Source organism: Roseateles sp. GW821-FHT09B06 (genome assembly GCF_059418245.1).
The window spans coordinates 1-113,024 of sequence record NZ_JBWKPM010000009.1; the positions used below are offsets into that span (position 1 = coordinate 1).

The window sequence follows — 113,024 nt, forward strand, 5'->3', positions numbered from 1 at the left end:
CTCACGTTGCACTCCTGAGCCTGGCGTGCTGCGTCATTTGCGCTCGCGCATTGCCGGAGTTCTGTTAGCCGCTCTTAGTTTGGCATGCGCCTGCCCCAAGAACTGAGCCCCGAGCCATGGTGCCAGCGGATCTGATTGACTTGCGGGTTCGATCCCCTGTAGCCGAGAACCTGCCTCTAAGTCAACAGGGGTTGAACGCTATCGGTGGTGCTTGAAGTCCCCGAACCGCTAGCGATAATTTCGCTTGTACCCAATCTAGCTTATCCAAGATCTGACGTTAAAGGTCGACATGACTATGTCGAAGCACGATGAAGACCATTGATCTGGGTTCGGCAAGCTGCCTGCTGTAGCCGAACCCGAGCAAAGCTAAGGCCTCGCTATCCGCCCAAACTTTCTCAGGGCACGAGCGGACAGGAGGCCTAGGCAGGCACACGACAGTGAGCCCCGGGGCACGTCCGACTGCGTCTTTCACGCTCCCGTAGCGCGACTATAAACCGCGATATCGGTCGATGCCTAAGGGAATCCGAGGACTCCGCATAGGCTTTTTGATCATGCTTTTCATCATTCGCAACCCAAGCCAAGCCACTTGGTACTGGGAACTCGAGGCGGCAGATGGCTGCCAGTTGGCGCGCTCAGCTACGCTTTACACATCCGAGGAAGAGTGCCTCCAATCAATTCGGCGCACTCGTTGGGCTTGTCACGGCGCATCGCTCGTCAAGAGATAGAGCTTGGGCGGCGGCTGGCCGCTCGAATGGACCGAGATCATCGTGATCTTCGTGCCGATCTTCCTGCCGCTGCTGACGCATTTCCAGATCGACCCGATGCTGTGGGGCGTGCTGGTGTTCGTCAACCTGCAGGCGGCTTTCCTGTCGCCTCCGGTGGCGATGTCGGCTTTCTACCTGAAGGGCGTGTCGCCGCCGCATGTGACCTTGAACCAGATCTTCGCCGGCATGATGCCCTATATGCTGATCGTGATCCTGTGCATGGTCTTCATGTACATCTGGCCGGGCCTAACGCTGTGGCGGCCGAACTACCTCTACGGCAGGGCTCCAGCGAAAATAGGTTATGCAAGCAGACGACGATCTATTGAACCAGGTCACACTCGCCTTGAGGGGCTATGACGAGCGGACCCTTGCCGACCGGGTTGACCGCATCGTTTGGCTCAGCTCGCACGACGCCCTGCCAGAACTCATTGCGGGGCCCACCGAGACGCTGCAAATGCTCCACGAAGCGCGCAGCTCATTCGTCGCGGGCCACTTCGTCGCCGCCATGGTGCTAGCGATTGCGGTGGTCGAGCAATCCATCGCCGAGTGCCTGGTCGACTTGAAGCTTGCCAGCTACGGCGACAAGCTCGCTGGCATGGTAATGACCTCACGAACGAAGCAAATCCTGCCCGAGAGCATGCTGGATCGGACAGAACGGCTGAGGTTGGTTCGAAACCCCTTCGCCCACCTCAAGCCACCGGGTCACAAAGATACGCTGGGAGCTCGCTACAGGCGGCTGGATGAACACCCTGTGACGGTCATGGAGGCCGACGCGAAGGAAGCGGTTGCGCTGATGTACGAGGTCTTCCGCGCGACCTTGAGGCCAGGCTCGATCTGAGCTTCGGTTGTCCCGGGCATTTGCCGTACACCCCCACGCGAGGCAGCTGCTGCTATCTGGCTCTGAGTGCGTCGGTCGGTCTGCCAGGCCGCACGAAAGTTTGGGTTACCTGCATGGTTCTGCGTAAGCGGCTGGCTGGGCGGCATGTTCTTCGCCTACTTCTGCCTCCGCCCGGCCGCCGCCGAGACCCTGCAACCGCCCCAGCGGCTGCCGCTCTGGTCGGCCGCCCTCGCCCGCTTCCTGCCCTGTATGGCCGTTGCCGTGGTGCTGATCCTGGGGTCTGGGCTGAGCATGCTGCTGCCGCTGGGATTCGCGGCCGCGCCGATCGGCTGGCACGCCATGTTTGCGCTTGGCCTGGTCATGGCCGCCGTCTTCGGCCATGTGTATCTCGTCCTCTTCCCGAGGCTGCGGGCCCACTGCAAGGCGTCGGCCTGGCCGGCGGCGGCCCAGGTCCTCGATCGCATCCGCCGGCTCGTCGCGCTCAATCTGGCGCTTGGGCTGATCGTGGTGGCCGCGGTGGTTTCCGCCAGATGAGCCTGGAGCCCGGGCGGCTCTAGACAAGACCTGGCACCGATCGATGGATCCGGAGGCGCTGTCCGGCCGCTGCCGGCTTGGACCAGCGGGGGCTTCTCGCAGATGACGGCCCTCCGCCGCGCCCGCTCACTTGGCGATCGTCACCCAGCCCACCTCGAACCAGTTGTCGGCGCGGTGTACGACGCTGACATTGCTGCGCGCGGCCCAGGGGATCATCTGGCGGTGCAGCGGGATCACGTTGACCTGCTCCTTGACCTCGGCCAGCGCGGCCCTGATCAGTTGCTCGCGCTTCTTCGGATCGGCCTCCACGCTGCTCTGCGCGGCCAGCGCGTCGAACTTGTCGTTCCTGAAGTTGCCGTAGTTGTAGAAGCCCACGCCCTTCTCGCCGCGGTTGCGCAGCACCGGGGTCATCATGGTCTCGGCGTCGGTGATGGCGCCGCCCCAGCCGTACAGGTACATGCTGGTGTCGAGCTTCTCCACCTTGGGGAAGAAGGTGACGCGCGGCATCGCGTTGACCTTGACCTTGACCTTCAGCTGCGCCCACATGGTGGCCAGCGCCAGGCAGATTTCCTCGTCGTTGATGTAGCGGTTGTTGGGGCAGTCCAGCGTCACCTCGAAGCCGTCGGCAAAGCCGGCGTCGGCCATCAGCTTGCGGGCCGCGGCCACGTCGAAGGGGTAGCGCGTCTCGATCGCCGGGTCGTTGTAGGAGCCCAGCGGCGACGGCGTCAGCCCGCCGGTGGGCAGCGACAGGCCGTTCATCAGCTTCGTGCGCATGGTCTCGACGTCGATCGCCTGGTAGAGGGCGCGGCGCACGCGCTGGTCCTTGAAGGGATTCCGTTCACCGTTCGGGCCGGGCACATTGCCGTAGAGCAGCTTGTCGCGCGCCTGGTCCATGCCGATCATCACCAGCCGGTTCTCCGGCCCGTCGATCACCTTGACCCCCTGGGTATTGCGCAGGCGCGGCACGTCGCGCGGCGCCGGGTCGAGCACGAAGTCGATCTCGCCCGAGACCAGCGCGGCCAGGCGCGTCGCATCGTTGCCGATCGGCGTCAGCACGATCTCCTGCACATTGCCGTCGAACTTGCCCCACCAGTTGGGGTTGCGCTTGTAGACGGTCTTCACGCCGGGCGCGCGCGACACCAGCATGTAGGGGCCGGTGCCGTTGGCGTTCAGGCTGGTGTAGGACTCCTCCTTGTTCTTGAAGTCCAGCGGGCGGGTCACCTTGTGCTGCTCGCTCCAGCCCTTGCTCATGATCCACAAGGTGTCCAGGTGCTGCAGGAAGATCGGGTTGAAGCTCTGCAGCTGGAATTCGACCGTCAGGTCGTCGATCTTCCTCGGCGTGCCCACCGCGGCGGCATAGACCGCGACCTGCGAGGTCTGCTCCTTGGCACGGTTGATCGAGAACACCACATCGTCGGCGCCGAAGGGCGAGCCGTCGTGGAACTTGACGCCGGGGCGCAGCTTGAAGCGCCAGACCAGCGGCGAGGGCTGGCTCCATTCGGTGGCAAGACCCGGCACGATGGCGAGGTTGCGGTCGCGCTTAGTCAGCCGCTCGTAGACCTGGCCGTTGACCATATTGGTCATGCTCTCGTTCTGCGAATGCGGGTCCATGGTCTGCGGGTCGCCCTGGCTGGCCCAGCGCAGGGTCTGGGCCTGCAGGCCACAAACGGCCGCGACCAGGCCGACAACGAACAGCTGCTTCATCATCACATCGCTCCCAACGCCGGACTGTGGTGGTGGCGCGAGTGTAGGGAAGCGCAGGCCGGGCGGCTTCCCGGGGATTCACCTGATGGGGCTTGCACCGAGCGCCGCTGCGCTCAGCGCAGCCGCGTCCAGTGGCGGTGCGATGCCACGGGCCATGGGGGCGCAGGAAGGAAAAAATGGCCGCCTTCCCTCGCGGGAAGGCGGCCGTCATGCGGAACTTGCAATGGCAGCGCTCAGCGCAGGCGCGATTGCGGCACGGTGTGGAGCTCGCCCGGCAGCGAGGCGATGTACTTGGCCATGGCCTTCAGCTCGGCGTGGCTGAACTGCTTGACCTGGCCCACCATGATGGCGTTGCCGCGGCCAACCACGGGATTACCCTCGGTCTGATAGGACTTCAGCGTCGCATAGAGGTAGTCGGCATGCTGACCGCCAATCTTCGGATAGGCACCGTCGATGGGCTTGCTGAAGTTGGCGCCATGACAGGAGATGCAGGCGCCCTTGGCCAGCAGCGCGGCCACATCGGCCGGGGCCTGCGGCACCGACTCGGGCGCGGACGCGGCCTTGCCATGCTGTTCGTAGTAGGCCGACACATCGGCGACGTCCTGCTCGGACAGGCTCAGCGCGATGCCGCGCATCGTCGGGTGCTTGCGCTCGCCCTTGGCATAGGCGTTCAGCGCACTGGCGATGTACTTGGCGTTCTGACCCGAGATCATCGGCACCTTGTGCACTTCGGGGAAGCTGGCCTGGTAGCCCGGGATGCCGTGGCAGCCGATGCACATGGCCACCTTCTTCTGCCCGGCGGCCACATCCTGGGCCTGTGCCGGCAGGGCGACACCCGCGATGGCGGACAGAACTAGCGAGATCTTCAGCAGAAGTTTTTTCATGGTCCCCAAGAACTTGTGTTGTACGGGTCTGAATCTGATGCCGGCGCGCATTATAGGGGCCGCCCTTGCGGCGCCCGGGCGGGCCCTATACTGGCCCGCAGCACCTCAGCAACACCCGACACCCCATGAAGTTTCAAGGCTCGCAGCAGTACGTCGCCACCGCCGATCTGATGCTGGCGGTCAACGCCGCCATCACGCTCAAGCGCCCCCTGCTGGTCAAGGGCGAGCCCGGCACCGGCAAGACCATGCTGGCCGAGGAAGTGGCCCAGTCGCTCGACCTGCCGCTGCTGCAATGGCATGTGAAGAGCACCACCAAGGCGCAGCAGGGCCTGTACGAATACGACGCGGTGAGCCGGCTGCGCGACTCGCAGCTTGGCGACGAGAAGGTCCGGGACATCCACAACTACATCGTCAAGGGCGTGCTGTGGCAGGCCTTCGAGGCCGACCAGCCGGTGGCCCTCTTGATCGACGAGATCGACAAGGCCGACATCGAGTTCCCCAACGATTTGCTGCGCGAACTCGACCGCATGGAGTTCTACTGCTACGAGACGCGCCAGACCATTCGCGCCAAGCACCGCCCGCTGGTCTTCATCACCTCCAACAACGAGAAGGAGCTGCCCGACGCCTTCCTGCGCCGCTGCTTCTTCCACTTCATCAAGTTCCCCGACGCCACCACGATGCAGCAGATCGTCGACGTGCACTTCCCCGGCCTGAAGCAGGAACTGCTGGGCGCCGCGATGAAGACCTTCTTCGAGGTGCGCAACCTGCCGGGCCTGAAGAAGAAGCCCTCCACCAGCGAGCTGCTGGACTGGCTCAAGCTGCTGCTGGCCGAGGACATCCCGACCGGGGCGCTGCAGAGCGCCGACGGCAACGGCAATGGGGTCGCGATCCCGCCGCTGGTGGGCGCCCTGCTGAAGAACGAACAAGACCTGACCCTGTTCGAGAAGCTGGTGTTCATGCAGAGCCGCAACCGATGAGCGGCGGCCCCACCTACAAGCAGGGCCTGGCCGACGCGCTGGGCTTCGTGCTGGGCGCGCTGGCCGGCTGGCAGTTCGGCCGCTGGCTGGACTTCGACTTCATCGGTTCGAGCAATTGGCAGACGCCGCAGCTGATCGGCCTGCTCTTCATCCTCGCCGGCTGCGGCCTGGGCCGCTGGCTGGCGCGCAAACTGATTCTGCGATGAGCCTCAAACCCCTCTGCACCCCCCTCACCCTGACCGGCCGCCATGCGCGGCTGGAACCGCTGTCCCCCGCGCACGAGGCCGGGCTGCAGGACGCCACGCGCGACGGCGAGCTCTGGCGGCTCTGGTACACCTCGGTGCCGCATCCCGACGCGATGGCCGCCGAGATCCGGCGCCGGCTGGACCTGCAGGACAAGGCCAGCATGCTGCCCTTCACGGTGTTCGATGCCGAAGGCCGCATCGCCGGCATGACTACCTTCATGAACATCGACAACGCCAACCGGCGCGTCGAGATCGGCTCCACCTGGTATGCGGCGCGCGTGCAGCGCAGCCCGCTGAACACCGAGTGCAAGCTGATGCTGCTGCGGCATGCCTTCGAGACACTCTCCTGCATCGCCGTCGAGTTCCGCACCCACCGCCTGAACCAGGCCAGCCGGCGCGCCATCGAGCGCCTGGGCGCGCAGCTGGACGGCATGCTGCGCGCGCATCTGCGCGCCGCCGACGGCACCTTGCGCGACACCGCCGTCTACAGCATCACCGCGGCCGAATGGCCCACCGTCAAGACCCATCTCCAATGGCAGCTCGAGCGTCCCCGCTGAGCCCTTCACATCGACCATGAGCAAGAAAAAGAACTTCGACGTCGACGCCCTCTGGCAGATCGAGCGGATCGGCGCGCCCAGCCTGTCGCCGGACGGCGCCCAGGCGGTGGCCTCGCTGAGCCGCTACTCGATGGAGACGAACAAGAGCCGGACCCAGCTCTGGCTGCTCTCCACGCTGGGCGGCGCGCCGCGCGCGCTGACCAACGCGGGGGACAAGGACGGCCAGGCGCAGTGGAGCCCCAAGGGCGACCAGATCGCCTTCATCGCCCGCCGCGAGCAGGAAGGCGGCAAGGACGAGGAGGCCCAGCTCTATGTGATCGCGCCCGACGGCGGCGAGGCCCGGCGCGTGGCCAGCGTCGCCACCGGCGTCGAGGCCTTCAAGTGGTTTCCCGATGGCAAGCGCATCGCCTTCATCTCCTGGGTCTGGCCCGGGCTGAAGGGCAGCGCCGCGCAGGCCAAGGCCTGGAAGGAATTCAAGGAGCGCAAGGAAAGCGGCTATGTCACCAGCGAGGCGGTCTACCGCTACTGGGACCACCACATCCCGATGGGCCGTGTCGCCCACCTGCATGTGCTCGATGTCGCCAGCGGCAAGGTGCGCGACCTGTTCGAGGGCACGGACTTCGAGCTGACCCGCGCGGACCCGGACGCCAACAGCTTCGACATCTCGCCGGACGGCAAGCGCATCGTCTTCGCCTTCGATCCGCAGGCCGAGAAGCGCCTGGACCATTGCTTCGCGCTGGCCGAGATCGACGTGCGCAACGGCAAGGTCCAGACCCTGCTGCGGGACCAGGACTGGGACTTCCAGGCGCCGCGCTACAGCCATGCCGGCCAGCACCTGGCCTTCCTGGCCAGCAACCAGGGCAAGAGGCACACGATGCCGGCGCAGTTGGCGGTGCTGGACCAGCATGGGCATTGGGCCGTGCTGTCCGAGCATTGGGACCATGAAGTGGCCGCGCCGCTGCGCTGGGACGAGGACGACCTGGGCGTGATCTTCTGCGCCGAGCAGCAGGGGCGCCGCCATCTGTGGCGCTTCGACGTCAAGACCTGCGAGGCCTTCAAGCTGTTCGAGGGCGGCCACACCACCGCCTTCGCGCTGGAGGCCGGCACCATCGTCGTGCAGCACGACGGCGTCCAGCATCCGCCGCGCCTGTCGCTGCTGCTGGCCGAGGGCGAAGGCAGCGAGGGTCGTTCGCGCCGCATCGAGTCCTTCAACGACAAGCTGCTGGCCGACTACGCCTTCGGCCGCCACGAGCAGGTGTTCTACCGGGGCGCGCAGGGCGACGAGGTGCAGATGTGGCTTGTCTACCCACCCGGCTTCAATGCGAAGAAAAAGTACCCGGTGATGCACCTGATCCACGGCGGCCCGCACACCGCCTTCGGCGACGCCTGGCATTTCCGCTGGAACGCCCAGACCTTTGCCGCGCAGGGCTATGTGGTGGCCTGCGTCAACTACCACGGCTCGTCCAGCTTCGGCTACCAGTTCCTCGACTCCATCACCCAGCGTTGGGGCGAGCTGGAGCTGCAGGACATCGAGGCCGGCACCGACTGGCTGCTTCAGAAGCCCTGGGCCGACCGCAAGCGCATCTTCGCCACCGGCGGCAGCTATGGCGGCTACATGGTCGCCTGGATGAACGGCCATGTGGCGCCGGGCCGCTACCAGGCCTATGTCTGCCACGCCGGCTGCTTCGACTGGCAGGCCATGTTCGCCGACGACGCCTACACCTGGCATGCCAAGGAGCTGGGCGCCTGGTACTGGGACGATCCGGCCAAGGTCGCGTCGCAGAGCCCGCATGCCTTTGCCAAGAACATGAGCACGCCCACGCTGGTGATCCACGGCCAGCTCGACTACCGCGTGCCCGACGCCCAGGGCCTGGCCTACTACAACACCTTGAAGGCCAAGGGCGTCGATGCGCGCCTGCTGTGGTTCCCCGACGAGAACCACTGGATCCTGAAGCCGCGCAACAGCAAGCTCTGGTACGGCGAGTTCTTCGACTGGCTGAAGAAGCACGATCCGGCCGCCAAGCCGGGCGCCAAGAGCAAGGCCGGCAAGGCCTGACCCCGCACCCCGGGGCGCCCGGCTCCCGGCGGCGGGGCAGAATGCGCGGCCGCCTGCGCCTCGGCAGGCGGCCCACAAGAACAAGCTTGCCGCCCGGGAACCCCGTCATCATGCAAGCCGCCAAGACCCTCGGCGCCGCAGCCCTCGCGCTGTGTGCTGTCCCGTCCCACGCCCTCGACATCGTCTTCGACTACAGCCAGGACGCGCAGCACTTCTTCGATGCCGACAAGCGCGCGGTGCTGGAGCAGGTGGCCTCGATCTTCGAGAACAACCTCGGCAACTCGCTGGCGGCACTCAGCAAGGTCAATGTCAGCAGCCCCGGCATGGCCATGGACCACACGGGCGGGCTGCCCAACTACATCCCCGGCACGGCGCTCGTCGCCCCGCGCCAGGACATCGCCGCCGATACCCTGCTCGTCTATGTCGGCGCCACCGACCTGCCCGACAGCACGCTGGGCCTGGCCTGGGTCGGCACGGCCAAGCCCTACCGCGTCAACCGCGCGAACAACGGCTTCTTCAACGCCGGCTGGGGCGGCCAACTGATCTTCGACACCACGGACGGACTGCCCGGCTATGGCGGCTTCGAGCGGCGCTGGGATCTGGACGATGACATCCGCAGCGCCGAGGCGGTGCCGGCGATCCTGCTGCCGGCGACGCCGGGGGCAGCCTGGGTGACGGCTACTACGTGAGGAAGGACGTGGACTTCGCCAGCGTCGTGATGCACGAGATGGGCCATATGTTCGGCCTGCAGCACAGCGGCAACAGCGGCGATGCCATGTATGCCAGCTTCGACGGCGAACGCAGCTTCTTCGATGCCAACGACTGGAACGCGATGAGCGCCCAGGGCTGGCAGGTGCGCTCCAGCAACCCCGATCTCTACGGCGTCGTGACCCTGCCGGTGCCCGAGCCGGCCAGCTACGCGATGCTGCTGGCGGGCCTGGGCTGCATCGGCTGGATCGCGCGCCGGCGCCGGCGCTGAGCGAGGGGGAACTCGGGGCCATAATGGATCGGGTCCCCAGCCTCAAATCCGAGCGATGTTGATCCAGTTTTTCTACACGCTGCGCGCGGCCAAGCTGCCGGTCTCGGTCAAGGAGTTCCTGACCCTGCTGGAAGCGCTGAAGGTCGGCGTCATCGGCCAGGACGGCGTGGCCAAGGTCGACGACTTCTACTTCCTGGCCCGCACCACCCTGGTCAAGGACGAAGCGCAGTTCGACAAGTTCGACCGCGCCTTCGGTGCCTATTTCAAGGGCGTGGAGATGCTCACCGCCGACCTGGCCAAGGAGCTGCCGCTGGAATGGCTGCGCCAGCACCTGGAGCTGGAGCTGACGCCCGAGCAGAAGGCGGCCGTCGAGAAGATGGGCTGGGACGAGCTGATGCAGACGCTGAAACAGCGTCTCGAGGAACAGAAGGAGCGCCACGAGGGCGGCAACCGCTGGATCGGCACCGGCGGCACCAGCCCCTTCGGCAACAGCGGCTACAACCCGCAGGGCGTGCGCATCGGCGGCGCGGGCCGCAACAAGAGTGCCGTGAAGGTCTGGGACCAGCGCGCCTACAAGGACTACGACGACCAGCTGGAACTGGGCACGCGCAACATCAAGGTCGCGCTGCGCCGCCTGCGCCGTTTCGCGCGCGAGGGCTCCGATCTCGAGCTGGACCTGGACGACACGATCCACAAGACCGCGGCCAATGCCGGCATGCTGGACATCCGCATGATCCCCGAGCGCCACAACAAGGTGAAGGTGCTGCTGCTGATGGATGTCGGCGGCACGATGGACGAGCATGTGCACCGCGTCGAGGAGCTGTTCTCCGCCGTCAAGAGCGAGTTCAAGCACCTCGAGTTCTATTACTTCCACAACTGCGTCTACGACTTCATGTGGAAGAACAACCGCCGCCGCTTCAGCGAGAAGTTCCCGACCTGGGACGTGATCCGCAAGTACAACAAGGACTACAAGCTGATCTTCGTCGGCGACGCGACGATGAGCCCCTACGAGATCCTGCAGCCGGGCGGCAGCGTCGAATACAACAACGATGAGGCCGGCGCCGAATGGCTGCAGCGCCTCACCCATGCCTTCCCCAAGTACGCCTGGATCAACCCCGAGCCGCAAGGCGTCTGGCAGTACCGCCAGAGCATCGCCCTGGTCCAGCAGCTGATGCATCAGCGCATGTTCCCGCTCTCGCTGCAGGGGCTGGAAGGGGCGATGCGCCTGCTCAGCAAATGAAGTTACCGGCGACGCGCCTGCTCACCCTCTCGGTCTGCCTGCTGTCCAGCCTGCTGCTGTCGGCCTGCGCCAGCCTGGGCGGCCTGTTCGGCGACGCGCGGGAGGAGCCGGCAGCGGCGGCCGTCGCCAGCGCCACCAGCGGCAGCGACGACGGCGCCCAGCAGCGCATCGCCTTCGCGCTGGAGGTGGAGGCGCCGGACCCGCTGCGCGCCCTGCTGCTGCAGCACCTGGACCTGGCGCGCTTCCAGCGCGTGGGCGAGCACGAGCGCCTCAGCAAGGTCGAACTGGACCGGCTCGCCGCCGCCGCCCCGGCCCAGGCCGGCGCGTTGCTGGAGACCGAGGGCTACTTCAACCCGGTGCTGACGCTGAGCCGGCCCGCGCCGCGCGAGGACGGGCTGGAGCGCGTGCACCTGGCGGTGACCCCCGGCCCACGCGCGCTCATCGGCCGGCTCGACCTGGGCTTCACCGGCGCCCTGCAGGAGCCCGAGGGCGAGGATGCGCAGCGCCTGGCCGAGGCGCTGCGCCAGCAGCTCCAGCATGGCTGGGCACTGCAGCCCGGCAAGGCCTTCCGCCAGTCCGACTGGGCGGCGGCCAAGACCGAGACCCTGGCGCGCGCCCGCGCCGGCGGCTATCCGCTGGCGCGCTGGGCCCTCACCGCGGCGCGCGTGCAGGCCGAGCGCAACGAGGCCGAGCTGGAGCTGCTGCTCGATAGCGGCCCGCTGTTCCGCCTCGGCGAACTGAAGATCGAGGGCCTGCAACACCACGACGAGGAGGTGGTGCGGCGCGTCAGCGATTTCGCCAGCGGCCAGCCCTATAGCGAGCGCGCGCTGCTGGATTTCCAGGAGCGCCTGCTGAAGACCCAGCTGTTCGACGGCGCCAGCGTCGACATCCAGCCCGATGCCAACCAGGCCGCCGCCACGCCGGTGCTGGTGCGCGTGCGCGAGGCGCCGCTGCAGCAGGCCACCACCGGCGTCGGCTACAACGCCAACACCGGCCAGCGCATCACGCTGGAGCATCTGCACCGCAAGCCCTTCGGCCTGCCGCTGCGCAGCCTCAGCAAGCTCGACTTCGGCCGCGACCTGCGCTCCGTCTCGCTGGAGCTGACCTCGCACCCGCAGACCGACATGCGCCGCAACCTGGCCTCGCTGGCGCTGGAGGAGGACCGCAGCACCGGCCCCACCATCACCAGCCTGGTGGCGCGCCTGGGCCGCCTGCGCGAGACCGCGCGCGACGAACGCCTGGACTATCTGGAGCTGCTGCGCTCGCACGAGAGCCTGTCCACCCACAGCTTCAATGCCGGCGCCGTCTCCATCAACACCCAGCGCATCCGGCGCCGCGTCGACAGCCTGCTGCTGCCCACCGAGGGCCACACCGCCACCCTGCTGCTGGGCGTGGGCCAGGCCGGCAGCTCCGACGCGCAGAACGGCGCCTTCGGCCGCTACCAGCTCAAGCTCGGCTGGTACCGCCCCTTCGCCGAACGCCGCTGGTTCGCCAATGCGCGGCTGGAGCTGGGCCAGCTGGTGGCGCGCGACGCGGTCGCGATCCCCGACCGGCTGCTGTTCCGCGCCGGTGGCGACGAGTCGGTGCGCGGCTACGCCTACCGCAGCCTCGGCCCCATGGAGAACGGCGAGACCGTCGGCGGCCGCGTCATGGCCACCGGCAGCATCGAGATCGCCCGCCCGATCAGCGCGCGCATGCCCAGCTTATGGGGGGCCAGCTTCGTCGATGTCGGCCAGGCCGCCGACCACTGGGGCTCGCTCAAGCCCGTCGTCGGCTGGGGCTTCGGCCTGCGCTGGCGCAGCCCGATCGGTCCGCTGCGCGTCGACCTCGCCCGCGGCGAGGAACTGCGCAAGTGGCGCCTGCATTTCAGTGTGGGGATCGTGCTATGAAGCAGGACACTGCGGCTGCGCCGAGCAGCGTGGGGATCGTGCTGTGAGCGACCTGCCGAAAGCCGAGCCGGCCGCACCGCCCGCGCCGCGCCGCGCGCTGCACCGCCGCGTCCTGCTGGCCGCCGGCCTGGCGCTGCCCGGCCTGGCCCTGCTCGCCGGCCTGGCGCTGTACTGGATCACCAGCACCGAACGCGGCGCCGTGTGGATGCTGGAGCGCATCCCCGGCCTGCAGCTGGAGGCCCCGCGCGGCACCCTGCTGGGCGACTTCTCCTCGCGCCGCCTCGGCTATCGCAGCGGCGAATTCAGCGTCGAACTGGAGGGCCTGCGCTGGCAGGGCCTCAGCGTGGCCTGGGTCGGCTCGCCGCGGCTGTGGACGCGCATCGGCGTCGAACAGCTGCAGGTCGACCGCGCCACGCTGCGCTGGGGCAGCGCCGGCAAGGACGACGCGCCGCCCAGCGTGCCGCAAGACCTGACCCTGCCCCTGGTGCTGGACCTGCCGCGCCTGCAGGTCGGCGAGCTGCGGCTGCCGGCGCTCAGCGAGCAGCCGCTGCGCGAGCTGCGCGGCGGCCTGTGGCTGAGCGAGCAACTGGGCGGCCAGCACCGCATCGAGCTGCAGGGACTGCAATGGGACCGCCTGCGCCTGGCCGGCCAGGCCAGCCTGCGGACCCGCGGCGACCTGCCGCTGCAGGCTCGGCTGCAACTCACCCAGGCCGCCTCCGACCCCGCTGCACTGCCCGGCTGGCAGGCCAGTGCGAGCCTGCAGGGCCCGCTGACCAAGCTGCAGCTGCAGGCCCGGGCCGCCCTGGCCGCGCCCGGCAGCGCGGTGGACAGCCAGAACCTGGACCTGAACGCGGTCGTCCAGCCCTTTGCCGCCTGGCCCCTGTCCGACGCCAGCTTCAAGGCTGCCCATTTCGATCTCGCCAGCCTGCACAGCGGCCTGCCCGCCACCCGGCTGAGCGGCCAGGGCCGGCTGGAGACCCAGGGCTGGGACCGGCCGGCGCGCCTGCGCGCCCGGCTCGACAACCCGCTGGCCGGCCGCTGGGACCGGCAGCGCCTGCCGCTGCAGCGGCTCGACCTGGACCTGGAGGCCCGCCCCGACCGCCTGGGCGGCCTCCAGGACCTGGCCGCCCTGCAGGTGCATCGCCTCGACGCCCTGCTGGGCAGCCCCGCCCAGCCCGGCGGCCGCCTGACGGCCCAGGGCCAGGGGCTGCAGTTGCAGGCGCGCGTCAGCGCCCTGGACAGCGCCGCGCTGGACCAGCGCCTGCCCCCGCTGCTGCTGGCCGGCGGCCTGGAGCTGCGGGGCCGGGCCGCCGACGCGGGCATCGCCGCCACGCTGAGCGCCAGCCTGGAAGGCCATTGGCAGCAGAATCCCGCCACGCGGCGCCCGCTCGCCTTGCAGCTGCAGGGGCACAACGAGGGGGCGCGGCTGCGGCTGGAACAGCTCAGCCTCAGGTCGGGCAATTCCCGGCTGAACCTGCAGGGCCATTTCGAGCCGGCCGCCGCGGGCTGGCAGGCCGCCTTCGAGGCCGTGGCCAGGGAATTCGATCCGCGCCTGCTGTGGGCCGGCACGCCGCGCTCCGCCTGGGCCGGCGGCCAGCACAGCCTGGACGCCACGCTGCGGGCCGAGCTGAGCCAGGGCAGCGGGCCCTGGCCGCGCGGCCAGGCCAGCTTGGCGATCGCGCCCAGCCTGCTGGCCGGCATGGGTCTGAGCGGCCAGGCCAGTTATCAGGCCCGGGGCGCCGCCGCGCCGCGCCTGGAGGCCGAGCTGCTGGCGGGCGAGAACCGTCTGAAGCTGCTGGCCGAAGGCCTGGGCAGCCAGCGCCAGAGCGGCCGCGCCGACATCGATGCGCCACGCCTGGCGGCCCTGGCCCCCTTGCTGGCCCTGCTAGGTCCCGAGGCCAGGCTGAGCGGCGGCCTGCGGGGCCGTTTCGATCTCGCGCTGGAAGGGCCGGCCGGCCGCGAGGCCCGCAGCGCCGGCCAGCTGCAGGCCAAGGCGCTGCAGCTGCGCGGCCTGCCGGACCTGGCCCCGCTGCAGCTGGCCGAGGGCCGGCTGGACTGGCAGCTCGACAGCCGTGCCGACGCGCCGCTGCGCGCCGAGGGCTTGCTGCGCGAGCTGGATTTCGGTGCGTCGCGGCTGACGCGCGGCCAGTTGAACCTGCAGGGCAGCTGGGCCAGCCATCGGCTGAAGCTGGAGGCCGAAGGCCGTCTGCCCACCCCGGCCTGGGCCCAGCCGCTGGCCGACGGTCCGCAGCTGGGCGGCCGGCTGGCGCTGGCGCTGAGCGGCCAGCTGGGCGAGTCGCCCTGGCAGTTGCGCCGGCCGGACGCCAAGCCGCTGGACTGGCGCGCCCAGCTCGGCCAGCTGCTGCTGCGTCCAACGCGCCAGGACCGGCCCGACTGGCTGGCGGCGCGCGAGCTCGGCCTGGCGCTGCAGCTGGCCGGCGATGGCCGCCTGCTGGCCGCCAGCGCGGCGCCGGGCCGGCTGGAGATCGCCGGCGCCGCGCTGCGCTGGCAGCAGCTGCAATGGCAGGCCGCGCGCCAGCTCGGCGAACCGCCGCAGGCCCGCGCCGAGCTGGAAATGGAACCGCTGAAGGTGGCGCCGCTGCTGGCGCGCTGGCAGCCCGACTTCGGCTGGGGCGGCGACCTGACGATGGGCGGCCGCCTGCGCCTGCGCAGCACGCCGCAGGTGGAGATCGAGGCCGAACTGGGCCGCGGCAGCGGCGATCTCAGCGTCACCGAGGGCGGGTCCACCCAGACCCTGGGCCTGAGCGAGCTGCGCCTGGCCCTGCAGGCCAAGGACGGCACCTGGCACCTGGCCCAGGGCATGGCCGGCAGCAATCTGGGCGTGTTCGGCGGGGCCATCAGCACACGCACCTCGCCGCGCGCGCTCTGGCCCGGCGCCGACGCGCCGCTGGAGGGCGGCCTGCTGATGGACGTGGCGAATCTCGGCACCTGGGGCGCCTGGGTGCCCGCGGGCTGGCGCCTGGGCGGCACCTTCCACGCCAATGTGCAGCTGGCCGGCCGGCTGGGCGCGCCGGAAATCCGCGGCCGGGCCAGCGGCAGCGCGCTGCAGCTGCGCAACCCGCTGCTGGGCGTGGACCTGCGCGAGGGCGAGCTGGCGCTCAGCCTGGACGGCCCTACCGCCACGCTGGAGCGCCTGCAGGCGCGCGGCGGCGACGGCCGGCTGAGCGCCCAGGGCCGCGCCAGCTTCGGCGCCCAGCCCCAGGCCGAGCTGGCGCTGACGGCCGAGCGTTTCACCTTCCTGGGCCGCGTCGACCGGCGCGTCGTCGCCAGCGGCCAGGCCAGTTTGAAGCTGGCCGAGCGGAACTTGAAGCTGGACGGCCGCGTCGTGGTGGACGAGGGTCTGTTCGACTTCTCGCGCGGCGACGCCCCGACCCTGGACAGCGATGTACAGGTGCTGCGTGCCGTCGCCCCGCAGGCCCCGGCCGGCGCGCCGACAGCGCGCGCCAAGGGCCCCGAGCCCAAGGTCGACGTGCAGGTGGCGATCGATCTGGGGCGCCAGCTGCGGGTGCGCGGCCGCGGCATCGACACGCGGCTGGGCGGCGAGCTGCGCCTCATCCACCAGGGCGCCGGCCCGCTGCTCAACGGCACGGTCAGCACCCGCGGCGGCACCTACGACGCCTATGGCCAGAAGCTGGAGATCGAGAAGGGCGAGATCACCTTCGCCGGCGTGCTGGACAACCCGCGCCTGGACGTGCTGGCGGTGCGGCCCAACACCGATGTGCGCGTGGGCGTCACGGTCACCGGCACCGCGCTGAACCCGCGCATCAAGCTCTATTCCGAGCCCGACATGGCCGACACCGACAAGCTCTCCTGGCTGCTGATGGGCCGCGCGCCGGACGGCCTGGGACGCGCCGACACGGCCCTGCTGCAGCGCGCCGCGCTGGCCCTGCTCAGCGGCGAGGGCGAGAGCCCCTCGGGCAAGCTGATCAAGAACCTCGGCCTGGACGAACTCTCGGTCAGCCAGGACGACAGCGATGCGCGCGGCACCGTGGTGCGCCTGGGCAAACAGCTCTCGCGGCGCTGGTATGTGGGCTACGAGCGCGGCCTCAATGCCACCACCGGCAGCTGGCAGCTGATCTACCGCATCGTGCAGCGCTTCACGCTGCGGGCCCAGGCCGGCGAGGAGAATGCGGTCGACCTGATCTGGCAGTGGAAGTGGAACTGAGTCCGCCCGCGCGCGGCCAAGGCGCGGCCGAGCGCCGAGATTGCGGCACCGGTGGCCCGAACGGCACGGCAAGCCGTGCGACAATCCGCGCCCCGGCTCCCGGAGCCCGGTACTCTCCGTAGTTCAATGGATAGAACGGCCGCCTCCTAAGCGGCAGATGTGGGTTCGATTCCCGCCGGAGGGACCATCGTCCATGGGTCCATGCCTGACGGTGCGTGATCTGTGCGTGATGCCGGCTGGCCCGTGGCAACCGGTCCAACACGGCATTCAAGTGCAATGGCGATCGCAAGGACGGATCGCGATGGCAGTCCAAGCAACTCGGCGCCTCCGCCGCGCCTGCTGGATCAATTCGGAGTCCGTGGCCTGGCGCAAGGGGCGCGTAACGCTCCCCGTAACGCTCCCCTCCCCTGCGGCAGAAATCCGGCGTCAGCCGCGCCGCATCGCGCGCGACAGCATGATCACCGGGATCAGCCCCACCAGCACGATGGCCAGCGAGGGCAGCGCCGCCTCGCCCAGGCGCTCGTCGCGCGCCAGCTGGTAGGCCACGACCGCCAGCGTGTCGCTGTTGAAGGGGCGCAGCACCAGGGTGGCCGGCAGCTCCTTCATCACGTCGACGAAGACCAGCAGGGACGCGGCCCAGGCCGAACGCGCCAGCAGCGGCGCGTGCAGCTCCAGGAACAGGCGCACCCGCGAGGCGCCGAGCATGCGCGCGGTCTCGTCCACCGTCGGCGAGATGCGCGCATAGCCGGCCTCCAGCGATTGCAGGGCCACGCCCGAGAAGCGCACCAGATAGGCGTAGAGCAGGCCGAGGATGGTGCCGGTCAGCAGGGCCGGCAGGCCCAGGCCGGGCAGGCGCTCCTGCATCCAGCCGAGCGGCAGCAGGATGCCGATGGCGATCACCGCGCCCGGCACCGCATAGCCCAGCGAGACCACGCGCGACGCGGCTTGCAGCAGGACCCCGCGACCCGCACCGCCGGAGCGGTTCACGCGCCCCAGATAGGCCAGCACCAGGGCCAGCAGCACCGCCAGCAGGGCGGCCAGGGCGGCCAGCTTGAGGCTGGTCAGGCTCCATTGCGCGAAGCGCTCCAGCGGCAGGCCCAGCTCGTTGTGCCGGGCCTCCTGCCACAGCAGCCGCAGCAGCACGAGCACCGGCACCACGAAGCCGAGCAGGATGGGCAGCGCGCACAGCAGCAGCGCCGCACCGGCCGCCGCGCCGCGCAGCGGCAGGGGTCGGCTCTCGGCCGCGTGCAGGGCGCCGGCGCGGCTGCTGGCAAAACGCAGCCGCGCCTGGGCGCGCCGCTCCAGCCACAGCAGCGCGGCCACGGCCGCCAGCAGCACCGAGGCGATCTGGGCCGCGGCGGTCTTGTCGTCCATCACCAGCCAGGCCTTGTAGATGCCGGTGGTCAGGGTGGTCAGGCCGAAATAGGCGCCGACGCCGTAGTCGGCCAGGGTCTCCATCAGCGTGAGTGCCACGCCGGCCGCCAGCGCCGGGCGTGCCAGCGGCAGCGCCACCTCGCGCACGCGCCGCCAGGTGCCCGCGCCCAGCATGCGGGCCGCCTCCATCAGGGCCACGCCGCGCTCCGACAGGGCTGCGCGCGTCAGCAGGTAGACATAGGGATAGAGGCACAGCACGAACAGCATGATCGCACCGGGCATGCTGCGCACGTCCGGCCACAGCGCGCCCTGCGCCCCGCTCAGCTCGCGCAGCCAGCTCTGCAGCGCGCCGCTGTATTGCAGCGCGTCGGTGTAGGCATAGGCGGCGACATAGGCCGGCATCGCCATCGGCAGCAGCAGGCCCCACTCGAAGAAGCGCCGCCCGGGGAAATCGAACAGGCTGACCGCCGCCGCGGTGGCGCCGCCCAGCAGGGCCACGCCAATGGCCACACACAGGGCCAGCAGCAGCGAGGCCCAGGCGTACTCGGGCAGCACGGTCTGCAACTGGTGCCGCAGGATGTCCAGCGCCTGGGCGTCCAGCGCCAGCCAGGAACCCAGGATGCCCAGCACGGGCACGGCCAGCAGCAGGCAGAAAAAGGTGACGAGACGCAGCATGCGAGTGTGGTTGATAACGATGCGCATTCAGTGCGCCAGCCGGGGCCGGTATCATAGGACCTATGTTTCTTGCACTTGACCAGGTCGGCCTGCGCTACCCCGGCGCCGCCGGCGGGCCCGCCGCACGCGCGGCGGTGGACGGCGTCTCCTTCGGCCTGGCACGCGGCCAGATCGGCGTGCTGATCGGTCCCTCAGGTTGCGGCAAGACCTCGGTGCTGCGCAGCATCGCCGGGCTGGAGCGGCTGACGGCCGGTCGCATCCTGATCGACGGTGAAACCCTGGCCGATGCGGCCGCCGGGCTGCATGCGCAGCCGGAAGCGCGCCGCATCGGCATGGTGTTCCAGGACTACGCGCTGTTCCCCCATCTCTCGGTGGCCGACAACATAGGCTTCGGCCTGCGCCACCTGGCCCGGCCCGAACGCCAGCGCCGCATCGCCCAGGTGCTGGAACTGGTGGGCCTGGCCCATGCCGCCAGGCGCGCGCCGCATCAGCTGTCGGGCGGCCAGCAGCAGCGCGTCGCGCTGGCGCGCGCGCTGGCGCCGGCGCCGCGTCTGCTGCTGCTGGACGAGCCCTTCTCCAGCCTGGACGTGGACCTGCGCGAGCACCTGTCGCAGGAGCTGCGCGGCATCCTGCAGGAGAGCGGCACCACCGCCCTGTTCGTCACCCACGATCAGGCCGAGGCCTTCGCTTTAGGCGACATGCTGGGCGTGATGCACCAGGGCCGGCTGGAACAATGGGACGAGGCCTACAGCGTCTACCACCGCCCCGCCACCCGCTTCGTGGCCGATTTCATCGGCCACGGCGTGTTTGCCGCCGCCCGCGTGATGCAGGACGGCCGCGGCCCTCTGGTGCAGACCCCGCTGGGCGAGCTGCGCGATGCCGGCGAATGTCCGCTGCCGGAGGCCTATCCGGGCGGCGAATGCGAGGTGCTGCTGCGCGCCGACGACATCGTGCACGATGACGATGCGCCGCTGAAGGCCCGCATCGAACGCAAGATCTTCCGCGGCGCCGAGTTCCTCTATACCCTCAGCCTGGCCAGCGGCGAGCGCCTGCTGGCGCGCGTGCCCTCCCACCACGATCATCAGGTGGGCGAATGGATAGGCATACGCGCCGAGGTCGACCATGTGGTGACCTTCGCCCGCGCCGAGCCCCTGGGTGCGGACTGAAACGCCCGGTCGAATCGTGTAAAGGGACGCAAAGCAGCCTTGAATGGACCGAATAGCCCACCAAATGGGTGCCACTACCAAGGCTCGGCGAACGCGACCGTCCTATACTGATCACTGGTTCCACGCAAGCACTAGCTCGTGGAACCTTTGAATAGCTGTACATCACCGACCGATAGGAACACTCGCATCATGGGTGCCAAACTGAAAGTTGCAGGCTGGGTGGCGCTGGGCGCCGTGGCTGGAGCGATGACCACGATGCAACTGCAGGCCAACGCCCGCAGCAGCCTGTCGCCGTTGCCCCTGGAAGAGCTGCAGCAGCTCGCTGCCGTGTTCGGCATGGTCAAGTCCGACTATGTGGAGCCGGTGGACGAGAAGAAGCTCATCAACGATGCCATCTCCGGCATGGTGTCGGGCCTCGACCCCCATTCGCAGTTCTTCGACAAGAAGAGCTTCAAGGAATTCCGCGAGGGCACGACCGGCCGCTTCGTCGGTGTCGGCATCGAGATCGGCATGGAAGACGGCATGGTCAAGATCGTCTCGCCGATCGAAGGCTCCCCCGCCTTCCGCGCCGGCCTGAAGAGCGGTGACCTGATCAGCAAGATCGACGACACCGCGGTCAAGGGCCTGGGCCTGGACCAGGCCGTCAAAAAGATGCGCGGCGAGCCCAACACCAAGGTCACGCTGATGATCTTCCGCAAGTCGGAAAGCCGCAGCTTCCCGGTCACCATCACGCGCGAGGAAATCCGCGTGCAGAGCGTGCGCGCCAAGGTGGTCGAGCCCGGTTACGCTTGGCTGCGCGTCAGCCAGTTCCAGGACCGCACGGTCGACGATTTCGCCAAGAAGCTGGAAGACATCTACAAGCAGGATCCCAATCTGAAGGGCCTGGTGCTGGATCTGCGCAACGACCCCGGCGGCCTGCTGGAAGGCGCGGTGGCGGTGTCGGCGGCCTTCCTGCCCAAGGACCTCGAGGTGGTGTCCACCAACGGCCAGATCGCCGATTCCAAGGCCAGCTTCAAGGCCAGCCCCGACTACTACCTGCGCCGCGGCGGCACCGACCCGCTGAAGAAACTGCCGGCCGCGCTGAAGAACGTGCCCCTGGTGGTGCTGGTCAACGAAGGCTCGGCCTCGGCCAGCGAGATCGTCGCCGGCGCGCTGCAGGACCACAAGCGCGCCGTCGTGATGGGTGCCCAGACCTTCGGCAAGGGCTCGGTGCAGACCGTGCGCCAGCTGAGCCCCGAGACCGCGCTGAAGATCACCACCGCGCGCTACTACACCCCGAGCGGCCGCTCGATCCAGGCCAAGGGCATCGTGCCCGACGTGATGCTGGACGAAACCGCCGAGGGCAATGTGTTCGCCGCGCTGCGCATGCGCGAGGCCGATCTCGAGAAGCACCTGAACAACGGCCCGGAAGAGAAGGACGATGTCCGCGAGAAGGCGCGCGAGGAAGCGCGCCAGAAGCTCGAGGCCGAGTACGCCAAGAAGAACGAGCCGCCCAAGCCCCTGCCGGAGTTCGGCTCCACCGAGGACTTCCCGCTGCAGCAGGCGCTGAACCAGCTGAAGGGTCGTCCGGTCGCCGTCTCCAAGACCGCCACCGAGCGCAAGGCCGAGGCCAAGATCGGCGACTGAACCGCATCGCCTCATGACCGATGAAAGACGGCCCGCATATGCGGGCCGTTTGCCTTTGCGGCGCGCTCAGCGCCGCAGCCGGACCACCAGCGCCGCGGCGGCCGACAGCACGGCCAGCGCGCAGACGCCCTGCCAACCCGCCTGCCCCATCGCCAGGCCGCCCAACCAGGCCCCCAGGCTCATGCCGATGAACATCACGCCGATCAGGACCGCGTTCAGGCGGCTGCGCGCGGCCGGCTCGATGCCGTAGACGATGCTCTGGTGCGACACCAGGCAGGCCTGGAAACCCAGGTCGAACACCAGGGCCGCGCCCGCCACCAGCCACAGGCTCTGCGGCCCCAGCGCCAGCGCCAGGAAGGAGGCCAGCACCAGGCCGGCGCCCAGGCGGATCACGCGCTGCGGCCCGCGCCGATCGGACAGCGCGCCGGCCAGCGGCGCGGCCAGGGCCCCGGCGGCGCCCGCCAGCCCGAAGGCGCCGGCGGCGGCGCTGCCCAGGCTCAGCGGCGGCTCGCGCAGCATCAGCGCGAGGGTCGACCAGAAGGCGCTGAAACCGACCGCCAGCAGGCCCTGGGCCAGGGCTGCACGGCGCAGTTCGCGATGCCGGCGCCACAGGCCGCCCAGGCTGGCCAGCAGCGCGCCATAGGACAGATCCGTGGTCGGCGCGAAGCGCGGCAGCCCGCGCCACAGCAGCAGACCCAGCAGCGCGACGCTCAGGGCCGCGGCGCCGAACACGGCGCGCCAGCCCAGTTGCTGCGCCAGCGCCCCGCTGACCACGCGCGACAGCAGGATGCCCAGCAACAGCCCGGTCATCACGGTGCCGACGGTCTTGCCGCGCTGCGCATCCGGCGCCAGGGTGGCGGCCGCCGGCACCAGATCCTGGGCCAGGGTGGCCGACAGGCCGATCAGCGCGCTGGCCAGCCACAGCAGCCACAGCTGCGGCGCCAGCGCCGCCAGCAGCAGGGCCAGGGCCAGGGCCGCGGTCTTGAACAGGATGATGCGGCGGCGGTCGAAACGATCGCCTAGCGGCGCCAGCAGCAGGATGCCCGCGGCATAGCCCAGCTGGGTCAGGGTCGGCACCAGGCCGATCTGCACGCTGCTGGCCTGGAACTGCTCGGCCAGGCTGCCCAGCATCGGCTGGGCATAGTAGAGACCGGCCACCGACAGCCCGGCGCCGCCGGCCAGCAGCAGCACCAGGGGCCGCGACAGGGCCGGGGTTGAGGCAACGGCGGTGGGAGATGGCGAAAGCAGGATGTCCATGAAGCGGCTCCAAGACGGCGTGGTGGTTGTCGGGGCGCAGTCTGGGCCATCCGAGGTACGCATAGAAGACCGATGTCCAGCAGTTTTGTTATACGCTTGACGCATGGAACATCCGATCCTCAACGACCGACTGTCCCTGCTGCAGACCTTCATTCGCATCGTCGAAGCCGGCAGCCTCTCGGCCGCCGCGGCCCAGCTGAACACCAGCCAGCCCACCGTCAGCCGGCGTCTGCAGGCATTGGAGCGCAGCCTGGGGCTGCGCCTGCTGCAGCGCTCCACCCACGCGCTGCGCCTGACCGAGGGCGGCGCGCAATGCTACGAGCGCGCCAAGGCCCTGCTGAGCAACTGGGAGGCGATGACGGCCGAGCTGCGCGGCGCGCAGGACGAGCCCGAGGGCCTGCTGCGCGTGATGGTGCCGCATGCCTTGGGGCAGGTGCAGCTGATGCAGCCGCTGATCGCCCTGCTGCGCCGCGCACCGCGGCTCAGCGTCGAATGGCTGCTGAACGACCAGGCGCCCAACTTCAACGCCCAGGATCTGGATTGCGCGATCCGCGTGGGCAACCTGAGCGACACCTCGGTGGTGGCCGTGAAGCTGGCCGAGATCCCGCGCATCGTGGTGGCCGCGCCGGCGCTCCTTGATCGGCAGCCCCTGCCGCAGACGCCCGCCGAGCTGGCCGGGCTGGACTGGCTGGCGCTGGGCACCTTCTACCGCAACGAACTCCTGCTGCAGGGACCCGGCGGCGAGCCGGCCAAGCTGACGCTGCGCCCGCGCCTGATCACCGACAGCCTGTTCGCGCTGCGCAGCGCCGCACTGGCTGGCCTGGGCGTGGCCGCCATGTCGGCCTGGCTGGCGCACGAGGACCTGGCCGCGGGCCGCCTGCTGCACCTGCTGCCCGAGTGGCGCGCGCCGCTGCTGCCCGTGCACCTGATCTACCCCTACCAGCGTTTCCAGCCCGCCAAGCTGCGCCACTTCATCACCGCGATGCGCGACAGCCTGAACCGCCCGCTGAGTAGCGACGGCGGCGCTATGCTCACCGTATGAGTGACGGCATGAATGACGAACAGCTGTTGCGCTACTCGCGCCACATCCTGCTGGACGAGATCGGCATCGAGGGCCAGCAGCGCCTGCTGCAAAGCCATGCGCTGGTCATCGGCGCCGGCGGCCTGGGCTCGCCGGCCGCGCTGTACCTGGGCACGGCCGGCGTCGGCCGGCTCACGCTGGTGGACCACGACAGCGTGGACCTGACCAATCTGCAGCGCCAGATCGCCCACAGCCTGGCCCGCGTGGGCCGCCCCAAGGTCGAGTCGGCCGCGGTCGCGGTCGCGGCGCTGAACCCCGAGGTGCGGGTCGAGTGCATCGTGCAGCGCGCCGACGCGGCCCTGCTCGATCGCCTGGTGGCAGCGGCCGACGTGGTGCTGGACTGCAGCGACAACTTCGCCACCCGCCAAGCCGTCAACCGCGCCTGCGTGGCGCATGCCAGGCCCCTGGTCGCCGGTGCGGCCCTGGGCTTCGACGCCCAAGTGAGCGTCTACGACAGCCGCCGCGCCGACGCGCCCTGCTACGCCTGCTTGTTCCCGCCCGACGCCGCCTTCGAGGAGCAGCGCTGTGCCACCATGGGCGTGTTCGCGCCGCTGGTGGGCATCATCGGCAGCCTGCAGGCTGCCGAGGCCCTGAAGCTGCTGCTGGGGCTGCCCGGTCTGACCGGCCGGCTGCAGATGCTGGAGGCCCGGCAGATGGAATGGAGCGAGATCGTGGTGCAGCGCGATCCGTCCTGCCCGGTCTGCGGCGCGGCCGAACGAAATCCGGCCGGCGGGGACCAAGACGCCAGAAAATCCTCCGCGGCCTGACCTATGCTGCGGCCCGGGCGCCGAGCGCCCCTCCCTCCACGACTGCCTTCCCGCAGTGCCCACGATGTTCAAGCGCCAACAGCCTCTCACCCGCAACTTCCCCAGCGCCAAGGAATCCGCCAAGGTCGAGGCCCTGACCCTGCCGCCGGGCAAGTACGACGGCCCGGAAAGCGCCTACCGTCTGGCCTTCACCGACAACGAATTCCTGCTGCGCGAGGAACTGCGCCCGGTGCGCATGCAGCTGGAGCTGCTCAAGCCCGAGCTGGTGCAGCAGGAGCAGGACATCAAGGCCACCGTCGTGATCTTCGGCAGCGCCCGCATCCCGTCGGAGGACACGGCCCGCGCCGCGCTGGCCCTGGCGCAGCAGAGCCATGATGCGGCCGCGATCAAGCGCGCCGAGGTGCAGCTCAGCATGAGCCGCTACTACGAGGAGGCGCGCCGCTTCGCCGCCATCGTCACCAAGGCCTCGGCCGAGCGCGCCACGCCGCTGTACGTCGTCACCGGCGGCGGCCCCGGCATCATGGAGGCCGGCAACCGCGGCGCCTACGAGGCCGGCGGCAAGAGCATCGGCCTGAACATCGTGCTGCCGCACGAGCAGCACCCCAACCCCTACATCACGCCGGAGCTGTGCTTCCAGTTCCACTACTTCGGCCTGCGCAAGATGCATTTCCTGATGCGCTCGGTCGCGCTGGTGTGCTTCCCGGGCGGTTTCGGCACGCTGGACGAGCTGTTCGAGACCATGACCCTGATCCAGACCGGCAAATGCCGGCGCCGCCCGATCCTGCTGTTCGGGCGCGAGTTCTGGACCCGCCTGATCAATTTCGAACTGCTGATCGAGACCGGCATGATCAGCGCCGGGGACGAACAGCTGTTCCATTTCGTCGAGAGCGCCGAAGAGGCCTGGGCCCTGCTCGAACGCGAGTACGACCTGGACCGGTCCGGCCCAACCAGAAGGAAGAAGTGATGAGCACACAAGCCCGAGCCGTCTCCCTGATCGGCGCCCCCACCGATGTCGGTGCCGGCGCACGCGGTGCCAGCATGGGGCCGGAAGCCATGCGCGTGGCCGGCCTGGGCCCGGCCCTGCAGGCGCGCGGCGTCGAGGTGCTGGACCGCGGCAACCTGAGCGGCCCGTCCAACCCCTGGCAGCCGCCGGTCGACGGCTACCGCCATCTGGACGAGGTGGTGGCCTGGAACCGTGCCGTGCACGAGGCCGTGCACGCCGAGCTGGGCCTCGGGCGCATGCCCATCCTGCTGGGCGGCGACCATTGCCTGGGCCTGGGCTCGATCTCGGCGGTGGCGCGCCATTGCCGCGAGGCCGGCAAGAAGCTGCGCGTGCTGTGGCTGGACGCCCATGCCGACTTCAACACCAGCCAGCTGACGCCCAGCGGCAATATCCATGGCATGCCGGTGGCCTGCCTGTGCGGCTTCGGCCCCAAGGAGCTGATCGAGATCGGCGGCCAGGTGCCGGCCATCAACCCGAAATGGATACGCCAGATCGGCATCCGCAGCGTCGACGAGGGCGAGAAGCGCTTCGTGCACGAGCAGGAGCTGGAAGTCTTCGACATGCGCTACATCGACGAGATGGGCATGCGCCACACGATGGAGCTGGCCCTGGCCACCTTGGATGCCAACACCCATCTGCATGTCAGCTTCGATGTCGACTTCCTCGACCCCGACATCGCGCCCGGCGTCGGCACCACCATCCCCGGCGGCCCGACCTACCGCGAGGCCCAGCTCTGCATGGAGATGATCGCCGACACCGGCCGCATGGGCTCGCTGGACGTGATGGAGCTGAACCCGGCGCTGGACATGCGCAACAAGACCGCGATGCTGGCGGTGGACCTGATCGAATCGCTGTTTGGCAAATCGACCTTGATGAGAAAGTAAGTCTGCCCTGCCCGCGCCAAAGCACTAGGTCTGCTCGCGCCCCGCTTCGATCAGCTTGACCAGGGTGTGCAGCACCCGGTTGGCCGGCGTGGCCACACCGAGCGCCGCGCCGCGGCGCACGACCAGGCCGTTCAGGTGGTCGATCTCGCTGGCCTTGCCGCGCATCAGGTCCTGGGCGGTGGAGGAATACTGGCCGGGCATGGTCTCGGCGATGCGGCGCACCGCCGCTTCCACGTCGCCCGGCACCGTGACGCCCTCGGCCCGCGCCACCGCCAGGCATTCGTCCACCACGTCGCGCATCACGGCCCGCACGCCCGCGCCGCCGTCGCCCGCGCCCTGCACCAGGCGGCCGTAGGGCATCTGCGCCAGTGCCGACAGTGCGTTGTAGGCGCAGTTGAGGATCAGCTTGACCCACAGCGCGCCGCGCACATTGTCGGAAATCTCGGTGGGCACGCCGGCCGCGGCCAGTTCGCGCGCCACCGCGGCGCTGGCCGCGGAAGGCTCGATCACCAGCTCGCCGCGGCCATGGTGCTTGACATGGCCGGGCCCGGCCATCTCGGTGGCCACATAGACCACCGCGGCCCCCACCTGATGCTCCGGCAGGATACGGCGCAGGCGCTCGGCGTTGTCGACGCCGTTCTGCAGGCTCAGCAGCAGCGCATCCGGCGCCAGATGGGGCTGCAGCGCGGCCGCGGCGCTCTCCGTGTCGGTGGACTTGACGCAGAACAGCACCAGACTGGCGCCGCGCGCCGCCTCCGGCTCGGTGCCGGCGCCCAGGCGCACGCGCTCGTCGAAGCTCAGGGTCTGCAGGCGCAGGCCGTCGCGCAGCACGGCCTCGACATGGGACGGCCGGCCGATCAGCACCACCTCGTGCCCGGCACGCGCCAGCATGCCGCCGTAATAGCAGCCGACGGCACCCGCACCCATCACCGCGATCTTCATGGCTGTTGCTCCGTTTGCCCGTGCACCGATGGTACGGCCGAGGCGATCCATCCTTCCAGCGGGTCGAGCCCGGCCGGCAGGCCGTAGGCCGGCTGCGCCGCGGCCCAGGCCGCCTGCAGCAGGCACAGCACCGCGTCCAGCCGGTCGCCGCCGGCATCGGCCACCAGGGCATCGCGCTGCGCATGGCTGAGCTTCAGGCGCAGGCCCAGGCGGCTGCGCCCCTGCTCCAGGGCCTCGACCAGATCCTTGCGGGCGATCAGGCGCTCATCGGTCTGCCCGGCCCGCGCGTCGCTCTTGTAGCTGCGCCGCCCGATCAGCTCGCGCGCCAGCAGGCCCGGGTAGGCCTCCAGCGCGACGCGGCCGCGGTCGCCGTCGTGCAGGCCCGGCAGATGCACGCCGGCCCCGATCAGGCGCGGCACGCCCGCATGCAGCATATAGGCCACCGGCGGGTTGACCCATTTCATCGACGGCGAGGCGCCGGCCGGCCCGTCGCTGGCACGATGGGCGAATTTCCGCCCGGCCGGCCGCGCCGCGCAGAAGGCGGCGAACGTGGCGCGGATCTCGGCGCGGCTCAGGCTCGCGTAATGCCGCATCAGCGCCTCCCATTGCCGCGGCCAGCCGAGCGCCAGCACCAGCTCGCGCGGCAGGCCGAATGGGAAGTCGAAGCCGCCCAGCCAGGGGCCGGGCCGGGCCAGCAGCGCCTCGAAGTCGACCAGCCGCTCCAGCGCCTCCAGCCGCTCCAGCCGCAGGACCTGACCCCGGCGCAGGCCGAAGGCCGCCGTGATGGGCTTGCGCCGGGTCGGCGCGCTGCTGAAGTCAACCCCGATCAACAGCAGTTCGTCGGCGCTCGGGGGCAGGCTAGAGTTCATGCTCGCACTTTAGGGGAGCGGCGATGAGCAGCAAGGAGCAGGCGGCCGAAACCCGGCCCGAGATCAAGCCCGAGACGGCGGCCGAGCGCCTGGTCGTCACCGAACACCAGCTGCGCCTCGCCCGCCAGACCCTGGACTACACGGCCACCTGCGGCACCCTGCCGCTGCGCGAGCTGGAGGTGAAGGACGGCAAGCACAAGGGCGAGAAGGCGCGTGCCAGCGTCTTCTTCATCGCCTACACCGCCAGCGGCCGGCCGCCGGGCGAGCGGCCCATCTGCTTCAGCTTCAACGGCGGCCCCGGCTCCTCCAGCGTCTGGCTGCATCTGGGCATCCTGGGGCCGCAGCGCGTGCCCACCGACGAGATCGGCCATTGCGGTGCGCCGCCCTATGCCTTGACCGACAACGAGCACAGCCTGCTGCAGGAGGCCGACCTCGTCTTCATCGACCCCGTGGGCACCGGCCACTCGCGCATGAGCCCCGGCGAGAAGACGGCCGAGTTCCACGACTACCAGCGCGACCTCGATGCGGTGGGCGAGTTCATCCGCCTCTACCTGACGCGCTGGAACCGCTGGTCCAGCCCCAAGTACCTGATCGGCGAGAGCTACGGCACGACGCGCGCCGCCGGCCTGGCGCGCCATCTGCAGGACAAGCACGACGTGCATCTGAACGGCCTGATGCTGGTGTCGCTGGCGCTGGATTTCCAGACCCTTTCCTTCGACCCCGGCAACGAGCTGCCCTACCCGCTGTTCCTGCCCACCTATGCCGCCACCGCCTGGTACCACAAGGCGCTGGCGCCGGCCCAGCAGAAGAAGGCGCTGGCGCGGCTGGTCAAGGAGGCGGAGGACTTCGCCAACGGCGACTACTGGCTGGCCTTGGTGCAGGGGGCGCGCCTGCCGGGCGCCCAGCGCGACAAGATCGCCGCGCGCATGGCCGCGCTGACCGGCCTGTCGGCCGACTACCTGCTGCGCTGCGATCTGCGCCCCACCGAGTTCCGCTTCTTCAAGGAGCTGCTGCGGCAGCGCGGCCAGACCGTCGGGCGCCTGGACAGCCGCTTCCTCGGCCTGGACCGCGACGACGCCGGCGAGCATCCCGAGGAGGATGCCGGCATGAACAAGCTGGTGGGTGCCTACGCAACCGGCATCAACCGCCTGCTGCGCGAGCGGCTCGGCTGGGTCAGCGACCAGCCCTATCTGGTGCATGCGCCGCTGTGGAAGACCTGGTCCTGGAAGGGCCACGAGAACAAATACCTCAGCGTCGGCGACACCCTGCGCCGCGCGCTGCAGGCCAACCCGGCGATGCGCGTCTACGTGGCCAGCGGCTACTACGACCTGGCCACGCCCCATGCGGCGGGCGACTACAGCCTGGCCCATCTGGGCCTGCGCGAGCCCCTGCGGGCGCAGATCCGGGTCAGCTACTTCGAGGCTGGCCACATGATGTACATCCACCAGCCCTCGCTGAAACGCATGGCCGCCGAGCTGCGCGACTTCGTGCGCGCCGCCGCCCCATCCGGCCTCAGGCCAGCCTGAACACCGCCACCGAGCGCGCCAGCTCGTCGGCCTGCTGCTGCAGGCTCTGTGCGGCCGCGGCCGATTCCTCCACCAGAGCGGCATTCTGCTGGGTCATCTGGTCGAGATTGGCGATCGCCTGGCCGATCTGGCTGATGCCGCTGCTCTGCTCGCTGGTGGCATGGCTGATCTCGGTCACGATGCCGCTGACCCGCTCGATCGAACCCATGATCTCCTGCATGGTCTGGCCGGCGCGTGCCACCAGCTGGGCGCCGCTCTCGACGTTCTCGCCGCTGGCGGCGATCAGGGCCTTGATCTCCTTGGCGGCCTCGGCCGAGCGCTGCGCCAAGGTGCGCACCTCGCCGGCCACCACCGCGAAGCCGCGGCCCTGCTCGCCGGCGCGCGCCGCCTCCACGGCCGCATTCAGGGCCAGGATATTGGTCTGGAAGGCGATGCCGTCGATCACCGCGATGATGTCGCCGATCCTGGCCGAGGAGGCGCTGATGCGCCCCATGGTGTCGACCACCTCGCCGACCACCGCACCGCCGCGCCGCGCGATCTGGGCCGCATCGCTGGCCAGTTGCCTGGCCTGGCGCGCCGAGTCGGCGTTGTGGGTGACGCTGGCGGTCAGCTGCTCCATCGCCGAAGCGGTTTCCTCCAGACTGGCCGCGGCCTGCTCGGTGCGCTGGCTCAGGTCCAGGCTGCCCTCCGCCACCTCGCGCGAGGCGGTGGCGATGCTGTCGGTGGCGCCGCGCACGCCGCTGACCACCTTGGACAGCGAATTCTGCATCGCCCGCACGCCGCGCATCATCGCGGCCGTCTCGTCGACGCCCCGCACCTCCACCGCCTGGCTGAGGTCATGGTTGGCGATGCGCTGCGAACTGGCCACCGCCTCGCTCAGCGGGCTGAGGATGGAGCGGATGTTGAAAACGGTGTAGGTGCCGATGGCCAGCATGGCCAGCAGCATCAGCAGCAGCAGATTGCGCCGCACCACGCGCTCGTCGGCGGCGATGCGCGCCACCTCGGCGGCGGAATAGCGGTCGACCGCCTGGGTCAGCTCGCCCAGCGACCTGTCCAGCGCGCGCACCGGCGTCTTGATCGGCTCGGTGGCCTTGTTGGCGCTGGCGGTGTCGGCGAACTCGCCCTTCAGCACCCGCTCGGCGATGCCCACAAAGCCGCTGCGGTAGCCCTGCAGCGACCGGATCATCTCGGCCGGGATCTTCTTCACGTCCGGCGGCAGGTCCAGCCGGTCCAGGCCGGCCAGGCCCGCAACCACGCGCTCATAGGCCCCGTCCCATTCCTGGCGATAGCGCTCCACCGCGGCCTTGTCGTCCAGATTGATCAGCAGATCCTTCTCGTAGCGGCGCAGATTGCCGACGCTGGCGCGGATGTCGGCCAGCCGGGTCAGCGCGCTGACGTCGTTGTCGACGAAATGCTCGAAGGTGCCGCGGGCCCTGGCCAGGCTCCACAGCCCGTCGCCGCCGATCACCAGCATGGCCATCGCGGCCAGTACCGCAAGCGCGTACAGGCGCGCCCGTATCGTGTAGTTCCGAAGCGTCCACATCGCCGTCACCCCCGTCAGACCGAGCAGGCACTCCCTGTCACCAGACTAGCAGGGCCCCCGCCGCGGCGAAAGAGCCGATTCGGGGGGCGCGGCCGGACTCAGTCCTTCCAGAGCTCGGCCATCGCCGCCGCAAAGCGCGCCGCGATGGCGGCCTCGTCGGCATGCCGGCCCTGCTGCAGCCGGGCCCGGCCGGCGACATAGACCGCCTGCAAGACCTGGCCCTGCGAGGCGAACACCAGCGCGTCCAGCAGCGCCGCCGCGGGCACGCCCAGCAGGCCCGAGGCCTGCGGGTCCAGCACCAGGAAATCCGCCCGCGCACCGGGCAGCAGGCCCCAGCGCGCCAGTCCCGCCGGCGCCGCGCTGCCGGCGCGGCAGGCCTCGAACAGGCGCGCCGCCGTGGCCGGCTCGCGGCCCGGCTGTGCCGCCACATTGCGCTGGCGCAGGCCCAGGCGTTGGCCATATTCCAGCCAGCGCAGCTCCTCGACCCAGCCGCGCGTGACATGGCTGTCCGAGCCCAGGCTGATCGGCACGCCCTGGCCCAGCCAGCCCGGCAGGTCGGCCAGGCCGTCGCCCAGATTGGCCTCGGTGCCCGGGCAGATCACGACGCCGGCGCCGCTGGCGGCCACCGCGGCGATCTCCTCGGGCACGCTGTGGGTCGCATGCACCAGCTGCCAGCGCGCATCGGGCGCGAACTCGTCGCAGAGGTACTGCATCGGCCGCTTAGCCGTGGCGGCCAGGCAGTCGCGCAGCTCCTGCTGCTGCTCGCTGATATGGATGTGGATGGGCAGCGCCGTGTCGCCCACCAGGGCCTGCAGCGCGCGGATGTCCTCGGCATGCGCCGCGCGCAGCGAGTGCAGGGCCACGCCGGCATTGACGAGCGGCCGGCCGGCCGCGTTGATGCGCCGCGCCGCCTGCCAGACCCAGGCGGCGTCGGTGGCGAAGCGGCGCTGGTCGGGCCGCAGCCGCGGCTGGGCGAAGCCGGCATGGGCATAGAGCACCGGCAGCATCGTCAGGCCCAGCCCCGCGTCCTGCGCCGCATCGGCCAGGGCCCAACTGAGCGCCAGCTCGTCCTCGGGGTAGGCGCTGCCGTCCTCGCGGTGCTGCAGGTAGTGGAACTCGCAGACCTGGGTGTAGCCGCCCTTCAGCAGCTCCAGATAGAGCTGGGCCGCGATCGCCTGCAGCTGGGCCGGCGTGATCTTCAGCGCCAGGCCGTACATGCGGTCGCGCCAGGACCAGAAATCGTCCTCGCCCGCCTCGCGCCGTTCGGCCAGGCCGGCGAAGGCGCGCTGGAAGGCATGGCTGTGCGCGTCGACCAGGCTGGGCAGCACCGGACCGGCCAGCCGCTGCGCGCCCTCGGGGGCCGCTCGCCCCGCCGAGAAGCGCGCCCAATGGCCCTGCGCGTCGGTCTCCATCAGGACCTGGTCCTGCCAGCCGCCGTCCAGCCAGGCCCGGGGCGCCCAGAATGCGCGGGCCGCGCTCATGCCGCGGGCCTCCAGGCCAGCAGGGTCTGCAGCAGGCGGCGCAGCAGCGGCTGCACGCGCGCGGCGCGCGCCTCGTCATAGGCAAAGTCGCCGGCCTCGCTCATATAGCAGCGCCAGCACATCTCCAGCTGCACCGCATGCTGGTTCAGATCCGGCCGGCCGTAGTGGCGCGTGATGTGTCCGCCCTTGAAGCGGCCGTTGACGACCTGCGAATATTCGTCCTGCGCCGCCAGCAGCGCCCCCAGGGAGGCGGTGATCGCCGGATCGCAGGACGCCCCTTCGACAGTGCCCAGGTTCAGGTCCGGCAGCCGGCCCTCGAACAGCCAGGGCAGCTCGGACTTGATGCTGTGCGCATCGAACAGCAGCGCATGGCCATGCACGGCCTTCAACCGGTCCAGCTCGGCCTGCAGCGCCTCATGATAGGGGCGCCAGTAGGTCTCGCGGCGGCGCAACTGCTCGGCCGCGTCGGGCGCCCGGCCCTCCAGGTAGAGCGGCTCGCCGGTGAAGAAGCGGGTCGGGCACAGCTCGGTGTTGGAGGCGCCGGGATACATCGGCGTGTCCTCCGGCGGGCGATTCAGGTCGATCAGGAAGCGCGAGTAGCGCGGAGCTATCAGGCTGGCACCCAGCTCGGCGGCGAGGCCGCCGTACAGGCGCTCCAGATGCCAGTCCGTGTCTTCGGTGGCGAGCGCGCGCGGCCGGTAGCGCGCGCGCTGGTCGTCGGGGATGACCGTGCCCACATGGGGCATGCTGATCAGCAGCGGCACCCGGCCTTGCTGCAGCTTGAAAACATCGCTCATGATCAAGACACCTTGCCGGCGCGGACCCGCTGGCGCAGCGGGTTGCGGCCGAAGTAATAGGACAGTTCGTTGGGGTGATCCACATCCCAGACGCAGAAATCGGCGCGCAGCCCCGGAGCCAGCCGGCCGCGGTCGGCCAGGCCCAGCGCGCGCGCCGCGTGGACGGTGACGCCGCGCAGCGCCTCCTCGGGCGTCAGGCGGAACAGGGTGCAGGCCATGTTCAGCATCAGCAGCAGCGACAACGTCGGCGAGGTGCCGGGGTTGTGGTCGGTCGAGATCGCAATCGGCACGCCGGCCTCGCGCAGCTGCGCCACCGGCGGCAGCTTCGTTTCACGCAGGAAGTAGTAGGCGCCGGGCAGCAGCACGGCCACCGTGCCGCTGGCGGCCATGGCCCGCACGCCCGCGGGGCTCAGATATTCCAGATGGTCGCAGGACAGCGCGCCGAACTCGCAGGCCAGCTGGGTGCCGCCCTGGTCGGACAGCTGCTCGGCATGCAGCTTGACCGGCAATCCCAAGCGGCGGGCCGTGTCGAAGACCCGTCGAGTTTCCGCCGGCGTGAAGCCGATGCCCTCGCAGAAGGCATCGACCGCGTCGACCAGGCCCTCGGCGGCCAGCTGCGGCATCCAGGCGCAGACGGCCTCGACATAGTCGTCCTGCCGCCCCTGGAACTCGGGCGGCAGCGCATGGGCGCCCAGGTAGGTCGTGCGCACGTCGCCCCCCCGCAGCGCACGGGCGGCGCGCAGGCAGCGCGCCTCGGTGGCCAGGTCCAGGCCATAGCCGGACTTGATCTCGATGGTGGTCACGCCCTCGGCGATCAGCACATCGAGCCGGCGCTGCGCCAGGGCGCCCAGTTCCTGCTCGCTGGCCGCGCGCGTGGCCGTCACGGTCGAGCGGATGCCGCCGCCGGCGCGGGCGATCTCCTCGTAGCCGGCGCCATGCAGACGGAGTTCGAACTCGCGGGCGCGCTGGCCGCCGTAGACCAGATGGGTGTGGCAGTCGATCAGGCCCGGCGTCAGCACGGCGCCGCCCAGATCATGCTCGGCCGCGAGGTCTCCCACGGCGGGCAATTGCGCCTCGGGGCCGACCCACAGGATGCGCTCGCCCTCGGTGAGCAGCGCGCCCCGCTCCACCCAGCCCCAGGGCTCGCTGCCGGTCAGGGTTGCCAGGCGCGCGTTGCGCCACAGGATCTTGCTTTCTCTCGTCATGCCCTCGTCTCGCTCCAGCTCATCCACCAGGCCGCCCCCGGCCCCGCGAAGCTCAGCGGCTGGCTGGCCGGCTGCTCGCACCAGGCCAGGCTCAGCGGCGCCAGCGGCATCGCGCGGCCGCCATGGCTGAGCGTGCCGCCGCCGGCGCTGAACAGGCCCAGCCACTGGCCCTGCACCTCGAAGGGATGCGCGGCCGATTGCAGCAGCATGCGTCCCTGGCCACGGCGGTGCATCACATTGAAGTCGCGCGTGGGCCCGTCCACCAGCTCGCAGTCCGGACCCAGGGCGCCGTCGAAGCTGAGGATCTCGCTTTCCGGGTGCAGCTCGAAGTCGTAGAGCCGCACGCCGCGGCCCGACAGCACGGCGAACCAGCGCTGCACGCCCTCGAAGGAGGAGAACGGCCCGTCGGCCTCGATGTCCGCCACGCTGATACGCAGCGCCCATTGCGCCGGATGCGGCCAGGCCAGCAGCTCCCGCGTCCAGCCGCCCCCGTTCTTCCAGCGCTGCGGCGCCACCTGGTCCGCACAGATCACGCTCCAGCTCATGCTTGAAATCCTCCTTCGAGCAGATAGCGCGAACCCGGATGGGTCAGACGCACCGCCGTCACCGCGGCACCGCGGCTGAAGGTCAGGCGCTTGACGACCAGGCAGGGGTCGCGCCGGGCAATGCCCAGCAGCTTGGCTTCCAGCTCGCTGGGCAGGGTCGCCTCGATGGTATAGCGCGCCTCGGACAGCGGCGCCACCTCCAGCAGGTAATGCGTGGGGGTGATCCTGGCGAAGTCCAGGCCCAGGTAGTCCGGCGCACAGACCGGATTGACCAGCCGGTCCTCGCATTGGATGGCCACGCCGTTCTCCAGATGCACGATGACGCTGTGGAACAGCGACGCGCCGGCCTTCAGGCCGAACTCGGCCGCCTGCTCGGCCGTGGCCCGGAGCTTCTCCAGCAGATGCACCCGGGCCTCGTGCGCATGGCCGCGCGCGGCGATCTCCTCGTGCACATCGCGCACCGTCAAGGTGGAGGCGATGCGATGGATCTGCGCGACGAAGGTGCCGACGCCCTGCACCCGCTCGACCATGCCCTCCTGCGCCAGCTCGCGCAGCGCGCGGTTCACCGTCATGCGGCTGAGTTCGAACTGCACGCCCAGCTCGGCCTCCGAGGGCAGCAGGTTGCCCGGCACCCAGCGGCCGCTGGCAATGCCGTCGCGCAGATGGTTCTTGACCTTCAGGTACTGCGGCTCGGGTCCCGGGGGTGTCTTGCGTGCCATGTCGATATCGTAGTTGACTTTACTTGTATAGACAACTAGAGTTCGACACATTCCTTCCCGACCCAGGAGTTTTCGATGTCGTCGCAAGCCCGCACCGTCCGCGCCCCCACCGGCACCACCCTCGCCTGCAAGAGCTGGCTCACCGAGGCCGCCTACCGCATGATCCAGAACAATCTGGACCCGGTGGTGGCCGAGAACCCCGACGACCTGGTGGTCTATGGCGGCATCGGCAAGGCCGCCCGCAACTGGGACTGCTTCGACGCCATCCTCGGCTCGCTCAAGGCGCTGAACGAGGACGAGACCCTGCTGGTGCAGTCGGGCAAGCCGGTGGGCGTGTTCAAGACCCATGCCGACGCACCGCGCGTGCTGATCGCCAACAGCAATCTGGTGCCGCACTGGGCCAACTGGGAGCATTTCAACGAGCTGGACCGCAAGGGCCTGATGATGTACGGCCAGATGACGGCCGGCAGCTGGATCTATATCGGCACCCAGGGCATCGTGCAGGGCACCTACGAGACCTTCGCCGAGGCCGGGCGGCAACACTATGGTGGCAGCCTGCAGGGCCGCTGGATCCTGACCGCCGGCCTGGGCGGCATGGGCGGCGCGCAGCCGCTGGCCGCCACCTTCGCCGGCGCCTGCTCGCTGAACATCGAGTGCCAGCAGTCGCGCATCGACTTCCGCCTGAAGACCCGCTATGTGGACGAGCAGGCGAGCGACCTCGACGACGCGCTGGCCCGCATCGCCAGGTACACCGCCGAGGGCAAGGCCATCTCCATCGCGCTGCTGGGCAATGCCGCGGAGATCCTGCCCGAGCTGGTCCGGCGCGCCAAGGCCGGCACCGCGATCAGGCCCGACCTGGTGACCGACCAGACCTCGGCCCATGACCTGATCAACGGCTATCTGCCGGCCGGCTGGACGGTGGAGCAGTGGAAGGCCGTGGCGGCCAATACCGCCGACCCGGCCGGGCAGGCCGAGCTGAAGGCCGCCGCCGCCAAGAGCTGCGCCGTCCATGTGCAGGCCATGCTGGACTTCCAGGCCCTGGGCATCCCGGTGGTGGACTACGGCAACAACATCCGCCAGGTCGCGCTGGATCAGGGCGTCAAGAACGCCTTCGACTTCCCCGGCTTCGTGCCCGCCTATGTGCGCCCGCAGTTCTGCGAGGGCCGCGGGCCCTTCCGCTGGGTGGCGCTGTCGGGCGATCCGGAGGACATCTACAAGACCGACGCCAAGATCAAGGAACTGTTCCCCCACCATGCCGGCGTGCACCGCTGGCTGGACATGGCCAAGGAACGCATCGCCTTCCAGGGCCTGCCGGCGCGCATCTGCTGGCTGGGCCTGGGCGAACGCCATATCGCCGGCCTGGCCTTCAACGAGATGGTCCGCACCGGCGAGCTGAAGGCCCCGATCGTGATCGGCCGCGACCACCTGGACAGCGGCTCGGTGGCCAGCCCGAACCGCGAGACCGAGAGCATGAAGGACGGCTCGGACGCCGTGTCCGACTGGCCGCTGCTGAACGCGCTGCTCAACACCGCCGGCGGCGCCACCTGGGTGAGCCTGCACCATGGCGGCGGCGTGGGCATGGGCTTTTCCCAGCACAGCGGCGTGGTGATCGTCTGCGACGGCTCGGAGGCCGCCGACAAGCGCATCGCCCGCGTGCTCTACAACGACCCCGGTACCGGCGTGATGCGCCATGCCGATGCGGGCTACGAGATCGCCCAGCAATGCGCCCAGGAGCGCGGCCTGAACCTGCCGATGCTGAGCAAGTAAGAGACAAGGACAAGGACAATGAATCTGGAAATCACCCCGGGCGAACTGAGCCTCGAGCAACTGCGCAGCATCCGCATGGGCGGCCAGAACGGAACATTGCGGCTGAGCCTGCACGCCAGCGCGCATGAGGCCATCCGCCGCAGCGCCGCCGTCGTGCAGGCGGCCGCGGCCGGCGACGCCCCGGTCTATGGCGTCAACACCGGCTTCGGCAAGCTGGCCAGCAAGCGCATCAGCAAGGAGGAACTGGCCACCCTGCAGCGCAACCTGATCCGTTCGCATTGCGTGGGCGTGGGCGCGCCGCTGCAGCCCTCGGTCGTGCGCCTGATGCTGGCCACCAAGGCGGCCTCGCTGGCGCGCGGCTTCTCCGGCGTGCGCGCGGAGGTCGTGCAATGCCTGCTGGACGCCTTCAACGCCGGCCTGGTGCCCTATGTGCCGGCGCAGGGCTCGGTGGGCGCCTCGGGCGACCTGGCCCCGCTGTCGCACATGACCCTGGCCCTGATGGGCGAGGGCGAGATGCTGGTGGACGGCGAGCGCATGCCCGCCGGCCCCGAGCTGGAAAAGGCCGGGGTCAAGCCCCTGGTGCTGCAGGCCAAGGAAGGCCTGGCCCTGATCAACGGCACCCAGACCTCCACCGCGCTGGCGCTGGAAGGCCTCTTGCGCTTCGAAAAGGTCTATGCCTCGGCCATCGTCAGCGGCGCGCTGAGCCTGGACGCCGCCCGTGGCAGCGACGGCCCCTTTGACGCGCGCATCCATGCGGTGCGCGGCCAGCCCGGCCAGATCGAGGCCGCCCAGGCCTACCGCCAGATCCTGGCCGGCAGCGAGATCCGCCAGTCGCACCGCGAGGGCGACGACCGCGTGCAGGATCCCTACTGCCTGCGCTGCCAGCCCCAGGTGATGGGCGCCTGCCTGGATCAGGCCCGCTATGTGCGCGACGTGCTCTTGCGCGAGGCGAACGCGGTGACCGACAACCCGCTGGTGTTCGCCAACGCGGACGGTACGGCCTACATGGTCTCCGGCGGCAACTTCCACGCCGAACCGGTGGCGCTGGCCGCCGATGCGCTGGCCTGCGCGATCGCCGAGGTCGGCGCGATCGCCGAGCGCCGCATCGCGATGCTGATCGATGCCAGCGTCTCGCGCCTGCCGCCCTTCCTGACCGAGAACGCCGGCCTGAACTCGGGCTTCATGATCGCCCATGTGACCGCCGCGGCGCTGGCCAGCGAGAACAAGAGCCTGGCCCACCCGGCCAGCGTCGACAGCCTGCCGACCAGCGCCAACCAGGAGGACCATGTCAGCATGGCCACCTTCGGCGCGCGCCGCCTCGGCGCGATGCTGGACAACACCGCCCACATCATCGGCATCGAGCTGCTGGCCGCAGCCCAGGGCATCGAGTTCCTGCGCCCGCTGAAGAGTTCGCGCGCGCTCGAGGAGGTGCATGCGATGGTGCGCAAGGTCTGCCCCCCGATGCCCGAGGACCATTACCTGGCGCCGGACATCGAGCGCGCGACCGAGCTGGTGTTCGCCGGCGAGCTGGCACGACTCGTGCGGCGCGAAGGCAGCATCGCCGTCTTCTAAAGCCCACCCCCGACGCGCTTCGCGCGCCCCCTCAAAGGGGCCGAGGCCGGACACAAACAGTCCTGAGGACTGTTTGTGCCTGCCGAGGGCCAAGGCCTCTGGCCTTGGCAAGCCCGCAGGACCGGCAAAGCCGGATCCTCGCGCTTCGCGTTATCGGCCCGGCAACGGCACCGGGTGATCCCGGAGGGCCAAAGACGATGAACCGCACCATCATCGTTCCCTCTTCCAGACTGGAGTTCCTTGCACCATGAAAACGCTGTCGCTGATCGCCCTTGCCGCTTCCCTGGCCTTTGTCGTTGGCGCCCAGGCCCAGGAGACCAAGGTCGGCATCGGTATTTCCGGCTGGACCGGCTTCGCGCCGCTGACCCTGGCCAAGGAGGCCGGCCTGTTCAAGAAGAACGGCCTGGACGTCAGCATCAAGAAGATCCCGCAGAAGGACCGCCACCTGGCGATCGCCTCGGGCGACGTGCAATGCGCGGCCACCACGGTGGAGACCTGGATCGTCTGGAACGCCAACGGCGTGGCGACCACGCAGATCTTCCAGCTCGACAAGAGCTTCGGCGCCGACGGCATGGTCGTGAAACCCGGCATCGCGAAGATCGCCGACCTGAAGGGCAAGACCGTGGCCGCCAGCGCGCCCGGCACCGCGCCCTACTTCACGCTGGCCTGGATGCTGAAGAAGAACGGCGTCTCGGTGAAGGAGGTCAAGGTGGTGAACCTGGAGCCCCAGGCCGCGGCCAATGCCTTCATCGCCGGCACCACCGACCTGGACGCCGGCATGACCTACGAACCCTATCTCTCCGGCGTGCGCGCCAAGCCCGAGGCCGGCAAGATCATCGCCACGACGCTGGACTACCCGATGGTGATGGACACCTTCGGCTGCACGCCCAAATTCCTGGCCGAGAACCCCAAGGCCGCCAAGGCCCTGGCCGACAGCTATTTCGAGGCCCTGGCCATGATCAAGGCCGACCCGAAGAAGAGCTTCGAGATCATGGGCACCGACGTCAAGCAGACGGGCGAGGCCTTCGAGAAGAGCCAGGCCTTCCTGCGCTGGCAGGACAAGGCCGCCAACCAGAAGTTCTTCGGAAGCGGCGAGCATGCGGCCTTCAGCAAGGAGGCCGCCGAACTGCTGCTGGAGGTGGGCATCATCAAGGCGATCCCGGACCTGTCCAAGCTGGCCGATACGCGCTTCATCCAGTAATCAGCCGCCCATGCGTCCACTGACCCCCGTGTCGCCGAGGAGCCGCGTGCTGCTCGGCCTGTCCTTCTTCATCGTCTTCACCGCGCTGTGGGCCCTCGCCACCTTCGGCGGCTTCGTCAGCAAGACCTTTCTGGCCGACCCGCTGACGATGCTGCGCTCGGGCTGGACCCTGCTCGCCGAGATGGGCTTCGCGGCCGATATCGGCATGACGGTCTGGCGCGTGCTGGGCGGCTTCCTGATCGCCGCCGCGCTGGCGCTGCCGCTGGGCGTCGCGATGGGCACCTACAAGCCGGTCGAGGCCTTCTTCGAGCCCTTCGTGTCCTTCGCCCGCTACCTGCCGGCCTCGGCCTTCATCCCGCTCCTGATCCTCTGGGCCGGCATCGGCGAGGCGCAGAAGCTGGCGGTGATCTTCATCGGCAGCTTCTTCCAGCTGGCCCTGATGATCGCGGTGGCGGTGGGCAACCAGCGGCGCGACCTGGTCGAGGCGGCCTACACCCTGGGCGTCTCGGACCGCACGCTGATCACCCGCGTGCTGCTGCCCGGCGCCGCACCCGAGATCGCCGAGATCCTGCGCATGGTGCTGGGCTGGGCCTGGACCTATGTGATCGTGGCGGAGCTGATCGGCGCCAGCAGCGGCATCGGCCACATGATCACCGACAGCCAGGCCCTGCTGGCCACCGACCAGATCATCTTCGGCATCATCGTGATCGGCCTGATCGGCCTGGTCAGCGATTTCGCCTTCAAGGCGCTCAATCGCGCGCTGTTCCCCTGGGCCCAGCTGGGCAGATGAATCAATCGGCCGATGACGACCTCCATACTCTCGATCCGCGGCGTCAGCCGCCGCTTCACCACCGGCACCCAGCAGACCCTGGCCCTGCAGGCCACCGATCTCGAGGTCGCCGAGAACGACTTCGTCACCATCCTCGGCCCCTCCGGCTGCGGCAAGTCGACGCTGCTGCGCATCGTCGCCGGACTGGACCAGCCCAGTGGGGGCCAGGTCTTGCTGGACGGCCACCAGGTACGCGGCCCCGGCGCCGACCGCGGCATGGTGTTCCAGAGCTACACCCTGTTCCCCTGGCTGACGGTGCTGGACAACGTCTGCTTCGGGCTGCGCGAGCGCGGTCTGCCGCGCTCGCAGCAGCTCGAGATCGCGCAGGGCTTCCTGAGCCAGGTGGGGCTGGCCAAGTTCGCCGGCCACTATCCCAAGCAGCTCAGCGGCGGCATGCAGCAGCGCACCGCGCTGGCGCGCGCGCTGGCCAACCAGCCGCGCATGCTCTTGATGGACGAGCCCTTCGGCGCGCTGGACCACCAGACCCGCGAGCTGATGCAGGAGCTGCTGCTAGGCATCTGGGAGCGCGAGCGCAAGACCGTGCTGTTCGTCACGCACGACATCGACGAGGCCATCTTCATGGGCTCGCGCGTCGTCGTGATGAGCGCGCGGCCGGGCCGCATCAAGAGCGACCTGCCCTCGCCCTTCCCGCACCCGCGCCATTACTCGGTCAAGACCACGCCCGAGTTCGCCGCCCTGAAGGGCGAGCTGACCGAACAGCTGCGCACCGAGGTGCTGGCCAGCGCCATGGCCTAGGCCTGGCGCCGCGAGCGCACGGACGAGATGGCGCCGGCGCGTCACCGCCCCGAGGCCCGGCGCCGGCTTCCCGGGACGGGCGACGCTAGGGGCGGCCGAGCCGGACCTCCAGCAGCTCCAGCTGCCGGCGCGCGAGGTGGCCCATGCGGATCTGCGGGTTGGAATAACCGTCGCTCTTGCCTGCCTCCTGCTCGCGCTGCTCGATGACGCGGCGCGCCTCGGCATGGGCCGCCTCGAAGGAACGCGTCGTCCGCCGCAGCTGCTCGGCATACAGGGCGCGGCCGAAGAAGGTCAGCTCGGAGCCGCGGCCGCAGCCGTAGGAGCTGTGCTCGGCGTCGGCCGCGGTCATCACCAGCGTGCCCTCGTCCGCCAGCGGCTCGATCCAGCTGCCCGAATAACAGGCCGACACCGAGAGAACGCGATAACGCACGCCCGCCTCGTCCAGCCAGCGCTTGAGCAGCTGCGGCGTCACCTCGTCCAGCTCCAGCGGCCACAGCGCGGCCGAGAGCTTGCCGTCGCGCGCACCATGCGAGCTGAGATGGATGAACAGCAGGTCCTCGTCGCGGTTCATCAGCGCGGCCATCTGCCGGATCGCGCGCTGCAGGTTGAGCGGCGTGGCCCAGGGCCACGACTCGGCGGTGGCGCTGCTGTTGACCAGCTGCAGGCTGCGCCCCTGGGCGCCGAAGCGCGTGCGCATCACCTCGTCCACCAGGGCGCTTTCGCGCTTGAACACATCCTCGTGGCCATAGGGCGCGAAGCCGAGCGCATACAGCTCGACCTGCCCGGCCCGCCCGGGCTCGAGTTCGCCCAGGCGGCGCTCCAGCAGGCCGGCCTGCAGCTCCATCAGCTCCTGCGTCAGGCGCAGCTGCGCGGGGCGCACGGCCTCCGGCTCGGCCGGATACCAGAACTGCTTCGGTTGCAGCCAGGCCTGCAGCAGCGTCACGCCGACGAGCAGCGCGCCGGCCACACCGAGTCGCAGCGAGAAAGAAGGGCCGCAGCGGCTCAGCAGCCGCAGTTGCGCGGCCAGCAGCCAGGCCACGGCGCAGCCCCACAGCAGCCAGCCGCCCCAGGCCCCAAGGCGCTCGTGCAGCCCCTCGCGTACGAGCGGCACCAGGACCAGGCTGCCGAAGAACAGCACCGGCAGGCTCTGCGCGAGCAGCAAGCTGAACAGGTCGGCGCCGCTCCGGGGCCTCCCGCCGGGCTCCGCGGCCCGGCCCTGCGCCGCCATTGGCACCAGCCACCAGCACAGCCAGGCCAGCACCACGGTGCCGAGCCAGCCGCCCAGCAGGCCGCCCCAGTAGACCTGGGCAGGTCCGACGATGTAGAGCCGCTCCACCAGCAGGCCGGCCGCCGTCGGCACCAGCAGCAGAACGGCCGCCGCGCCCGGCGTGGCGCGCAGGCTGCGCCAGTCCGGCCGCATGAACAGCGCGCTTCTGAGTCCCTGTCGCCACCATGAGCGCAAGGTCGTCGCCCGGGCCGTCTCGACGGGCGGGTCGTTCTCGTTCATCGTCCTCTCCATTTGGCGTCGGACCGTAGCGAGTTCGGGGTGCCCTCAATAGCGACCGGTCGCTCCCGCCACGCGCAGATAGACATAGGCGGTCCAGGCCACCAGCGCGCGCGTCAGCATGCCGCGCAGCCCGGCGCCGCCCCAGCGTTTCAGATCCACCTGGCAGGACACGGCGGCGGCCGCCTCGAACTGCAGCGCCACCGCACGCGCGAACTCGGCATCGCGCACCAGCACATTGGCCTCCAGGTTCAGCAGCAGCGACAGCGGATCGATATTGGAGCTGCCCACCGTGGCCCAGCTCTCGTCGACCACGCAGATCTTGGCGTGCAGATAGGCCGGCATGTACTCGAAGACCTGCACGCCGTGGCCCAGCAGCTCGGCATAGAGCGCCTGGGCGGCCAGGCCGGCGATGCGGTAGTCCAGCTTGCCCTGCAGCAGCAGGCGCACCTGCACGCCGCGCCGCGCGGCGTCGCGCAGCGCGCGCCGGAAGGCATGGCCGGGATAGAAATAGGGCGAGATCAGGTCCACCCGCTCGCGCGCGGCGCGGATCGCGTCGATATAGGCGCGCTCGATGGTGCGGCGCTGGCGCAGGTTGTCGCGCAGCACGAAGGCCGCGCAGACCGGGGCCAGGTCTTGCCAGTCCGCCGGCGCCGAGCCGCCGCGCTGACGCCGGCCGCGCGGCATGCGCAGGCGCCGCGCCAGGCGGCGCAGCCGGCGCACCGGCTCGGGGCTTCGCACCAGGGCCAGCAGCTCCTCGCCGAAGTCCCGGCCCAGCCAGGCGCGCGTCCAGACCGCACGCGCCGCCTGCGCCACCGGCAGCACCGCCGGGCCGCGCAGCGCGACCGCGAAGTCCAGCCGCGGCAGCTCGGTCTCGCCATGGTGCAGGTCGAGCCGGTCGTCGATGATGTTGATGCCGCCCACGAAGGCCAGTTCGCCGTCGACCACGCAGAGCTTCTGGTGCAGGCGGCGCAGCTGGCCCGGCTGCAGCCAGCGCCACCAGCGGTCGATCGGCCGGAACACGGCCAGCGCCACGCCGCTGCCTTCCAGCGCGTTCTGCAGCCAGGGCAGGCTGGCCTTGGAGCCGAAGCCGTCCACCACCACGCGCACGCGCACGCTGCGCGCCGCGGCGGCGCGCAGCGCCAGCACCAGCGCGGCGCCGGCGCTGTCGCTGTGGAAGATGTAGCAGGCCACCCAGACCTCGCTGCGCGCGGCGGCGATCGCGGCGATCTGGGCCGGGAACAGCTCGTCGCCGCCTTTCAGCAGGCGCAACTCGTTGCCGCCGCTGTATTCGGGCAGCGCAACGGCGTGCCAGGAGGAGATATGTTCGGCCTCGACGCTTCCGGCACTCACGCGAGTTCGAGCTCCGCGACAAGGGGCAGATGGTCCGACATGCGCGCCCAGACCGGGCCGCGCGGCACCTGCGTGCTGACGCAGCGCAGGCCGCGCGTGTAGATGCGGTCCAGCGAGAAAAAGGGCAGGCGCGACGGGAAGGTGGCCTGGCGCCGCAGGCCCGGCCCCTGGGCGCGGTGCAGGCCATGCTCGCGCATCGGCGCGTCGAGCTTCTCGCCCCAGTCGTTGAAGTCGCCGGCCACGATCAGCAGGCCGTCGGCCGGCACCTCGGCGTCGATGTACTCGGCCAGGCGCTGCACCTGCCGCACCCGGCTGCCATGCATCAGGCCCAGATGGGCCACCACCGCATGCACGGTCTGGCCCTGCCATTGCACCGGCACATGCAGCAGGCCGCGCTGTTCGAAGCGGTGGTCGGAGACATCGTGGTGGCCCACGTCGCCCAGCGGCCAGCGCGACAGCAGCGCATTGCCATGCTCGCCATGCTTGGTCACGGCATTGGTGCGATAGGCCACCTCGTAGCCGTCGGGCGCCAGGAACTCGGCCTGCCCCTGCTCGGGCCAGCCGAACCAGGTACGCTCGAAGGTCTTGGCGTCGCGATGGTGGAAATGGCGCACCTCCTGCAGGAACACCAGGTCGGCCTCCAGCGCCTCGACGCCCAGGCCCAGGTTATGGATCTCCAGGCGCTTCTGCGGCCCGACGCCGCGCACGCCCTTGTGGATGTTGTAGGTGGCGACCCTCAGGGTCCGCAGGCGCGAGCCGAGGAGGCCGGCCTGCGGCGGCGCCGCCTGCTTGAGGGCCGGTCTCATGGAGCGACGCCCTCCCCCACGAAGCGCGGCAGCTGCAGCACCGCCTCCGCATTGGAGGGCGAGAAGCACAGATCGGCCGCCTCGCGCCAGGGCAGCCAGCGGTAGCGCAGATGCTCGCGCGGCGCGAGGCGCACCGCGGTGCCGGCCGGCACCGTCAGGCCGAACACATGCTCGGTGTTGCGGGTCACGCCCGGCGCGTAGCGGTGACGCCAGACCGGGTAGATCTCGTAGACGTTGCTAAGCCGCCAGTCGAGCAGCTCACCGCCGGCGATGCCGGTCTCCTCCAGCACCTCGCGGCGCGCGGTGTCGGCGGGCGGCTCGTCGGGGGCATCCAGCGAGCCGGTGACGCTCTGCCAGAAGCCGGGCCGGTCGGCCCGCTCCAGCATCAGCACCTGCAGGTCCGGCGTGTGGATCACCACCAGCACCGACTCGGGGATCTTGTAGCGGCTGGGTTCGAGGGCGCTTGCGCTCATGGCAATAAGCATAGCCGACCCGCCGCCGCGCGCTCTGCGCCCCTTTGTACGACGCCAGCAATATTGTTGCCGGCTTATGCCATGTTTGTTGGCGCCGGGACGGATCAGGTTTCCGGGCCGCCACAGTCAAGCCCGGGCCTGGCGGTGTCGGCCGAGCCTTATCCGGAAAACCGAAAAAATCCGCGCTCCTAGCATTCGCTTCTCTTCATGCAAGGAGCACGCAGATGAATGTGACGAATCCCCTCAGCACCCTGTCCAAGCTGCTGCCGGTGGCTTCGGGGCCGACGCCCCGCAAGCAGCTGGGCAGCTTCGAGGTGAATGCCCGCGAGTTCGGGCCGGTGGCGGCCACGGCCATCGGCGCGGTGCAGGCCGGTGCCACGGCGGCCGAGACCATGTACGAGTTCAGCACCGAAAGCCTCAGCAAGCTGGGCCAGGCCACCGAGCAGGCGGTGGACCAGGTGGTGGACGCCGTCGAGGACGGCTACGAGGCCGTCAGCGACACGCTGGGCGACATCGTCGACGGCGTGGGCGATGCCGCGCAAAGCGTGGCCGGCTATGCCGCGCTGGGCCTGGCGGCCGGCCAGCGCCTCGTCAATGAGCTGGCCTGAGCGCCCGCGTGGCGCCGCTCGGCTGGCATTGCTGGCCGCCGTGGCCGCGCTGGGCGGCTGCTCGGTGCTCGGCCCGGCGCCGACCTGGGAGCTGATCAAGGCCGGCTCCGGTGTCGCCGGCATGGCGCTGGCCTACGGACCGAGCAGCGCCAGCCAGACCGTGCACCATGGCGACGCGGTACCGGCGCGGGTCTGCATCGAGTTCAATCGCGACGTGCAGGCCACCGAGCTGGTGCCGGCCCTGCTGGCCGAACTGCGCGAGCACCGCGTCGCCGGCCGCGTCTACGAGCCAGGCCAGGGCCTGCCGGACTGCGCGGTCTGGCTGCGCTATGTCGCCAGCATCCAGTGGGGCACGCCGCCCTTGTCCAGCGACTACCGCGCCTATCTGGCCGCCGCCTCGCTGAGCCTGCACCGTGCCGACGGGCGCCTGCTGGCCAGCAGCAGCTACCTGCTCGACGAGGGCTGGGGCGCCCCGCTGGGCATGGGCCGCTGGAGTTCGACGCGCAGCAAGCTCGCACCCGTGGTCAAGGCCTTGCTGACCGGCTTCGAGAGCTGAGAAGCACAGAATGTTTCCGAGGGAACCCTAGATGACACGCCACACCGCCGCCCTGCTGGCGGCCGCCCTGCTGAGCGCCTGCGCCGGCCCGCCCGTCAGCAGCGTGCCCGGGCCGCTGCTGGTGCAGCCGATGCAGCCGGCCACCTATCTGGAGCGCGCGCCCAACGGCGCGATCTACCAGCCGCATATGCAGACCGCCTCGCTGTTCTCCAGCGAACGCAAGCCGCGCCAGATCGGCGATACCCTGAAGGTGGACATCGCCGAGAGCCTGCGCGCCAGCCAGAAGCTGGCCACCGACACCAGCCGCGACAACAAGCTGGCCGTCAAGGGTCCCGGCGGCAGCAAGGCCGGCGGCCTGCTCGGGGCGATCCTGAACGCCGATGCAAGCGCTTCCGGCAGCGATGCCTACAAGGGCTCGGGCCAGACCGAGAACAGCAGCAGCTTCGCCGCGCAGATGGCGGCCTCGGTGATCAATGTGCTGCCCAACGGCCATCTGGTGGTGGCCGGCGAGCGCAGCATGGCCTTCAACGGCGGGCTGAGCACGCTGCGCTTCTCCGGCGTGGTCGACCCGCGCGACATCAGGCCCGGCAATGTGGTGACCTCGGCCGACGTGGTCAACGCGCGGCTGGAGGTGGCCGGCAAGGGCGATGTGTCGGATGCCGGCCAGCGCAGCTGGCTGCAGCGCGTGCTGGCGCAGAGCCTGTCGGTCTGGTGAACCCGCCGCCGCTTCAGGCCTTCAGGCCGGGCGCAGCGCCAGCTCCACCTGCTCGGCCCGCGCGCCCAGCTGCTCGGCCAGCGCGGCCAGCGCCGCGCGGTCCAGCGGCTCCTGCTGCAGCAGGCGCTGCAGCTGACGGGCCGCGGCGGCCAGCTCCGCCGCGCCCTGCTGCGGCGCATGGCGCTGCCGCGCCTCGCGCAGCAGGCCCAGCAGCCGCTCCAGCAGCGCCGCCAGGCGGCCGGCGCGGCTGAGATCGGCGCGCCGCCAGGCGGAGCCCGGTTCGCGCAGCAGCCACAACAGCGCCACCAGCCGTCCGTCGACCCGCAGCCCCAGTTCCAGGCGCGTCTGCCGGCCGTCCGCGGCCAGCACCTCGCCCAGCTCCACCCGCCAGGGATGGCTGGCGGCATCGGCGCATTGCAGCGGCGCCTTGGGCGCCGACAGCGCATGCAGATAGCCGGGCATCTGCGGCGCCAGCAGCGGCTCGGCCCGACCGTCGGCCGGCAGCGGCCGGTAGCGGCCGTTGCCGGCCGCGTCCCACCACAGCCGCAGCCCGCTCAGGCCCAGGCCCTCGAGCAGGCGCGGCCGCATGCGCTGCCAGGCGGCCTCGAAATCCGCGCCGCGCTCCAGCGTCCAGGCCTGGCCGGCCAGTTCGAGCAGCAGCGCGTCGGCACCGGTGGCATCGGTGTCGAAGCGCGCCAGCGCCTCCAGCCCGGCCGGCATCTGGCTTTGGTTCAGCGAGGCCTCCAGGCGCTGGCTCTGCTGGGCGTGGTGCCAGCTGGGGCCCAGCTCGCCGCGCTCCTGCGCCAGCTCGGCCAGCCGCGCATGAATGGCGGCCTGCAGCGCGCGCGCTTGCAGGGTCTCGGCCAGGGCCAGGGCCTCCCGGGCCCATTGCAGCGCCACCTCGCCCTGCTGCAGCTCGCTTTGCAGCAGCGCGGCCTGGGCCTGCAGCCAGCGGTAACCGCAGCGCTGCGCCAGCGCCAGCGCCTCCTGCGCCAGCGTGAGCGCCAGCGCGCCGTCGCCGCGATCGCGCGCGCAGCGTGCGTGGTGCCAGATCGCCTCGGCCTGGTAGTCGCGGTGGCCGGCCTCGCGCGCGGCACACAGCGCCTCGTCCAGCGCCGGCAGCGCGGCCTGCGGGCCCTGGGTGGCGCGCAGCGAGGCGGCGCGGTTCAGCGCGATCTTGGCGCGCAGATAGGCGTCGCGCGCGAGACGCGCGTAATGCGCTTCGGCCTCCTCCAGCACGCGGCCACCGCGCGCCCATTCGCCCAGCGCATAGCAGAGATGCGCCAGGCCGATGCGCGCCAGGCAGGCGCTGCGCGAATCGTCGCTGGCCCAGCTCAGCGTCTGACTCCAGGCGTTGCAGGCCTGGGTGTAGTCGCCGCGCTGGTAATGCAGACGGCCCAGGGCCTCGCTCAGCTCGGCCGCTTCGGCCAGCGAGCCCTGCTTCTCGGCCAGGCTCAGCGCGGCCTGGAGTTCGTCCTGCAGTTCCGCGGCGCGGCCCCAGCGCTCCAGCACGAAGAACGCGCCCTGCAGCGCCGCCCGCGCCAGCGCCGGCTCGCGCTGGCCCATCAGGGCCCGCAGCCGCGGCAGCGCCAGGCCGGGGCGGCGCATCACCAGGCGCTCCCAGCGCGCCTTGTCCGCGACACCCAGTCCGGTCTTGTTCATCGGGGTTTCATTCGGATTGCGAAAGGCGCAAGCATAGCGAGCCCGGGTGAAGAAACGAAAAAGGGCGCCCCGAGGGACGCCCTTAGCCGTTTGACTCAACGGAGCCCGAGGATCCGGCTCCGCCGGTCCTGCGGGCTTGCCAAGGCCTGAGGCCTTGGCCCTCGGCAGGCACAAGCAGTCCTCAGGACTGCTTGTGTCCGGCCTCGCCCCCTTGAGGGGCGGCCGCAGGCCGTAGGGGCTGGGTCATGCGGCCGCGGCGCCCGGGTTGCGCAGGCGGATATGCAGCTCGCGGAGCTGCTTCTCGTCGACCATCGAGGGTGCGCCGGTCAGCAGGCATTGGGCGCGCTGGGTCTTGGGGAAGGCGATCACGTCGCGGATCGAATCGGCCTTGGTCATCATCGTGACGATGCGGTCCAGGCCGAAGGCCAGGCCACCATGCGGGGGCGCGCCGTACTGCAGCGCATCCAGCAGGAAGCCGAACTTGACGCGCTGCTCCTCCGGGCTGATGTTCAGGGCCTCGAAGACCTTGGCCTGCACATCGGCGCGGTGGATGCGCACCGAACCGCCGCCCAGCTCCCAGCCGTTCAAGACCATGTCGTAGGCCTTGGCGATGCAGGCGCCGGGGTCGGTGGCCATCAGGTCCTCGTGCCCGTCCTTGGGCGCGGTGAACGGATGGTGCACGGCCGACCAGCGCTTGTTCTCCTCGTCTTCCTCGAACATCGGGAAGTCCACCACCCACAGCGGCGCCCAGACGTCGTCGAACAGGCCATTGGCCTTGCCGAACTCGCTGTGGCCGACCTTCAGGCGCAGCGCGCCGATCGCGTCGTTGACCACCTTGGCCTTGTCGGCACCGAAGAAGATCAGGTCGCCGTCGGCGGCGCCGGTGCGCTTCAGGATCTCGCTGAGGGCGGCGTCGTGCAGGTTCTTGACGATCGGCGACTGCAGGCCCTCGCGGCCCTTGGCCAGCTCGTTGACCTTGATCCAGGCCAGGCCCTTGGCGCCGTAGATCTTGACGAACTCGGTGTAGCTGTCGATCTCGCCGCGGCTGAGCTGGGCGCCGCCCGGCACGCGCAGCGCGACGACGCGGCCGCCCTTGGTGGTGGCCGGGGTCGAGAAGACCTTGAAGTCGACGTCGGCCATCACCTCGGTCAGCTCGGTGAACTGCAGCTTGACGCGCAGGTCGGGCTTGTCCGAGCCGTAGAGGAACATCGCATCGGCGTACTTCATCACCGGATACGCGCCCAGGTCGACGTTCAGCGCCTTCATAAAGACATGACGGATCATGCCCTCGAACATCGCGCGGATCTCTTCCTCGGTCAGGAAGCTGGTCTCGATATCGATCTGGGTGAACTCGGGCTGGCGGTCGGCTCGCAGGTCCTCGTCGCGGAAGCACTTGGTGATCTGGTAGTAGCGGTCGAAGCCGGCCACCATCAGGAGCTGCTTGAAGAGCTGGGGCGACTGCGGCAGCGCGAAGAACATGCCGTCATGGACGCGGCTCGGCACCAGGTAGTCGCGCGCGCCCTCGGGCGTGCTCTTGGTCAGCATCGGGGTCTCGATGTCGACGAAGCCCTGCTCGTCCAGGAACTTGCGCACTTCCATCGCCACGCGGTAGCGCAGCATCAGGTTGTTCTGCATATAGGGGCGGCGCAGGTCCAGCACGCGATGGGTCAGGCGCGTGGTCTCGCTGAGGTTCTCGTCGTCGAGCTGGAACGGCGGCGTGACGCTGGGGTTCAGCACTTCCAGCTCATGGCACAGCACCTCGACCTTGCCGCTCACCAGGTTGGCGTTCTCGGTGCCGGCCGGGCGCGCGCGCACCTTGCCGACCACCTTCAGGCAGAACTCGTTGCGCACGTCTTCCGCTTGCTTGAACATCTCGGCGCGGTCGGGGTCGCAGACGATCTGCACCAGGCCTTCGCGGTCGCGCAGGTCGATGAAGATCACGCCACCATGGTCGCGGCGGCGGTGGGCCCAACCCATCAAGGTCACGGTCTGGTCGAGCAGCTTCTCGCTGACTTGGCCGGCGTAGCAGGTTCGCATATTGTTTTCTCCGGATTCTGGGGGCCGCGACGCTGGCGCGGCCGGGGTGTTCGTGAGGAAAGCGCTGTCAGGCTGGACCGCCCTCAGGGTTGAGCGCGTGCTGACGGCGCTCAACCCGGCCTATTTCGATTGTCCGGCGCCAGGACCGGCGCGGGCGCATTCGGCGCCACCACGCCCATCGAGATGATGTGCTTGAGCGCCTCGTCGACGCTCATCGCCAGGGGACGCACGCTCTCGCGCGGCATCATCAGGAAGAAGCCCGAGGTGGGGTTGGGCGTGGTCGGCACGTACAGGCTGACATGCTCGCCGCCCAGCGCCAGCGCCACCTCGCCGGTGGGCCGGCCGGTGACGAAGGCGATGGTCCAGCTGCCCTCGCGCGGGTACTGCACCAGCACCGCCTCGCGGAAGGCATTGCCGCTGCTGGAGAACAGGGTGTCCGAGACCTGCTTGACCGAGCTGTAGATGCTCTTGACGATCGGGATGTTGGACATCAGCCGATGCCACTGCTTCAGCCACCATTGGCCGAAGATATTGGCCACGAACACGCCGGTCAGCAGCAGCGCGCCGACCAGGATCACCAGGCCCAGGCCCGGCACATGGCGCAGGCCCTCGATGCTGTCGTGCGCCGAGGTCGGCGAGACGGCCTGCAGCGCGCTCAGCAGCGAGGCGAACACGCCGTCGATAATGCCCAGCACCCACAGCAGCACCCAGATGGTGATCGCCAGCGGAAGCCAGACCAGCAGACCGGTGATGATGTACTTCTTCACAAGGTCCTTATCAGTGGCAGGCGCAGGAACCGCCGCAGGACGCCGGGGCGGAGGCCGTGCCGCCGCCCGCGGAGTCGGCGCTGCTGCCACTGTCGGCCGCAGCGGCCGCGGGCGCCGTAGCGGCGGCGGACGAGCTTGCACCGCCCTTGAAGTCGGTGGCGTACCAGCCCGAACCCTTGAGCTGGAAGCCGGCCGCGGTGAGCTGCTTGCTGAAGGATTCGGCACCGCAGGCGGGGCAGGTGCTCAGCGGCGCGTCGGAGAGCTTCTGCAGCACGTCCTTGGCATGGCCGCAGGCGCCGCAGCGGTAGGCATAGATGGGCATGGTCGTCTAACTAAACCGTTGATTAAAAAGGCGAAATTATAGGGGCTGCGCCGGATCAGGCCTTTTGGGGCGCGCCGCCGGCCAAGCGGTGGTGCGAACCCTGCACGTTCCCGATGGCCTGCGGCCCCAGCGAACCGACCAGCATGCCCGCCACGCCGGCCAGGAAGCCGGCCAGTTGGGCCGGGAACTGCTCGCCGGCCGGCGTCACCATGAACAGCACCCAGGTGAGGATGCCCAGCACGATCGTGAAGATCGCGCCCTGCGTCGTGGCACGCCGCCAATAGAGACCGAACACCAGGGGCACGAAGGCGCCGACCAGGGTCACCTGGTAGGCGGCCGACACCATCTCGTAGATCGGCGTGCCCTGCAGGGCGATCGCATAGGCGCAGACGCAGACCGAGAAGATCAGCACCGCGATGCGCATGGTGCGCAGCTCCTGCTTGTCGGAAACACGCGGAAAGAACTGGCGCCAGATGTTCTCGACAAAGGTCACCGACGGCGCCAGCAAGGTGGCCGAAGCGGTGGACTTCAGGGCCGAGAGCAGCGCGCCGAAGAAGATCACCTGCATGATGAAGGGCATCTTGTCCATCACCAGTGTGGGAATCACCTTCTGCGGGTCCTCGCCGATCAGGCCCTGGGCCTGCTCCGGCATGATGATCAGCGCGCTGACGACGATGAACATCGGCACGAAGGCGAACAGGATGTAGCAGATGCCGCCGATCACCGGGCCGCGCGTGGCGGCCTTCATGTCCTTGGCCGACATCACGCGCTGGAACACGTCCTGCTGCGGGATCGAGCCCAGCATCATCGTGATGGCCGCGGCGAGGAAGAACACGATGTCGTGGAAGCTGGGCTCGGGCAGGAACTTGAACAGATCCTTGCTGGTGGCCAGATCGATCACCTTGTCGGCGCCGCCGGCCATGTCGGCCGCGAACATCGCAATGATGGTCAGGCCCACCACCAGGATGATCATCTGGATGAAGTCGGTCACCGCCACCGACCACATGCCGCCGAACAGGGTGTAGGCCAGGATCGAGGCGGTGCCGAGGATCATGCCCAGCGGGATGCTGATCGCGCCGCCCGACAACAGGTTGAACACCAGGCCCAGGGCCGTCACCTGCGCCGACACCCAGCCCAGATAGGACAGGATGATGATGAAGCTGCACACCACCTCGACCACGCGGCCATAGCGCTCGCGGTAGTAGTCGCTGATGGTCAGCAGGGTCATCTTGTAGAGCTTGGCCGCGAAGAACAGGCCCACCAGGATCAGGCAGGAGCCGGCGCCGAAGGGGTCCTCCACCACGCCGTTCAGCCCGCTCTGCACGAATTTGGCGGGGATGCCCAGCACCGTCTCGGAGCCGAACCAGGTGGCGAAGGTCGTGGTGACGATCATCACCAGCGGCAGATGGCGGCCGGCGATGGCGAAGTCCGCCGTGTTCTTGACCCGCTTGGCGGCCCACAGGCCGATGGCGATGGTGACGAGCAGGTAGGCGAAGACCAGGGTCAGGAGCATGGCAGCGATCCTCGGGGCGCTAGAGGGGTCGGTCGGCAGGAATTCGGGCGGGGCGCATTATCCCCAAATGCGCGGGGCGGCCCTGGCACCGCCTATGTCAAGGCAAAACGCAGCAAGAAGTGGGCCGCCACCAGCCCCAGCGTGAAGCCGATCGCACCATAGAGCAAGGCCTGCAACAGACGGTTCGTGCGGCGCTGCTCCTGGATCAGCGCCGCCAGCGCGCGCGCCTCGTGCGGCGCGGCGTGGCGCTTCAACGTATCGTGCAGCAGGCGCGGCAGCTCGGGGAAGAGCTGGGCATAGCGCGGCGCCTCCTTCTTCAGCTGGTTGACGAAGGCACGCCAGCCCACCTGCTCGTTCATCCAGCGTTCGAGGAAGGGCTTGGCCGTGGCCCAGAGGTCCAGCTCCGGGTCCAATTGCCGGCCCAGACCCTCGATGTTCAGGAGGGTTTTCTGCAGCAGCACCAGCTGGGGCTGGATCTCGACATTGAAGCGGCGCGAGGTCTGGAACAGGCGCATCAGCACCTGGCCCAGCGAGATGTCCTTCAGCGGCCGGTCGAAATGCGGCTCGCAGACGGCACGCACCGCGCTCTCCAGCTCGTCCACCCGGGTCTCGGGCGGCACCCAGCCGGAGGCGATATGCAGCTCGGCCACGCGCTTGTAGTCGCGCTGGAAGAAGGCGATGAAGTTCTGCGCCAGGTATTCCTTGTCGGTCTCGGTCAGCGTGCCGATGATGCCGAAGTCCAGCGCCACATAGCGACCGAAGGTCGCCGGCGCCAGACTGACCTGGATGTTGCCGGGGTGCATGTCGGCGTGAAAGAAGCCGTCGCGGAACACCTGAGTGAAAAAAATGGTAACCCCGTCGCGCGCCAATTTCCTGATGTCGACACCGGCATCCCGCAGGCGCTGCAGCTGCGAAATCGGCACGCCGGACATGCGCTCCATCACGATCACCTCGCTGGTGCACAGCTCCCAGTGCATCTCCGGCACCAGCACCAAATCGAGGCCATCCATATTGCGACGCAGCTGGGCCGCGTTGGCCGCCTCGCGCACCAGGTCCAGTTCGTCGTGCAGATAGGTGTCGAACTCCGCCACCACCTCGCGCGGCTTCAGGCGCCGGCCATCGGCCGAGAGTCGCTCCACCCAGCCCGCCAGCGTGCGCAGCAGGGCCAGATCGTCCTCGATGATGTCCAGCATGCCGGGGCGCAGCACCTTGACCGCCACCTCGCGGCCATCGTGCAGCACGGCGAAATGCACCTGGGCGATCGAGGCGCTGGCCACCGGCTCGGCCTCGAAGCTGGCGAACAGCTGCTCGACCGGCTTGCCGAAGGCCCGCTCGACCAGGGCGCGCGACTGCGCCGCGGGGAACGGCGGCACGCGGTCCTGCAGCCGCGACAGCTCATCGATGATGTCGGCCGGCAGCAGGTCGCGCCGGGTGGACAGCACCTGGCCGAACTTGACGAAGATCGGCCCCAGCCGCTCCAGCGCCAGGCGCAGGCGCATGCCGCGCGGCTGCTCCCAGCTGCGGCCGACCGAGGTCAGGCGCCGCAGCAGGCGTACGCGGCGTTGACGAAACCCCGACAGTGCCAGGTCGTCGAGACCGAAACGAAACAGGGTCCAGCCGATGACCAGCAGGCGCGCGAAATACCTCATGCGTCCCCGCGCTGCCCGGGCATCAGGCCGGCTGCGCCCTTGGCCAGCGCCGCCAGCGCGCGCGCCGCGGCGCGCCCCCAGCGTGCCAACTGGTGCGCCGGCGCCGCGCCGACCAGCTGAGCCAGGTCGTCCTCGATGTCCCAGCGCAGGTTGTCCATCAGCCAGCTCAGCTCGCCGGCCAACGCGGCATCGCCCTGCACCGCGACCTGCGGCTTTTCGCCGGTCAGCGCACCCAGGGCCAGCAAGGCCGGGTTGCTGGCGTCGAGTTCGATGCGCAGGCTGTCCGGCGGCGGCACGTCGAGCCGCTCCAGCAGCCCGGCACGCGTGATGCCGAGCACCAGGTCGGGGGCCGGAGGCAGCAGCGCCGGCCAGCCCCGCAGGTGCACCGTGATGGCGCGCCCCGCATAGGGAGCCAGTCGCGCGCTAGCCACGGCCTCACGTCCGATGACATGGTTAAGCAACAGACAGAGGCGATCCTGTACGGCAGGAGCCAGAAGAGCAGACCATTCTTGAAGCATGGCGGGATTGTAGGCAGCGCTTACAACCTCCAGCGAATTAGGGGGCGTGAGCGGCCGGGAGCTGGTTCAATTGAGAGAGAATCTCATGTTCGACCACCGGCGAGGAGAGAGGTTGGAGTCGGCGCGTGAGTTGGCGGGAAACGCAGCCCGCGAAACCCCATGCAAACGCTGAGGAGCGTCAGGACAATGTTCGAGGATCGCAGTTACAAGAGAACTTTCTACAGCGCGCCGCAATCGGTCGAGTCCTTGATCGCCGCCTTCCTGGAGCCCGGCATCATCGTGCTGAGCTATCTCGGCGTCAGCCAGGCCTTCGACGAACCGGTGCTGCGCTCGTCGCTGACACTGTGCCTGCTGGTCTTCGCACTGACCTTCCCTGGCCGCAATCGCTTCGCCGACCATCCGGTCAGCGCCGTGGTCGATGTGCTCGGATCCTGGATCACCCTGCTGATCATCCTGGCGCTGTGCGGCTATGCGACCAACAGCATGGGCTACTTCGAGAACGGCGTGTTGCTGTGGTGGGCCGGCATCACGCCCATGCTGCAGATGGTGGCCATCGAGATCGGCCGGCGCGTGCGGCGCTGGCGTGCGGCCCAGCCGCACGCACGCCGCAGTGCGGTGATCGTCGGCGCGGGCCCGCTGGGCGCCAAGGTGGCACGCGCGCTGCGCGACAGTGCGGACCAGGGCAGCGACTTCCTGGGCTACTTCGACGACCGCCAGGGCGACCGCCTGCATGCCGACGCGCAGGGACGGGTGCTGGGCAGCCTGGCCGACGTCAGCGACCATGTGCGCCGCCATGGCGTGCGCGAGGTCTACATCACCCTGCCGCTGGGTTCGCAGCCGCGCATTCTGCGGCTGCAGGAACAACTGCAGGGCACGACCGCCTCGCTGTTCTTCGTGCCCGATGTGTTCGGCATCTCCATCATCCAGGGCCGCCTGCAGGACATGAACGGCGTGCCGGTCGTGGGCATCTGCGAAACCCCGTTCACCGGCACCAACGAGTTGGTCAAGCGCATCAGCGACATCGTGTTGGCCAGCCTGATCCTGGTGCTGATCTCGCCCATCCTGCTGGCGGTGGCCATCGGCGTGAAGCTCAGCTCGCCCGGCCCCATCATCTTCAAGCAGCGCCGTAACGGCTTGGATGGGGAAGAGATCATCGTTTACAAGTTCCGCTCGATGCGCGCGATGGACAATGGCTCCGTCGTCAAGCAGGCCACCAAGGACGATCCGCGCATCACCAAATTCGGCGCTTTCATCCGACGCACCTCGCTGGACGAGCTGCCTCAGTTCATCAACGTGCTGCAGGGCCGCATGAGCATCGTTGGCCCGCGCCCCCATGCGGTGGCGCACAACGAGGAATACCGACAACTGATCAAGGCCTATATGGTCCGCCACAAGGTCAAGCCGGGCATCACCGGCTGGGCCCAGGTGAATGGACTGCGCGGTGAGACCGACACGATCGACAAGATGAAGGCCCGTGTCGAATACGATCTCGAGTATCTGCGCAATTGGTCGCTGGGCCTGGATCTGCAGATCATCGTGCGCACCGTGCGCCTGATGGTCTTCGACCGTCATGCCTATTGAGCAGACATACACCAAGAACACAAGGAGTGGATAGATATGGCCCGAGCTACTCATCGTCTTGCCCCGCTGATTCTGGCCCTGACCGGCTCCGCCGCCATCGCGCAGCAAAGCCCTTATTACCTGGGCGGGTCGCTGGGAGTCACCCATGTGTCCAATATCTACCGCACCGGTGGGACCCAGCCGCGCAACAGCGACAATGTCACGACCGCCACGCTGCTGGCCGGCCTGGACCAGCGCCTGGGTCGCCAGCGCCTGTTCGGCGACGCCTCGTTGCGCTCCAACCACTACGAGAACAACCGCTCGCTGCGCAACAACGGCTATGCGCTGAATGCCGGTCTGGACTGGGAAACCGTCGGCCGCCTGTCGGGCCAGTTGAGCGTCAACTCGAATCGCAGCCTGGCCCAGTTCAACCCCGGCGATGCGCCCTCCATCACCAAGAAGAACATCGAGCAGACCGACCAGGCGCGCGCCTCGGTGCGCTATGGCCTGGTCTCGCTGCTGTCGCTGGATGGCTCGCTGACGCACCGCCGTCGCAACTACTCGGCCAGCGAGTACGATGCCTACGACTATCAGCAGGACACCTTCTCGCTGGGTCTGACCTACCGACCCAGCGCATTGCTGAGCCTGGGCATCGCGGGGCGCTATAGCAAGGGCGAGTACCCGCATTTCCGCCTTGTCAACGGCAGCCACCAGGCCGACAAGTACACGCGCCGCGATGTGGACCTGAACGCCATCTGGACACCCAGCGACGCCAGCACCGTGACGGCCCGACTGAGCGTCGGCAAGCGCGACAGCGATCAGGCCTCCTCGCGCGATTTCTCCGGCGGCACCGGCAGCATCAGCTGGCGCTGGAAGCCCACGGCCAAGCTGTTGATCAACAGCACCCTGATGCGCGACACCGGCGACGAGACCTCCTTCTTCAGCCTGGGCAGCATCGGCGGTGTCTCCAGCGACTACAGCCGCATCACCAACAGCCTGCAGATCAACAGCACCTACGAGTTGACCGGCAAGGTCCTGTTGGATGCCGGCCTCAGCTACTACGACCGGGAGCTCAGCAACAGTTTCGGCGGCAGCAGCGTCGACGGCCACGACAAGAGCACCGCGCTGAGCCTGGGCGCACGCTGGATGGTCACCCGCAACGGCCTGATCGGCTGCCAGATCAATCACGACAAGCGCACCGGCCAGTCCTTCCTGTCCACCCCTTACAGCGCCAACAGCTATGGCTGCTATGGGCAGCTGACGCTGCGCTGAAGACTCGCCGAACAATGAGCGACAAGATCCTGCTGACCGGTGCCACCGGCTACATCGCCTCGCACACCTGGCTGGCCCTGCAAGCGGCCGGCTTCGAGGTGGTGGGCGTTGACGACTTTTCCAACAGCTCGCCCGAGGTGCTGCAGCGCCTGCAGCGCCTGAGCGGCCGTGCGCCGGTGTTCGTGCGCGCCGACGTCGGCGACGCCGCGGCGATGGAGGCGGTGTTCGCCGCCCACGGGCCGGCCGCCGTCGTGCACTTCGCGGCCTTCAAGGCGGTGGGGGAGTCCACCGCGATGCCGCTGGCCTACTACCGCAACAATCTCGGCGGCCTGGTCAACACCTGCGAGACCATGCGTCGGCATGGCTGCCATCGCATCGTGTTCAGCTCCAGCGCCACCGTCTACGGCGCGCCGACACCCGAGAGCCTGCCGCTGCGCGAAGACGCCCCGCTGGCCGCCGTGAACCCCTATGGCGCCACCAAGCTGATGGGCGAAACCATCCTGCGCGATCTGGGTGCGGCAGAGCCGCTCTGGCAAACCGCGGCGCTGCGCTACTTCAACCCGGTCGGCGCGCACGAGAGCGGCCTGATCGGCGAAGACCCACGCGGCATCCCCAACAACCTGATGCCCTATGTGGCCCAGGTCGCGGTGGGACGCCGCGCCGAACTGCAGGTCTTCGGCGACGATTACGGCACGCCCGACGGCACCGGCGTGCGCGACTACATCCATGTGATGGACTTGGCCGATGGCCATGTCGCCGCGCTGCGCTTTCTCTTGGAAGGGCAGAGCTCGATCACCGCCAATCTGGGCACCGGTCGCGGCTATAGCGTGCTGGACCTGGTACGCGCCTACGAGCAGGCCAGCGGTCGCCCCATCCCCTACCGCATCGCGCCGCGCCGCCCCGGCGACGCGGCCGCCTGCTGGGCCGACGCCGCCCTGGCCAAGGAGCGGCTGGGCTGGCAGGCCCGCCACGACCTGGCCCGCATGTGCGCGGACAGCTGGCGCTGGCAGAACCTGAATCCCCGGGGATATGAAGCATGAGCAACAACAACATCCAGATCCAACCCGTCATCATGGCCGGCGGCAGCGGCACGCGGCTGTGGCCGCTGTCGCGCGCGGGCTATCCCAAGCAATTTCTCGTGCTGGAGGGCAATAGCAGCCTGTTCCAGCAGGCCGCCCAGCGCCTGGCCGGCCTGGCCGCGCCGGACCTGAGCCAGGCCGGCCCGCTGATCGTCGGCAACGAGGAGCACCGTTTTCTGGTGCTGGACCAGTTGCGCGAAACCCGCATCGAGCCCAGCGCCGTGCTGCTGGAGCCGCTCGGCCGCAACACCGCCCCCGCCCTGACCCTGGCCGCGCTGCAGGCGCTGGAGGGCGCCAATGGTGGAGGCCAGGATCCTGTGCTGGTGGTGACGCCAGCCGACCAGACCGTTACCCAGCCGGCCGCCTTCGCCAGCGCGCTGCAGCAGGCGGTGCGCGAGGCCGCCGATGGCGCCATCGTGATCCTGGGCATCACTCCCGATCGCCCCGAGACCGGCTACGGCTACATCCGCGCCGAAACCGTCGCGGCCGGCCTGGCCGTCGCGCGCTTCGTCGAGAAGCCCGACCTCGCCACCGCCGAGGGCTATCTGCGCGAGGGCGGCTACTACTGGAACAGCGGCATGTTCGTGCTGCGCGCCAGCACCTGGATCCAGGCCCTGGAACGCTTCCGCCCCGACATCCTGGCGGCCACGCGCACCGCCTTCGCCGCGCGCACGACGGACGCCAAGTTCGTGCGCCCGGGCAAGGCCGAGTTCGCCGCGGTGCCCAGCGAGTCGGTCGACTATGCGGTGATGGAGCACTGCCCGGGCAGTGATATCGCGCTGGCCATGGTGCCGCTGGATGCGGGCTGGAACGACCTCGGCGCCTGGGAAGCGGTCTGGCAGGTGGCAGCCAAGGACGAGGCGGGCAATGCCAGTCGCGGCGACGCCATCGTCAGCGACAGCCGCAACACCCTGGTGCACGCCACCAGCCGCCTGGTGTCGGTGGTGGGGCTGGACGACGTGGTCGTCGTCGAGACGGCCGATGCCGTGCTGGTGGCCGACCGCAGCAAGAGCCAGGACGTCAAGAAGATCGTCCAGCACCTGGACAGCTGCCAGCGCGGCGAGCACAACCTGCACCGCAAGGTGCACCGGCCCTGGGGCTGGTACGACAGCATCGACAACGGTCCGCGCTTCCAGGTCAAGCGCATCATGGTCAAGCCCGGCGCCACCTTGAGCCTGCAGATGCATCACCACCGTGCCGAGCACTGGATCGTGGTGTCCGGCACGGCCGAGGTCACCAATGGCGACAAGGTCATCCTGCTGACCGAGAACCAGAGCACCTACATCCCGCTGGGAACCACCCATCGCCTGGCCAACCCCGGCAAGCTGCCGCTGGAGATCATCGAGGTGCAGTCCGGTTCCTACCTGGGCGAGGACGACATCGTGCGCTTCGAAGACACCTATGGGCGCAAGTAAGCGGCAGCACAAGAACGCAAAAGAGCAAGAAAGCAAGAAAGCAAGACATGACCATTCTCGTCACCGGCGGCGCCGGCTTCATCGGCAGCAACTTCGTGCTGGACTGGCTCCGGCAATCCGATGAAAAGGTTGTCAACCTCGACGTCCTCACCTATGCCGGCAATCTGGAAAACCTGGCCTCGCTGGAGGGCGATGCCCGCCATCTGTTCGTGCAGGGCGACATCTGCGATCGAGCGCTGCTCGACCGTCTGCTGGCCGAGCACCGGCCGCGCGCGCTGCTGCATTTCGCTGCCGAAAGCCATGTGGACCGCTCGATCAGCGGGCCCGGCGCCTTCATGCGCACCAATGTGGAAGGCACTTTCACCCTGCTGGAGGCGGCACGCGCCTACTGGAGCACGCTGGAGGGCGAGGCCAAGGCGGCCTTCCGCTTCCATCATGTCTCCACCGACGAGGTCTACGGCACGCTGAAGGCCGAGGATCCGCCCTTTGCCGAGACCAACCCCTACGAGCCCAACAGCCCCTACTCGGCCAGCAAGGCCGCCAGCGACCATCTGGTGCGCGCCTGGCACCACACCTACGGCCTGCCGGTCCTCACCACCAACTGCTCGAATAACTACGGGCCCTATCACTTCCCCGAGAAGCTGATCCCCTTGATGATCGTCAACGCGCTGGCGGGCAAGCCCCTGCCGGTCTACGGCGACGGGCAGCAGATCCGCGACTGGCTCTATGTCACCGACCATTGCAGCGGCATCCGTGCCGTGCTGGCCGGCGGCACCCTGGGCGAGACCTACAACATCGGGGGCTGGAACGAGAAGGCCAATATCGACATCGTCAGGACGGTGTGCGCCCTGCTCGACGAGCTGAGTCCCGATCCGACCGGCCCCTACAGCCGCCTGATCACCTACGTGACGGATCGCCCCGGCCACGACCGCCGCTATGCGATCGATGCACGCAAGATCGAGCGCGAACTGGGCTGGAGGCCGGCCGAGACCTTCGAAACCGGCATCCGCAAGACCGTGCAGTGGTATCTGGATCATCCGGACTGGGTCGCGCGCGTGCAAAGCGGCGCCTATCGCGAGTGGCTCAGCAAGCAGTACGGGCAGTGAGCGCGCGCATGAAGATCCTGCTGCTGGGCAAGAACGGCCAGCTGGGCTGGGAGCTGCAGCGCGCCCTCGCCCCGCTGGGTGAACTGGTGGCGCTGGACCGCCACGAGGGCGGCGACCTGGGCGACAACGATGCGCTGACGGCCGCCGTGCGCAGCCACGCGCCCCAGGTGATCGTCAATGCGGCCGCCTATACCGCGGTCGACAAGGCCGAGAGCGAGCCCGCACTGGCCCAGCAGATCAATGCCCATGCGCCGGCCCGGCTGGCCCTGGAAGCCAAGGCCCTGGGCGCCCTGCTGGTGCATTACAGCAGCGACTATGTGTTCGACGGCAGCGGCGACGCAGCGCGCTCCGAGGATGCCGCCACCGGCCCCTTAAGCGTCTACGGTGCCAGCAAGCTGGCCGGCGAGCACGCCATCCGTGCCAGCGGCTGCGCCCATCTGATCCTGCGCACCAGCTGGGTCTACGCGGCGCGCGGCGGCAATTTCGCCAAGACCATGCTGCGTCTCGCCGCCGAGCGCGAACAGCTGAAGGTGATCGCCGACCAGATCGGGGCGCCCACCGGCGCCGATCTGCTGGCCGATCTGAGTGCGCACATGATCCGCGCCACCCGGGCCAACCCTGCGCTGTCGGGCGTCTACCACGCGGTAGCTTCCGGCGCGACCAGCTGGCATGCCTATGCCCGGCATGTGATCGAGTTTGCGCGTGCCCGCGGCACGCCGATCAAGGTCGCCGCCGACCAAGTGCTGGCCATCCCGACCAGCGACTACCCCACCCCGGCCCGCCGGCCGCCGAATTCGCGTCTTGCCACCGACAAGCTGCAGCGCGTTTTCGGCCTGACCCTGCCGCATTGGCAGCGGGGCGTGGACCGCATGCTGATGGAGATCCTCTGATGACGACAACGACAAACAAGCAGCAGCGCAAGGGCATCATCCTGGCCGGCGGATCCGGCACCCGGCTGCACCCGGCCACCCTGGCGATGAGCAAGCAGCTGCTGCCGGTCTATGACAAGCCCATGGTCTATTACCCGCTCAGCACCCTGATGCTGGCGGGCATGCGCGACATCCTGCTGATCAGCACGCCGCAGGACACGCCGCGCTTCCAGGGCCTGCTGGGCGACGGCAGCCGCTGGGGCCTCAACATCAGCTACTGCGTGCAGCCCAGTCCCGACGGCCTGGCCCAGGCCTTCATCCTCGGCAAGGATTTCATCGGCGGCGCGCCCAGTGCCCTGGTGCTGGGCGACAACATCTTCTACGGCCACGACTTCCAGGGCCTGCTGAACAACGCCACCGCGCGCACCAGCGGCGCCAGCGTGTTCGCCTACCACGTGCACGACCCCGAGCGCTATGGCGTGGTGGAGTTCGACCAGCGGCAGCAGGCCCTGTCGATCGAGGAAAAGCCCAAGGCCCCGAAGAGCAATTACGCGGTCACCGGCCTGTACTTCTACGACGAACGGGTCTGCGACATTGCCGCCGCCATCAAGCCCAGCCCGCGCGGCGAACTGGAGATCACCGACGTCAACGCCCAGTACCTGCGCCAGAACCAGTTGCAGGTCGAGATCATGGGGCGCGGCTACGCCTGGCTGGACACGGGCACGCATGACAGCCTGCTGGAGGCCGGCCAGTTCATCGCCACCTTGGAGAAGCGCCAGGGCCTGAAGGTCGCCTGCCCCGAGGAGATTGCCTTCCGCTCGGGCTGGATCGATGCGGCCCAGCTGGAACGCCTGGCCCAGCCGATGCTGAAGAACGGCTACGGCCAGTACCTGATGAAGCTGCTCAACGAGCGCGTTTTCTGATATGGCCGCCTCCACACTCACTCCGTTCACTGCCCCCCGAGGGGGCGCCCAGTGCCCTTCGGGCGGCCGGGCGGGCACTGCATGAAGATCACCCCCACCGCCCTGCCGGAAGTCCTGATTGTCGAACCCCGCGTGTTTGGCGACGCCCGCGGCTTCTTCACCGAAAGCTGGAACGAGAAGGCCTTCAACGAGGCCACCGGCAACCACCTGCCCTTCGTGCAGGACAACCATTCGCGCTCGGCGCGCGGCGTGCTGCGCGGCCTGCATTTCCAGCTGCCGCCGCATGCCCAGGGCAAGCTGGTGCGCTGCGTGGCTGGTGCGGTTTTCGATGTAGCCGTGGACCTGCGCGGGTCCAGCCCCAACTTCGGCCGCTGGGCCGGCGTGGAACTGAGCGCCGACAACCATCGCCAGCTCTGGATCCCGCCCGGCTTTGCCCATGGCTTCCTGGTGCTGTCGGAGTCGGCCGATTTCCTCTACAAGACCACCGACTACTACGCGCCCCAGGCCGAAGGCTCGTTGCGCTGGGACGATCCCGCCATCGGCATCGCCTGGCCGGAGCTTGGCATCGCGCCGCTGCTGGCGGACAAGGATGCCCAGGCGCCGCTGCTGGCGGCCGCCCGGCATTTCTGACCGGTCTTTTCCATTTCCGCTTTTCCCTATCCGAACACTCAGGAGCTTCCATGAGCAAAGTTGCACTCATCACCGGCGTCACCGGCCAGGACGGCGCCTACCTGTCCGAACTGCTGCTCAGCAAGGGCTACGAAGTCCACGGCATCAAGCGCCGCTCGTCGCTGTTCAACACCGACCGCATCGACCACCTGTACCAGGACCCGCATGTCGACAACCAGCGCTTCAAGCTGCACTACGGCGACCTGACCGACAGCACGAACCTGATCCGCATCATCCAGCAGGTCCAGCCCGACGAGATCTACAACCTCGCGGCGATGAGCCATGTGGCCGTCAGCTTCGAGACGCCGGAGTACACCGCGAATGCCGACGGCATCGGCACCCTGCGCATCCTGGAAGCCATCCGCATCCTGGGCCTGGAGAAGAAGACCCGCTTCTACCAGGCCAGCACCAGCGAGCTGTATGGCCTGGTGCAGGAGATCCCGCAGAAGGAGACCACGCCCTTCTACCCGCGCAGCCCCTACGCGGTGGCCAAGATGTACGCCTACTGGATCACGGTCAACTACCGCGAGGCCTATGGCATGTACGCCTGCAACGGCGTGCTGTTCAACCACGAGAGCCCGCTGCGCGGCGAGACCTTCGTGACCCGCAAGATCACCCGCGCCATCGCGCGCATCGCGCTGGGCCTGCAGGACTGCCTGTACCTGGGCAATATGAGCGCGCTGCGCGACTGGGGCCATGCCAAGGACTATGTCGAGATGCAGTGGCTGATGCTGCAGCAGGACCAGCCCGAGGACTTCGTGATCGCCACCGGCGTGCAGTACAGCGTGCGCCAGTTCGTCGAGTTCGCGGCCAAGGAGCTGGGCATCACCATCGCCTTCAGCGGCGAGGGCGAGGCCGAGGTGGGCACGGTGGCGGCTGTCAGCGGCGACAAGGCCAAGTGCAAGGTGGGCGACGTGATCGTGCGCGTTGATCCCCGCTACTACCGCCCCACCGAGGTGGAAACCCTGCTGGGCGACCCGAGCAAGGCCAAGGCCAAGCTGGGCTGGGCGCCCAGGATCACCCTGCCCGAGCTGGTCAAGGAGATGGTCGAGGCCGACTACACGGCCGCGCGCCGCGACAGCCTCGTGAAGATGGCCGGTTTCCAGGCCTACGACTACAACGAGTGAGCGCCATGCACAGCGAATCACGCATTTATGTGGCGGGGCATCGCGGCCTGGTGGGCTCGGCCATCGTGCGCAATCTGCGCGCGGCCGGCTTCAGCAATCTGCTGACCCGCACCCACGCCGAGCTCGATCTCACCGACGAGGCCGCCACCCGCGCCTTCTTTGCCGCCGAGAAACCGGACTATGTGTTCCTGGCCGCGGCCAAGGTCGGTGGCATCGTCGCCAACAACAGCTATCCGGCCGAGTTCATCCGCGACAACCTGGCGATCCAGACCAACGTCATCCACGCCGCCCACCTGAGCGGCGTCAAGCGCCTGATGTTCCTGGGCTCGAGCTGCATCTACCCGAAGCTGGCGCCGCAGCCGATGCGCGAGGACAGCCTGCTGACCGGTCCGCTGGAACCCACGAACCGCCCCTACGCGCTGGCCAAGATCGCCGGCATCGAGATGTGCTGGAGCTACAACCGCCAGTACGGCACCCGCTACCTGGCGGCCATGCCCACCAATCTCTACGGCCCCGGCGACAACTACCACCCGCAGAACAGCCATGTGATCCCGGCCCTGCTGCGCAAGTTCCACGAGGCCAAGCAGCGCGGCGACGCCAGCGTCGTCGTATGGGGCAGCGGCACGCCGCGCCGCGAGTTCCTCTACAGCGACGACATGGCCGATGCCTGCGTGTTCCTGATGCGCCTGGACGACGAGCGCTATGGCGCCCTGCTGGGCAGCGACGAAAGCGTCAGCAGCCGTTTCGAGCCGCCGCTGGTGAACGTGGGCGTGGGCGAGGACGTGACGATCGCCGAGCTGGCCCAGCTGGTGGGCGAGGTCACGGGCTTCGACGGCCGCATCGAGTACGACCGCAGCAAGCCCGACGGCACGCCGCGCAAGCTGATGGACGTGGGCCTGCTGACGCGCGCCGGCTGGCGCGCCAGCACGCCGCTGCGCCAGGGCCTGCGGTCCGCCTACGCCGAGTTCGTCGCCGCGCAGGCCGGCTGATCGCGAGCCAAGCGCCGGCATAGTCCGGCGTAGTCCGGCGTGGACCGCCGCCGATCCGGCTCCGCCGGGCGGCCGGTGCCGCCCCCTTCAGGGGCCGTCACCGGCCAATGCCGTGATACTCGATCCCCAGCGTCTTCATCAGCGCCGGCTCGTAGAGATTGCGGCCGTCGAACACCAGGGGCGTCTTCAGCGAGGACTTGATGCGATCGAAGTCCGGCGTGCGGAACTCCTTCCACTCGGTGACGATCACCAGCGCGTCGGCCCCGGCCAGGGCGTCATCGGCCCGTTCGCAGAAATGCAGGCCAGGCCGGCCCTGCAGCAGGCGCCGCGCCTCGTCCATCGCCACCGGGTCGTAGGCCGCTACTTCTGCGCCACGCTTCAGCAGTTCGTCGATGACGACCAGGGCCGGCGCCTCGCGCATATCGTCGGTATTCGGCTTGAAGGCCAGGCCCCAGAGCGCGAAGCGGCGGCCGCTCAGGTCGGTACCGAAGCGCGCCACCAGCTTGTCCACCAGCACATGCTTCTGGCGCTCGTTGGCGGCCTCCACGGCGTCCAGCACCAGCAGTTCCTGCCCCTGCTCGCGCCCGGTGCGCACCAGGGCCTTCACGTCCTTGGGGAAGCAGGAGCCGCCGTAGCCGGCGCCGGCGTAGAGGAACTGGTAGCCGATGCGCGGGTCGCTGCCGATGCCGCGGCGCACCAGCTCGATGTCCGCGCCCACCTTCTCGGCCAGCAAGGCCAGCTCGTTCATGAAGCTGATGCGCGTGGCCAGCATCGCATTGGCCGCGTACTTGGTGAACTCGGCGCTGCGCACGTCCATCACCATCATGCGGTCGTGATTGCGCGTGAAGGGCGCATAGAGGGCGCGCATCAGCAGGGTGGCCTGCTCGTCGTCCGAGCCGACGATGATGCGGTCGGGCTTCATGAAGTCGTCGACCGCCGCGCCCTCCTTCAGGAACTCGGGGTTGGACACCACGGCGTAGTTCATCTGCAGACCGCGCCGGGCCAGTTCCCCGGCGATGGTCTCGCGCACCTTGTCGGCCGTGCCCACCGGCACCGTGCTCTTGTCGACGATGACCTTGTAATCGGTCATGCGCGCGCCGATCGAGCGCGCCGCGGCCAGCACATATTGCAGATCGGCCGAACCGTCCTCGTCGGGCGGCGTGCCCACGCCGATGAAGAGGATGGTGCCGTGCTGGACCGCCTGGTCCACATCGGTGGTGAACTGCAGGCGGCCGGCCGCCACGTTGCGCCGCACCAGTTCCAGCAGGCCCGGCTCGTGGATCGGGATCTCGCCCTCATTGAGGATGCGGATCTTCTCCGGATTCACGTCCAGGCAAACCACATGGTTGCCCATCTCGGCCAGGCAGGCGCCGGTGACCAGGCCCACATAGCCGGTCCCGATGGCAGTGACTTTCATTGCTGCGTTCTTCTCTGATGCCGTCCACCCGGGACGAAGAACGACATTCTGCGCTCAGACTTTGAAATATTCGCGATACCAGGCCACGAACCGTCCGATGCCCTCGGTCACCGGCATGGCCGGACGGAAGCCCGTCCAGGCGGCAAGCTCCTCCACGTCGGCATGGGTGGCCGGCACGTCGCCGTCCTGCAGCGGCATGAAGTTCTTCTGCGCCTCGCGCCCCACGGCCCGCTCGATCGCCTCGATGAAGTCCATCAGCGGCGTCGGGCTGTGGTTGCCGATATTGAACAGGCGATAGGGCGCGCTGGAACGCGCCGGATCGGCCTGGATGGGGTCGTAGCCGGCGTCGGCCTCGGCCGGCCGATCCAACACCCGCACCACACCCTCGGCGATATCGTCGATATAGGTGAAGTCGCGCACCATCCTGCCGTGATTGAACACGTTGATGGGCCGCCCCTCCAGGATGGCCTTGGTGAACAGGAACAGCGCCATGTCGGGCCGGCCCCAGGGGCCGTAGACCGTGAAGAAGCGCAGGCCCGTGGTGGGCAGGCCGAACAGATGGCTGTAGGTATGGGCCATCAGCTCATTGGCCTTCTTGGTGGCGGCATAGAGGCTGACCGGATGGTCCACGCCGTGATGCTCGGAGAAGGGCATCAGGGTATTGCCGCCATAGACGCTGGAGCTGGAGGCATAAACCAGGTGCTGCACGCCGCTGTGGCGGCAGCCTTCCAGGATGTTGGTGAAGCCGACGACATTGCTGTCGATGTAGGCATGCGGGTTCTCCAGCGAATAGCGCACGCCGGCCTGGGCGGCCAGGTGCACCACGCGGTCGAACTGTTGCGCCTTGAACAGCCGTTCCATGCCGGCGCGGTCGGCCACGTCCAGCTGCAGGAACTCGAAGCCCGGCCGGCCCGTCAACCGCGCCAGGCGGTCGCGCTTGAGCTGCGGATCGTAGTAGTCGTTCAGATTGTCCAGGCCCAGCACCTGGTCTCCGCGGGCCAGCAGCAGCTGGCTGACATGCATGCCGATGAAGCCGGCCGCGCCGGTGACGAGTACCTTCACACGATCTCCCAATCTGCAATCAGTCGGCCCTGCGCCGCAAGCCGGGGCACGCAGGTACGCGCGCCGCCGGCAACAGGCGCCTATTCTCCCCCAGGCGGATGACGCTCCGGCACATCAGCAACAGCCCTCCCCCCAGTTCAGGGACAGAGCCCTCCTGCGCGCTCAAACGCCCGCGGCGCGGCCGGTGCCCCCACCTAGAATGGCCCGCTAGCCCTGCCCACCCGCTGGCGCCGCGCCGGCCATTCACTGCCCGCCCATGACCAAGCCCTGCATCCACCTCGTCGCCGGCGCCCGCCCCAACTTCATGAAGATCGCGCCCATCGTGCGCGCGCTGCAGGCCGACGGACGGCTGGCCTGGAAGATCGTACACACCGGTCAGCATTACGACCGCGACATGAACGAGGTGTTTTTCGATGAGCTGGGCATCCCCGCGCCCGATGTACGCCTGGGCTGCGGCGGCGGCAGCCACGCCGAGCAGACCGGCAAGATCATGCAGGCCTATGAAGCCCTGTGCGCGACCGAGAAGCCTGCCGCCTGCCTGGTGGTCGGCGATGTGAACTCCACGCTGGCCTGCTCCATCGTCGCCAAGAAGGCGGGCATCCCGGTGGCGCATGTCGAGGCCGGCCTGCGCAGCGGCGACATGAGCATGCCCGAGGAGATCAACCGCCTGGTGACGGACTCGATCTCCGACTGGTTCTTCGTCACCGAGCCCAGCGGCAGCGCGCACCTGCAGCGCGAAGGCAAGGACATGAGCGCCGTGTTCGACGTCGGCCATGTGATGGTGGACAACGTGCTCTACCAGGCCGCGAAACTCGAAACCACGGACACCTCGGGGCTGGAGAGCGATGCCATCAAGCGCGCGGCGCTCGCCGCCGCCGGGCGCTACTGCGTCGTCACCCTGCACCGCCCGAGCAACGTGGACAGCCCCGAAGCGCTGCAGCGCGTCGCCCAGGTGCTGCGCGCGGTGGCGGCCGAGCTGCCCGTCGTCTTCCCGGTGCATCCGCGCACCCGCGCCAACATCGAGAAGCATGGCATCGATCTCGGTCCCAACATCACGCTGCTGGGCCCGCAGGCCTATATGTCCTTCCTGCACCTCTGGAAGGACGCGGCCCTGGTGCTGACCGACAGCGGCGGCCTGCAGGAGGAAACCACGGCGCTCGGCGTGCCATGTGTGACGATGCGTGAGAACACCGAACGCCCGATCACCGTGGACGAGGGCAGCAACATCCTCGCCGGCACCCAGCCCGAGAACGTCATCGCCGCGGCCCGGGGCGTGCTGCGCGGCGAGGGCAAGCGCGGACGCAGGCCCTCGCTGTGGGATGGGAAGGCGGCGGAACGGATCGTGAGGATCCTGGCGGAGCAGCTGGCCCAAGCCAGCATCTAAGGGCGACCTGGCGTCGACACCGGGGCGCGGACGCGCACCGGGCGAGACTACATCTGCATGCAATGCAAGCACCCGTAGCGGGTGACTTCCGCTCGCGCCTGCCCTATCGTGGACGCCATATCCTTGGCGGTCGGCGGCGGGGCCAGGCAGTTCCTCCCGGCCGCCAGGGATGCGTCAGCATCACGCGCCAGACATGCTCATGCCCCGGCCCGCGCAGGGCCGGGGTCGATGGCTGATGCGTGATGACACCGGTATCTTGTGCCGCGAGGCCGGCCGAGGTCGGCGGCGAAGCTCGCACTTGCGGGAATATCCGGGCGCATGGACCAGACCACCGCCACTCGAAATGCATGCCGCGACTCCTGCATGGAACAGCGGTGAATTTGCACGGCCGTTGCAAAGCCTTACCCCGCGGACCTCAAGTCTGCAAGATCTGACACTGAACGTTCGCCGGGGCTTGCCGAAAATTCCGATACCGCGTCGCCATGTTGGACCGACCGGTCAACACAGCAGTACCGCCATGAAACGCTCGTCCTCCCATCGCCCGCTTGTTGCCTGGCTCGCTCTTGCAGTCTTGGGTGTCATCAACACCGCCTGCGGAGGGGGGGGCGGCAGCGACACGGAGAAGATCGTCGTCCGACAGACGACTCCGCCAGCTGCGGCAAGCGCGACAAGCGCTTCGGCGAGCATGGGCAAGTCAACCAGCGCCGGCGGGTCGGCCGGCAATGCCGACGCAGGCGCCCCAGGCAGCAGCGCGGCGGGCACTTCGGGCACAACGGGGATCGCGACGACAGGAACAGGAGCCGGGGATGGGGCCGGCGCCGCTCGGGCCAAGGCCGCGGCCACCAGTACCATGTCGGACACGACTCAGGCGGCGAGCACGGCCGAAGTCCTGATTTACGTCGAGACCGGCGGTAACGATGCCGCATCGGGCGGCACCTCGACCACCCCCGTCAAGACGCTGGCCCGTGCACAGCAGATTGCGCGCACCCATATCGCGGCGATGCTCGGCGGCAGTCAGCCGCGCCAGCCGGTGCGTGTGCTGATCGGCCCCGGTGACTATCACTTGAGCAGCCCCCTCACCTTCACCACGGCAGACTCGGGCACCGAGGCGGCCCCGGTCAGCTATGAAGCGAGGCTCGCTGGCACCGTGCTGATCTCCGGCGGCATGTCGCTGGGCAGCAAGACCGCCCCCACGACAGCGTCGGCCATCAGCTTCACCGCACCGGCAGATGCGGCAGCGATGTCCGGCGGCAACCAGCTCTATGTCAATGGCCGCCGGGCCGTGCTGGCTCGGCAGCCCAATACCGGGGAGGCCTGGTTTGTCCAGAAGGCCATCCCCCTGTCCACGGATGCGGCCGGAAGCGAGGGCGCCGAGGCCTTCGCACCCAGCGCGGCGAATCTCGGCTGGATCTCGGCGCTGAGCGCCAGCGACAAGAGGCGCGCGCTTGTCGACGTCATGCAGGCATGGGCCGATGGCCGCCATCGCCTTTCCGAACTCACGACACCGGCCGGCTCCGTTCGAGTCGCCCCCAAGGCCAAGTGGCCGTTCCTGGGCTTTGGCGTCTCCCAGCGCTATCACGTCGAGAACGTCGCGGCCGCTCTGGACGCCCCCGGCGAGTGGATCTACGAAAGCAGTGCCGCGCGCTATGTGCGCCGCGACGACGAGGCCGGAAAAAGCGTCACGGCCATCCTGCCGATGCTGGACCGCCTGATCGTGGTCCAAGGCGAGTCCGCGACGAAACCCGTGCAAAGCCTGCAGTTCGCGGGGCTCCAGTTCGCCCACACCCGCTACCTGACACCCGATGCGGGCTTCACCGACGGCCAAGGCGCGGTCGGCATCGGCGCCGCAATCGAAGTCAACCGTGCCCGGCATTTCTTCTTCATCAACTGCAAGGTCGCCCATACCGGCGGCTGGGGTCTGTGGCTGCGCGAAGGCGTGCGCGGCGCACGCGTCACCAACTCGGTGTTCACGGACCTCGGTGCCGGGGGCATCAAGGTGGGGCTGACCAGCCAGTCCGCCTCGGACCTGAGCGCCACCGGCGGATCCCTGGTCAGCAGCAACACGATCTCGGAGACCGGCAAGCTCTTCCCGGGCGCGAAGGCGCTCTGGCTCGGGCAGACCTGGGACAACCAGGTCCTGCGCAACACCATCTACAACACGAGCTATACCGCCATCTCGGTGGGCTGGAGTTGGGGCTATGCCGACGCGACCTCGGGCCGCAACACCATCCGCGGCAACCTGATCTACAACATCGGCCAGCGCCAGCTGGCCGATCTGAGCGGCATCTACACCCTCGGCCGCTCTCCCGGCACGGTCATCTCCAACAACATCATCCGTTCGGTGCGGGGCTACACCGGCTATGGCGCGGGCGCCTGGGGCATCTACAACGACGAGGGGTCTTCGAGCATCGTCACGGAGAACAACGTCATCCTCGGCACCGACTCCGGCGCCTACCATCTGAACTACGGACGCGACAACACGGTGCGCGGCAATGTGATGGCCGGCGGCACGGCGGCCGAGGTACGCGTGACCCAGTTCGAGTCGGGCACGAACCTGGCGGTGCAGGGCAATCTGCTGCTGCCGAAGACATTGCAGCCTTTCGACCGCTATGCCGAGGCCCCCAGCGTGGGCTACCTGAACAACGAGGTTTCCCCTTCGCTGAGCGGCCCCGGCTTGTCGCTCGAAAAATGCGGCACGGGCTGCACCGTCGGTGGCTCTGCCCTGCAGGCCAGCACGGCCCCCACCGACATCCAGTCGACCAACACGACCTGGTCCAAGGTCATCGCCAATGCGGTTGCAAGCTGGACCGGCTACCAGGCGGGCGCCGAGCAAGCGGCCCGCATCAGCGCGGCCAACTTGCCGCCGGTCACCGACGAACCCATCGCCATCGTCGCCCCCTTTGTCGCCGACATCGCCGGCACCTCGGCCGGCGGCCGCCCGAGCAACCTGACCTACATCCCGCGCACCGACACCACCTCGATCCACGTGCAGGCCCAAGCCGATGCGCCGGCCGGCAAGTGCATGGTCTTCAACGACAACGGCAACTTCGCCAACCGCTGGGAACCATTTGCCTATGCCAAGCTGACCCACCTGAACGGCGTGAGCGTGGTGGAGTTCGAGCTCAAGATCGACGCCGCGACCGTCATTCGCAATGAATGGCGCGACGATGCCCCGACCTACCTCACCGGCCCGACGATGACCATCACCTCGAGCGGCGTCAATGTGGGCGACAACATCGTCGCACCGATCACGGTCGGGGCCTGGACCAAGTTCCGCATCACCGCCGCGCTGGGCTCCGCAAGCGGCACCTGGAAGCTGGAGGTCACGGCGCCCAGCGGGCAGAAGACCATTGCCGACAATCTGCTCAACAAGGACGGCAACTGGCGGCGACTGAACTGGCTCGGTTTCATCTCCGACTCCAATGTGGTCTCGAAGCCCTGCCTGGCCAGCCTCAAGGCCGCGAGCCAGCTGCCGCAGTGAACACGCGCGGGGCGAGACCCGGCATCGGGCCGAGGCCCCGGATGCCGGGGCCCTGCGTCGATCAGCGCTCGATCAGCGCGGCAATCGCGCTGGCCAGAGCCGCGGCTCCGCGCGCAGTGTTGTCGGGCGCCTTGAAGTACCAATCGGCCGGCTCGCCGCGTGGCGGCGTGCCCACGTTGTCGTACAGACCCAGTGTGGGGTGATCGGCGGCATAGAGAAAGCACCGCTCGTAGCCTGCGTCGAAGGATGCATCAAGGGCTTGCCGGAAGATCCTGGCAAGGCCCTTGGCGGTCATCTTGCGAGGGAACCAGGCGGCCGTGCTGACCTGACCGGTGACATTGAACTCGGTGTTCCACATCGGACCCTTCCATCCTCCGGCCAACGCAGCGGCACGCACCGCACGCCCCTTGTTGAGCAGGTCGGTGAAGCTGGTCTTGTCCGGATAGGCGGCGTCGGCGGCCGGATCGTTGACGCCCGCGGCGTCCATCGCGGCCGTGGCACCGCCCGCCCCCCGGTCTCTGAAGCTGCCGTAGTTGTGATGCGCCAGCACGTCCACCCAGTCACGCCCGGAGGTACCGCCGCCATCATTGCCGTTGATGGCCAGCCCCTGGGCGGAGGCGCGCAGAAAGGCCGTGATCTCTCCGAACTCCCCCCCCTGAAACGGCGGTGACAGCACCCGGGTCGCAAGGCCTCGCGCACGTACCAGCTGCTTGGCAATGCGACACATCACGGCGAGTTGCTCCGTGTGCCCGGCGCCGACGATCTTGTTCAGGCGCACCAGCCGTCCGGGTTCATTCGCGATCTCCAGGGCGGCAATGCGCGCGCCGGCACGGTCGAGCAGGGCGGCCATGAACGCTGCATAGCGGGCCTGATAGCCAGCCCAGTCGGTGGTCGCGTACTCGCCGGTAGGCAGCGGGTACTCGATGTATCGGTGGCCGGCCTCGTCGTAGTAGGCGCCCTGGGCGCCGATGCACATCAGGAGCTTCAGCCCCTTGGCCTCGCAGGCCTTCAGCAGCAGGTCCAGCTTGGAGAAATCGTAGCTGCCATCGCTGCGCAGCATGCCCTGCCACCAGGTTCCGCCCTCCATGCGCCCATAGGGCTGTGGCGAGCTCTCGGCGGTGATGCCGACCCGCGCGAATCTGCCGCCGATGTAGCGGCCGAACAGGTTGGGGTCAAAGGAGCGCAGCCAGCCCACCGAATCGCCCAGTTCGTCCTGCCAGCGGCTCGGGTTGGCGCTGCTGAACTTGCCGCTGCGGTCAACCGCAGGGTCATAGGGCCAGCGGATGTAGTGGATGCCGAAGTTGTCGCGCGACAGCTTGCCGACCACCTGCGGTGTCGCTGCGGTTTGGGCCTGCGCCCTGAGAGCCATGAACAGATTCACGTGCAAAGCCTCGCTACCAATCAGATCGAACCCGCCGCCATGGGCGCCGCCGCCGTCCTCGATCGCGCCCCCTAACCCGGGCGGCTGCCACCCATGGTGAGCTGTTTGGCCGCCCCGACGATGAACAAGGTATTGGTGACCATGTAACGCCGCCAGAGCCGGCGCGGCTCCGCGCAGAGCCGATACAGCCACTCCAGGCCCAGGTTCTGCATCCAGAGCGGCGCGCGCCGGATGGTGCCGGCGTGGTAGTCGAAGGCCGCGCCCACGCCGATCATCACCGCGTTGATGCGCCCCCGATGCGCCGCCATCCACCGCTCCTGCTTGGGGCAACCGAGACTGACCCAGACCGTCGCGGCGCCCGACGCGTTGATGCGTTCAACCGTCTGCGCATCCTCCTCGGGCGAGAGTTCGCGGAACGGCGGAGACTCGGCCCCGGCGATCCTCAGCGACGGAAACGCCTGGTTGAGCCGCAACCTCAGCCGCTCCAAGGTTTCGGGGCTGCCGCCATACAGATAGATGCCCTCATCGCGCGTCGCGGCTTCGGCGCAGTACTTCCACATCAGGTCCGGGCCATTGATGCGCTGCTGCGAGGGGAAGCCCAGCTTGCGCAGCATCCAGGCCACCGGCGCGCCATCCGGCGTCGCCATGTCGGCGGCGTCGACAACATGCCCGAAGTCTCGATCACGAGACGCCGTCACCACCGAATGGGCATTGCAGATACACACGTATCGGCTTTCGCTGCGACGTCCCCAGTCGGCAATGCGCGCCAGCGCGGTCGCCCAGTCCACCACGTCGATGCGTGCATCCAGCACCTTCACCGCCTCACGAACCTTGGTGCTCATGGAGTTAGAACCTCTTCTCTCGCTGCCTCGGCGATCACTTCCCGATAGATCGCCATCAGCTGTTCATAGTTGGTCGACGCGCTGAATTCCGCCTCGTAGATTTGGCGCGCCCGCAGGCCCATGGCCTGCATCTCGGCGGGATGCTCGACGGCCCAGCGCATCCTCGCGGCCAGGTCATCGGCATCGCCAGGGTTGAACAGCAGCCCCGTCTCGCCGTCACGCACCAGTTCGCCCAATGCGCCAATGCGGCTGGCGATCACGGGCAGACCACAGGCCATCGCCTCGACAAGTGTGCGCGGAAAGTTCTCATACCAGATGCTGGGCAGCACCAGCGCCATGCTGCGACTCATCTCGCCGCGGACCCCATCCCCATCCAGCGCGCCCAGTGCGACGGCGGTGGGCACGTCGTGCAGCACATGCGCCTCGGGGCCGGTGCCCGCCACCCGCAGCGGGAACGCGCCGACACGCGCGGCCTGCGCCAGCGTGTCGATACCCTTCTCCACCGACAGGCGCCCCACGAACAGGAAGCCGGAGCGGGCCGCACCCGGCGGCGCCGCGAAGTCGACAAAGTTGGGCTTGATGACGATCCGCTCCGCCGGCAGTCCGCCTTCGATGAACTTCTGCCGGCAGAACTCGTTCAGTGCGATATAGCGCGATACCTTGTGCTGCCAGGTTCCGAGGGCACGGTGCAGGGTCACGACCGAAGCCATCACGGTACTCTGCGCTCGCGACTCGCGATAGCAGCCGCGCAAGGCGCCGCGCCAGGGCACCCGCCCCAGGCAATCCTCGCAAACACGGCCGTTGCGCAGGAACATGGCCTGCGGGCACATCAGGCGGAAATTGTGCAGCGTCTGCACCACGGGCACCCGGCGGCGCCGCGCCTCCCAGTAGATCGACGGCGAGATCTGGGCGAAGACGTTGTGCACATGAATCACGTCAGGACGGAACTCGCTGACGATCGCAGCGAATTCGCGCGCGGTGTCGCGCGACCAGAACGCATTGGCCGCCGCCGCCAACTTCGAGCCGGCGGCGATGCCGGCATTGTCCTTCTCGAACAGGCGAACCTCGTGGCCATGCTGCCGCAGCAAGTCCACCTCGGACTCGCAGACGGCGTCCTCGCCACCGCGCATTTGATAGCGGTTGTGGCACACCAGGATGCGCAGCGGGCTCATCGGCGGCTCAGGCGGGCAAGGTTGCATCCAATGCCTTCATCAAATGCTTCTTGAAGGCACCGACGCGCTCGACAATGCTCTGCGAGATCGCGCGCCGCTCGGCGAGCGAGGCCGTAATCGCCGCCTCGATCACGGGCGCGTCCATCGCCGCGATGTCGAAGACCCGATCCTCCAGCCCCAGTTCCGCCATGATGCCCTCGGTCTTGAAGCCCTGGTAGCGGATGGCGACCACCGGCGTCGCGGCGCAGGCGGCCAGGATGCAGGAATGCAAGCGCGTCCCCAGCAGCACCTGGCAACGTCCATAGCAGTAGCTCAGTTCCTCGGGCGCCAGGTCTTCGGCCACCAGCAGATGCGGAACGCCCTGCTGAGCCAGGCGAGCAGCCAGATTCTTCAGCAGATCGAGATCGCTCTCGCCGTGGTGCTGAACCGTGACCTGGGGAAACAGCGCGATACCCAGCCCATGCTTGCGGTGCACCGCCACAGCCACTTCGGTCAGCGCATCCAGATAGGCCGCCCGCTTGGCCTTGGGGTCGGCGGATTCCGGAAAGTACCAATTCACCACCGTGACGCCCAGCCAGGCCCCCTGCTCAAGCTCCCGCAAAGTGCCATCGGCGCCAACGGGACGCACGGGATCGATCAGGAAGGCGAAGTCCGGGGCCAGCTCGGTCAGGTGCTTCAGGCCCAGGTCGGCCATCAGCGCCTCGGTCTTGCGTTCGCGCACGATCAGGCGCTTGCAGTAACCCAGCGCACGCGCAGTGCGCGTGCGGCCCCACGAATCCACCAGCGGCCCGACGCTTTGGCCCAGCAAGACGATCGAACGGCCCATGCCATGGGCCACGTAGATGGGATGCAGGATGCGCCACAGGTAGAGCTTGGCGCGCAGACCATGTTGATCGTTGTAGATGTACTGCCCCCCCTTCAGCACGACCACATCGCTCTGCTGCATCGAGGCAAGGGCCGCCGCCTGCCGGGGAAACCAGCGCCCGACCGCCGGAACGCCCCTGACCAGCAGTTCGGCCAGCGCGCTGCCCACCAGATTGCCCAGGGCCGCGATATTGCGAAAGCCGCTATGCCCCTTGGCGTCCACATAGGGCGACGGCACGGACATCTGCTCCACCGGCACGCCGAGTCGCCGCACGAAGCGATGATGGAACTCGAACTCCGGATCCTGCTCGGAATACACCGACTGGAGCTTGATCCGGCAATCGGGTCGCGCGGCGCGAATCCCCTGGACCATGCCGACAACAATTGCCAGATCACCCTTATTGGAATCCGAGTATCCGTGCAATATCAGAACGTTCAATTCTTACTCCAGCATTCAGATGGACAGGATCTTGCGCACCGCAGCCTGATACTTTTCCAGGGTGCAGGTCGCGGCAAACCGCAGGCAGTGTTCGTAGGTGGCATCTCGCTGTGCGGCATCGCGGGAGATCAAACCTTCCAAGGCGCGCAAGAATGACAAGGGATCGTGAGCGCCAAATGTCTCGCCCATTCGGCGGTCGCGGACACGGAAACCGACCAGACCATGCGCCGTCGCCAGCACCGGCACGCCCGACGCGGCAGCCCTGGCCAGGGTGCCGCTGGTTGCAGTGAAGTCCTCGCTGTAGGGCAGGAGGAAGGCGTCGGCCGCCGCAAAATAGTGCGGCAGATCTGCCTCGGGCACAAAGCCGTTGACATGCAGTACGCGGCCGGGAAAGCGCTTCTTCAGGCCCTCGAACGCATCCGCAAATGAAGCAGCAATCGTGCCCACGATCACCAGCTTGGCCGAGGTGCGCTCGGCGACCACAGGAAACACCTCAAGCAGAAAATCGATCCCCTTGCGGCGGTCCTGCTTGCCCAGAGACAGCAGCGCAAAGTCCTGGTCGCCCAGGCCCAGGGCCGTGCGCCCGGCCTCGCGCCAGCGCGCATCGAAGGGCCCGAACCAGGGGTCGGGCAGGACCCCGCCCAGGTAACCGGCCTCGCGCGCCGCCAGTCGCTCGTCGAAGCACACCAGCCGAGCACGCGACGCGAACAAGGCCCAGCGCGTAAGCAGCCGCAGCACCCCGCCGCGCATGCGCAGGCCGGGGGACAGCGAGAACAGGTATTCCACCCGGTACTTTAGGCAGCTGATGCGCGCCCGCGGCGCAAGGCGCCGCAAGGACAGCGCCTTCATGGCGAAGGCCAGCAGATAGTCATCCAAGGCCATGAAGACCAGGTCGTAGCCCTGCCGCAAACGCGGCTCCGCGTGCAGACGCAGCAGCGTTTCGAATACCTGGGCGAACTCGGCCCGCGTGAGGTTCTTCATCCAGGCGCCGCCCAGATCGCTGTCGATCGTCAGGATGCGGGGGCTGAAGCCAGCGGCCGTGATGAGCTCGTCAAAATGGGGCGACTGGTAGTCCCGCCGTGTCACGATGAGCACATCGGCCCGCCCCTGCAAGGCAGACAAGGTGTTCGCGAGAATCTGCAGCCGACTCCCCCGACATATCGGCTCGACCAGGACAACGGTACGCTGCCGCGCGGCCTCAGTTGCAGTTTCCATGATGCATGCTGCGCAGGCTGTTCAAGACCGAAGGCGGCACCACCTTTGAATACCCACCGATCGCCAGTTTCAAAACCACGCGGATGGTCCGAGCGAATATCTTGACCAGCATTGCCGGAAATATATTCATCCAAGCCGGCCCATATGCCGCGCGCAGCGCTTTATTCTCATCACCCAGCTCTTTCGGGTGCACGAGAACCTTCTGTCCGCCATGGCATCGCATCCCGGCAAAATATTCATCGACGTGAATCACAACACGCTTCCCCCGGCCCCAACGCAGCCACCATTCGAGATCCATCGTCAAGTGAAGATCTTCCCGCAGATATCCTAGCTGCTCATGCAGGCCGCGCCGCCAAAACATCGCAGGTTGCGGTATGTAATTGTGATCGGCGACCATCAGCCAGGGATGGAAGCCTATTTCCCTCTTGGGCCGCAGGGCATTGCCGCTCGTGTCGATCAGCACGGCATTGCCGTAGACGGCATCGATCCGGGGGTTCCGGGCAAATATCTCCACAACACGGCTCAATGCCCCGGGCAGCAAAACATCGTCCGAGCACAGCCAGCCGATGATCTTTCCGCTGGCCCGCCTCAGGCCCTTGTTGATCGCCTCGGACTGCCCCGCGTCCCGCTCGGAGGCCCAGTAGGAAATCGCATCGCCATAGCGCTGCAGAATGGCCGGGCTGCCATCCGTCGACGCGCCGTCGATCACGATGTATTCCACCTTGACGCCGGTCTGCGCCAAGACGGAGCGCAGCGTCGTTTCCAGAAACTGAGCCTGGTTATAAGAGCAGGTGATGATCGAAATATCTGCTTGCTCTTCTTGCGCCTGAGAAACTGTCACGCCACCCTCTTTGATTCGCGTTGTTCTTTGCACCGAATAGCAAGCCCGACCAGTATTCCAATATTCATCCACAGGATGAAGGCCTTGCCCGGCTGCAGCATGATCGGATTGAATGCCACGACGGGTATCGCGCTGATGCTGCTGACCGCCAGCCAATGGAAATGCGCCGTCATGCCGGGCGACAAGGCCTGCGGCGGACGATTGCGAAAATGCGTCATCGTGAATCGCAGGATGCGCCAGAGCGCCAGCAAGAACAGCACCATACCCAGCAGCCCGCCCTGCCCCAGAATATCCAGCAGATCGCTATGCGAGGGCAGCACCTGGGTGGAGGATCCCACCTGGAACAGGCCGAAGGTCTCGGCACCGGCGCCCGAGAAGGACTTGCCCCAGATCGGTGACTGCACGAAGTCTGCCCAGGTCCGCTCATAGGTGAACAGGCGGTACTTCGGATTGCCGTCCGGCAGGGCATTGGGCTGCATCAGCTTGATGCCGGCATACGCGCCCAGCACCAGCAGCATGCACAGCAGGATCGAGTAGAGATGCAGCAGGCGCTTCACGCTGTCCTTGCGCGCCAGCCGCGGCCAGATGAACACCCACCAGACATAGGCCAGCGCAATCGCGGCCACCATGAACGAGGTGTTCTTGATGACCAGCAGCATCAACAGCAGCAGCAGCAGCAGCGCCCCCAGGCGTCCGACCGGCGTCTTGGCCTGCGCATAGAAATACACGGCCAGCGGCACCGTCAGAGCCTCCATCTCGTGGAACTTGCTCCAGACCCGCAGATAGCCGGCCTGCCAGGCCGCGCCCAGCACCAGGCTGCCGAACAGGAGCCCCAGATAGACGTTCAACAGGCGCTCGGGATTGCGGTGGTCGGCGATGAATCGGGCGGCGCCCAGCGTCATGAGCATATAGGTGCCCATGATCAGGAAGGTTTCGACGATCTTGCTGTGGAAGCGGGCATAGAGGGCCCCGCCGATGATCCAGAGCGCCAGCAGCAGCAGCGGCCAGCAGACCGCCAGCACCGAGGTCTCTTCAACACGGCGCCGCCAGATGCGCGTGCCGAACCAGCTCAGTATCCAGAAGCCCAGCGCGAACAAGAGATGGAAATGCTTGAACACGGTCCGCTTGTCGATATGGATCACAAACGGATCCATGCAGAACATCACGGCCAGGAACAGCACGAAGATCATGCCCAGATCGGTCATGACGAAACCGCTCCCCTCACGCGGTGCCGACGGCATCGGGGGCCTATAGCTCAGGGTGGACGACATGGAGGGCTCCTCAGGGATGGGCGCGCAGGCGAGGCCAAAGTTTCAGGAACTGCAGCGCCGCGGGGATCATGTAACCAAGGACATTGCCGGCGATCGCACCCCGCAAACCGAAGCGGTGGGTCAGATAGACACCGGCCGTGCAGGTGAAGACGGCCCCGGCCGCATTGCTGAAGAAAATATTCTCCGTTGACCGCAGGGCCAGGGCCAAGGCATTCAGGACCACGCTGAACAGACTCGCCCAGACCCCCAGCGCCACCCAGCGCAGCACGTCGACGGCGCCGGCAAACTTGTTGCCGTACAGCAGATGCACCGCCGGCTCGGCCAGCCAGAGCAGCAGCAGCCAGGCCAGCAGTCCGGCACCGGCCAACTGCCACAGCACCCGCCGCGCATAGCGGCACAGCGCCGCTTCGCCCTCCGCGGCCAGGATGCGGCCCGCCTGCGCCGGCAGGTAGTTGGCCAGCGTCAGGCGCAGCACATTCACCGCATTCAGGATCGACATGCCCGCATTGAACGCGGCCGTCTGGGAGGCGCCAAGTCCGGCGACGATGAAGGGGTAGACCTGGCTGCTGGCCCAGAAAACCACTTGGCTGGCGACGATCCAGCGGGAATGCGCATAGTGCTCGGCCAGCACCTCGCGCGCGCTGCGCCTCGGTGCCTCGCCCGCGGGCCCGAAGTGCAGCAGCAGCCGTCCCAGCAGCACGCCGACGAGCTGGGCGGCGGCGAGCATGCCCATCCACCACGCCGGATGGCTCAGGCCCTTCCAGGCCAGCACCGCCAGCCCCAGCACCTGGACCACCCCCATGCACAGGCTGACCCCACTGGCGGGCCGGATCACCAGACGCGTATAGGCATGGCGACGCTGCATCTCCTGCAGGAAATAAAAAGTCAGGTAGAGCGCCGTCGCTCCCAGCAAATAGGGTTCCGCGAAGCCGAACGGCGACACCGCCAGCACCAGGACCGCCCCCAGCGGCACCACCAGGGCATGGGCGCGCCAGAGCGCGGCCGCCCGTGCCGGCAGTTCCGCCGGTTGCTGCGCCCCGAGCACGTTCATCGGCTGGGTGATCAAGGTGCGATGGAAGGAGGCGGCAAACAGCACCGCCAGATAGGCCAGCGAGAACTGCGCGAACGCATCCACCGCCAGGTAGCGCGCGGCCAGCACCATCGTGGCGAAATTGGTCGCCGACTGGCAGCTCTGATCGGCAAGAGCCCATAGCTTGGTCGAACGAGCAGGACGCGCAACTGTCATTGCAGGGCCTCAATCAGGCCGGAGCCCCCAAGCGAAATCAAGACCGGCACGGCCTTTGCGCCGGGCACCGCCGGCCCGCAGAGCATCGAGGGGCGCGCCATCACCCCACGGCCGATCACCAACATCACGGGCCTCAACGCCCGAAGTAACGGTAGCGGACGGCCGGATCGACGATGGCGTACAGGGCGCGCAGAAAACGCTCCTGCAGCTGGAAGGACTCCTCGAGCCGCATGCCTATCGTCGACACGCGCACCAGCATGCCGTCGGGAATCTGGCCGCGCAGGCCGTAGCGCAGCTGGGTGAGCTTGCGCGACAGTCCCGGGAGGATGGCCTGCTCGTCGAGCGTGACCCAGTAGCTGATGGGTTCGTAGCGGCCGCCCATCTCGCCGGTCAGGCGCTGCACCAGCAGCGGCTTGCCATCCAGGGACAGCTGGCCCTGCCCCGCGTCGCGCACGCGGAAGCCCTGGGCGCTGTAGCAGAACTCGGGGCGATGCACGGCCGTGGACTCCGAGCTCTGGTCGGCGCCGTAGGCGATCGACAGCATCACGCGCTGGCCTTGCGGGTTGACATAGGTGCGCGCCAGGACCTGGGAGTAGAGCGTGTCCAGCTGGGCCTGCACCGAGGCATCGGGCAGCAGCGGCACGATGCTGGCATCCACCTTCCATTCGCCAAAGGCCGTCGGCACCTGCTTGTCCAGCTGGATGGGTGGCTTGGTCAGCGACAGGCGCTCGCGCGGCCGCAGCGCCTCGGCGGCCGCGACGCTGCCGGCCATGCTGGCCAGCAGCACGATGCTCTTGCGACGGCTCAGTCCGGTTTGCTTGCTGTTGCTCATGCCGCTTTGGTCTCCACAGGGGTCGAGCTGCCGAACAAGCGGTTCATCAAGCCATCAACGCAGAGGATCAGCATCAGCGCCACCATGAAGAGCACCATGCCGGCAAAGCCGTGGACAAAGCCCTGGCCCGCTTCGTCGCCGAAGTGATAGGTCACCAGGATCAGCACGACCACGCGCACCACGTTGGCGACAAAGGAAATGGGGATGATGAGGATCGCCAGCAGGATGTTGCGCAGCCTGGAGGCATGCGCCACCATGTTCATGTACAGCAGGCCGAGCGCCTCGAGCGTGAACATCGAATTGAGCCCGGCACAGGCATCGGCCACCAGCAGCTGGTAGGGCCCGACGGAGATCACGACGCCGGAGCGTGCCACCGGATAGCCGCTGCGGTACAGCAGGTTCTCGGCAACGAAGGAGACCGCCGACTTCAAGGGCACGGTCACCGCCTGGACGAAGACGCCCGGCAGCGGCACCATGAAGATCATGAAGAAGAGTGGGAACCAGGCCAGGCGCAGGGCCCGGGCGCCGCGCCACAGCAGCAGCAGGGCCGCCAGGATGAGCAGGTGGCTGCCGGCTTCCAGCTGGATGATGCTCTGCGAACGACCGAGCACATAGCACAGCAGGCCGAAACCGAACAGCAGGGTTCCGCTGCGCGTGGCGGGCTCGTAGGGGAGCGCGCTCAGCTGCTCGCGCTGGCGCCAGAGCAGCCAGAACGCCACGGCCAGGATGATGGGGCCGTGGCCCTGGTCGTCCGACGCCCACACCACACGATTCAGGTCGATGTAGGTGGGCACGAAGAGACAGACCACCCCCAGGATCGTCAGGATCGTGGGAATCAACTCTTGCCTCGAAGAGAGCGTCTTGCTGGTTTGCCCGAAAGAGATCATGAGGAGCGCCGCAGGGTCTGCTAGTACTGATTCATCACCGCGCCGGCGATTCTCGTGGGGCTGTTGCTGAGCGTCGAGAGCAAATTCTGAACCGAGGCCACCCGCGTGCGGCCCTGTCTCGCGATGGTCAGCGCGGCGCCGCAGCGGGCGGCGATGATGGCGTAGTCGGCACCGTAGACCGCGGCCGGCGTATCGACCACGATGTGATCGAACTTGGCGATCAGCTCCCGCATCAGCAACCCGAAAGCGGGCCTCTCGACCAGTTCCGTGGGGTTCGGCGGCATGGTACCGACGGGCATCACGAACAGGCTGGGCAGGTCGGCCACGGGCCGTATCACGTTGGCTTCGGCGCGCCCGGACAGGATGCCGGACAGGCCGGCGCTGTTGTCGAGGCCGAAGATCTCATGCAGGCGGGGGTTGCGCATGTCGGCATCGACCAGCAGCGTCCGCCCTCCGAGCTGGCTGAAGGCGATCGCCATATTGGCGGCGAAGAAGGTCTTGCCGTCGCCGCTGTCGGGGCTGACCACGGCGAGGGCGCGACGCGGCTCGTCGGCGTTGTACAGCCGCATATTGATCTGGCTGCGCAGGACGCGGAAGGCCTCGGCCTGCGCGCTGAAAGGCTTGGTGGCCAGCACCAGCTCGTTGCTGAGGAGCTGGCCGCCACCGGGAGCATAGGGGTAGTGGAACTGCTGGCTCAGGGCCCACAGCACGTCCTCGCCCTTGGCAAGGCCCAGCGCCACAGCGGCCTCGCCGAACTTGAGGCCCTTGCTCTTCTGATGCGAGAGGATGCGCTCCACCTGCTCGGCCGAAAGATTGTTGGCCTGCGCAATGATGTGACCGATGGAGCGGTCGTGCAGCGATGTCTGGGCATCTTGCGCAAACTGCTCAGCGCCGACGGTCGGGTTCTTGAAAGTGGACATGGTCAGGCAGCTTTGGTTGGCGTGGAGGCGTGGCCGATCAGACGCTGGCGCGTATCACCACGCTTGCCCAAGCTCTGTCCACCGGGTCCCGGCAGCAGGCCGATGACCGGCAAGCCGAGCAGGCCCTCGATGTCGTCCTTGTCGCGCACGCGGCGGTCACGGAGCTCCGCAATCAGCACGCCGCCCACGGCCAGCACGATACCGACGAAGAACGACAGCAGCGTGTTCAGGAGCAAGCGGGGCGAGGAATGCTCCAGCGGCGGCACGGCCGAGTTCAGGAGGCTGACATTGCTGGTGATGGCCTGGCTTTCCAGGCTGGTCTGGGTCAGGCGCTGCAGAATGGCGTCGTAGGCGCGCTGCGCATTCTCGACGTCGCGCACGATCACCGCGCCTTCGTCGCGCACCTGCTTCATGCGCAAGACCTTGGTGCGCTGGGCCTCCAGCTCGGCACGGGTCTGCGCTTCGCGCTGCCGGCTGATGCTGCCGCTGACGCCGACGCCAGCGGACAGGCGCTTGACCTCGGTATCGATGCGCTGACGCAACTCGCCGATGCTCGCCTTCAGCTCGATGACCTGGGGGTTGCTGTCACCCAGTCGTGCGCTGATCTCCTGCAGTCGCGCTTCCTGCCGGGACAGGTCGGCACGCAAGGCTCCGATGACGGGGTTGCTGGTGATTTCCTGCATCTTGTCGGCAGCCCCCGCGTTGGCCTGCGCCTGACGGCTGGTGGCCTCGGATGACAACGATTGCAGGATCACGAGTTGGCTGGACAGCTCATTGAGGCGCTGGTTCTCGATGTCCATGCGCTCATCGGTCATCACCAGCCCGTTCTCGCGCTGGAAGGCGCTGAGCCGCGACTGCGCCTTCTCCAGCGCTTCGCGCGCTTCCTTGGAGCGCGTGTCGAAGAACGAGCTGTATTGCTTCGCCGGATCCACCCGAAGGTCGACGGCCGTGTCGATATAGGACTGCGCGAACGCATTGGCCAGACCCGCCGCGAAGCGTGGGTCCGCAGCACGGTAGGAAATGCTGATCACGCTGGACTCGCGCGATGGTTTGACGTCCAGGTCCTTCTGAAAGCGCTCGACCAGCCAGGTCTCGATGTCGCCCTCGCCGCGGGTTTCATCCTGCCACTGTTCGCGGATCTGGGCGTTCTCGGTCAGCTTCAGGCTGCGAACCACGCGCCGGGCCACGCGGTCGCTCTGAATGATGTCGAGCTGGGTGGCGACCACGGCCGGCGTCATGGCCGACTGGAAGGCGATCACCGACAAGGGATCGGGCTTGACGTCGACGACCACGCTGGCCGTGGCGGTGTAGCGCTTGGGCAGCAGCAGGCTCAGCAGCACGACCGGGATCATGATCGCCAACAAGGTGATCAGGAACAGCCACTTGCGCGCGAGCAGGATTGAAATGAACTGGCGAAAACTCATCACGTCACCTCGACTTAGAACAGGCTCTCGCGCACATACACGACGTCGCCGTCCTTCAGCGCCTCGTCCATCGCCGGCTGCAGGATCTGGACCTTGCCGTCGGCGGCCTTGCGGTGCACGCGGATGCCCTTCTCGGTGCCGCGCAGGGTCAGGCCGCCGCCGGTGGCGAGGCTCTGCATCAGGGTCATGCCGCGCTCCAGGCGCATCGCGCCGGGGCGCTGCACCTCGCCGTAGATGAACACCTGCGGCGCGCGGTCGACCCACAGCACGTCGCCGTTCTGCACCACGATGTCCTTGCCGCGGCCGCCGGGCGCGAAGACGCTGGGCAGGTCGATCTCGATGCGGTAGGCCTGGCCGTTGCGGGTGCCGCTGAGCACCAGCAGTTCGGCGCCCGTGGTGGTGACGCCACCGGCATGGGCCAGCAGGTCGGTCAGGCGCATGTCGGCCACTTCCAGCGGATAGCGGCCCGGGCGGTTCACATAGCCCAGCACGCTGGCCTGGTTGCCCTTGACCTGCAGCACCGTGATGGTGACCTGGGGCTGCTTGACGAAATTCCCGCCGCGCAGGCCATCGGCGATCAGCTTCTCGGCCTGCGTGACCGACAGGCCACCGACTCGCACATTGCCCAGCAGCGGAAAGGACACCACACCGGCTTCGGAGACACGGGTCTCCAGGGTCAGGTCAAGGTTCTGGTAGACGCTGATGCGTATCACGTCGCCCGAGCCCAGGCGGTACTCGGCGGCGGCGGCACTGGCGGCGGGCGCGGCCGCGCCCTGGGCCAGGGCGGCCGGTGCAGCAAACATCAGGCCGGAAACGAGGCTGGCGGCGGCGGCCAGGACGGCAAGGTTCTTGTGCATGGTCATCATGATGTTTACTTCAGCCCCATTCCCTTGGAGATGCTGCTGGCGTCCAGGCCGCTGGCGGCCGGCGCGACGGTGGTGAGCGGCAATGCGGGAGCGCTGGCCGGGGCGGCCACGGCGCCGGGGGCACCCTCGGCGAACTTGCCCACGTATTCGATCTTGGCGCCCTCGCGCAGGGCCTTGATGTCCTTCTGGGCCAGTTCGGCCTTGCGCTGATTGCTCAGGAACTGCTCGATCGCCGGACGCGCGCGGGTCTCGTCGATCGGCTGGCTGCGCGAGCCGACCAGGAACAGCACGGTCAGGCCGTTGGCGCTCGGGCCGACGACCGACTGACCGTCCCTCATCTGGGCGATGGCATCGAGGTTGGCCAGCGGCAGCTGCTCGGCGGCACGCACGGCCTGATTGCCGGCAAAACGGAAATCATGCGATTTCAGATATTCGGCAAACTCACCCATATTCTTGGATTCCTGCAATTTGGCGCGAATCTCGGCAAATTGCTCGGGCTTGGCCTCGATCACCAATTCCTGCAGGCTGTAAATACGGCGGTCTTTGAAGAGCGCGGGTTTGTCATTGAAATACTTGGTGACTTCCTCGGCCGTCGGTTTGGACACCCCCTCGCCCAGGCGCTCGATGTAGGCGCGGGCGATGATGTCGCGCTTGGCGGCCTCGATCTGCTGCACCACGCGCGGGTCGCGGTCGAGCTTCAGTTCCTCGGCCTTCTGCACCGCCACCTCCTGGTCGATCAAGCGCTCCAGCACCTGCTTGCCGGCGGCCTCGGCCTGCTCGGGCTTGAGGTTGGGCTGACGCTGCAGCACGAAGTTGATCTGATGGACGGTGATCTCTTCCTTGTTCACCTTGGCCGCCGTCTGCGAGGCCTTCTCGGACTTGGAGCCGCCACCGCAGGCAGCCAGCAGCACGACCGCGGAAACCGCCAGCGCCAGGCCTGCCATCCGCTGGCCGCGCATGCCGTGGAACTTGTGATCGATCATCAGATTCATGGCTTTGACTTTCTCTCTTGTCGTATGTGGGAGATTGCGCTCCGCAACGGGATGGCGTTCATGCTGCGGCGCACAAGCCGATCGCGAAAGTGATCGACGAGTGTAGCTTTGCAGTATGACAAGCAACTCCCCCAAGGCAGCACGGCGACGGCGCAATCACCGTGCCGCGATATTCTTCCAGCTCCGGGAAAACCCCGGAAATCTCGACCGCAGGGCGAATTGTTTATCGAACGGTCCATGGGGAGACCCCGATAATGCCCCAGGGTTCCCGCCACCCCCACAAACCGGGGGGTGGCAAGGAATCAAGCTGTGTCGAAGCGCCCCAATCGGGCGGCCGCCGCAAACATTCCCATGTTGCAGCGCAACAATTGTTGCCGCATGAATCCCGAGCATTCCGCTCGGGTAGCCTCAGGCTCGGCCGCCCGATAACCGGGCCGGCCTTGGCACCGGCCCGCCGGGCGAGCCTAGCGGCCGCTCAGCACTTGATTCCGGCGTGCAGCGCGACGATGCCGCCGCTCAGGTTGTGCACGTCCACATGGCCGAAGCCGGCCGTCTTCATCAGGGCCTTGAGTTCGGCCTGGTCGGGGTGCATGCGGATCGACTCGGCCAGGTAGCGGTAGCTCTCGGCATCGCCGGCGATCATCTGCCCGAGCTTGGGCAGGATCTTGAAGGAGTACCAGTCGTAGGGCTTGCGCAGCGGCGCGGCCACCTTGGAGAACTCCAGCACCAGCAGGCGCCCGCCCGGCTTCAGCACGCGGCACATCTCGGCCAGCGCGCGGTCCTTGTGGGTCATGTTGCGCAGGCCGAAGGCCACGCTGACGAGGTCGAAGCTCTCGCTCTTGAAGGGCAGCTGTTCCGCGTCGCACAGGCCGGTGGGCAGCACCAGGCCCTCGTTGAGCAGGCGGTCGCGGCCCTGGCGCAGCATCGCCTCGTTGATGTCGGTGTGCACCACCATGCCGGTCTCGCCCACCTTGCGGGCGAAGGCGCGCGACAGGTCGCCGGTGCCGCCGGCGATGTCCAGCGCGCGCTCGCCCGGCTTCAGGTTGGCCACGGCCAGCGTGTAGGCCTTCCAGGCGCGGTGCAGGCCCATCGACATCAGGTCGTTCATGATGTCGTAGCGCGAGGCCACCGAATCGAACACGCCGCGCACGCGGCCGGCCTTCTCGCGCTCGTCGACGGTCTGGAAACCGAAATGGGTACTGCTCATGGCTTGTCGTGTTCCTTCTGTCAATGCGAATGGCCGCAGGACGAGCCGGCCTTCGCGGGCATCGCGTCGTCGCGCCCCTTGCCGGCCGCGGCCAGCCTGGCCTCGTACTCGGCCCACAGCTCGGCCTGGCGGCTGCCCAGCCGGTACAGATAGTCCCAGGTGAAGATGCCGCTCTCGTGGCCGTCGCTGAACTGGGGGCGGATGCCGTAATGGCCCACCGGCTCCAGCGCCGTGATGCCCACCTCGCGCTTGCCGGTCTGCAGGGTCTCCTGGCCCGGCCCATGGCCCATCACCTCGGCCGAGGGCGAGTAGACCCGCAGCAGCTCGATGGGAATCGAATAGCGGGCGCCGTCGGCAAAGGCGATTTCCAGCACCCGCGACTGCTGGTGCACGGTGATGTCGGTCGGTTGCGGGGTATCGGGGCTGAGGCCGGCCATGGCGCCAAGACAAGGGGATGAGGGCTCCCAGTGTAGCCCCGCCCCGACCGCTGCGGCCCGAGCTCGCGGGACCAGGCCCGCCTCGGAACCCGCCTCAGAACACCAGGTAGGACGGCGGCTTCCCGTCCTTGGGCCGCACCTGGGTCAGCCGAGCGGCCAGGCGCGACTGCACCGCCACCGGCAGCGGCGCGAAGCCGCTGCCCCGCGTCAGGTCGTCACCATGCAGCAGGCACCAGTAGAGGAAGCGCATCGCCGCGCCGACGCGCAGGCCATCGGCCGGCTCGGCATCCAGCAGCACGAAGCTGGTCTGCGTGATCGGCCAGCTGTCGGCGCCGGGCCGGTCCGTCAGCGTCGCCAGATCGTCGCCCTTGCGATGCATATCGCTCTCCAGCACCGCGGCGCGGAAGCTCGCCTCCGAGGGCGCGACGAAGCGGCCCGCGGCATTGCGCAGCTTCACGACCACCAGCCGGTCGCGCAGCACGCGATCGAAGCTGACATAGGCGATCGCGCCGGGCTGGCCCTTGAGCGCCTGCACCATGCCGTCGTTGCCCTCGGCGCGCAGCACCTCGCCGGGCCAGTTGGGCGCCTGGCCGACGCCGAGCTCGGCCTGGAACGGTGCCGACACCTGGGCCAGGTAACGGGTCAGGCCCTCGGTGGTGCCGGAGCGGTCGGCGCGCACGATGCGCCGCACCGCCAGACCCGGCAGGCCGACACCGGGATTGAGCGCGCGACGCGCCCGGCCATCAGGTCGGCCAGCAGCTCGCCGCTGAGCTGCAGCGGCGCGGCCAGGCCGGGCAGGTTGAGCACCGGCACCACGCCGCCCACCAGCATCGGCAGTTGCACCAGGCGGCGCTTCTCCAGCTCGGCCGCGGGCAGCGGCGAGTCGGTGCCGCCGAAGTCGACCGCGCGAGCGCTGATCTGCTTGACGCCGTCGCCCGAGCCGGTGGCCTTGTAGACGACCTTGGCGCCGCCCTGGCTCTCGTAGGCCCGGGCCCAGAGCTCGTAGACCTTGGACGGGAAGGAGGCGCCAACGCCCTGCACCTGCGCCCGGGCGGCGGGCACGGCAAGGGCAAGAAACAACAGGACGGCCAGGCCGGCGCGCCGGGAAATCGGGCTCATGGGATTCGAAAGGGAGAACTGCGGCGGGGCGCGATGATGCCGCGAAAGCGGCCGGCCGGCCAGGCACTACCTCACGCTCCGCCATGCGCACGGCCTCGGTGCCGACCCCGATGGCAGCATCGCCCCCCTGGGCTAGGCTGGCGCTCCCCAGACCAAGCCCTCCCGATCCGCATGCGCCGGCGCCCCCTCCCCTGCCTTCTGGCCCTTGCCGCCGCCCTCGCCACCAGCCTGGGCGCGCAGGCCCTGGATCTCCGGGGCCTGTCCAGCCAGGCTCCCGCCTGCACCGACTTCTACAGCCATGTGAACGGCCGCTGGGAGGCGCACACGCCGCTGCCCGCCGAGCGCGCCCGCATCGGCAGCTTCGTCGACCTGCGCATCGCCAACGACGCCCTGCTGCACCGGGCACTGGACGAGCTGATCAGGCAGCCGGCCCTGCAGACCACGCCCGGCCTGACGCTGGCGGCGGCCTACTACGCCAGCGGCATGGACCTGCCGGCCATCGAAGCCCGCGGCCTGGCGCCCTTGCAGCCCCTGCTGCAGCAGATCGACGCCCTGCAGCGCCCGGAGCAGCTGCCCGCCCTGCTGGCGGCGCTGAACCGGGTGCAGATCGCCGCCCCGCTGGCCGCCGGCGTGCGCCCGGACGTGCAGGACACCCGCCGCCATGCGCTGACGCTGTCGCAATCCGGCCTGGGCCTGCCCGACCGCGACAACTACTTCCAGCAGGACGCCACCTCGCTGCGCGTGCGCGCCGCCTACCGCCTCTACGCCCAGCGCCTGCTGGCGCAGGCCGGCGCCGCGGCCGGCACGGCCGAGATCGACGCGCTGCTGGCCTTCGAGACCCGGCTGGCCGAGGCCTCGCGCAGCCGCGTGCAACTGCGCGACCCGACGGCGAACTACAACCCGATGAATGCCGCCGAGCTGGCCGCCGCCGCGCCGGGGCTGGACTGGGCCGCCTATCTGGCCGCACTGACCGGCCGCGCGGACGGGCTCGAGCGCTTCGTCGTCGGCCAGCCCGACTTCGCCAGGCGCCTGGCCCAACTGGCCGCCGACACGCCGCCCGAGACCTGGCGCGGCTATCTGAAGCTGCGCCTGCTCGACGCCCATGCCGACAAGCTGCCCAGGCGCTTCGCCGACGCGCATTTCGACTACCGCGGCCGGGCCATCGCGGGCCTGCAGGCGCCGGAGCCGCGCGCCGAGGCCGTGATCATGGAGATCGGCGGCCGCTACGGTTCGGCGCCGATCTCGCTGGCCATCGGCGAGCTGTTCGTCGCCAGGGCCTTCCCGGCCGAGGCGCAGGCGCGCGCCAGCGCCCTGGTGGCCGACATCAAGACCGCGATGCGCCGGCGCATCGACGGGCTCGACTGGATGAGCGCGCCGACCAAGGAGCGCGCGCTGGCCAAGCTCGACGCCATGGCGCTGAAGATCGGCGCCCCGGCCGAATGGCCGCGCTACGAGGGCCTGAGCCTGAGCCGCGACGACTATGCGGGCAACGCCCTGCGCGCGGCGGCCTGGAGCTTCGCCGAGCGCCTGGCCGATCTGGACCGTCCGGTGGACCGCGCGCGCTGGTTCACCAGCCCCCACATCGTCAACGCCTTTGCCGGCGGGCTCAACGAGATCGTGTTCCCGGCCGGCATCCTGCAGCCGCCCTTCTTCGACGCCAAGGTCGACGACGCGGTCAACTACGGCGGCATCGGCATGGTGATCGGCCACGAGATCACCCACCATTTCGACGACCGCGGCCGCCAGTACGACAGCGTCGGCAGGCTGAAGGACTGGTGGACCGCGGCGGACGCCACCGCCTACAAGCAGCGCGCCGAGCGCGTGGCGCGCCTGTACGAGGGCTACGAGCCGGTGCCGGGCCACCGCATCAACGGCCAGCTGACGCTGGGCGAGAACATCTCGGACATGGCCGGCATGCCGCTGGCCTTCGACGCGCTGCAGCAGGCGCTCCAGCGCGGCGGCGCGGCCGACCAGAAGATCGACGGCTACACGCCGGCGCAGCGCTTCTTCCTGTCCAATGCGCTGATCTGGCGCGGCAAGGCCCGCACCGAGTGGCTGATCAACCAGCTGCGCACCGACTCGCACTCACCCGGCGCCTTCCGCGTGCGCGGACCGATGTCGCAGATGCCGGCCTTCGCCCAGGCCTTCGGCTGCAAGGCCGGCGATCCGATGGTGGCAGCGGATCCGATCGCGGTCTGGTGAGGCGGGCGCGGCCGATGTGACACGGCGTTGCGCCGGCGCCGCTTGCCCGCCCGGGCCTGCCGGCACAATCGGCGCATGGCACAAAATCGAGCCCTATCCAGCGCCGTTTCGGGAGCGCGGCGGCACGGCCGGCGCCTGCTGGCCGCGCTGACCCTCCTGGCCGGAGTGGATGCCGCCAGCGCCTGCGAGATGACGGTGCGCTGGAACGAGGACCCGCCGTTCAGCTATCGCGGGCCGGCGGGCGAGATCCTCGGCCTCAACATCGACATCATGCGCGCCACCTTGGCGCGACTGGGCTGCCAGGCCAGGATGGTGGAACTGCCCTGGGCGCGCGCACTGGCCGAGCTGGCGGCCGGCCGGCTCGACATCCTGCCCGGCACCCTGCGCCTGCCCGAGCGTGAACGCTATGCGCTGTTTTCCGCACCTGGCCCGCAGTCCGGCAACCGCCTGTTCCTGAGCAAGTCGGCGCAGGCGCGCTGGCAGGTCCAGCGCCTGGCCGATCTGCGCGGCACGGGCTTCCGGCTGGGCCTGCAGCTGGGGGTCGCCTACGGGCCGGAGTTCAGCGCGCTGGAGCAGGATCCGCAGTTCGCCGCCGGCCTGCAGCGCGTGGCCACCCGGCCCAGCCTCTGGCGCATGCTCGCGGCCGGGCGGCTGGACGGCGTGCTGGCCAACGACTGGACCGGCCCGGCCGAGATCCGGCAACTGGGCCTGGCCGGACAGATCCAGGCCTCCGGGGTCCTGATCGCGCACAGCAATGCCTCGGTGGCCTTCAGCCGCAAGACGGTGACGCCGGACTTCGTGGCCCGCTTCGACCAGGCCTCCCTGTCGCTGCACAAGGACGGCAGCCTCGCCGCGCTGTGGCAGCGTTACCTGGGCACGGCCACGCTCATGCCGCCGGTGCGAGCGTCCGCGCCAGCCGCTCGTCCAGCGCCGGCAAGGCCTTAGCCAGGGCCGCCAGCCGCGCCGCGCCCTCGTCCGGCGCGCGCCGGGCCTCGCCCCAGATCGGGTTGGGGAAATGGCTGTCCCAGTCGAAGCGGGCGATCACGTGCCAGTGCAGGTGCGGCACCATATTGCCCAGGCTGGCCAGATTGATCTTGGCGGGGCTCAGGGCCTGCCGCAGCAAGCGCTCGATGCCGGCCACGGCCTCCATGCAGTCGGCCCGTTCGGCGGCGTCCAGATCGCCGAATTCGGCCACATGGCGATTCCAGATCAGGCGATAGAAGGCCGGGAAGGCCGGCGTGTCGGTGACGCGCACGACGCGCCAGCGCGGCGTGTTCGCAATCAGCAGACCGCCGGCTTCGCGGCACAGGGGGCAGTCGGGTGTGGCGGGGCTCATCGAGGTGGCGCTGGTCAATGAAGAAGATGAGCCGCACTGTAGCAAGAGGACCATCGATGCGCCCCGTCGCCCGCCGACGGCCACACCCTGCGGACCGGCGACAGCGGCGACAGCGGCACGCCGATGTTCAAGGGGCAGGCGACCGGCACCGGGGTCTGCCCGTGCCCCCGCTCAGGGCGTGACCATGGCCACCCGGGGATCGCCCTCACGAACCTCGTCTTCGCTGCGGAACGAGATCAGGAAGGTGTAGCGCTGCTCCTGCTGCTCGCCGTTGCCGGCGTTGCAGCCCATGCGGCTGACCGCGCGCCGGATATGCGAGTGATAGACGTACGGGCCGCCCGTGGAGCGCACCTCGGTGACCTGATCGCCCTTGAGCGTGAAGTCGACCTTCACGTCGCCGGTGGCGCCCTCCCGGTAGACCGGGCGGGCCAGCGAGGCCTGCAGCTTCTCGTCGGCATTCGGGCAGGTCTTGCGCACGTCGGTGCGCGGCGGCGCCGTGGTACGGCCACTGATCTCGACGCGCCCGAGTTCGTCGGACGCCTGCGCCGGAGCCAGGGCCGGCATCAGCAGGGCCAAGGCCAGCGCGCGGAGGGTGTGGGTATTCATCGTCAGCATGGCGTACTCCTGTGTGGATGGGCTGAAGCGGCTTTGACGCGACCGGCAGCGCCGGTCTGATCCAAGACTAGGAGGTCTCGGCGCGCGCCGCTGCGCGGTCTCCCCTCGACAGGGGAGCGCAGGCACCGCCGGGCTCCACAGCATTGACGACCCGCCGCCGGCGCCAGCGCCGCAGGGGTCTGCGGCGACCATGGCCGATGGCACGGTGCCGAATGTCATGGTGCTGGCAAGACCTGGCACCAAGGGCCATCCGGGCATTCGCAGTTCATCAAGCGCAGACGCGGATCGTCACACCGCTGCGCGGCTTGGTCGCCCGCGCCTTGGTCTCGTGGCCGCGAACTCCTAGGCTGAAAGCAAGCCGGCATGCATGCCGCGCCTTGCCCTCTGCCATCAATCATCGAAAGGAGTTCCCATGACCCAAGCCCAAACCCGCTTCCTGCGCCGCACCCTGCTGGCCCTGGCCCTGCCCCTGGGGATCGCCGGCACCGCCGTCGCCCAGCCCACGCAGGACCTCCAGCGCGTGGAGGTGCATGGCCAGCCGCAGGCGGCCCTGCCGATCGGCCGCACCGATGTGCGCGCCACCTGCCCGGGCATCGACGAGGACATGCAGCGCCTGCTGGCGCGCGCCTGGTACCTGGAGGAGCAGGCCGGCGTCGTGCGCGTGGACTTCCAGCTCGACGGCCAGAAGATCGCCGAGGTGCGCTCCAGCGGCGGCCCGCGCTTTTACTACCAGCAAGCGATCCGCAACGCCATGCGACGGCTCAGTTGCAACACCGGCAGCGCCGGCGCGCATCATTTCACGATGCTGGTCAGCTTCGCCGCCGATCAGCAGGCGGCCGACCAGCAGGGCCGGCGGACGGTGGCGCTGCTGGTGCCCTAAACCAGCACGCGCTCGATGCCGCCTGCGTTGGCCCGGCCCACGTAGGCGGGCATCCAGTCCTCGCCAAGGATCTGGCGGGCCATCTCGACGACGATGTAGTCGGCCTCCAGCAGGCCGTTCTGCAGGTCATTGCCATAACGGCTCAGGCCCTGCAGGCAGCTGGGGCAGGAGGTCAGGATCTTCAGATCGTCCTGCGCGCCGACCTTGCCGCTCTCGCGCAGCGCCGTTTCGGTCTTGCGCAGCTCCTCTTCCTTGCGGAAGCGCACCTGGGTCGAGATGTCGGGGCGCGTGACGCCCAGGGTGCCGCTCTCGCCGCAGCAGCGCTCGCTCTTCACGACTTCGGGGCCGAGCAGGGCCTTCACCGTCTTCATCGGCTCCTGCAGCTTCATCGGGCTGTGGCAGGGGTCGTGGTAGAGGTAGGTCTGCTTGCTGTCGAGCGTGATGCCCTTCTCCAGCAGGAACTCGTGGATGTCGATGATGCGGCAGCCCGGGAAGATCTTCTCGAACTCGTAGCCCTGCAGCTGGTCATAGCAGGTGCCGCAGCTCACCACCACGGTCTTGATGTCCAGGTAGTTCAGCGTGTTAGCGACGCGATGGAACAGCACGCGGTTGTCGGTGATGATCTTCTCGGCCTTGTCGAACTGGCCCGAGCCGCGCTGCGGATAGCCGCAGCACAGGTACCCCGGCGGCAGCACGGTCTGCACGCCGGCATGCCAGAGCATGGCCTGCGTGGCCAGGCCCACCTGGCTGAACAGGCGCTCGGAGCCGCAGCCGGGGAAGTAGAACACCGCCTCCGAATCCACCGTCGTCGCCTGCGGGTTGCGGATGATCGGGACATAGTCCTTGTCCTCGATGTCCAGCAGCGCGCGCGCGGTCTTCTTCGGCAGGCCGCCGGGCAGCTTCTTGTTGATGAAGTGGATCACCTGCTCCTTGACCGGCGCGGCGCCCAGCGTGGCGCGCGGCGCGGCGGTCTGCTTCTTGGCGAAGCCCTTCAGCAGATCGTTGGCGAAGCGCTGCGCCTTGAAGCCCACGCCCACCATCGCGCTGCGCGCCAGCTTGATGGTCTCGGGATTGGTGGCGTTGAGCATGAACATGGCCGCGGCATTGCCGGGGCGGAAGCTCTTCTGGCCCATCTTGCGCAAGAGGTTGCGCATATTCATCGTCACGTCGCCGAAGTCGATCTTGACCGGGCAGGGGTTGACGCATTTGTGGCAGACCGTGCAATGGTCGGCCACATCCTCGAACTCCTCCCAATGCTTGATCGAGACGCCGCGGCGGGTCTGCTCCTCGTAGAGGAAGGCCTCGACCAGCAGCGAGGTCGCGAGGATCTTGTTGCGCGGCGAATAGAGCAGGTTGGCGCGCGGCACATGCGTCGCGCAGACCGGCTTGCACTTGCCGCAGCGCAGGCAGTCCTTGACGCTGTCGGCGATCGCGCCGATGTCGCTCTGCTGCATGATCAGCGACTCGTGGCCCATCAGCCCGAAGCTCGGCGTATAGGCATTGGTCAGATCGGCAAAGGTGGTCTGCGCGTCGGGCCCGCCCGGGCGCAGCAGCTTGCCCTTGTTGAAGCGCCCTTCTGGGTCGACCTTGGCCTTGTAGCCGGCAAAGGGCGCCAGTTCCTCGTCGGTCAGGAATTCCAGCTTGGTGATGCCGATGCCATGCTCGCCCGAGATCACGCCGTCCAGGCTGCGCGCCAGCTTCATGATGCGGGCCACGGCCTCGTGGGCCGTCTGCAGCATCTGGTAGTTGTCGGAGTTGACCGGGATGTTGGTGTGCACATTGCCGTCGCCGGCATGCATGTGCAGCGCCACCCAGACGCGGCCGCGCAGCACCTCCTTGTGGATGCGCTTGGCCTCCTCGAGGATGGGCGCGAACGAGGCGCCGCTGAAGATGTCCTGCAGCGGCTTGAAGATCTGGGTCTTCCAGGAGGCGCGCAGCGAATGGTCCTGCAGCCGGTCGAAGAAGCTGCGCTCCTCGCCGCGCGGCAGGTCCAGCTCCTGCATCCAGCGCTGCCAGAGCCGGTGCACCTCGGCCAGCAGGGCCAGGGCCTGGGCCACGCGGTCCTCCAGCAGCTCGGCGCTGGGAATCTCGCCGGCGTCGTCGCTCTTGCCCAGCGGCAGGTTGCCGCGCTCGAACAGCTCGGTCAGCGCGTCCACCAGGGCCAGCTTGTTGCGCAGGCTCAGCTCGATATTGATGCGCTCGATGCCCAGCGTGTATTCGCCCATGCGCTCCAGCGGAATCACCACATCCTCGTTCACCTTGAAGGCATTGGTGTGCTTGGAGATCGCGGCGGTGCGCTTGCGGTCGAGCCAGAACTTCTTGCGCGCGTCGGCGCTGATCGCGATGAAGCCCTCGCCCGAGCGGCCGTTGGCCAGGCGCACCACCTCGGAGGTGGCGCGCGCCACCGCGTCGGCATCGTCGCCGACGATGTCGCCGATCAAGACCATCTTCGGCAGCCCGGTGCCGCCCGCGGCACCGGTCGGATTCGCGCGCTTGCTCTTGGTGCTGTAGCCCACCGCCTTCAGGTAGCGGTCGTCCAGGTGCTCCAGGCCGGCGAGGATCGCGCCGCCGGGCTTCTTCGCCTCGGCGAACATGAAGTCCTTGATGTCGACGATCGAGGGCACGCAGTCCTTGGGGTTGCCGAAGAACTCCAGGCAGACCGTGCGCGTGTGCGCCGGCATCTTGTGCACCACCCAGCGGGCGCTGGTGATCAGGCCGTCGCAGCCTTCCTTCTGGATGCCGGGCAGGCCGGCCAGGAACTTGTCGGTGACATCCTTGCCCAGGCCTTCCTTGCGGAAGCTGCGGCCCGGGATGTCCAGGCGCTCGGTGCGCTCCAGCTTCTTGCCGGTGGCGTCGAAATAGCGCAGCTCGAAGCTGGCCATCTCGGCGTCATGGATCTTGCCGAGGTTGTGGTCCAGGCGTATCACCTCCAGCCACTTGGCCTCGGGCGTCACCATCTTCCAGCTGGCCAGGTTGTCCAGCGCCGTGCCCCACAGCACGGCCTTCTTGCCACCGGCGTTCATCGCGATATTGCCGCCCACGCAGCTGGCCTCGGCCGAGGTGGGGTCGACCGCGAACACATAGCCATGCTGCTCGGCCAGATCGGCCACGCGCTGGGTGACGACGCCGGCCTCGCTCCAGATCGTCGCCACGGGCCGGCCCACCCCGGGCAGTTCCAGCAGCTCGACGCCGCCGCTCAGGCCCTCCAGCTTCTCGGTGTTGATCACCGCGCTGTTCCACACCAGCGGCACGGCGCCGCCGGTGTAGCCGGTGCCGCCGCCGCGCGGGATGATGGTCAGGCCCAGCTCGACGCAGTCCTTCACCAGCTGGGCCATCTCGGCCTCGGTGTCGGGGGTCAGCACGACAAAGGGGTACTCGACGCGCCAGTCGGTCGCGTCGGTCACATGCGAAACGCGCGACAGGCCGTCGAACTTGATGTTGTCCTTGGCCGTGTGCCTGCCCAGCAGGCGCGTCGTGCGGCGGCGCAGCTCGGCCACCTGGGCGAACTGGTCCGCAAACTGCTGCACCGCGGCGCGGGCCGCCGCCAGCAGCTCGCCCACATGGGCGTCGCGCGCCGGATCGGCCGCCGGGTCGCGGCGCTTCTCCACCTCGTGCAGCCGGTGGTTCAGGGCCTCGATCAGCAGCGTGCGGCGCTTCGGGTTGTCCAGCAGGTCGTCCTGCAGATAGGGATTGCGCTGCACCACCCAGATGTCGCCCAGCACCTCGTAGAGCATGCGCGCCGAACGGCCGGTGCGGCGCTCCTCGCGCAGCCGGTTCAAGAGCTCCCAGGGGCGCGAGCCCAGCAGGCGGATCACGATCTCGCGGTCCGAGAACGAGGTGTAGTTGTAGGGAATCTCGCGCAGGCGCGGGGCGGCCTCGTGGGCGTCGAGAGCGGCGGAGGGCATCGGCTGATGCGGTGCATTCATGGCGGCCGGGCGCTGAAGCGCCCATGGTTGGCCGGAGGCTGGCAAACATGCCCCCGGCGAGCTGGAATTTTCGCGTTCTCACGCGACGCGCCGGGCTTGTGGCCACGGCCAGCGGGGTCAGGGGTCGACCCCAGGCGTCGGACCTCAAATCCTACCGCAGTGCAGCATGCCTCTTGCGGGGCGGGGCATTGTCGCGCCGGCTTTTGACGCCATCGGTGCACCAAATCGCCACATCCGCACCCGGTTTCGGCGCGTCATGCCATGCGCGCCGCACCACATCCGGGCCACGCCCTATTGAAAGGGCGTCGCGCCCATGTCACAACGCGGATGTCACAATTGTCAAATAGGCTTGGCCGCGCCGCCGCAACCTCGTCGCCGGCGACCGAGTTACATAAAAACGGAGCTTCCCAGACAATGAAGAATAAGTCCATGCAACTTGCTGCCGCCCTGCTCGCGGCCGGCCTCGCCAGCGGCGTCCAGGCTCAGACCGAAATCCAGTGGTGGCACTCGATGGGCGGCGCGCTCGGCGAATGGGTCAACGACCTGGCCCGCGACTTCAATGCCAGCCAGAAGGACTACAAGATCGTCCCAACCTTCAAGGGCAGCTACGACGAATCGATGACGGCCGCGATCGCCGCCTTCCGCGCCGGCAACGCCCCCCATGTGCTGCAGGTCTTCGAGGTCGGCACCGCCACGATGATGGCCAGCAAGGGCGCGATCAAGCCGGTGGCCGAGGTGATGAAGGAGGGCGGCGCCAAGTTCGACCCGAGCGCCTATGTGCCCGCGGTGTCCGGCTACTACACGGCACCGAACGGCCAGATGCTGAGCTTCCCCTTCAACAGCTCGACCACGGTGTTCCACTACAACAAGGACGCCTTCAAGGCCGCCGGCCTGGACCCCGAGAAGGCCCCCAGCACTTGGCCCGAGGTGGCGCTGGCCGCCGCCAAGCTGAAGGCCAGCGGCCACAAATGCCCGTTCACCAGCAGCTGGATCAGCTGGACCCAGTTCGAGAGCTTCTCGGCCTGGCACAACGTCGAGTTCGCCAGCAAGAACAACGGCTTCGGCGGCCTGGACACGCGCCTGAACTTCAGCACGCCGCTGCATGTGCGCCACATCGAGAACCTGGCGAACATGGCCAAGCAGGGCCTGTTCGTCTACAAGGGCCGCGGCAATGCCGCCGACAACACCTTCGTGGCCGGCGAGTGCGCGATGATGACCGGCAGCTCGGGCCTGTATGCCAACGTGAAGAAGAACGCCAAGTTCGCCTTCGGCATCGCCCCGCTGCCCTACTACCCCGACGTGACCGGCGCGCCGCAGAACACCGTGATCGGCGGCGCCAGCCTGTGGGTGATGTCCGGCAAGAAGCCCGCCGAGTACCAGGGCATCGCGGCCTTCTTCAGCTATCTGGCCAAGGCCGACGTGGCCTCCGAGAGCCACAAGCGCACCGGCTACCTGCCGGTCACCAAGGCGGCCTATGAGCTGACCGAGAAGAGCGGCTTCTACAAGGCCAACCCCGGCACCGACGTGGCCGTCACGCAGATGATCCGCAAGACCACCGACAAGTCGCGCGGCGTGCGCCTGGGCAATTTCGTCCAGATCCGCACCATCATCGACGAGGAGATGGAGCAGGTCTGGGGCGGCAAGAAGTCGCCCAAGGAAGGCATCGACGCCGCGATCAAGCGCGGCAACGAACAGCTGGAACGTTTCCAGAAGGCCAACAAATAAGCCCCGGGGCTTGAGCAAAAACGGCCCGCCGCCCCCGGATCACCGGGGCGGCGGGTTGATGCTTTTAGAAGGGACCTCATGTCCGTAGAAAAACGAGTCCTGTTCCGCTCGCGCTGGCTGCCCTGGCTGCTGCTGACGCCCCAGGTGCTGGTGATCAGCGTGTTCTTCTTCTGGCCCGCGGGCCAGGCCCTGCTGCAGTCGCTGCAGCAGCAGGATGCCTTCGGCATGTCGACCGAGTTCGTCGGGCTGGAGAACTTCCGCCACCTGTTCAACGACGAGAGCTATCTGGCCTCGTTCCAGACCACCGCGGTGTTCTCGATCCTGGTGGCGGTGTTCGGCCTGAGCAGCTCGCTGCTGCTGGCGGTGATGGCCGACCGCGTGGTCAAGGGCGCCGCGGTCTACAAGACCCTGCTGATCTGGCCCTATGCGGTAGCGCCCGCGATCGCCGGCGTGCTGTGGCTCTTCATGTTCGCGCCCTCGATCGGCATCGTCGCCTACGGCCTGCGCAGCATGGGCGTGGACTGGAACCACCTGCTGAACTCCGACCATGCGATGACCCTGGTGGTACTGGCCGCGGTCTGGAAGCAGATCTCCTACAACTTCCTGTTCTTCCTGGCGGGCCTGCAGTCGATCCCGAAATCGCTGATCGAGGCCGCCGCGATCGACGGCGCCAGCCCCTGGCGGCGCTTCTGGACCATCGTGTTCCCGCTGCTGACGCCCACCACCTTCTTCCTGCTGGTGATCAATGTCGTCTACGCCTTCTTCGACACCTTCGGCATCATCGACGCGGCCACCCATGGCGGCCCGGGCAAGGACACCGCGATCCTGGTCTACAAGGTCTATTACGACGGTTTCAAGGCCATGGACCTGGGCGGCTCGGCCGCGCAGTCGGTGGTGCTGATGTTCATCGTCGTCGTGCTGACGGTCGTGCAGTTCCGCTACGTCGAAAAGAAGGTGCAGTACTGATCATGATCGAACGCCGCCCCGCCCTCACCTTCGTCTCGCACCTGGTCCTGATCCTGGGGGTGCTGATCGTCGCCTTCCCGCTCTACATCACCTTCGTCGCCTCCACCCACACGGCCGAGGCCATCGTCCAGGCCCCGATGCCGCTGCTGCCCGGCGGCCATCTGCTGGAGAACTATGTCGCCGCCATCCAGGGCACCGGCGGCGGCGCCGGCTCCAAGGCGCCGGTGGGCCAGATGATGCTGGTCAGCCTGGTCTGCGCGCTGGCCATCTCGATCGGCAAGATCGCGATCTCGCTGCTCTCGGCCTTTGCGATCGTCTACTTCCGCTTCCCGGCCAAGATGTTCTTCTTCTGGGCCATCTTCGTCACCTTGATGCTGCCGGTGGAGGTGCGCATCGGGCCGACCTACCAGGTGGTGTCGGACCTGAGCCTCTTGAACACCTATGCCGGCCTGACCGTGCCGCTGATCGCCTCGGCCACCGCCACCTTCCTGTTCCGGCAGTTCTTCCTGACCGTGCCGGACGAACTGGTCGAGGCCGCGCGCATGGACGGTGCCGGCCCGATGCGCTTCTTCAAGGACGTGCTGCTGCCGCTCTCGAGCACCAGCATCGCGGCGTTGTTCGTGATCCAGTTCATCTACGGCTGGAACCAGTACCTGTGGCCGCTGCTGGTGACGACCGAGGAGCATATGTACCCGGTCGTGATCGGCATCAAGCGCATGATCTCCGGCGGCGACGCCGGCAACGAGTGGAACATCATCATGGCCACCGCGATGCTGGCGATGATCCCGCCCGCCCTGGTCGTGATACTGATGCAGAAATGGTTCGTCAAGGGCCTGGTGGATACAGAGAAATGAACCACCCCCTACGGCCTGCGGCCGCCCCCTCAAGGGGGCACGTCCGAGCGACCGGCGGAGCCGGATCGCCGGACGTCGCTCGGTCCGGGTCGTGGCATGCGCTTGGCGGCGCGACTCGCCGCCGATAACCGATACAGAACAAACAAATCATGGCAAGCATTTCCCTGCGCAATGTGGTCAAGCGCTATGGCCACGGCCCCAAGGCCAACCCCGTGATCCACGGGGTCAATGCCGAGATCAAGGACGGCGAGTTCATCGTCATCGTCGGCCCCTCGGGCTGCGGCAAGAGCACCCTGCTGCGCATGGTGGCCGGGCTGGAGGAGATCTCCGGCGGCGAGATCGCGATCGGCCCGCGCGTGGTCAACAACGTCGAACCGGCCGAGCGCGACATCGCGATGGTGTTCCAGAACTACGCGCTCTATCCGCATATGAGCGTGTTCGAGAACATGGCCTATGGCCTGAAGATCAAGAAGGTGCCGCTGGAAGAGATCAAGCAGCGCGTCGACAAGGCCGCCAGGATCCTCGAGCTGGCGCACCTGCTGGAGCGCACGCCGCGCCAGCTCTCCGGCGGCCAGCGCCAGCGCGTCGCGATGGGCCGCGCCATCGTGCGCAACCCGCAGGTCTTCCTGTTCGACGAGCCCCTGTCCAACCTGGACGCCAAGCTGCGCGCCCAGACCCGGCTGGAGATCCAGAAGCTGCACCACGAGCTGGGCGTCACCTCGCTCTTCGTCACGCACGACCAGGTGGAGGCCATGACCCTGGCCCAGCGCATGATCGTGATGAACGGCGGCCATATGGAGCAGATCGGCACGCCCGAGCAGGTCTACCACCGCCCCGCCACCACCTTCGTCGCCGGCTTCATCGGCTCGCCGCCGATGAACCTGCTGACCGGCCAGGCCCAGGGTTCGACGTTCACGGTCGGCGGCGTCACGCTGGCCCTGCCCGCTGCCGCACCGCGCGACGGCGAGCTGATCATGGGCCTGCGCCCCGAGCACCTCGATCATTGGAAAGGGATGGACGACCCTTATGCCCCCCAAGGAGGTGCCGCCGCTCTTGGGAGCGGCACGGCGAGCGGCACGGTCGGCTGGCCCTTCCGGGTCGAGATGATCGAGATGCTGGGCGCCGAGCGCCTGATCTACGGCCGGCTGGGCACCGAGCAGTTCACCTTGCGCATCGACGGCACCCTGGTGCCGCCCAAGGTCGGCGACACCTTGATGCTGGAGGTGTCGGCCCAGCAACTGCACTGGTTCGACGCCCAGAGCAAGCAGCGGGTGGAGTGAGCTGAGCCCACCCCCTACGCGCTGCGCGCGCCCCCTCAAGGGGGCGGCACCGGCGGCCCGGCAAAGCCGGATCCGCGGTGCCCGACTCGGGAATGCACGACATGGTTATGGATACATCAAACACCTGGCCCATGCCCTTCTGGATCGCCCATCGCGGCGCCGGCAAGCTGGCGCCCGAGAACACCTTGGCGGCCTTCCGCGAGGGCGCGCGCCATGGCTGGCGCGCCTTCGAATGCGACGTGAAGCTGAGCAGCGACGGCGTGCCCTTCCTGCTGCACGACGCCACCTTGAACCGCACCACGCCGGAGCGCGGCGTGGCCGGCGAGCGCCCCTGGGCCGAGCTCTCGCGCATCGACGCCGGCATCCGCCACGGCCGCGGCTATGCCGGCGAGCCGATTCCCAGCCTCGACGCGCTGGCCCGCTACTGCATCGCCAACCGCTTCGCGCTGAACATCGAGATCAAGCCGACCCCCGGGCTGGAGCGCCATACCGGCGAGGTGGTCGGCCGCGAGGCCCGTCGGCTCTGGGCGGGCAGCGGCATGTTGCCCTTGTTCAGCTCCTTCCAGCCCGAGGCCCTGGCCGGCGCCCGCACGACGGCGCCCGAGATCGCGCGCGGCCTGCTGGTCGACAGTCTGTGGGACGGCTGGCTCGATACCGCCCTCGCCCTGGGCTGCCGCGCCGTGATCGGCAACTATGTGCTGATGCGGCGCGCCCTGGTCGAGCAGCTGCACGCCGCCGGTCTGAAGGCCGTGGTCTACACGGTCAACGACCCGGCCGCCGCGCAATGGCTGCTGGCCAATGGGGTGGACGGCATCATCAGCGACGCGGTGGATCGCTTCGCGCCCGCCGCGACCTGAGCATCACAGCCGCTCGACCGGGATGCAGATCTCGCAGCCGAAGCGGCCGCTGGCGGGGTCGAAGCAGTCCGGATCGCCGTAGTACTCGAAGCAGGGCCGGTCGTCGCAGCGGTAGCCGCTGGCGGGCAGCCATGCACGGAACAGCTCGGCCCAGGCCGCCCCGATCTCGTCGGCCCGCCCCAGGAAGCGGGCCACCGCGTAGCGGCCGCCCGGCAGCTCGGCGATGCAGCTCTCGCCGCCGGCGCGGTAGTCGGGCCCGACGGCCACCGCGGCGTCGTAGCGGCATTGCGACGGCGGCGTGATGCTGGGGTCGTCATGGGCGATGCCGTAGCTCGGCCGCCCGGCGAGGCCCTCGGTCTCCAGCCAGGGCCCGACCCGCTCCCGCCAGAAACGCCCGATGGCCGGGCCATAGGGGCCGATCAGGCGCAGGTAGGCGACGCGCTCGGCGGGGAAGGTCTTGATCTCGACATGCATGATGGACTCGGAATTAGGGTGGCGATGGGCGCCATCATCGGCGCGCGCCGCCGCGCCGTCCTGATCCAGATTGCGGACCCGCCTCAATGCCTCGCGCTGCTCGTCCAGATAGGCCGCATGGCGCTGCGGTGCCGCCGCGCGCCAGGCGCTGGGCGAGCAGCCGAAGTGCAGCTTGAAGGCGCGTGCGAAGGCCTCGCCGGAACCGAAGCCCACGCCCAGGCCCACCGCCAGCACGGCCTCGCGCGGTCGCTGGATCAGGCGCTGCGCCGCCGTTTCCAGGCGCCGCCGCTGCCGGTAGGCGCCCAGGGTTTCGCCCATCCAGGCGGCGAACAGGCGGTGGAAGTGAAAGGCCGAGAAATGCGCCAGCGCGGCCAGCGCAGGCAGGTCCAGCGCTGCGTCCAGGTGCGCGTCGATATGGTCGAGCACCCGGTTCATGCGCCGCGCGTAGACGCGCCGGCTGGCGTGCGGCGCCGCCATTAGCCCTTCAGGTGCTTGTCGAGGAACTCGACCATGCGCCGGTAGGCCTCGGCCTCGTTCTTCTTCTTGGCGAAGCCGTGGCCCTCGTCCGGGAACACCAGGTACTCGACCGGCACGCCGTTCTGCTTCGCCGCCTCGACGATCTCGTCGCTTTCGGGCTTGATCACGCGCGGATCGTTGGCGCCCTGGATCACCATCAGCGGCACGCGGATGTTCTTGGCATGGAACAGCGGCGAGGTGGCGACCAGGAAGTCCTTGTCCTTCGCCGGATCGCCGATCTCCTGGTACAGGGCCAGGCGGAAGCTCTCCCAGTAGGGCGGGATCGATTCCAGCGTGCGCAGCCAGTTGGAGACGCCGAAGATGTCCACGCCCACCTTGAAGGCCTCCGGCCGGAAGGTCAGCGCGGCCAGGGTCATGTAGCCGCCGTAGGAGCCGCCCATGATGGCGATGCGGTCGGGGTCGATCACGCCGGTGCCGGCCAGGAAGGTCTTGGCCTCGATGCAGTCCCACAGCGGCTCGCGGCCATGCTTGCCGTCGTCGGCGGTGAAGAAGCTCTTGCCATAGCCCGAGCTGCCGCGGTTGTTGATGCCCAGCACCGCATAGCCCTGGTTGGCCAGGTATTGCGACAGCGCCGAGTAGCCGCGCGAGGTCTGGCCGCCAGGCCCGCCATGCACCAGCACGATGGCCGGCACCTTCCGCGCGGCCGAGGCGCCCCTGGGCTCGTAGTAGACCGAGGGGATCACCAGGCCGTCGAAGGACTTGAAGCGCACGATGCGCGCCTCGACCAGTTCGTTCGGGTCGATCTCCTTGGACAGGCTCTGGGTCAGCTGCCTGACCTGGCGGCTGGCGAAGTCGTAGACGAACAGATTGCTGGGTGCTCGATCGCCGTTGACGTAAAAGGCCATCTTCTGGCCGCTGCGCGAAAAGTGCAGGCCGCGGATCTGGCCCTCGGGCAGCGGGGGCAGCGCCGCCGGCCGGCCGTCGGGCCCGCTGATACGCACCTGGATGCTGGCGTCGGCATTGATGCCGGTGACGCGGTAGCGGCCGTCGCGCGAGTAGTCGCTGAACACGATGTCCCAGTCGGCCCTCTCGAACTCGCTCTTGCTGCCGCTGGCCAGGTCATGGGCCACCAGGCGGCTGAACTCGCTGCCCTCGTTGGACAGCAGTAAGAGGCGCTTGGCGTCGGGCGTGAAGCTGGCCGCCTCGAAGGAGGCCACGCCCTGGTGTGGCGTGATATGCGTGGTCTGCTGGGTCCGGAGGTCGTGCAGGTAGACGTCGGAGTCGGCCGTCGTGTTGGTCTTGGTCAGCGCCAACCAGCGGCCGTCGCGGCTGATCTCGCTGACGGTCAGGCCCTTATCGTCCTGGTAGACCAGGCTGCGCGCATAGGTTCTGGCGTCGAAGCGGTAGAGGTCGAAGAAGCGCGCATCGCGCTCGTTGGTCAGCACGTAGAAGCCGCTGTCGTCATGCGCCCAGCCGGCGAACTGAGCCTTGAGCTTGTCGCCGGGGGTCAGGTCTTTTTCGCTGCCGTCGAGTTCGCGCACGTACAGATGGTTCTGCTCGTTGCCGCCCTGGTCGCGCGTGAACAGCACGCGGTCGTCGGCGGGGAAATAGCCCACCGCGTAGTTGCTGTCGGTGGTCGAGCGGGTCAGCGCCTGCGCGGTGCCGCCGGCCGCCGGCATCGAGTAGACATTGAAGATGCCGCTGGCATTGCTGGAGAACAGGATGCGCTGTTCGTCGGCCGAGAAGGAGGCGCCGCTGATCCGCGTCGTCGCCATGAACTGCTCGATCGTGTAGCGCTTGGTCGGCTTGTTCGCGGCGGTCGGTGCCGGCGTCTTGCCGGCGGCTTCGGCGGCACCGGCTACCGTCATCGGAGCCAGCACGACCATCGTCGCGGCGAGCAGCGCCATCCTCGCCATCCTGACGGAAACGGCCGTGGCCCTGCACTGCTTCATCATCATTCGCATCTGGGACTCTCCTCATCAGATGGTGCCGGCCGAGACGCCAGCGCCAGGGAGCGAATATAGAAGTCGGCCCGGGCCGCCAAGCGACGGCCTCCGACGGACTGCGGCTTGCGAGGCATGAACGGCGGCCGCCCGGCCTTCCCCCAATTGCCGACGGACGGCGCCCTTCGTTAGGCTCACGTGCCCGTCAAATCACGGGCGGCGCCGAGCCACACCATCCAAGACGGAGGAGAACATGACAATGACGACACATCGGCCCTGGGCCGTTCTGAGCCTTGCCCTGGTGCTGAGCGCCTGCGCTAGCTACCAGCCCGTGCCCTCTGACTACAAGGGGCCGACGGCGTTGGTCAAGGACACCGGTTTTTCTGAAAGCGGCACCAAGGCGCAGATGTTTGCCCTGACCGAGATCGACGGCAATCGCGTGATGAACGCCTTTGGGGCCAGCGCCGGCGCCAGCCGGGGGCGTGGCGCCGCGCTGACGACCGTGTTCCCGGAGCGTGCCATCCAGGCCCGACCGATGAAGGTGACGATCTCGGCCAGCCATGCCACCGGCGCGCCCATCCATGCGATGGCCAGCCAGATGGCCGGCACTTTTTTCTCCGTTGACGGTATCGTGGATTTCTCGCCCAGGCCGGACGGGAGGTACGCCGTCAAGGGCGTGTTGAAGAAGGAAAAATCGTCGGTCTGGATCGAGGATCTGGAGACCGGGCAGCCGGCGACCGCGGTGATCTCGAAATAGACGGGCCAACGCGGCGCGTGGTCCCGGTCCATGCCCGGACAAGGGCTGGCTGGCCGCCCGGCAATTGGGATTGACAGCCATGGGCGCGCGGCGCCAACTCTGGCGCGCTCGACATTCGCTAGCCCAACCCGGAGTCAGGAGTCGATATGAAGCTCTCCCGCATTGCGTCAATCGCGCTGGGCAGCATGACCTGCCTGGCCCTTCCCGACATGGCCCTGGCGCAGGCCCCCTACACGGTCGTGATGCGCGGCCTGGACAATCCGCGCGGGCTCGGCTTCGCACCCAACGGGGCCCTCCATGTGGCGGAGGCCGGTCGCGGCGGCAGCGGGCCCTGCGTGCTCAGCCCGGTCGGCGAGATGCGCTGTTTCGGCAACAGCGGCGCGATCACGCGCCTGTGGCAGGGCCAGCAGGCCCGCGTGCTGGAGGGCCTGCCCTCGCATGCCCTGCCCGACGGCTCGTCCGCGAGCGGGCCCAACGGCATCTCCTTCCAGGGCAGCGGCGGCGCCTACATCACGATGGGCCTCGGCGGTGGTCCGGCCTTCGCCGCGGCGTTTGGCAGCGATCTGTTCGGCACCCTGATCCACATGGCCGCGAGCGGCAGCTGGAGGGTGGCGGCCGATATTGCCCGCCACGAATTCGAGCAGAACCCGGCCGGCGGCCCCGTCGACTCCAATCCCTTCGGCGTGCTGGCCGAGCCCGGTGGGCAGTTGATCGCCGACGCGGGGGCGAATGCCCTGCTGCGCGTCGCCGGCAACGGCAGCGTCGAGACGGTGGCGGTGCTGCCGCCCCAGGCCAACCCCACGCTGCCGCGCGTCGGCCCGCCGATGATCGAGGCCGTGCCCACCGCCGTGACCCGGGGGGCCGACGGCTCGCTCTATGTCGGCCAGCTGTCGGGCTTCCCCTTCGTGCAGGGGTTGGCGAACATCTACCGGCTGCGGCCGGGCCAGGGCCCCGCACTCCACTGCGCCGGCTTCAAGACCATCATGGGTCTCGCCGCCGCAGCGGACGGCAGCCTCTATGTGGTCGAGAACGCGACCGGCGGCTTGTTCTTCTCGCCGAACTCGGGCCAGCTGTCCCGCGTCGCGCCGGACTGCTCGCGCACCACGCTGATGGCCGGGCTCGCACGCCCGACCTCGGTGGCGGTGGGCGCGGACGGCGCGGTCTATGTGACGAACTACGGCGTCACCCCCGGCGTCGGCGAGGTGCTGCGGATCGCGCCCTGAAGCGCGGCGCGGCCGCAGCATGGGGCGGCCGCCGCCGCCCCGGCTCACTTGCCGGTGGGCACCTTGCCCTCGACGCCCTTCACATAGAAGCCGATGCCCGACAGGAACTTGTCGTCGGCGACCTCGTCCTGCTTCAGGATCTCCTTGCCGTCCTGGCCGACGATCGGGCCCTTCCAGATCGCGAAGCTGCCGTCCTTCAGGCCGGCCTTGACCTTCTCGACCTGCTCCTTCGCATCGGCCGGCACGATCTCGGCCACCGAGACCATGTCGATCGCGCCTT

Annotated in this window: 97 protein-coding genes, 1 tRNA gene and 3 pseudogenes (1 of these 101 running past the window's edge); 51 read left to right on the top strand and 50 right to left on the bottom strand. The window is 68.6% G+C overall.

The annotated features are described in order from the left end of the window. Positions 1-737 precede the first annotated feature (737 nt). From AC07OQ_RS10010 to AC07OQ_RS10020, 3 genes and pseudogenes are all read left to right on the top strand, one after another. Positions 738-1,043 (top strand): annotated as a pseudogene (locus AC07OQ_RS10010) (TRAP transporter large permease subunit); the annotation flags it as partial. Between the two features lie 22 nt (positions 1,044-1,065). Further along, positions 1,066-1,602 (top strand): hypothetical protein, encoded by a 537-nt coding sequence (locus AC07OQ_RS10015; protein ID WP_495052974.1) that lies wholly within the window; start codon positions 1,066-1,068, stop codon positions 1,600-1,602. A 144-nt stretch (positions 1,603-1,746) separates the two neighbouring features. After that, positions 1,747-2,136 (top strand): CopD family protein, encoded by a 390-nt coding sequence (locus AC07OQ_RS10020; protein ID WP_495052975.1) that lies wholly within the window; start codon positions 1,747-1,749, stop codon positions 2,134-2,136. Between the two features lie 126 nt (positions 2,137-2,262). Here AC07OQ_RS10020 and AC07OQ_RS10025 read toward each other — a convergent pair whose 3' ends face one another. Next, complete coding sequence (locus tag AC07OQ_RS10025; protein WP_495052976.1) at positions 2,263-3,843, bottom strand: ABC transporter substrate-binding protein; 1,581 nt, start codon at positions 3,841-3,843, stop codon at positions 2,263-2,265. A gap of 230 nt (positions 3,844-4,073) precedes the next feature. After that, positions 4,074-4,724 carry a c-type cytochrome gene (locus AC07OQ_RS10030; RefSeq protein ID WP_495052977.1) on the bottom strand — a complete coding sequence of 217 codons (651 nt, stop codon included), beginning with the start codon at positions 4,722-4,724 and terminating at the stop codon, positions 4,074-4,076. Between the two features lie 125 nt (positions 4,725-4,849). Between AC07OQ_RS10030 and AC07OQ_RS10035 the strand changes: the two genes are divergently transcribed. The 11 genes and pseudogenes from AC07OQ_RS10035 (at position 4,850) to AC07OQ_RS10085 (ending at position 17,040) form a co-directional block, all read left to right on the top strand. After that, positions 4,850-5,701, top strand: a complete 852-nt coding sequence (locus AC07OQ_RS10035; RefSeq protein ID WP_495052978.1) for an AAA family ATPase — start codon at positions 4,850-4,852, stop codon at positions 5,699-5,701. Next, entirely contained in the window at positions 5,698-5,907 is a 210-nt protein-coding gene (locus AC07OQ_RS10040) for a hypothetical protein (RefSeq protein ID WP_495052979.1), read from the top strand. The genes AC07OQ_RS10035 and AC07OQ_RS10040 overlap by 4 nt, the downstream gene beginning before the upstream one ends. Beyond that, a complete protein-coding gene (locus AC07OQ_RS10045; RefSeq protein ID WP_495052980.1) occupies positions 5,904-6,503 on the top strand; it encodes a GNAT family N-acetyltransferase in 600 nt (199 codons plus the stop codon). The genes AC07OQ_RS10040 and AC07OQ_RS10045 overlap by 4 nt, the downstream gene beginning before the upstream one ends. A 16-nt stretch (positions 6,504-6,519) precedes the next feature. Further along, positions 6,520-8,559 carry a S9 family peptidase gene (locus AC07OQ_RS10050; RefSeq protein ID WP_495052981.1) on the top strand — a complete coding sequence of 680 codons (2,040 nt, stop codon included), beginning with the start codon at positions 6,520-6,522 and terminating at the stop codon, positions 8,557-8,559. Positions 8,560-8,669: 110 nt separating this feature from the next. Next, entirely contained in the window at positions 8,670-9,248 is a 579-nt protein-coding gene (locus tag AC07OQ_RS10055; RefSeq protein ID WP_495052982.1) for a hypothetical protein, read from the top strand. An 8-nt stretch (positions 9,249-9,256) separates the two neighbouring features. After that, positions 9,257-9,379, top strand: a pseudogene (locus tag AC07OQ_RS10060) (matrixin family metalloprotease); the annotation flags it as partial. A 66-nt stretch (positions 9,380-9,445) separates the two neighbouring features. After that, positions 9,446-9,538 (top strand): annotated as a pseudogene (locus AC07OQ_RS10065) (PEPxxWA-CTERM sorting domain-containing protein); the annotation flags it as partial. A gap of 55 nt (positions 9,539-9,593) precedes the next feature. Then, positions 9,594-10,778, top strand: coding sequence for a vWA domain-containing protein (locus AC07OQ_RS10070; protein WP_495052983.1), 1,185 nt, complete (start codon positions 9,594-9,596; stop codon positions 10,776-10,778). Then, complete coding sequence (locus tag AC07OQ_RS10075) at positions 10,775-12,667, top strand: autotransporter assembly complex protein TamA (protein WP_495052984.1); 1,893 nt, start codon at positions 10,775-10,777, stop codon at positions 12,665-12,667. Before AC07OQ_RS10070 ends, AC07OQ_RS10075 begins: the two co-directional genes overlap by 4 nt. 43 nt (positions 12,668-12,710) lie before the next feature. After that, a complete protein-coding gene (locus AC07OQ_RS10080) occupies positions 12,711-16,853 on the top strand; it encodes a translocation/assembly module TamB domain-containing protein (RefSeq protein WP_495052985.1) in 4,143 nt (1,380 codons plus the stop codon). Between the two features lie 112 nt (positions 16,854-16,965). Further along, a tRNA-Arg gene (locus AC07OQ_RS10085) sits at positions 16,966-17,040 on the top strand. A 239-nt stretch (positions 17,041-17,279) separates the two neighbouring features. On the opposite strand, the gene AC07OQ_RS10090 is transcribed toward AC07OQ_RS10085, so the two are convergent. Continuing rightward, on the bottom strand, positions 17,280-18,902 hold the full coding sequence (locus AC07OQ_RS10090) for an ABC transporter permease (protein WP_495052986.1): 1,623 nt from the start codon (positions 18,900-18,902) through the stop codon (positions 17,280-17,282). Positions 18,903-18,964: 62 nt separating this feature from the next. Here AC07OQ_RS10090 and AC07OQ_RS10095 point away from each other — a divergent pair, with 62 nt between their 5' ends. Then, positions 18,965-20,068, top strand: a complete 1,104-nt coding sequence (locus tag AC07OQ_RS10095; protein ID WP_495052987.1) for an ABC transporter ATP-binding protein — start codon at positions 18,965-18,967, stop codon at positions 20,066-20,068. Between the two features lie 189 nt (positions 20,069-20,257). Beyond that, positions 20,258-21,694: a S41 family peptidase gene (locus AC07OQ_RS10100; RefSeq protein WP_495052988.1), complete on the top strand. Its 1,437-nt coding sequence runs from the start codon at positions 20,258-20,260 to the stop codon at positions 21,692-21,694. Positions 21,695-21,760: 66 nt separating this feature from the next. Here the strand turns inward: AC07OQ_RS10100 and AC07OQ_RS10105 are convergent, their stop codons facing one another. Continuing rightward, positions 21,761-22,951: an MFS transporter gene (locus tag AC07OQ_RS10105; RefSeq protein WP_495052989.1), complete on the bottom strand. Its 1,191-nt coding sequence runs from the start codon at positions 22,949-22,951 to the stop codon at positions 21,761-21,763. A 103-nt stretch (positions 22,952-23,054) separates the two neighbouring features. On the opposite strand from AC07OQ_RS10105, the gene AC07OQ_RS10110 reads away from it, so the two are divergent. From AC07OQ_RS10110 to rocF, 4 genes are all read left to right on the top strand, one after another. Beyond that, positions 23,055-23,993 (top strand): LysR family transcriptional regulator, encoded by a 939-nt coding sequence (locus AC07OQ_RS10110; protein ID WP_495052990.1) that lies wholly within the window; start codon positions 23,055-23,057, stop codon positions 23,991-23,993. Positions 23,994-24,001: 8 nt separating this feature from the next. Then, positions 24,002-24,799, top strand: a complete 798-nt coding sequence (locus AC07OQ_RS10115; RefSeq protein ID WP_495052991.1) for a HesA/MoeB/ThiF family protein — start codon at positions 24,002-24,004, stop codon at positions 24,797-24,799. Between the two features lie 64 nt (positions 24,800-24,863). Beyond that, positions 24,864-25,763, top strand: coding sequence for an LOG family protein (locus AC07OQ_RS10120; protein WP_495052992.1), 900 nt, complete (start codon positions 24,864-24,866; stop codon positions 25,761-25,763). Next, the gene (rocF, locus tag AC07OQ_RS10125; protein WP_495052993.1) at positions 25,763-26,686 is read left to right on the top strand and encodes an arginase; all 924 of its coding nucleotides are present in this window, start codon (positions 25,763-25,765) and stop codon (positions 26,684-26,686) included. Before AC07OQ_RS10120 ends, rocF begins: the two co-directional genes overlap by 1 nt. A gap of 24 nt (positions 26,687-26,710) precedes the next feature. On the opposite strand, the gene AC07OQ_RS10130 is transcribed toward rocF, so the two are convergent. After that, complete coding sequence (locus AC07OQ_RS10130) at positions 26,711-27,628, bottom strand: ketopantoate reductase family protein (RefSeq protein WP_495052994.1); 918 nt, start codon at positions 27,626-27,628, stop codon at positions 26,711-26,713. Further along, positions 27,625-28,497 carry a DUF429 domain-containing protein gene (locus AC07OQ_RS10135; RefSeq protein ID WP_495052995.1) on the bottom strand — a complete coding sequence of 291 codons (873 nt, stop codon included), beginning with the start codon at positions 28,495-28,497 and terminating at the stop codon, positions 27,625-27,627. The genes AC07OQ_RS10130 and AC07OQ_RS10135 overlap by 4 nt, the downstream gene beginning before the upstream one ends. Positions 28,498-28,520: 23 nt before the next feature. Between AC07OQ_RS10135 and AC07OQ_RS10140 the strand changes: the two genes are divergently transcribed. Continuing rightward, entirely contained in the window at positions 28,521-30,023 is a 1,503-nt protein-coding gene (locus AC07OQ_RS10140) for a S10 family peptidase (protein ID WP_495052996.1), read from the top strand. Here the strand turns inward: AC07OQ_RS10140 and AC07OQ_RS10145 are convergent. The 6 genes from AC07OQ_RS10145 to hutC all read right to left on the bottom strand — a co-directional run bounded on the left by AC07OQ_RS10145 (position 30,010) and on the right by hutC (position 36,313). Continuing rightward, positions 30,010-31,566 carry a methyl-accepting chemotaxis protein gene (locus tag AC07OQ_RS10145; protein WP_495052997.1) on the bottom strand — a complete coding sequence of 519 codons (1,557 nt, stop codon included), beginning with the start codon at positions 31,564-31,566 and terminating at the stop codon, positions 30,010-30,012. The genes AC07OQ_RS10140 and AC07OQ_RS10145 overlap by 14 nt on opposite strands. A gap of 98 nt (positions 31,567-31,664) precedes the next feature. Continuing rightward, a complete protein-coding gene (hutF, locus tag AC07OQ_RS10150) occupies positions 31,665-33,047 on the bottom strand; it encodes a formimidoylglutamate deiminase (RefSeq protein ID WP_495052998.1) in 1,383 nt (460 codons plus the stop codon). Continuing rightward, a complete protein-coding gene (hutG, locus tag AC07OQ_RS10155; RefSeq protein ID WP_495052999.1) occupies positions 33,044-33,844 on the bottom strand; it encodes an N-formylglutamate deformylase in 801 nt (266 codons plus the stop codon). Before hutG ends, hutF begins: the two co-directional genes overlap by 4 nt. 2 nt (positions 33,845-33,846) lie before the next feature. Beyond that, the gene (gene hutI, locus AC07OQ_RS10160) at positions 33,847-35,049 is read right to left on the bottom strand and encodes an imidazolonepropionase (RefSeq protein WP_495053000.1); all 1,203 of its coding nucleotides are present in this window, start codon (positions 35,047-35,049) and stop codon (positions 33,847-33,849) included. Continuing rightward, on the bottom strand, positions 35,046-35,594 hold the full coding sequence (locus AC07OQ_RS10165; RefSeq protein WP_495053001.1) for a HutD/Ves family protein: 549 nt from the start codon (positions 35,592-35,594) through the stop codon (positions 35,046-35,048). Before AC07OQ_RS10165 ends, hutI begins: the two co-directional genes overlap by 4 nt. Beyond that, complete coding sequence (gene hutC, locus AC07OQ_RS10170; RefSeq protein ID WP_495053002.1) at positions 35,591-36,313, bottom strand: histidine utilization transcriptional repressor HutC; 723 nt, start codon at positions 36,311-36,313, stop codon at positions 35,591-35,593. The genes AC07OQ_RS10165 and hutC overlap by 4 nt, the downstream gene beginning before the upstream one ends. A gap of 75 nt (positions 36,314-36,388) precedes the next feature. Between hutC and hutU the strand changes: the two genes are divergently transcribed. From hutU to AC07OQ_RS10195, 5 genes are all read left to right on the top strand, one after another. Beyond that, positions 36,389-38,080, top strand: coding sequence for a urocanate hydratase (gene hutU, locus AC07OQ_RS10175; RefSeq protein WP_495053003.1), 1,692 nt, complete (start codon positions 36,389-36,391; stop codon positions 38,078-38,080). A gap of 18 nt (positions 38,081-38,098) precedes the next feature. Beyond that, on the top strand, positions 38,099-39,652 hold the full coding sequence (gene hutH, locus AC07OQ_RS10180) for a histidine ammonia-lyase (protein ID WP_495053004.1): 1,554 nt from the start codon (positions 38,099-38,101) through the stop codon (positions 39,650-39,652). A 247-nt stretch (positions 39,653-39,899) separates the two neighbouring features. Further along, positions 39,900-40,853 (top strand): ABC transporter substrate-binding protein, encoded by a 954-nt coding sequence (locus AC07OQ_RS10185; RefSeq protein ID WP_495053005.1) that lies wholly within the window; start codon positions 39,900-39,902, stop codon positions 40,851-40,853. Positions 40,854-40,863: 10 nt separating this feature from the next. Beyond that, positions 40,864-41,643 (top strand): ABC transporter permease, encoded by a 780-nt coding sequence (locus AC07OQ_RS10190; protein ID WP_495053006.1) that lies wholly within the window; start codon positions 40,864-40,866, stop codon positions 41,641-41,643. 12 nt (positions 41,644-41,655) lie between these two features. After that, positions 41,656-42,438, top strand: a complete 783-nt coding sequence (locus AC07OQ_RS10195) for an ABC transporter ATP-binding protein (RefSeq protein WP_495053007.1) — start codon at positions 41,656-41,658, stop codon at positions 42,436-42,438. An 85-nt stretch (positions 42,439-42,523) separates the two neighbouring features. On the opposite strand, the gene AC07OQ_RS10200 is transcribed toward AC07OQ_RS10195, so the two are convergent. The 4 genes from AC07OQ_RS10200 to nudB are packed head-to-tail and all read right to left on the bottom strand — an operon-like array spanning position 42,524 to position 46,574. Then, positions 42,524-43,945, bottom strand: coding sequence for a C13 family peptidase (locus AC07OQ_RS10200; RefSeq protein WP_495053008.1), 1,422 nt, complete (start codon positions 43,943-43,945; stop codon positions 42,524-42,526). 45 nt (positions 43,946-43,990) lie between these two features. Next, positions 43,991-45,295, bottom strand: coding sequence for a cardiolipin synthase ClsB (gene clsB / locus AC07OQ_RS10205; protein WP_495053009.1), 1,305 nt, complete (start codon positions 45,293-45,295; stop codon positions 43,991-43,993). After that, the gene (locus AC07OQ_RS10210; protein ID WP_495053010.1) at positions 45,292-46,101 is read right to left on the bottom strand and encodes an endonuclease/exonuclease/phosphatase family protein; all 810 of its coding nucleotides are present in this window, start codon (positions 46,099-46,101) and stop codon (positions 45,292-45,294) included. Before AC07OQ_RS10210 ends, clsB begins: the two co-directional genes overlap by 4 nt. Further along, positions 46,098-46,574 (bottom strand): dihydroneopterin triphosphate diphosphatase, encoded by a 477-nt coding sequence (nudB, locus tag AC07OQ_RS10215; RefSeq protein WP_495053011.1) that lies wholly within the window; start codon positions 46,572-46,574, stop codon positions 46,098-46,100. The genes AC07OQ_RS10210 and nudB overlap by 4 nt, the downstream gene beginning before the upstream one ends. Before the next feature lie 224 nt (positions 46,575-46,798). On the opposite strand from nudB, the gene AC07OQ_RS10220 reads away from it, so the two are divergent. From AC07OQ_RS10220 to AC07OQ_RS10230, 3 genes are read left to right on the top strand one after another with little or no spacing between them, the layout of a single operon-like run. Continuing rightward, positions 46,799-47,182, top strand: coding sequence for a hypothetical protein (locus AC07OQ_RS10220; RefSeq protein ID WP_495053012.1), 384 nt, complete (start codon positions 46,799-46,801; stop codon positions 47,180-47,182). After that, the gene (locus tag AC07OQ_RS10225) at positions 47,169-47,738 is read left to right on the top strand and encodes a cell division protein FtsI (protein ID WP_495053013.1); all 570 of its coding nucleotides are present in this window, start codon (positions 47,169-47,171) and stop codon (positions 47,736-47,738) included. Before AC07OQ_RS10220 ends, AC07OQ_RS10225 begins: the two co-directional genes overlap by 14 nt. A gap of 31 nt (positions 47,739-47,769) precedes the next feature. Next, on the top strand, positions 47,770-48,453 hold the full coding sequence (locus AC07OQ_RS10230) for a flagellar basal body L-ring protein FlgH (RefSeq protein ID WP_495053014.1): 684 nt from the start codon (positions 47,770-47,772) through the stop codon (positions 48,451-48,453). A gap of 21 nt (positions 48,454-48,474) precedes the next feature. Here the strand turns inward: AC07OQ_RS10230 and AC07OQ_RS10235 are convergent, their stop codons facing one another. The 7 genes from AC07OQ_RS10235 to AC07OQ_RS10265 all read right to left on the bottom strand — a co-directional run bounded on the left by AC07OQ_RS10235 (position 48,475) and on the right by AC07OQ_RS10265 (position 56,834). Then, the gene (locus AC07OQ_RS10235) at positions 48,475-50,115 is read right to left on the bottom strand and encodes a hypothetical protein (protein ID WP_495053015.1); all 1,641 of its coding nucleotides are present in this window, start codon (positions 50,113-50,115) and stop codon (positions 48,475-48,477) included. Positions 50,116-50,358: 243 nt separating this feature from the next. Further along, positions 50,359-52,152, bottom strand: coding sequence for an aspartate--tRNA ligase (gene aspS, locus AC07OQ_RS10240; protein ID WP_495053016.1), 1,794 nt, complete (start codon positions 52,150-52,152; stop codon positions 50,359-50,361). Positions 52,153-52,262: 110 nt separating this feature from the next. After that, positions 52,263-52,919, bottom strand: coding sequence for a DUF502 domain-containing protein (locus AC07OQ_RS10245; protein WP_495053017.1), 657 nt, complete (start codon positions 52,917-52,919; stop codon positions 52,263-52,265). A gap of 10 nt (positions 52,920-52,929) precedes the next feature. After that, on the bottom strand, positions 52,930-53,241 hold the full coding sequence (locus AC07OQ_RS10250; RefSeq protein WP_495053018.1) for an FmdB family zinc ribbon protein: 312 nt from the start codon (positions 53,239-53,241) through the stop codon (positions 52,930-52,932). A gap of 55 nt (positions 53,242-53,296) precedes the next feature. Continuing rightward, positions 53,297-54,754, bottom strand: a complete 1,458-nt coding sequence (locus AC07OQ_RS10255; RefSeq protein WP_495053019.1) for a high affinity choline transporter 1 — start codon at positions 54,752-54,754, stop codon at positions 53,297-53,299. A gap of 92 nt (positions 54,755-54,846) precedes the next feature. Further along, positions 54,847-56,403 carry a ubiquinone biosynthesis regulatory protein kinase UbiB gene (gene ubiB / locus AC07OQ_RS10260; protein ID WP_495053020.1) on the bottom strand — a complete coding sequence of 519 codons (1,557 nt, stop codon included), beginning with the start codon at positions 56,401-56,403 and terminating at the stop codon, positions 54,847-54,849. Continuing rightward, complete coding sequence (locus AC07OQ_RS10265) at positions 56,400-56,834, bottom strand: hypothetical protein (RefSeq protein ID WP_495053021.1); 435 nt, start codon at positions 56,832-56,834, stop codon at positions 56,400-56,402. The genes ubiB and AC07OQ_RS10265 overlap by 4 nt, the downstream gene beginning before the upstream one ends. Positions 56,835-57,107: 273 nt before the next feature. Between AC07OQ_RS10265 and AC07OQ_RS10270 the strand changes: the two genes are divergently transcribed. The 10 genes from AC07OQ_RS10270 to AC07OQ_RS10315 all read left to right on the top strand — a co-directional run bounded on the left by AC07OQ_RS10270 (position 57,108) and on the right by AC07OQ_RS10315 (position 67,930). Beyond that, positions 57,108-58,502 (top strand): undecaprenyl-phosphate glucose phosphotransferase, encoded by a 1,395-nt coding sequence (locus AC07OQ_RS10270; protein ID WP_495053022.1) that lies wholly within the window; start codon positions 57,108-57,110, stop codon positions 58,500-58,502. Between the two features lie 36 nt (positions 58,503-58,538). Further along, entirely contained in the window at positions 58,539-59,753 is a 1,215-nt protein-coding gene (locus AC07OQ_RS10275; protein ID WP_495053023.1) for an MtrB/PioB family outer membrane beta-barrel protein, read from the top strand. A gap of 14 nt (positions 59,754-59,767) precedes the next feature. After that, positions 59,768-60,793, top strand: coding sequence for a UDP-glucose 4-epimerase GalE (gene galE / locus AC07OQ_RS10280; RefSeq protein ID WP_495053024.1), 1,026 nt, complete (start codon positions 59,768-59,770; stop codon positions 60,791-60,793). After that, positions 60,790-62,247 carry a mannose-1-phosphate guanylyltransferase/mannose-6-phosphate isomerase gene (locus tag AC07OQ_RS10285; RefSeq protein ID WP_495053025.1) on the top strand — a complete coding sequence of 486 codons (1,458 nt, stop codon included), beginning with the start codon at positions 60,790-60,792 and terminating at the stop codon, positions 62,245-62,247. The genes galE and AC07OQ_RS10285 overlap by 4 nt, the downstream gene beginning before the upstream one ends. Positions 62,248-62,294: 47 nt before the next feature. Continuing rightward, positions 62,295-63,353, top strand: a complete 1,059-nt coding sequence (gene rfbB, locus AC07OQ_RS10290) for a dTDP-glucose 4,6-dehydratase (protein ID WP_495053026.1) — start codon at positions 62,295-62,297, stop codon at positions 63,351-63,353. Positions 63,354-63,361: 8 nt separating this feature from the next. Beyond that, on the top strand, positions 63,362-64,243 hold the full coding sequence (rfbD, locus tag AC07OQ_RS10295) for a dTDP-4-dehydrorhamnose reductase (protein WP_495053027.1): 882 nt from the start codon (positions 63,362-63,364) through the stop codon (positions 64,241-64,243). Beyond that, positions 64,243-65,145 carry a glucose-1-phosphate thymidylyltransferase RfbA gene (gene rfbA, locus AC07OQ_RS10300; protein ID WP_495053028.1) on the top strand — a complete coding sequence of 301 codons (903 nt, stop codon included), beginning with the start codon at positions 64,243-64,245 and terminating at the stop codon, positions 65,143-65,145. Before rfbD ends, rfbA begins: the two co-directional genes overlap by 1 nt. Positions 65,146-65,226: 81 nt before the next feature. Continuing rightward, complete coding sequence (gene rfbC / locus AC07OQ_RS10305) at positions 65,227-65,775, top strand: dTDP-4-dehydrorhamnose 3,5-epimerase (RefSeq protein WP_495053029.1); 549 nt, start codon at positions 65,227-65,229, stop codon at positions 65,773-65,775. A 50-nt stretch (positions 65,776-65,825) separates the two neighbouring features. Continuing rightward, positions 65,826-66,941 carry a GDP-mannose 4,6-dehydratase gene (gene gmd, locus AC07OQ_RS10310; RefSeq protein WP_495053030.1) on the top strand — a complete coding sequence of 372 codons (1,116 nt, stop codon included), beginning with the start codon at positions 65,826-65,828 and terminating at the stop codon, positions 66,939-66,941. Positions 66,942-66,946: 5 nt separating this feature from the next. Continuing rightward, positions 66,947-67,930, top strand: a complete 984-nt coding sequence (locus tag AC07OQ_RS10315; protein ID WP_495053031.1) for a GDP-L-fucose synthase family protein — start codon at positions 66,947-66,949, stop codon at positions 67,928-67,930. A 97-nt stretch (positions 67,931-68,027) separates the two neighbouring features. On the opposite strand, the gene AC07OQ_RS10320 is transcribed toward AC07OQ_RS10315, so the two are convergent. Together AC07OQ_RS10320 and AC07OQ_RS10325 are read right to left on the bottom strand one after the other, a co-directional pair. Next, positions 68,028-69,347, bottom strand: a complete 1,320-nt coding sequence (locus AC07OQ_RS10320; protein WP_495053032.1) for a UDP-glucose dehydrogenase family protein — start codon at positions 69,345-69,347, stop codon at positions 68,028-68,030. 54 nt (positions 69,348-69,401) lie between these two features. Beyond that, positions 69,402-70,409, bottom strand: a complete 1,008-nt coding sequence (locus AC07OQ_RS10325) for an NAD-dependent epimerase (RefSeq protein WP_495053033.1) — start codon at positions 70,407-70,409, stop codon at positions 69,402-69,404. 256 nt (positions 70,410-70,665) lie between these two features. Here AC07OQ_RS10325 and wecB point away from each other — a divergent pair, with 256 nt between their 5' ends. Next, a complete protein-coding gene (wecB, locus tag AC07OQ_RS10330) occupies positions 70,666-71,793 on the top strand; it encodes a non-hydrolyzing UDP-N-acetylglucosamine 2-epimerase (protein WP_495053034.1) in 1,128 nt (375 codons plus the stop codon). 517 nt (positions 71,794-72,310) lie between these two features. Further along, entirely contained in the window at positions 72,311-75,274 is a 2,964-nt protein-coding gene (locus tag AC07OQ_RS10335) for a right-handed parallel beta-helix repeat-containing protein (protein ID WP_495053035.1), read from the top strand. Between the two features lie 61 nt (positions 75,275-75,335). On the opposite strand, the gene AC07OQ_RS10340 is transcribed toward AC07OQ_RS10335, so the two are convergent. The 19 genes from AC07OQ_RS10340 to AC07OQ_RS10430 all read right to left on the bottom strand — a co-directional run bounded on the left by AC07OQ_RS10340 (position 75,336) and on the right by AC07OQ_RS10430 (position 93,229). Next, complete coding sequence (locus AC07OQ_RS10340) at positions 75,336-76,655, bottom strand: hypothetical protein (protein ID WP_495053036.1); 1,320 nt, start codon at positions 76,653-76,655, stop codon at positions 75,336-75,338. A 71-nt stretch (positions 76,656-76,726) separates the two neighbouring features. Beyond that, positions 76,727-77,497: a WecB/TagA/CpsF family glycosyltransferase gene (locus AC07OQ_RS10345; RefSeq protein ID WP_495053037.1), complete on the bottom strand. Its 771-nt coding sequence runs from the start codon at positions 77,495-77,497 to the stop codon at positions 76,727-76,729. Next, positions 77,494-78,669 (bottom strand): glycosyltransferase family 4 protein, encoded by a 1,176-nt coding sequence (locus tag AC07OQ_RS10350; protein WP_495053038.1) that lies wholly within the window; start codon positions 78,667-78,669, stop codon positions 77,494-77,496. The genes AC07OQ_RS10345 and AC07OQ_RS10350 overlap by 4 nt, the downstream gene beginning before the upstream one ends. 7 nt (positions 78,670-78,676) lie before the next feature. After that, positions 78,677-79,972 (bottom strand): polysaccharide pyruvyl transferase family protein, encoded by a 1,296-nt coding sequence (locus AC07OQ_RS10355; RefSeq protein ID WP_495053039.1) that lies wholly within the window; start codon positions 79,970-79,972, stop codon positions 78,677-78,679. A 15-nt stretch (positions 79,973-79,987) separates the two neighbouring features. Then, complete coding sequence (locus tag AC07OQ_RS10360) at positions 79,988-81,187, bottom strand: glycosyltransferase family 4 protein (protein ID WP_495053040.1); 1,200 nt, start codon at positions 81,185-81,187, stop codon at positions 79,988-79,990. Further along, positions 81,171-82,028, bottom strand: a complete 858-nt coding sequence (locus AC07OQ_RS10365) for a glycosyltransferase family 2 protein (RefSeq protein ID WP_495053041.1) — start codon at positions 82,026-82,028, stop codon at positions 81,171-81,173. The genes AC07OQ_RS10360 and AC07OQ_RS10365 overlap by 17 nt, the downstream gene beginning before the upstream one ends. Continuing rightward, the gene (locus tag AC07OQ_RS10370; protein WP_495053042.1) at positions 82,025-83,299 is read right to left on the bottom strand and encodes an O-antigen ligase family protein; all 1,275 of its coding nucleotides are present in this window, start codon (positions 83,297-83,299) and stop codon (positions 82,025-82,027) included. Before AC07OQ_RS10370 ends, AC07OQ_RS10365 begins: the two co-directional genes overlap by 4 nt. Before the next feature lie 10 nt (positions 83,300-83,309). Beyond that, on the bottom strand, positions 83,310-84,545 hold the full coding sequence (locus AC07OQ_RS10375) for an MATE family efflux transporter (protein ID WP_495053043.1): 1,236 nt from the start codon (positions 84,543-84,545) through the stop codon (positions 83,310-83,312). Further along, positions 84,542-84,670, bottom strand: a complete 129-nt coding sequence (locus tag AC07OQ_RS10380) for a hypothetical protein (protein WP_495053044.1) — start codon at positions 84,668-84,670, stop codon at positions 84,542-84,544. Before AC07OQ_RS10380 ends, AC07OQ_RS10375 begins: the two co-directional genes overlap by 4 nt. 8 nt (positions 84,671-84,678) lie before the next feature. Next, positions 84,679-85,377 carry an exosortase-associated protein EpsI, B-type gene (gene epsI, locus AC07OQ_RS10385; protein WP_495053045.1) on the bottom strand — a complete coding sequence of 233 codons (699 nt, stop codon included), beginning with the start codon at positions 85,375-85,377 and terminating at the stop codon, positions 84,679-84,681. Continuing rightward, positions 85,374-86,216, bottom strand: a complete 843-nt coding sequence (xrtB, locus tag AC07OQ_RS10390) for an exosortase B (protein ID WP_495053046.1) — start codon at positions 86,214-86,216, stop codon at positions 85,374-85,376. Before xrtB ends, epsI begins: the two co-directional genes overlap by 4 nt. A 68-nt stretch (positions 86,217-86,284) precedes the next feature. Then, positions 86,285-87,184 (bottom strand): polysaccharide biosynthesis tyrosine autokinase, encoded by a 900-nt coding sequence (locus tag AC07OQ_RS10395; RefSeq protein WP_495053047.1) that lies wholly within the window; start codon positions 87,182-87,184, stop codon positions 86,285-86,287. A gap of 2 nt (positions 87,185-87,186) precedes the next feature. Continuing rightward, the gene (gene epsF / locus AC07OQ_RS10400) at positions 87,187-88,608 is read right to left on the bottom strand and encodes a chain length determinant protein EpsF (RefSeq protein ID WP_495053048.1); all 1,422 of its coding nucleotides are present in this window, start codon (positions 88,606-88,608) and stop codon (positions 87,187-87,189) included. A gap of 14 nt (positions 88,609-88,622) precedes the next feature. Further along, the gene (gene epsE / locus AC07OQ_RS10405; protein WP_495053049.1) at positions 88,623-89,465 is read right to left on the bottom strand and encodes a polysaccharide export protein EpsE; all 843 of its coding nucleotides are present in this window, start codon (positions 89,463-89,465) and stop codon (positions 88,623-88,625) included. A gap of 14 nt (positions 89,466-89,479) precedes the next feature. Beyond that, on the bottom strand, positions 89,480-90,466 hold the full coding sequence (locus AC07OQ_RS10410; RefSeq protein ID WP_495053050.1) for an EpsD family peptidyl-prolyl cis-trans isomerase: 987 nt from the start codon (positions 90,464-90,466) through the stop codon (positions 89,480-89,482). A gap of 475 nt (positions 90,467-90,941) precedes the next feature. Further along, a complete protein-coding gene (gene ubiE, locus AC07OQ_RS10415) occupies positions 90,942-91,673 on the bottom strand; it encodes a bifunctional demethylmenaquinone methyltransferase/2-methoxy-6-polyprenyl-1,4-benzoquinol methylase UbiE (protein ID WP_495053051.1) in 732 nt (243 codons plus the stop codon). Positions 91,674-91,693: 20 nt separating this feature from the next. Beyond that, positions 91,694-92,110: a gamma-butyrobetaine hydroxylase family protein gene (locus AC07OQ_RS10420; RefSeq protein WP_495053052.1), complete on the bottom strand. Its 417-nt coding sequence runs from the start codon at positions 92,108-92,110 to the stop codon at positions 91,694-91,696. A 94-nt stretch (positions 92,111-92,204) separates the two neighbouring features. Then, the gene (locus AC07OQ_RS10425; RefSeq protein ID WP_495053053.1) at positions 92,205-92,789 is read right to left on the bottom strand and encodes a substrate-binding domain-containing protein; all 585 of its coding nucleotides are present in this window, start codon (positions 92,787-92,789) and stop codon (positions 92,205-92,207) included. Then, positions 92,753-93,229 (bottom strand): substrate-binding domain-containing protein, encoded by a 477-nt coding sequence (locus AC07OQ_RS10430; protein WP_495053054.1) that lies wholly within the window; start codon positions 93,227-93,229, stop codon positions 92,753-92,755. The genes AC07OQ_RS10425 and AC07OQ_RS10430 overlap by 37 nt, the downstream gene beginning before the upstream one ends. 171 nt (positions 93,230-93,400) lie before the next feature. On the opposite strand from AC07OQ_RS10430, the gene AC07OQ_RS10435 reads away from it, so the two are divergent. Both AC07OQ_RS10435 and AC07OQ_RS10440 read left to right on the top strand, forming a co-directional pair. Next, entirely contained in the window at positions 93,401-95,431 is a 2,031-nt protein-coding gene (locus tag AC07OQ_RS10435; RefSeq protein WP_495053055.1) for a M13 family metallopeptidase, read from the top strand. Positions 95,432-95,506: 75 nt separating this feature from the next. Beyond that, positions 95,507-96,376 (top strand): substrate-binding periplasmic protein, encoded by an 870-nt coding sequence (locus tag AC07OQ_RS10440; protein WP_495053056.1) that lies wholly within the window; start codon positions 95,507-95,509, stop codon positions 96,374-96,376. On the opposite strand, the gene AC07OQ_RS10445 is transcribed toward AC07OQ_RS10440, so the two are convergent. Together AC07OQ_RS10445 and AC07OQ_RS10450 are read right to left on the bottom strand one after the other, a co-directional pair. Then, complete coding sequence (locus AC07OQ_RS10445; RefSeq protein WP_495053131.1) at positions 96,318-96,767, bottom strand: HIT family protein; 450 nt, start codon at positions 96,765-96,767, stop codon at positions 96,318-96,320. The two genes, AC07OQ_RS10440 and AC07OQ_RS10445, sit on opposite strands and share 59 nt — an antisense overlap. Positions 96,768-96,938: 171 nt before the next feature. Further along, entirely contained in the window at positions 96,939-97,382 is a 444-nt protein-coding gene (locus AC07OQ_RS10450) for a hypothetical protein (RefSeq protein ID WP_495053057.1), read from the bottom strand. Between the two features lie 412 nt (positions 97,383-97,794). Between AC07OQ_RS10450 and AC07OQ_RS10455 the strand changes: the two genes are divergently transcribed. Next, a complete protein-coding gene (locus tag AC07OQ_RS10455) occupies positions 97,795-98,262 on the top strand; it encodes a hypothetical protein (protein WP_495053058.1) in 468 nt (155 codons plus the stop codon). On the opposite strand, the gene AC07OQ_RS10460 is transcribed toward AC07OQ_RS10455, so the two are convergent. Next, a complete protein-coding gene (locus AC07OQ_RS10460; protein WP_495053059.1) occupies positions 98,259-102,188 on the bottom strand; it encodes a DUF3683 domain-containing protein in 3,930 nt (1,309 codons plus the stop codon). The two genes, AC07OQ_RS10455 and AC07OQ_RS10460, sit on opposite strands and share 4 nt — an antisense overlap. Before the next feature lie 429 nt (positions 102,189-102,617). On the opposite strand from AC07OQ_RS10460, the gene ugpB reads away from it, so the two are divergent. From ugpB to ugpQ, 5 genes are all read left to right on the top strand, one after another. Then, positions 102,618-103,913 carry a sn-glycerol-3-phosphate ABC transporter substrate-binding protein UgpB gene (ugpB, locus tag AC07OQ_RS10465; RefSeq protein ID WP_495053060.1) on the top strand — a complete coding sequence of 432 codons (1,296 nt, stop codon included), beginning with the start codon at positions 102,618-102,620 and terminating at the stop codon, positions 103,911-103,913. Between the two features lie 78 nt (positions 103,914-103,991). Further along, positions 103,992-104,879, top strand: a complete 888-nt coding sequence (gene ugpA, locus AC07OQ_RS10470) for a sn-glycerol-3-phosphate ABC transporter permease UgpA (RefSeq protein ID WP_495053061.1) — start codon at positions 103,992-103,994, stop codon at positions 104,877-104,879. Between the two features lie 2 nt (positions 104,880-104,881). Continuing rightward, positions 104,882-105,733, top strand: coding sequence for a sn-glycerol-3-phosphate ABC transporter permease UgpE (ugpE, locus tag AC07OQ_RS10475; protein ID WP_495053062.1), 852 nt, complete (start codon positions 104,882-104,884; stop codon positions 105,731-105,733). Between the two features lie 149 nt (positions 105,734-105,882). Next, positions 105,883-107,013, top strand: coding sequence for a sn-glycerol-3-phosphate import ATP-binding protein UgpC (locus AC07OQ_RS10480; protein WP_495053063.1), 1,131 nt, complete (start codon positions 105,883-105,885; stop codon positions 107,011-107,013). Positions 107,014-107,120: 107 nt separating this feature from the next. Next, positions 107,121-107,870: a glycerophosphodiester phosphodiesterase gene (gene ugpQ / locus AC07OQ_RS10485; protein WP_495053064.1), complete on the top strand. Its 750-nt coding sequence runs from the start codon at positions 107,121-107,123 to the stop codon at positions 107,868-107,870. A gap of 3 nt (positions 107,871-107,873) precedes the next feature. Here ugpQ and AC07OQ_RS10490 read toward each other — a convergent pair whose 3' ends face one another. Together AC07OQ_RS10490 and AC07OQ_RS10495 are read right to left on the bottom strand one after the other, a co-directional pair. Continuing rightward, positions 107,874-108,821 carry an AraC family transcriptional regulator gene (locus AC07OQ_RS10490; RefSeq protein WP_495053065.1) on the bottom strand — a complete coding sequence of 316 codons (948 nt, stop codon included), beginning with the start codon at positions 108,819-108,821 and terminating at the stop codon, positions 107,874-107,876. Further along, a complete protein-coding gene (locus tag AC07OQ_RS10495; protein WP_495053066.1) occupies positions 108,821-110,728 on the bottom strand; it encodes a S9 family peptidase in 1,908 nt (635 codons plus the stop codon). The genes AC07OQ_RS10490 and AC07OQ_RS10495 overlap by 1 nt, the downstream gene beginning before the upstream one ends. Positions 110,729-111,125: 397 nt before the next feature. Between AC07OQ_RS10495 and AC07OQ_RS10500 the strand changes: the two genes are divergently transcribed. Both AC07OQ_RS10500 and AC07OQ_RS10505 read left to right on the top strand, forming a co-directional pair. Next, positions 111,126-111,521 (top strand): hypothetical protein, encoded by a 396-nt coding sequence (locus AC07OQ_RS10500; protein ID WP_495053067.1) that lies wholly within the window; start codon positions 111,126-111,128, stop codon positions 111,519-111,521. A gap of 146 nt (positions 111,522-111,667) precedes the next feature. Continuing rightward, positions 111,668-112,744, top strand: coding sequence for a ScyD/ScyE family protein (locus AC07OQ_RS10505; protein ID WP_495053068.1), 1,077 nt, complete (start codon positions 111,668-111,670; stop codon positions 112,742-112,744). A gap of 44 nt (positions 112,745-112,788) precedes the next feature. On the opposite strand, the gene AC07OQ_RS10510 is transcribed toward AC07OQ_RS10505, so the two are convergent. Next, positions 112,789-113,024, bottom strand: partial view of a BMP family ABC transporter substrate-binding protein gene (locus AC07OQ_RS10510; RefSeq protein ID WP_495053069.1) — the final stretch only. 916 nt of this gene lie beyond the right edge of the window; 236 of the gene's 1,152 nt are visible here — the last part of the coding sequence; its start codon lies off the right edge, out of view — the gene reads right to left on this strand; the stop codon is at positions 112,789-112,791.

What these genes read in the sequence shown, in the direction of transcription:
- AC07OQ_RS10015 (WP_495052974.1), top strand. Translation starts at nt 1,066, where the DNA reads ATGCAAGCAGACGACGATCTATTGAACCAGGTCACACTCGCCTTGAGG.
- AC07OQ_RS10020 (WP_495052975.1), top strand. Translation starts at nt 1,747, where the DNA reads ATGTTCTTCGCCTACTTCTGCCTCCGCCCGGCCGCCGCCGAGACCCTG.
- AC07OQ_RS10025 (WP_495052976.1), bottom strand. Translation starts at nt 3,843, where the DNA reads ATGATGAAGCAGCTGTTCGTTGTCGGCCTGGTCGCGGCCGTTTGTGGC.
- AC07OQ_RS10030 (WP_495052977.1), bottom strand. Translation starts at nt 4,724, where the DNA reads ATGAAAAAACTTCTGCTGAAGATCTCGCTAGTTCTGTCCGCCATCGCG.
- AC07OQ_RS10035 (WP_495052978.1), top strand. Translation starts at nt 4,850, where the DNA reads ATGAAGTTTCAAGGCTCGCAGCAGTACGTCGCCACCGCCGATCTGATG.
- AC07OQ_RS10040 (WP_495052979.1), top strand. Translation starts at nt 5,698, where the DNA reads ATGAGCGGCGGCCCCACCTACAAGCAGGGCCTGGCCGACGCGCTGGGC.
- AC07OQ_RS10045 (WP_495052980.1), top strand. Translation starts at nt 5,904, where the DNA reads ATGAGCCTCAAACCCCTCTGCACCCCCCTCACCCTGACCGGCCGCCAT.
- AC07OQ_RS10050 (WP_495052981.1), top strand. Translation starts at nt 6,520, where the DNA reads ATGAGCAAGAAAAAGAACTTCGACGTCGACGCCCTCTGGCAGATCGAG.
- AC07OQ_RS10055 (WP_495052982.1), top strand. Translation starts at nt 8,670, where the DNA reads ATGCAAGCCGCCAAGACCCTCGGCGCCGCAGCCCTCGCGCTGTGTGCT.
- AC07OQ_RS10070 (WP_495052983.1), top strand. Translation starts at nt 9,594, where the DNA reads ATGTTGATCCAGTTTTTCTACACGCTGCGCGCGGCCAAGCTGCCGGTC.
- AC07OQ_RS10075 (WP_495052984.1), top strand. Translation starts at nt 10,775, where the DNA reads ATGAAGTTACCGGCGACGCGCCTGCTCACCCTCTCGGTCTGCCTGCTG.
- AC07OQ_RS10090 (WP_495052986.1), bottom strand. Translation starts at nt 18,902, where the DNA reads ATGCTGCGTCTCGTCACCTTTTTCTGCCTGCTGCTGGCCGTGCCCGTG.
- AC07OQ_RS10095 (WP_495052987.1), top strand. Translation starts at nt 18,965, where the DNA reads ATGTTTCTTGCACTTGACCAGGTCGGCCTGCGCTACCCCGGCGCCGCC.
- AC07OQ_RS10100 (WP_495052988.1), top strand. Translation starts at nt 20,258, where the DNA reads ATGGGTGCCAAACTGAAAGTTGCAGGCTGGGTGGCGCTGGGCGCCGTG.
- AC07OQ_RS10105 (WP_495052989.1), bottom strand. Translation starts at nt 22,951, where the DNA reads ATGGACATCCTGCTTTCGCCATCTCCCACCGCCGTTGCCTCAACCCCG.
- AC07OQ_RS10110 (WP_495052990.1), top strand. Translation starts at nt 23,055, where the DNA reads ATGGAACATCCGATCCTCAACGACCGACTGTCCCTGCTGCAGACCTTC.
- AC07OQ_RS10115 (WP_495052991.1), top strand. Translation starts at nt 24,002, where the DNA reads ATGAATGACGAACAGCTGTTGCGCTACTCGCGCCACATCCTGCTGGAC.
- AC07OQ_RS10120 (WP_495052992.1), top strand. Translation starts at nt 24,864, where the DNA reads ATGTTCAAGCGCCAACAGCCTCTCACCCGCAACTTCCCCAGCGCCAAG.
- rocF (WP_495052993.1), top strand. Translation starts at nt 25,763, where the DNA reads ATGAGCACACAAGCCCGAGCCGTCTCCCTGATCGGCGCCCCCACCGAT.
- AC07OQ_RS10130 (WP_495052994.1), bottom strand. Translation starts at nt 27,628, where the DNA reads ATGAAGATCGCGGTGATGGGTGCGGGTGCCGTCGGCTGCTATTACGGC.
- AC07OQ_RS10135 (WP_495052995.1), bottom strand. Translation starts at nt 28,497, where the DNA reads ATGAACTCTAGCCTGCCCCCGAGCGCCGACGAACTGCTGTTGATCGGG.
- AC07OQ_RS10140 (WP_495052996.1), top strand. Translation starts at nt 28,521, where the DNA reads ATGAGCAGCAAGGAGCAGGCGGCCGAAACCCGGCCCGAGATCAAGCCC.
- AC07OQ_RS10145 (WP_495052997.1), bottom strand. Translation starts at nt 31,566, where the DNA reads ATGTGGACGCTTCGGAACTACACGATACGGGCGCGCCTGTACGCGCTT.
- hutF (WP_495052998.1), bottom strand. Translation starts at nt 33,047, where the DNA reads ATGAGCGCGGCCCGCGCATTCTGGGCGCCCCGGGCCTGGCTGGACGGC.
- hutG (WP_495052999.1), bottom strand. Translation starts at nt 33,844, where the DNA reads ATGAGCGATGTTTTCAAGCTGCAGCAAGGCCGGGTGCCGCTGCTGATC.
- hutI (WP_495053000.1), bottom strand. Translation starts at nt 35,049, where the DNA reads ATGACGAGAGAAAGCAAGATCCTGTGGCGCAACGCGCGCCTGGCAACC.
- AC07OQ_RS10165 (WP_495053001.1), bottom strand. Translation starts at nt 35,594, where the DNA reads ATGAGCTGGAGCGTGATCTGTGCGGACCAGGTGGCGCCGCAGCGCTGG.
- hutC (WP_495053002.1), bottom strand. Translation starts at nt 36,313, where the DNA reads ATGGCACGCAAGACACCCCCGGGACCCGAGCCGCAGTACCTGAAGGTC.
- hutU (WP_495053003.1), top strand. Translation starts at nt 36,389, where the DNA reads ATGTCGTCGCAAGCCCGCACCGTCCGCGCCCCCACCGGCACCACCCTC.
- hutH (WP_495053004.1), top strand. Translation starts at nt 38,099, where the DNA reads ATGAATCTGGAAATCACCCCGGGCGAACTGAGCCTCGAGCAACTGCGC.
- AC07OQ_RS10185 (WP_495053005.1), top strand. Translation starts at nt 39,900, where the DNA reads ATGAAAACGCTGTCGCTGATCGCCCTTGCCGCTTCCCTGGCCTTTGTC.
- AC07OQ_RS10190 (WP_495053006.1), top strand. Translation starts at nt 40,864, where the DNA reads ATGCGTCCACTGACCCCCGTGTCGCCGAGGAGCCGCGTGCTGCTCGGC.
- AC07OQ_RS10195 (WP_495053007.1), top strand. Translation starts at nt 41,656, where the DNA reads ATGACGACCTCCATACTCTCGATCCGCGGCGTCAGCCGCCGCTTCACC.
- AC07OQ_RS10200 (WP_495053008.1), bottom strand. Translation starts at nt 43,945, where the DNA reads ATGAACGAGAACGACCCGCCCGTCGAGACGGCCCGGGCGACGACCTTG.
- AC07OQ_RS10210 (WP_495053010.1), bottom strand. Translation starts at nt 46,101, where the DNA reads ATGAGACCGGCCCTCAAGCAGGCGGCGCCGCCGCAGGCCGGCCTCCTC.
- nudB (WP_495053011.1), bottom strand. Translation starts at nt 46,574, where the DNA reads ATGAGCGCAAGCGCCCTCGAACCCAGCCGCTACAAGATCCCCGAGTCG.
- AC07OQ_RS10220 (WP_495053012.1), top strand. Translation starts at nt 46,799, where the DNA reads ATGAATGTGACGAATCCCCTCAGCACCCTGTCCAAGCTGCTGCCGGTG.
- AC07OQ_RS10225 (WP_495053013.1), top strand. Translation starts at nt 47,169, where the DNA reads ATGAGCTGGCCTGAGCGCCCGCGTGGCGCCGCTCGGCTGGCATTGCTG.
- AC07OQ_RS10230 (WP_495053014.1), top strand. Translation starts at nt 47,770, where the DNA reads ATGACACGCCACACCGCCGCCCTGCTGGCGGCCGCCCTGCTGAGCGCC.
- AC07OQ_RS10235 (WP_495053015.1), bottom strand. Translation starts at nt 50,115, where the DNA reads ATGAACAAGACCGGACTGGGTGTCGCGGACAAGGCGCGCTGGGAGCGC.
- aspS (WP_495053016.1), bottom strand. Translation starts at nt 52,152, where the DNA reads ATGCGAACCTGCTACGCCGGCCAAGTCAGCGAGAAGCTGCTCGACCAG.
- AC07OQ_RS10250 (WP_495053018.1), bottom strand. Translation starts at nt 53,241, where the DNA reads ATGCCCATCTATGCCTACCGCTGCGGCGCCTGCGGCCATGCCAAGGAC.
- AC07OQ_RS10255 (WP_495053019.1), bottom strand. Translation starts at nt 54,754, where the DNA reads ATGCTCCTGACCCTGGTCTTCGCCTACCTGCTCGTCACCATCGCCATC.
- ubiB (WP_495053020.1), bottom strand. Translation starts at nt 56,403, where the DNA reads ATGAGGTATTTCGCGCGCCTGCTGGTCATCGGCTGGACCCTGTTTCGT.
- AC07OQ_RS10270 (WP_495053022.1), top strand. Translation starts at nt 57,108, where the DNA reads ATGTTCGAGGATCGCAGTTACAAGAGAACTTTCTACAGCGCGCCGCAA.
- AC07OQ_RS10275 (WP_495053023.1), top strand. Translation starts at nt 58,539, where the DNA reads ATGGCCCGAGCTACTCATCGTCTTGCCCCGCTGATTCTGGCCCTGACC.
- galE (WP_495053024.1), top strand. Translation starts at nt 59,768, where the DNA reads ATGAGCGACAAGATCCTGCTGACCGGTGCCACCGGCTACATCGCCTCG.
- AC07OQ_RS10285 (WP_495053025.1), top strand. Translation starts at nt 60,790, where the DNA reads ATGAGCAACAACAACATCCAGATCCAACCCGTCATCATGGCCGGCGGC.
- rfbB (WP_495053026.1), top strand. Translation starts at nt 62,295, where the DNA reads ATGACCATTCTCGTCACCGGCGGCGCCGGCTTCATCGGCAGCAACTTC.
- rfbD (WP_495053027.1), top strand. Translation starts at nt 63,362, where the DNA reads ATGAAGATCCTGCTGCTGGGCAAGAACGGCCAGCTGGGCTGGGAGCTG.
- rfbA (WP_495053028.1), top strand. Translation starts at nt 64,243, where the DNA reads ATGACGACAACGACAAACAAGCAGCAGCGCAAGGGCATCATCCTGGCC.
- rfbC (WP_495053029.1), top strand. Translation starts at nt 65,227, where the DNA reads ATGAAGATCACCCCCACCGCCCTGCCGGAAGTCCTGATTGTCGAACCC.
- gmd (WP_495053030.1), top strand. Translation starts at nt 65,826, where the DNA reads ATGAGCAAAGTTGCACTCATCACCGGCGTCACCGGCCAGGACGGCGCC.
- AC07OQ_RS10315 (WP_495053031.1), top strand. Translation starts at nt 66,947, where the DNA reads ATGCACAGCGAATCACGCATTTATGTGGCGGGGCATCGCGGCCTGGTG.
- AC07OQ_RS10320 (WP_495053032.1), bottom strand. Translation starts at nt 69,347, where the DNA reads ATGAAAGTCACTGCCATCGGGACCGGCTATGTGGGCCTGGTCACCGGC.
- wecB (WP_495053034.1), top strand. Translation starts at nt 70,666, where the DNA reads ATGACCAAGCCCTGCATCCACCTCGTCGCCGGCGCCCGCCCCAACTTC.
- AC07OQ_RS10335 (WP_495053035.1), top strand. Translation starts at nt 72,311, where the DNA reads ATGAAACGCTCGTCCTCCCATCGCCCGCTTGTTGCCTGGCTCGCTCTT.
- AC07OQ_RS10345 (WP_495053037.1), bottom strand. Translation starts at nt 77,497, where the DNA reads ATGAGCACCAAGGTTCGTGAGGCGGTGAAGGTGCTGGATGCACGCATC.
- AC07OQ_RS10350 (WP_495053038.1), bottom strand. Translation starts at nt 78,669, where the DNA reads ATGAGCCCGCTGCGCATCCTGGTGTGCCACAACCGCTATCAAATGCGC.
- AC07OQ_RS10360 (WP_495053040.1), bottom strand. Translation starts at nt 81,187, where the DNA reads ATGGAAACTGCAACTGAGGCCGCGCGGCAGCGTACCGTTGTCCTGGTC.
- AC07OQ_RS10370 (WP_495053042.1), bottom strand. Translation starts at nt 83,299, where the DNA reads ATGTCGTCCACCCTGAGCTATAGGCCCCCGATGCCGTCGGCACCGCGT.
- AC07OQ_RS10375 (WP_495053043.1), bottom strand. Translation starts at nt 84,545, where the DNA reads ATGACAGTTGCGCGTCCTGCTCGTTCGACCAAGCTATGGGCTCTTGCC.
- AC07OQ_RS10380 (WP_495053044.1), bottom strand. Translation starts at nt 84,670, where the DNA reads ATGTTGGTGATCGGCCGTGGGGTGATGGCGCGCCCCTCGATGCTCTGC.
- epsI (WP_495053045.1), bottom strand. Translation starts at nt 85,377, where the DNA reads ATGAGCAACAGCAAGCAAACCGGACTGAGCCGTCGCAAGAGCATCGTG.
- AC07OQ_RS10395 (WP_495053047.1), bottom strand. Translation starts at nt 87,184, where the DNA reads ATGTCCACTTTCAAGAACCCGACCGTCGGCGCTGAGCAGTTTGCGCAA.
- epsF (WP_495053048.1), bottom strand. Translation starts at nt 88,608, where the DNA reads ATGAGTTTTCGCCAGTTCATTTCAATCCTGCTCGCGCGCAAGTGGCTG.
- epsE (WP_495053049.1), bottom strand. Translation starts at nt 89,465, where the DNA reads ATGCACAAGAACCTTGCCGTCCTGGCCGCCGCCGCCAGCCTCGTTTCC.
- AC07OQ_RS10410 (WP_495053050.1), bottom strand. Translation starts at nt 90,466, where the DNA reads ATGAATCTGATGATCGATCACAAGTTCCACGGCATGCGCGGCCAGCGG.
- ubiE (WP_495053051.1), bottom strand. Translation starts at nt 91,673, where the DNA reads ATGAGCAGTACCCATTTCGGTTTCCAGACCGTCGACGAGCGCGAGAAG.
- AC07OQ_RS10420 (WP_495053052.1), bottom strand. Translation starts at nt 92,110, where the DNA reads ATGGCCGGCCTCAGCCCCGATACCCCGCAACCGACCGACATCACCGTG.
- AC07OQ_RS10430 (WP_495053054.1), bottom strand. Translation starts at nt 93,229, where the DNA reads ATGAGCCCGATTTCCCGGCGCGCCGGCCTGGCCGTCCTGTTGTTTCTT.
- AC07OQ_RS10435 (WP_495053055.1), top strand. Translation starts at nt 93,401, where the DNA reads ATGCGCCGGCGCCCCCTCCCCTGCCTTCTGGCCCTTGCCGCCGCCCTC.
- AC07OQ_RS10440 (WP_495053056.1), top strand. Translation starts at nt 95,507, where the DNA reads ATGGCACAAAATCGAGCCCTATCCAGCGCCGTTTCGGGAGCGCGGCGG.
- AC07OQ_RS10445 (WP_495053131.1), bottom strand. Translation starts at nt 96,767, where the DNA reads ATGAGCCCCGCCACACCCGACTGCCCCCTGTGCCGCGAAGCCGGCGGT.
- AC07OQ_RS10450 (WP_495053057.1), bottom strand. Translation starts at nt 97,382, where the DNA reads ATGCTGACGATGAATACCCACACCCTCCGCGCGCTGGCCTTGGCCCTG.
- AC07OQ_RS10455 (WP_495053058.1), top strand. Translation starts at nt 97,795, where the DNA reads ATGACCCAAGCCCAAACCCGCTTCCTGCGCCGCACCCTGCTGGCCCTG.
- AC07OQ_RS10460 (WP_495053059.1), bottom strand. Translation starts at nt 102,188, where the DNA reads ATGAATGCACCGCATCAGCCGATGCCCTCCGCCGCTCTCGACGCCCAC.
- ugpB (WP_495053060.1), top strand. Translation starts at nt 102,618, where the DNA reads ATGCAACTTGCTGCCGCCCTGCTCGCGGCCGGCCTCGCCAGCGGCGTC.
- ugpA (WP_495053061.1), top strand. Translation starts at nt 103,992, where the DNA reads ATGTCCGTAGAAAAACGAGTCCTGTTCCGCTCGCGCTGGCTGCCCTGG.
- ugpE (WP_495053062.1), top strand. Translation starts at nt 104,882, where the DNA reads ATGATCGAACGCCGCCCCGCCCTCACCTTCGTCTCGCACCTGGTCCTG.
- AC07OQ_RS10480 (WP_495053063.1), top strand. Translation starts at nt 105,883, where the DNA reads ATGGCAAGCATTTCCCTGCGCAATGTGGTCAAGCGCTATGGCCACGGC.
- ugpQ (WP_495053064.1), top strand. Translation starts at nt 107,121, where the DNA reads ATGGATACATCAAACACCTGGCCCATGCCCTTCTGGATCGCCCATCGC.
- AC07OQ_RS10490 (WP_495053065.1), bottom strand. Translation starts at nt 108,821, where the DNA reads ATGGCGGCGCCGCACGCCAGCCGGCGCGTCTACGCGCGGCGCATGAAC.
- AC07OQ_RS10495 (WP_495053066.1), bottom strand. Translation starts at nt 110,728, where the DNA reads ATGGCGCTGCTCGCCGCGACGATGGTCGTGCTGGCTCCGATGACGGTA.
- AC07OQ_RS10505 (WP_495053068.1), top strand. Translation starts at nt 111,668, where the DNA reads ATGAAGCTCTCCCGCATTGCGTCAATCGCGCTGGGCAGCATGACCTGC.